Source organism: Streptomyces sp. NTD107, assembly GCF_059510435.1.
Window position 1 is genome coordinate 286,857 of the sequence record NZ_JCAJZV010000007.1, and the last position, 102,972, is coordinate 389,828.

General features: G+C 72.5%; 109 protein-coding genes (1 of these 109 cut by a window edge). 66 read left to right on the forward strand and 43 right to left on the reverse strand.

Features of this window, described 5'->3' with window-relative positions:
* Window positions 1–414, forward strand: partial view of a PadR family transcriptional regulator gene (locus AC5WRL_RS17035; protein WP_496089394.1) — the 3' portion only. It extends 207 nt beyond the left edge of the window; the window shows 414 of its 621 coding nt (coding positions 208–621); its start codon lies off the left edge, out of view; the stop codon is at window positions 412–414.
* A gap of 3 nt (window positions 415–417) precedes the next feature.
* On the opposite strand, the gene AC5WRL_RS17040 is transcribed toward AC5WRL_RS17035, so the two are convergent.
* A complete protein-coding gene (locus tag AC5WRL_RS17040) occupies window positions 418–1,287 on the reverse strand; it encodes a Sco1979 family transcriptional regulator (RefSeq protein WP_496089497.1) in 870 nt (289 codons plus the stop codon).
* Window positions 1,288–1,566: 279 nt separating this feature from the next.
* On the opposite strand from AC5WRL_RS17040, the gene AC5WRL_RS17045 reads away from it, so the two are divergent.
* Together AC5WRL_RS17045 and AC5WRL_RS17050 are read left to right on the forward strand one after the other, a co-directional pair.
* On the forward strand, window positions 1,567–2,013 hold the full coding sequence (locus AC5WRL_RS17045; RefSeq protein ID WP_496089395.1) for an ATP-binding protein: 447 nt from the start codon (window positions 1,567–1,569) through the stop codon (window positions 2,011–2,013).
* A gap of 63 nt (window positions 2,014–2,076) precedes the next feature.
* Entirely contained in the window at window positions 2,077–2,622 is a 546-nt protein-coding gene (locus AC5WRL_RS17050; protein ID WP_496089396.1) for a DinB family protein, read from the forward strand.
* 113 nt (window positions 2,623–2,735) lie between these two features.
* Here AC5WRL_RS17050 and AC5WRL_RS17055 read toward each other — a convergent pair whose 3' ends face one another.
* From AC5WRL_RS17055 to rpmG, 5 genes are all read right to left on the reverse strand, one after another.
* On the reverse strand, window positions 2,736–2,951 hold the full coding sequence (locus tag AC5WRL_RS17055) for a DUF397 domain-containing protein (RefSeq protein WP_496089498.1): 216 nt from the start codon (window positions 2,949–2,951) through the stop codon (window positions 2,736–2,738).
* Window positions 2,952–3,136: 185 nt separating this feature from the next.
* Window positions 3,137–3,382, reverse strand: a complete 246-nt coding sequence (gene rpsR / locus AC5WRL_RS17060) for a 30S ribosomal protein S18 (protein WP_496089397.1) — start codon at window positions 3,380–3,382, stop codon at window positions 3,137–3,139.
* Window positions 3,379–4,572 carry a CobW family GTP-binding protein gene (locus tag AC5WRL_RS17065; RefSeq protein WP_496089398.1) on the reverse strand — a complete coding sequence of 398 codons (1,194 nt, stop codon included), beginning with the start codon at window positions 4,570–4,572 and terminating at the stop codon, window positions 3,379–3,381. The genes rpsR and AC5WRL_RS17065 overlap by 4 nt, the downstream gene beginning before the upstream one ends.
* Window positions 4,569–4,826: a type B 50S ribosomal protein L31 gene (locus tag AC5WRL_RS17070; protein ID WP_496089399.1), complete on the reverse strand. Its 258-nt coding sequence runs from the start codon at window positions 4,824–4,826 to the stop codon at window positions 4,569–4,571. Before AC5WRL_RS17070 ends, AC5WRL_RS17065 begins: the two co-directional genes overlap by 4 nt.
* A gap of 26 nt (window positions 4,827–4,852) precedes the next feature.
* A complete protein-coding gene (gene rpmG, locus AC5WRL_RS17075; RefSeq protein ID WP_030735116.1) occupies window positions 4,853–5,017 on the reverse strand; it encodes a 50S ribosomal protein L33 in 165 nt (54 codons plus the stop codon).
* 49 nt (window positions 5,018–5,066) lie between these two features.
* Here rpmG and rpmB point away from each other — a divergent pair, with 49 nt between their 5' ends.
* Together rpmB and rpsN are read left to right on the forward strand one after the other, a co-directional pair.
* Window positions 5,067–5,303, forward strand: a complete 237-nt coding sequence (gene rpmB / locus AC5WRL_RS17080; RefSeq protein ID WP_496089400.1) for a 50S ribosomal protein L28 — start codon at window positions 5,067–5,069, stop codon at window positions 5,301–5,303.
* Between the two features lie 4 nt (window positions 5,304–5,307).
* A complete protein-coding gene (rpsN, locus tag AC5WRL_RS17085; RefSeq protein WP_496089401.1) occupies window positions 5,308–5,613 on the forward strand; it encodes a 30S ribosomal protein S14 in 306 nt (101 codons plus the stop codon).
* Between the two features lie 35 nt (window positions 5,614–5,648).
* Here the strand turns inward: rpsN and AC5WRL_RS17090 are convergent, their stop codons facing one another.
* Window positions 5,649–6,476, reverse strand: coding sequence for a hypothetical protein (locus AC5WRL_RS17090; RefSeq protein WP_496089402.1), 828 nt, complete (start codon window positions 6,474–6,476; stop codon window positions 5,649–5,651).
* 96 nt (window positions 6,477–6,572) lie between these two features.
* Between AC5WRL_RS17090 and AC5WRL_RS17095 the strand changes: the two genes are divergently transcribed.
* From AC5WRL_RS17095 to AC5WRL_RS17125, 7 genes are all read left to right on the forward strand, one after another.
* Entirely contained in the window at window positions 6,573–7,862 is a 1,290-nt protein-coding gene (locus AC5WRL_RS17095) for a hypothetical protein (protein ID WP_496089403.1), read from the forward strand.
* Window positions 7,862–8,803 carry a hypothetical protein gene (locus AC5WRL_RS17100; protein ID WP_496089404.1) on the forward strand — a complete coding sequence of 314 codons (942 nt, stop codon included), beginning with the start codon at window positions 7,862–7,864 and terminating at the stop codon, window positions 8,801–8,803. The genes AC5WRL_RS17095 and AC5WRL_RS17100 overlap by 1 nt, the downstream gene beginning before the upstream one ends.
* A complete protein-coding gene (locus tag AC5WRL_RS17105) occupies window positions 8,803–10,842 on the forward strand; it encodes a tetratricopeptide repeat protein (RefSeq protein ID WP_496089405.1) in 2,040 nt (679 codons plus the stop codon). Before AC5WRL_RS17100 ends, AC5WRL_RS17105 begins: the two co-directional genes overlap by 1 nt.
* Window positions 10,839–12,089 carry a CHAT domain-containing protein gene (locus AC5WRL_RS17110; RefSeq protein ID WP_496089406.1) on the forward strand — a complete coding sequence of 417 codons (1,251 nt, stop codon included), beginning with the start codon at window positions 10,839–10,841 and terminating at the stop codon, window positions 12,087–12,089. Before AC5WRL_RS17105 ends, AC5WRL_RS17110 begins: the two co-directional genes overlap by 4 nt.
* A 180-nt stretch (window positions 12,090–12,269) precedes the next feature.
* On the forward strand, window positions 12,270–12,851 hold the full coding sequence (locus AC5WRL_RS17115; RefSeq protein ID WP_496089407.1) for a hypothetical protein: 582 nt from the start codon (window positions 12,270–12,272) through the stop codon (window positions 12,849–12,851).
* Complete coding sequence (locus AC5WRL_RS17120; protein WP_496089408.1) at window positions 12,845–13,753, forward strand: hypothetical protein; 909 nt, start codon at window positions 12,845–12,847, stop codon at window positions 13,751–13,753. Before AC5WRL_RS17115 ends, AC5WRL_RS17120 begins: the two co-directional genes overlap by 7 nt.
* 74 nt (window positions 13,754–13,827) lie before the next feature.
* Complete coding sequence (locus AC5WRL_RS17125) at window positions 13,828–14,817, forward strand: DUF3048 domain-containing protein (RefSeq protein WP_496089409.1); 990 nt, start codon at window positions 13,828–13,830, stop codon at window positions 14,815–14,817.
* Here AC5WRL_RS17125 and AC5WRL_RS17130 read toward each other — a convergent pair.
* A complete protein-coding gene (locus AC5WRL_RS17130) occupies window positions 14,716–15,399 on the reverse strand; it encodes a hypothetical protein (RefSeq protein ID WP_496089410.1) in 684 nt (227 codons plus the stop codon). The two genes, AC5WRL_RS17125 and AC5WRL_RS17130, sit on opposite strands and share 102 nt — an antisense overlap.
* Window positions 15,400–15,549: 150 nt before the next feature.
* On the opposite strand from AC5WRL_RS17130, the gene AC5WRL_RS17135 reads away from it, so the two are divergent.
* Genes AC5WRL_RS17135 through AC5WRL_RS17150 form a run of 4 tightly spaced genes read left to right on the forward strand, consistent with a single transcriptional unit; the run spans window position 15,550 to window position 17,774 of the window.
* Window positions 15,550–16,572, forward strand: coding sequence for a rod shape-determining protein (locus AC5WRL_RS17135; RefSeq protein ID WP_496089411.1), 1,023 nt, complete (start codon window positions 15,550–15,552; stop codon window positions 16,570–16,572).
* Window positions 16,573–16,615: 43 nt separating this feature from the next.
* Complete coding sequence (locus AC5WRL_RS17140; RefSeq protein WP_496089412.1) at window positions 16,616–17,068, forward strand: fluoride efflux transporter FluC; 453 nt, start codon at window positions 16,616–16,618, stop codon at window positions 17,066–17,068.
* Window positions 17,065–17,406, forward strand: coding sequence for a DUF190 domain-containing protein (locus tag AC5WRL_RS17145; protein WP_496089413.1), 342 nt, complete (start codon window positions 17,065–17,067; stop codon window positions 17,404–17,406). Before AC5WRL_RS17140 ends, AC5WRL_RS17145 begins: the two co-directional genes overlap by 4 nt.
* The gene (locus AC5WRL_RS17150) at window positions 17,403–17,774 is read left to right on the forward strand and encodes a fluoride efflux transporter FluC (RefSeq protein WP_496089414.1); all 372 of its coding nucleotides are present in this window, start codon (window positions 17,403–17,405) and stop codon (window positions 17,772–17,774) included. The genes AC5WRL_RS17145 and AC5WRL_RS17150 overlap by 4 nt, the downstream gene beginning before the upstream one ends.
* Window positions 17,775–17,787: 13 nt before the next feature.
* Here AC5WRL_RS17150 and AC5WRL_RS17155 read toward each other — a convergent pair whose 3' ends face one another.
* The 3 genes from AC5WRL_RS17155 to AC5WRL_RS17165 form a co-directional block, all read right to left on the reverse strand.
* Entirely contained in the window at window positions 17,788–18,096 is a 309-nt protein-coding gene (locus tag AC5WRL_RS17155; RefSeq protein ID WP_496089415.1) for a helix-turn-helix domain-containing protein, read from the reverse strand.
* Window positions 18,093–18,299: a type II toxin-antitoxin system RelE/ParE family toxin gene (locus tag AC5WRL_RS17160; protein WP_496089499.1), complete on the reverse strand. Its 207-nt coding sequence runs from the start codon at window positions 18,297–18,299 to the stop codon at window positions 18,093–18,095. The genes AC5WRL_RS17155 and AC5WRL_RS17160 overlap by 4 nt, the downstream gene beginning before the upstream one ends.
* A gap of 114 nt (window positions 18,300–18,413) precedes the next feature.
* The gene (locus tag AC5WRL_RS17165; RefSeq protein ID WP_496089416.1) at window positions 18,414–19,520 is read right to left on the reverse strand and encodes a M23 family metallopeptidase; all 1,107 of its coding nucleotides are present in this window, start codon (window positions 19,518–19,520) and stop codon (window positions 18,414–18,416) included.
* A gap of 99 nt (window positions 19,521–19,619) precedes the next feature.
* Here AC5WRL_RS17165 and AC5WRL_RS17170 point away from each other — a divergent pair, with 99 nt between their 5' ends.
* Entirely contained in the window at window positions 19,620–20,180 is a 561-nt protein-coding gene (locus AC5WRL_RS17170; RefSeq protein ID WP_496089417.1) for a GNAT family N-acetyltransferase, read from the forward strand.
* Window positions 20,181–20,242: 62 nt separating this feature from the next.
* Window positions 20,243–21,664, forward strand: a complete 1,422-nt coding sequence (lpdA, locus tag AC5WRL_RS17175; protein ID WP_496089418.1) for a dihydrolipoyl dehydrogenase — start codon at window positions 20,243–20,245, stop codon at window positions 21,662–21,664.
* Window positions 21,665–21,707: 43 nt separating this feature from the next.
* On the opposite strand, the gene AC5WRL_RS17180 is transcribed toward lpdA, so the two are convergent.
* On the reverse strand, window positions 21,708–22,568 hold the full coding sequence (locus tag AC5WRL_RS17180) for a SigB/SigF/SigG family RNA polymerase sigma factor (RefSeq protein WP_496089419.1): 861 nt from the start codon (window positions 22,566–22,568) through the stop codon (window positions 21,708–21,710).
* A gap of 294 nt (window positions 22,569–22,862) precedes the next feature.
* Between AC5WRL_RS17180 and AC5WRL_RS17185 the strand changes: the two genes are divergently transcribed.
* Both AC5WRL_RS17185 and AC5WRL_RS17190 read left to right on the forward strand, forming a co-directional pair.
* Window positions 22,863–23,276 carry a DoxX family protein gene (locus AC5WRL_RS17185; RefSeq protein ID WP_496089420.1) on the forward strand — a complete coding sequence of 138 codons (414 nt, stop codon included), beginning with the start codon at window positions 22,863–22,865 and terminating at the stop codon, window positions 23,274–23,276.
* Between the two features lie 95 nt (window positions 23,277–23,371).
* The gene (locus AC5WRL_RS17190) at window positions 23,372–24,541 is read left to right on the forward strand and encodes a MarP family serine protease (RefSeq protein ID WP_496089421.1); all 1,170 of its coding nucleotides are present in this window, start codon (window positions 23,372–23,374) and stop codon (window positions 24,539–24,541) included.
* On the opposite strand, the gene AC5WRL_RS17195 is transcribed toward AC5WRL_RS17190, so the two are convergent.
* Window positions 24,531–25,193 (reverse strand): histone deacetylase, encoded by a 663-nt coding sequence (locus AC5WRL_RS17195; RefSeq protein WP_496089422.1) that lies wholly within the window; start codon window positions 25,191–25,193, stop codon window positions 24,531–24,533. The two genes, AC5WRL_RS17190 and AC5WRL_RS17195, sit on opposite strands and share 11 nt — an antisense overlap.
* A 68-nt stretch (window positions 25,194–25,261) precedes the next feature.
* Here AC5WRL_RS17195 and AC5WRL_RS17200 point away from each other — a divergent pair, with 68 nt between their 5' ends.
* Complete coding sequence (locus AC5WRL_RS17200; RefSeq protein ID WP_496089423.1) at window positions 25,262–26,131, forward strand: phosphatidylinositol-specific phospholipase C/glycerophosphodiester phosphodiesterase family protein; 870 nt, start codon at window positions 25,262–25,264, stop codon at window positions 26,129–26,131.
* Between the two features lie 11 nt (window positions 26,132–26,142).
* Window positions 26,143–26,556 carry a hypothetical protein gene (locus AC5WRL_RS17205; RefSeq protein WP_496089424.1) on the forward strand — a complete coding sequence of 138 codons (414 nt, stop codon included), beginning with the start codon at window positions 26,143–26,145 and terminating at the stop codon, window positions 26,554–26,556.
* On the opposite strand, the gene AC5WRL_RS17210 is transcribed toward AC5WRL_RS17205, so the two are convergent.
* Window positions 26,544–27,488 (reverse strand): phosphotransferase enzyme family protein, encoded by a 945-nt coding sequence (locus AC5WRL_RS17210; protein WP_496089500.1) that lies wholly within the window; start codon window positions 27,486–27,488, stop codon window positions 26,544–26,546. The two genes, AC5WRL_RS17205 and AC5WRL_RS17210, sit on opposite strands and share 13 nt — an antisense overlap.
* A gap of 238 nt (window positions 27,489–27,726) precedes the next feature.
* Between AC5WRL_RS17210 and AC5WRL_RS17215 the strand changes: the two genes are divergently transcribed.
* Window positions 27,727–28,494: a MerR family transcriptional regulator gene (locus AC5WRL_RS17215; protein ID WP_496089425.1), complete on the forward strand. Its 768-nt coding sequence runs from the start codon at window positions 27,727–27,729 to the stop codon at window positions 28,492–28,494.
* A 311-nt stretch (window positions 28,495–28,805) separates the two neighbouring features.
* Here AC5WRL_RS17215 and AC5WRL_RS17220 read toward each other — a convergent pair whose 3' ends face one another.
* A complete protein-coding gene (locus AC5WRL_RS17220) occupies window positions 28,806–29,795 on the reverse strand; it encodes a DUF368 domain-containing protein (RefSeq protein ID WP_496089426.1) in 990 nt (329 codons plus the stop codon).
* Window positions 29,796–29,945: 150 nt separating this feature from the next.
* Here AC5WRL_RS17220 and AC5WRL_RS17225 point away from each other — a divergent pair, with 150 nt between their 5' ends.
* Window positions 29,946–31,739, forward strand: a complete 1,794-nt coding sequence (locus AC5WRL_RS17225; RefSeq protein WP_496089427.1) for a threonine/serine exporter family protein — start codon at window positions 29,946–29,948, stop codon at window positions 31,737–31,739.
* A 64-nt stretch (window positions 31,740–31,803) separates the two neighbouring features.
* Here AC5WRL_RS17225 and AC5WRL_RS17230 read toward each other — a convergent pair whose 3' ends face one another.
* A complete protein-coding gene (locus tag AC5WRL_RS17230; RefSeq protein ID WP_496089428.1) occupies window positions 31,804–32,298 on the reverse strand; it encodes an inorganic diphosphatase in 495 nt (164 codons plus the stop codon).
* Window positions 32,299–32,407: 109 nt separating this feature from the next.
* On the opposite strand from AC5WRL_RS17230, the gene dacB reads away from it, so the two are divergent.
* The 6 genes from dacB to folE all read left to right on the forward strand — a co-directional run bounded on the left by dacB (window position 32,408) and on the right by folE (window position 39,870).
* Window positions 32,408–33,820 carry a D-alanyl-D-alanine carboxypeptidase/D-alanyl-D-alanine endopeptidase gene (gene dacB / locus AC5WRL_RS17235; protein ID WP_496089429.1) on the forward strand — a complete coding sequence of 471 codons (1,413 nt, stop codon included), beginning with the start codon at window positions 32,408–32,410 and terminating at the stop codon, window positions 33,818–33,820.
* 136 nt (window positions 33,821–33,956) lie between these two features.
* Window positions 33,957–35,072, forward strand: coding sequence for a zinc-dependent metalloprotease (locus tag AC5WRL_RS17240; protein ID WP_496089430.1), 1,116 nt, complete (start codon window positions 33,957–33,959; stop codon window positions 35,070–35,072).
* A 186-nt stretch (window positions 35,073–35,258) separates the two neighbouring features.
* A complete protein-coding gene (tilS, locus tag AC5WRL_RS17245) occupies window positions 35,259–36,308 on the forward strand; it encodes a tRNA lysidine(34) synthetase TilS (protein ID WP_496089431.1) in 1,050 nt (349 codons plus the stop codon).
* Window positions 36,309–36,351: 43 nt separating this feature from the next.
* Window positions 36,352–36,891: a hypoxanthine phosphoribosyltransferase gene (hpt, locus tag AC5WRL_RS17250; RefSeq protein WP_496089501.1), complete on the forward strand. Its 540-nt coding sequence runs from the start codon at window positions 36,352–36,354 to the stop codon at window positions 36,889–36,891.
* A gap of 222 nt (window positions 36,892–37,113) precedes the next feature.
* The gene (gene ftsH / locus AC5WRL_RS17255) at window positions 37,114–39,153 is read left to right on the forward strand and encodes an ATP-dependent zinc metalloprotease FtsH (protein WP_496089502.1); all 2,040 of its coding nucleotides are present in this window, start codon (window positions 37,114–37,116) and stop codon (window positions 39,151–39,153) included.
* 114 nt (window positions 39,154–39,267) lie between these two features.
* Window positions 39,268–39,870, forward strand: coding sequence for a GTP cyclohydrolase I FolE (gene folE / locus AC5WRL_RS17260; RefSeq protein WP_496089432.1), 603 nt, complete (start codon window positions 39,268–39,270; stop codon window positions 39,868–39,870).
* A 179-nt stretch (window positions 39,871–40,049) separates the two neighbouring features.
* On the opposite strand, the gene AC5WRL_RS17265 is transcribed toward folE, so the two are convergent.
* From AC5WRL_RS17265 to AC5WRL_RS17280, 4 genes are all read right to left on the reverse strand, one after another.
* Window positions 40,050–40,823 (reverse strand): hypothetical protein, encoded by a 774-nt coding sequence (locus AC5WRL_RS17265; RefSeq protein WP_496089433.1) that lies wholly within the window; start codon window positions 40,821–40,823, stop codon window positions 40,050–40,052.
* Window positions 40,824–40,918: 95 nt separating this feature from the next.
* Window positions 40,919–41,908, reverse strand: coding sequence for an ABC transporter substrate-binding protein (locus tag AC5WRL_RS17270; RefSeq protein ID WP_496089434.1), 990 nt, complete (start codon window positions 41,906–41,908; stop codon window positions 40,919–40,921).
* An 89-nt stretch (window positions 41,909–41,997) separates the two neighbouring features.
* Window positions 41,998–42,783, reverse strand: coding sequence for an ABC transporter permease (locus AC5WRL_RS17275; RefSeq protein WP_496089435.1), 786 nt, complete (start codon window positions 42,781–42,783; stop codon window positions 41,998–42,000).
* Window positions 42,780–43,490 carry an ABC transporter permease gene (locus AC5WRL_RS17280; RefSeq protein ID WP_496089436.1) on the reverse strand — a complete coding sequence of 237 codons (711 nt, stop codon included), beginning with the start codon at window positions 43,488–43,490 and terminating at the stop codon, window positions 42,780–42,782. Before AC5WRL_RS17280 ends, AC5WRL_RS17275 begins: the two co-directional genes overlap by 4 nt.
* Window positions 43,491–43,530: 40 nt before the next feature.
* Between AC5WRL_RS17280 and AC5WRL_RS17285 the strand changes: the two genes are divergently transcribed.
* Complete coding sequence (locus tag AC5WRL_RS17285; RefSeq protein WP_496089437.1) at window positions 43,531–44,661, forward strand: ABC transporter ATP-binding protein; 1,131 nt, start codon at window positions 43,531–43,533, stop codon at window positions 44,659–44,661.
* A 6-nt stretch (window positions 44,662–44,667) separates the two neighbouring features.
* Here the strand turns inward: AC5WRL_RS17285 and AC5WRL_RS17290 are convergent, their stop codons facing one another.
* From AC5WRL_RS17290 to AC5WRL_RS17305, 4 genes are all read right to left on the reverse strand, one after another.
* Entirely contained in the window at window positions 44,668–45,174 is a 507-nt protein-coding gene (locus AC5WRL_RS17290; RefSeq protein ID WP_496089438.1) for a DUF3180 domain-containing protein, read from the reverse strand.
* 45 nt (window positions 45,175–45,219) lie between these two features.
* The gene (folK, locus tag AC5WRL_RS17295) at window positions 45,220–45,831 is read right to left on the reverse strand and encodes a 2-amino-4-hydroxy-6-hydroxymethyldihydropteridine diphosphokinase (protein ID WP_496089439.1); all 612 of its coding nucleotides are present in this window, start codon (window positions 45,829–45,831) and stop codon (window positions 45,220–45,222) included.
* Entirely contained in the window at window positions 45,828–46,187 is a 360-nt protein-coding gene (gene folB, locus AC5WRL_RS17300) for a dihydroneopterin aldolase (RefSeq protein WP_496089440.1), read from the reverse strand. The genes folK and folB overlap by 4 nt, the downstream gene beginning before the upstream one ends.
* Before the next feature lie 145 nt (window positions 46,188–46,332).
* Window positions 46,333–47,367 (reverse strand): Lrp/AsnC family transcriptional regulator, encoded by a 1,035-nt coding sequence (locus AC5WRL_RS17305; RefSeq protein WP_496089441.1) that lies wholly within the window; start codon window positions 47,365–47,367, stop codon window positions 46,333–46,335.
* A 110-nt stretch (window positions 47,368–47,477) separates the two neighbouring features.
* On the opposite strand from AC5WRL_RS17305, the gene AC5WRL_RS17310 reads away from it, so the two are divergent.
* The 3 genes from AC5WRL_RS17310 (at window position 47,478) to AC5WRL_RS17320 (ending at window position 50,381) form a co-directional block, all read left to right on the forward strand.
* On the forward strand, window positions 47,478–48,905 hold the full coding sequence (locus tag AC5WRL_RS17310) for an MFS transporter (protein ID WP_496089442.1): 1,428 nt from the start codon (window positions 47,478–47,480) through the stop codon (window positions 48,903–48,905).
* Between the two features lie 79 nt (window positions 48,906–48,984).
* Window positions 48,985–49,884: a dihydropteroate synthase gene (gene folP, locus AC5WRL_RS17315; RefSeq protein WP_496089443.1), complete on the forward strand. Its 900-nt coding sequence runs from the start codon at window positions 48,985–48,987 to the stop codon at window positions 49,882–49,884.
* Entirely contained in the window at window positions 49,881–50,381 is a 501-nt protein-coding gene (locus tag AC5WRL_RS17320) for a nuclear transport factor 2 family protein (RefSeq protein WP_496089444.1), read from the forward strand. The genes folP and AC5WRL_RS17320 overlap by 4 nt, the downstream gene beginning before the upstream one ends.
* 17 nt (window positions 50,382–50,398) lie before the next feature.
* Here AC5WRL_RS17320 and AC5WRL_RS17325 read toward each other — a convergent pair whose 3' ends face one another.
* Together AC5WRL_RS17325 and AC5WRL_RS17330 are read right to left on the reverse strand one after the other, a co-directional pair.
* Window positions 50,399–51,781: a PH domain-containing protein gene (locus AC5WRL_RS17325; protein WP_496089445.1), complete on the reverse strand. Its 1,383-nt coding sequence runs from the start codon at window positions 51,779–51,781 to the stop codon at window positions 50,399–50,401.
* 17 nt (window positions 51,782–51,798) lie between these two features.
* On the reverse strand, window positions 51,799–52,278 hold the full coding sequence (locus tag AC5WRL_RS17330) for a PH domain-containing protein (protein ID WP_496089446.1): 480 nt from the start codon (window positions 52,276–52,278) through the stop codon (window positions 51,799–51,801).
* A gap of 67 nt (window positions 52,279–52,345) precedes the next feature.
* On the opposite strand from AC5WRL_RS17330, the gene AC5WRL_RS17335 reads away from it, so the two are divergent.
* The gene (locus AC5WRL_RS17335; protein WP_496089447.1) at window positions 52,346–53,488 is read left to right on the forward strand and encodes an NADH-quinone oxidoreductase subunit D; all 1,143 of its coding nucleotides are present in this window, start codon (window positions 52,346–52,348) and stop codon (window positions 53,486–53,488) included.
* Here the strand turns inward: AC5WRL_RS17335 and AC5WRL_RS17340 are convergent.
* Entirely contained in the window at window positions 53,408–54,487 is a 1,080-nt protein-coding gene (locus AC5WRL_RS17340; RefSeq protein ID WP_496089448.1) for an SAM-dependent methyltransferase, read from the reverse strand. The genes AC5WRL_RS17335 and AC5WRL_RS17340 overlap by 81 nt on opposite strands.
* Window positions 54,488–54,617: 130 nt before the next feature.
* Between AC5WRL_RS17340 and AC5WRL_RS17345 the strand changes: the two genes are divergently transcribed.
* The 15 genes from AC5WRL_RS17345 to AC5WRL_RS17415 all read left to right on the forward strand — a co-directional run bounded on the left by AC5WRL_RS17345 (window position 54,618) and on the right by AC5WRL_RS17415 (window position 68,412).
* Window positions 54,618–55,835 carry a sensor histidine kinase gene (locus AC5WRL_RS17345; protein ID WP_496089449.1) on the forward strand — a complete coding sequence of 406 codons (1,218 nt, stop codon included), beginning with the start codon at window positions 54,618–54,620 and terminating at the stop codon, window positions 55,833–55,835.
* Window positions 55,836–55,886: 51 nt separating this feature from the next.
* A complete protein-coding gene (locus AC5WRL_RS17350) occupies window positions 55,887–56,567 on the forward strand; it encodes a response regulator (protein WP_496089503.1) in 681 nt (226 codons plus the stop codon).
* A 290-nt stretch (window positions 56,568–56,857) separates the two neighbouring features.
* The gene (locus AC5WRL_RS17355; protein ID WP_496089450.1) at window positions 56,858–57,808 is read left to right on the forward strand and encodes a Rossmann-like and DUF2520 domain-containing protein; all 951 of its coding nucleotides are present in this window, start codon (window positions 56,858–56,860) and stop codon (window positions 57,806–57,808) included.
* The gene (panC, locus tag AC5WRL_RS17360) at window positions 57,805–58,812 is read left to right on the forward strand and encodes a pantoate--beta-alanine ligase (protein WP_496089451.1); all 1,008 of its coding nucleotides are present in this window, start codon (window positions 57,805–57,807) and stop codon (window positions 58,810–58,812) included. Before AC5WRL_RS17355 ends, panC begins: the two co-directional genes overlap by 4 nt.
* On the forward strand, window positions 58,809–60,536 hold the full coding sequence (locus AC5WRL_RS17365; RefSeq protein ID WP_496089452.1) for an L-aspartate oxidase: 1,728 nt from the start codon (window positions 58,809–58,811) through the stop codon (window positions 60,534–60,536). Before panC ends, AC5WRL_RS17365 begins: the two co-directional genes overlap by 4 nt.
* Window positions 60,533–61,600 carry a carboxylating nicotinate-nucleotide diphosphorylase gene (gene nadC, locus AC5WRL_RS17370; RefSeq protein ID WP_496089453.1) on the forward strand — a complete coding sequence of 356 codons (1,068 nt, stop codon included), beginning with the start codon at window positions 60,533–60,535 and terminating at the stop codon, window positions 61,598–61,600. Before AC5WRL_RS17365 ends, nadC begins: the two co-directional genes overlap by 4 nt.
* A gap of 2 nt (window positions 61,601–61,602) precedes the next feature.
* The gene (locus AC5WRL_RS17375; protein ID WP_390118634.1) at window positions 61,603–62,400 is read left to right on the forward strand and encodes a type III pantothenate kinase; all 798 of its coding nucleotides are present in this window, start codon (window positions 61,603–61,605) and stop codon (window positions 62,398–62,400) included.
* Window positions 62,401–62,494: 94 nt separating this feature from the next.
* Window positions 62,495–62,749: a hypothetical protein gene (locus AC5WRL_RS17380; RefSeq protein ID WP_496089454.1), complete on the forward strand. Its 255-nt coding sequence runs from the start codon at window positions 62,495–62,497 to the stop codon at window positions 62,747–62,749.
* 87 nt (window positions 62,750–62,836) lie between these two features.
* Window positions 62,837–63,016 carry a hypothetical protein gene (locus AC5WRL_RS17385; RefSeq protein ID WP_496089455.1) on the forward strand — a complete coding sequence of 60 codons (180 nt, stop codon included), beginning with the start codon at window positions 62,837–62,839 and terminating at the stop codon, window positions 63,014–63,016.
* Between the two features lie 55 nt (window positions 63,017–63,071).
* Window positions 63,072–63,518, forward strand: coding sequence for a BlaI/MecI/CopY family transcriptional regulator (locus AC5WRL_RS17390; protein ID WP_496089456.1), 447 nt, complete (start codon window positions 63,072–63,074; stop codon window positions 63,516–63,518).
* Between the two features lie 9 nt (window positions 63,519–63,527).
* A complete protein-coding gene (locus AC5WRL_RS17395) occupies window positions 63,528–64,097 on the forward strand; it encodes an amino-acid N-acetyltransferase (protein ID WP_496089457.1) in 570 nt (189 codons plus the stop codon).
* Window positions 64,098–64,257: 160 nt separating this feature from the next.
* Window positions 64,258–64,599: a histone-like nucleoid-structuring protein Lsr2 gene (locus AC5WRL_RS17400; RefSeq protein WP_496089458.1), complete on the forward strand. Its 342-nt coding sequence runs from the start codon at window positions 64,258–64,260 to the stop codon at window positions 64,597–64,599.
* Window positions 64,600–65,208: 609 nt separating this feature from the next.
* Entirely contained in the window at window positions 65,209–67,737 is a 2,529-nt protein-coding gene (locus AC5WRL_RS17405) for an ATP-dependent Clp protease ATP-binding subunit (protein ID WP_496089459.1), read from the forward strand.
* Window positions 67,738–67,889: 152 nt separating this feature from the next.
* The gene (locus AC5WRL_RS17410) at window positions 67,890–68,141 is read left to right on the forward strand and encodes a type II toxin-antitoxin system Phd/YefM family antitoxin (protein WP_496089460.1); all 252 of its coding nucleotides are present in this window, start codon (window positions 67,890–67,892) and stop codon (window positions 68,139–68,141) included.
* A 10-nt stretch (window positions 68,142–68,151) separates the two neighbouring features.
* Window positions 68,152–68,412 (forward strand): Txe/YoeB family addiction module toxin, encoded by a 261-nt coding sequence (locus tag AC5WRL_RS17415; RefSeq protein WP_496089461.1) that lies wholly within the window; start codon window positions 68,152–68,154, stop codon window positions 68,410–68,412.
* A gap of 52 nt (window positions 68,413–68,464) precedes the next feature.
* Here the strand turns inward: AC5WRL_RS17415 and AC5WRL_RS17420 are convergent, their stop codons facing one another.
* Entirely contained in the window at window positions 68,465–71,617 is a 3,153-nt protein-coding gene (locus AC5WRL_RS17420; RefSeq protein ID WP_496089462.1) for an NACHT domain-containing protein, read from the reverse strand.
* A 91-nt stretch (window positions 71,618–71,708) separates the two neighbouring features.
* Here AC5WRL_RS17420 and AC5WRL_RS17425 point away from each other — a divergent pair, with 91 nt between their 5' ends.
* Both AC5WRL_RS17425 and AC5WRL_RS17430 read left to right on the forward strand, forming a co-directional pair.
* Window positions 71,709–71,933 (forward strand): hypothetical protein, encoded by a 225-nt coding sequence (locus tag AC5WRL_RS17425; RefSeq protein WP_496089463.1) that lies wholly within the window; start codon window positions 71,709–71,711, stop codon window positions 71,931–71,933.
* Between the two features lie 46 nt (window positions 71,934–71,979).
* Window positions 71,980–72,561 (forward strand): DNA-3-methyladenine glycosylase I, encoded by a 582-nt coding sequence (locus AC5WRL_RS17430; protein WP_496089464.1) that lies wholly within the window; start codon window positions 71,980–71,982, stop codon window positions 72,559–72,561.
* On the opposite strand, the gene AC5WRL_RS17435 is transcribed toward AC5WRL_RS17430, so the two are convergent.
* The gene (locus tag AC5WRL_RS17435) at window positions 72,552–72,773 is read right to left on the reverse strand and encodes a DUF397 domain-containing protein (protein ID WP_496089465.1); all 222 of its coding nucleotides are present in this window, start codon (window positions 72,771–72,773) and stop codon (window positions 72,552–72,554) included. The two genes, AC5WRL_RS17430 and AC5WRL_RS17435, sit on opposite strands and share 10 nt — an antisense overlap.
* Window positions 72,774–73,020: 247 nt before the next feature.
* On the opposite strand from AC5WRL_RS17435, the gene AC5WRL_RS17440 reads away from it, so the two are divergent.
* Entirely contained in the window at window positions 73,021–75,453 is a 2,433-nt protein-coding gene (locus AC5WRL_RS17440) for a TPR repeat domain-containing protein (protein ID WP_496089466.1), read from the forward strand.
* Window positions 75,454–75,498: 45 nt separating this feature from the next.
* Here AC5WRL_RS17440 and AC5WRL_RS17445 read toward each other — a convergent pair whose 3' ends face one another.
* Window positions 75,499–76,926 (reverse strand): amidase, encoded by a 1,428-nt coding sequence (locus AC5WRL_RS17445; RefSeq protein ID WP_496089467.1) that lies wholly within the window; start codon window positions 76,924–76,926, stop codon window positions 75,499–75,501.
* Window positions 76,927–77,044: 118 nt separating this feature from the next.
* On the opposite strand from AC5WRL_RS17445, the gene AC5WRL_RS17450 reads away from it, so the two are divergent.
* Window positions 77,045–77,587 (forward strand): TetR/AcrR family transcriptional regulator, encoded by a 543-nt coding sequence (locus AC5WRL_RS17450; protein WP_496089468.1) that lies wholly within the window; start codon window positions 77,045–77,047, stop codon window positions 77,585–77,587.
* A 17-nt stretch (window positions 77,588–77,604) separates the two neighbouring features.
* Here AC5WRL_RS17450 and AC5WRL_RS17455 read toward each other — a convergent pair whose 3' ends face one another.
* From AC5WRL_RS17455 to AC5WRL_RS17465, 3 genes are read right to left on the reverse strand one after another with little or no spacing between them, the layout of a single operon-like run.
* The gene (locus AC5WRL_RS17455; protein WP_496089469.1) at window positions 77,605–78,480 is read right to left on the reverse strand and encodes an alpha/beta fold hydrolase; all 876 of its coding nucleotides are present in this window, start codon (window positions 78,478–78,480) and stop codon (window positions 77,605–77,607) included.
* Complete coding sequence (locus AC5WRL_RS17460; protein WP_496089470.1) at window positions 78,462–78,950, reverse strand: hypothetical protein; 489 nt, start codon at window positions 78,948–78,950, stop codon at window positions 78,462–78,464. Before AC5WRL_RS17460 ends, AC5WRL_RS17455 begins: the two co-directional genes overlap by 19 nt.
* 34 nt (window positions 78,951–78,984) lie before the next feature.
* Entirely contained in the window at window positions 78,985–79,347 is a 363-nt protein-coding gene (locus tag AC5WRL_RS17465; RefSeq protein ID WP_496089471.1) for a winged helix-turn-helix transcriptional regulator, read from the reverse strand.
* 70 nt (window positions 79,348–79,417) lie between these two features.
* Here AC5WRL_RS17465 and AC5WRL_RS17470 point away from each other — a divergent pair, with 70 nt between their 5' ends.
* A complete protein-coding gene (locus AC5WRL_RS17470; RefSeq protein WP_496089472.1) occupies window positions 79,418–80,092 on the forward strand; it encodes an NADPH-dependent F420 reductase in 675 nt (224 codons plus the stop codon).
* Here the strand turns inward: AC5WRL_RS17470 and AC5WRL_RS17475 are convergent.
* Window positions 80,068–80,979 carry an HhH-GPD family protein gene (locus AC5WRL_RS17475; protein WP_496089473.1) on the reverse strand — a complete coding sequence of 304 codons (912 nt, stop codon included), beginning with the start codon at window positions 80,977–80,979 and terminating at the stop codon, window positions 80,068–80,070. The genes AC5WRL_RS17470 and AC5WRL_RS17475 overlap by 25 nt on opposite strands.
* A 150-nt stretch (window positions 80,980–81,129) precedes the next feature.
* Here AC5WRL_RS17475 and AC5WRL_RS17480 point away from each other — a divergent pair, with 150 nt between their 5' ends.
* Window positions 81,130–82,002, forward strand: a complete 873-nt coding sequence (locus tag AC5WRL_RS17480; protein WP_496089474.1) for a hypothetical protein — start codon at window positions 81,130–81,132, stop codon at window positions 82,000–82,002.
* Between the two features lie 12 nt (window positions 82,003–82,014).
* Here AC5WRL_RS17480 and disA read toward each other — a convergent pair whose 3' ends face one another.
* Together disA and radA are read right to left on the reverse strand one after the other, a co-directional pair.
* Window positions 82,015–83,172 carry a DNA integrity scanning diadenylate cyclase DisA gene (gene disA, locus AC5WRL_RS17485; protein ID WP_496089475.1) on the reverse strand — a complete coding sequence of 386 codons (1,158 nt, stop codon included), beginning with the start codon at window positions 83,170–83,172 and terminating at the stop codon, window positions 82,015–82,017.
* A 40-nt stretch (window positions 83,173–83,212) separates the two neighbouring features.
* Window positions 83,213–84,703 carry a DNA repair protein RadA gene (radA, locus tag AC5WRL_RS17490; RefSeq protein ID WP_496089476.1) on the reverse strand — a complete coding sequence of 497 codons (1,491 nt, stop codon included), beginning with the start codon at window positions 84,701–84,703 and terminating at the stop codon, window positions 83,213–83,215.
* 192 nt (window positions 84,704–84,895) lie between these two features.
* Here radA and AC5WRL_RS17495 point away from each other — a divergent pair, with 192 nt between their 5' ends.
* On the forward strand, window positions 84,896–86,512 hold the full coding sequence (locus tag AC5WRL_RS17495) for a BACON domain-containing protein (protein ID WP_496089477.1): 1,617 nt from the start codon (window positions 84,896–84,898) through the stop codon (window positions 86,510–86,512).
* A 290-nt stretch (window positions 86,513–86,802) separates the two neighbouring features.
* Here the strand turns inward: AC5WRL_RS17495 and AC5WRL_RS17500 are convergent, their stop codons facing one another.
* Together AC5WRL_RS17500 and AC5WRL_RS17505 are read right to left on the reverse strand one after the other, a co-directional pair.
* Window positions 86,803–87,603 carry a TetR/AcrR family transcriptional regulator gene (locus AC5WRL_RS17500; RefSeq protein ID WP_496089478.1) on the reverse strand — a complete coding sequence of 267 codons (801 nt, stop codon included), beginning with the start codon at window positions 87,601–87,603 and terminating at the stop codon, window positions 86,803–86,805.
* Window positions 87,590–88,438, reverse strand: a complete 849-nt coding sequence (locus AC5WRL_RS17505) for a sugar phosphate isomerase/epimerase family protein (protein WP_496089504.1) — start codon at window positions 88,436–88,438, stop codon at window positions 87,590–87,592. Before AC5WRL_RS17505 ends, AC5WRL_RS17500 begins: the two co-directional genes overlap by 14 nt.
* Before the next feature lie 58 nt (window positions 88,439–88,496).
* On the opposite strand from AC5WRL_RS17505, the gene AC5WRL_RS17510 reads away from it, so the two are divergent.
* On the forward strand, window positions 88,497–89,258 hold the full coding sequence (locus AC5WRL_RS17510; RefSeq protein ID WP_496089479.1) for an ABC transporter ATP-binding protein: 762 nt from the start codon (window positions 88,497–88,499) through the stop codon (window positions 89,256–89,258).
* Window positions 89,255–89,992 carry an ABC transporter permease gene (locus tag AC5WRL_RS17515; RefSeq protein WP_496089480.1) on the forward strand — a complete coding sequence of 246 codons (738 nt, stop codon included), beginning with the start codon at window positions 89,255–89,257 and terminating at the stop codon, window positions 89,990–89,992. The genes AC5WRL_RS17510 and AC5WRL_RS17515 overlap by 4 nt, the downstream gene beginning before the upstream one ends.
* 52 nt (window positions 89,993–90,044) lie before the next feature.
* Here the strand turns inward: AC5WRL_RS17515 and AC5WRL_RS17520 are convergent, their stop codons facing one another.
* A complete protein-coding gene (locus tag AC5WRL_RS17520; protein WP_496089481.1) occupies window positions 90,045–90,989 on the reverse strand; it encodes a Ppx/GppA family phosphatase in 945 nt (314 codons plus the stop codon).
* A 43-nt stretch (window positions 90,990–91,032) separates the two neighbouring features.
* Here AC5WRL_RS17520 and AC5WRL_RS17525 point away from each other — a divergent pair, with 43 nt between their 5' ends.
* The 3 genes from AC5WRL_RS17525 (at window position 91,033) to AC5WRL_RS17535 (ending at window position 94,333) form a co-directional block, all read left to right on the forward strand.
* Complete coding sequence (locus AC5WRL_RS17525) at window positions 91,033–91,938, forward strand: DUF3109 family protein (protein ID WP_496089505.1); 906 nt, start codon at window positions 91,033–91,035, stop codon at window positions 91,936–91,938.
* Window positions 91,939–91,981: 43 nt separating this feature from the next.
* Window positions 91,982–93,826 (forward strand): dihydroxy-acid dehydratase, encoded by a 1,845-nt coding sequence (gene ilvD, locus AC5WRL_RS17530; protein WP_496089482.1) that lies wholly within the window; start codon window positions 91,982–91,984, stop codon window positions 93,824–93,826.
* 81 nt (window positions 93,827–93,907) lie between these two features.
* Entirely contained in the window at window positions 93,908–94,333 is a 426-nt protein-coding gene (locus AC5WRL_RS17535; protein WP_496089483.1) for a nuclear transport factor 2 family protein, read from the forward strand.
* A 17-nt stretch (window positions 94,334–94,350) separates the two neighbouring features.
* Here AC5WRL_RS17535 and AC5WRL_RS17540 read toward each other — a convergent pair whose 3' ends face one another.
* Window positions 94,351–96,513: a protein kinase domain-containing protein gene (locus AC5WRL_RS17540; protein ID WP_496089484.1), complete on the reverse strand. Its 2,163-nt coding sequence runs from the start codon at window positions 96,511–96,513 to the stop codon at window positions 94,351–94,353.
* Window positions 96,514–96,584: 71 nt separating this feature from the next.
* Here AC5WRL_RS17540 and AC5WRL_RS17545 point away from each other — a divergent pair, with 71 nt between their 5' ends.
* The 3 genes from AC5WRL_RS17545 to proC are packed head-to-tail and all read left to right on the forward strand — an operon-like array spanning window position 96,585 to window position 98,706.
* Window positions 96,585–97,094, forward strand: coding sequence for a hypothetical protein (locus AC5WRL_RS17545; protein ID WP_496089485.1), 510 nt, complete (start codon window positions 96,585–96,587; stop codon window positions 97,092–97,094).
* A gap of 16 nt (window positions 97,095–97,110) precedes the next feature.
* A complete protein-coding gene (locus AC5WRL_RS17550) occupies window positions 97,111–97,869 on the forward strand; it encodes a class I SAM-dependent methyltransferase (protein WP_496089486.1) in 759 nt (252 codons plus the stop codon).
* Window positions 97,870–97,899: 30 nt separating this feature from the next.
* A complete protein-coding gene (proC, locus tag AC5WRL_RS17555) occupies window positions 97,900–98,706 on the forward strand; it encodes a pyrroline-5-carboxylate reductase (RefSeq protein ID WP_496089487.1) in 807 nt (268 codons plus the stop codon).
* 6 nt (window positions 98,707–98,712) lie between these two features.
* Here proC and AC5WRL_RS17560 read toward each other — a convergent pair whose 3' ends face one another.
* Genes AC5WRL_RS17560 through AC5WRL_RS17570 form a run of 3 tightly spaced genes read right to left on the reverse strand, consistent with a single transcriptional unit; the run spans window position 98,713 to window position 101,328 of the window.
* Window positions 98,713–99,714, reverse strand: a complete 1,002-nt coding sequence (locus AC5WRL_RS17560) for an ABC transporter ATP-binding protein (protein WP_496089488.1) — start codon at window positions 99,712–99,714, stop codon at window positions 98,713–98,715.
* 8 nt (window positions 99,715–99,722) lie between these two features.
* Window positions 99,723–100,487, reverse strand: a complete 765-nt coding sequence (locus AC5WRL_RS17565; protein ID WP_496089506.1) for an ABC transporter permease — start codon at window positions 100,485–100,487, stop codon at window positions 99,723–99,725.
* A 31-nt stretch (window positions 100,488–100,518) separates the two neighbouring features.
* Complete coding sequence (locus AC5WRL_RS17570; RefSeq protein WP_496089489.1) at window positions 100,519–101,328, reverse strand: ABC transporter permease; 810 nt, start codon at window positions 101,326–101,328, stop codon at window positions 100,519–100,521.
* Between the two features lie 360 nt (window positions 101,329–101,688).
* On the opposite strand from AC5WRL_RS17570, the gene AC5WRL_RS17575 reads away from it, so the two are divergent.
* On the forward strand, window positions 101,689–102,792 hold the full coding sequence (locus AC5WRL_RS17575; RefSeq protein ID WP_496089490.1) for a DUF5937 family protein: 1,104 nt from the start codon (window positions 101,689–101,691) through the stop codon (window positions 102,790–102,792).
* Window positions 102,793–102,972 lie beyond the last annotated feature (180 nt).

Here is a 102,972-nt window from a genome sequence, read left to right on the forward strand (position 1 = left end):
CCCCGTACCGAGTTCGAGGTCACCGACGCCGGGGACGAGGTCTTCTTCGACCTGCTGCGGCACGCGCTGCGCGCCCACGACGAACGGATCGACACCCTCACCGCCGGGGTCGGCTTCATCGTCGATCTGCCGCGCGACGAGGCCGTCGCCCTGCTGCGCGAGCGGGTCGCGGCGCTGGAGGACTGGCGCGCCGAGGTGCGCAAGCACTGGAGCCCGCCGAACGACACCCCCGAGGAGTGGGGCCACATCGGCGAGATCATGCGGCTGTGGGTGCACGACGCGTCCAGCGGCGAGGAGTGGACGCGTGGCCTGATCGACCGCATCGAGGCGGGCGCGTACGTCTTCGCCGGGGAGGGCGAGCGGCGGCCGGACGTGCTGCCGCCCGGCGTACCGAACCCGTACGCGAAGAGCTGACCGTCACATGAGCTGCTGCCAGACGCGGTGCAGCAGCTCCCGCGACTCGGCCGGCGGCTGCGCGGCGTCGGCGAGCCGGTCCAGGACCGCCTGGTACGAGGCGACGTCCTCCCGCTTGTCGAGGTAGAGCGCGCCGGTCAGCTGCTCGACGTACGCGACATCCGGCAACTCCCGCTCGGCGAACCGCAGCACCGTGAACGCCCCGCTCTCCGCCACGTGGCCGCCGTACGCGAACGGCACCACCTGGAGCGTGATGTGCGGCAGTTCGGAGAACTCCAGCAGCATCTTGATCTGGTCGGCCATGACCTGCCGGCCGCCGTAACCACGGTGCAGCGCCGCCTCGTCCAGCACGCAGTGCAGCCGCGGGGTGTGCTCGCCGTACAGCAGCTTCTGCCGCTGCATGCGCAGTTCGACCCGGCGCTCGATCTCGGCGCGCGGCAGCCCGCCGCGGTGACCGCTGATGATCACGGCCTCGGCGTACGCCTCGGTCTGGAGCAGCCCGTGCACGAACTGCACCTCGTAGGTGGCGATCCGGGCGGCTGCCGCCTCCAGGCCGACATAGGTCTGGAACCACCCGGGCAGCACATCGTTGTAGCTGTGCCACCAGCCGGCGTGGCCGGAGGAACGCGCGAGGCCGAGCAGCGATTCGCGCTCGGCCTCGTCCACCACCCCGTACAGCGTGAGCAGGTCCGCCACGTCCCGCTGCTTGAAGCTGACCCGCCCCAGCTCCATGCGGCTGATCTTGGACTCGGAGGCGCGGATCGAGTAGCCGGCGGCCTCGCGGGTCACGCCGCGCGATTCGCGGAGCCGGCGGAGCTGGGAACCCAGCAGGATCCGGCGGACCATCGAGCCGCTGTCATCACGCTCGGCCATGGCCATGCTGGCGGCGCCCCCTGTGCTCTGCTGCTGCCGGTGGGTGGTGGTCGGTGCGGTCATTCGGTCAGCCCTCCACTTCGGACTGTGCGAAGTCTGCCATCTCCAGGCTTCATTCGGTGGTGGCTTGGTTACAGTCAATCGATTTTTGAACATGCACGTGCATCTGCCCTTGCATTCGGCCAGGGCGTTGGGAAGCATGAGGTGCACGCGCTGGGAACCGGTGCGTCTGTACGAGCCTGCCCGGACCGCCGCCGCCGTGATTGCCAGGAGTGCCGCATGGGGAACGAGAGAACGCCCGTGCTCGACGTTTTAGGGCCATCGTTCCCCGCGTTCGACACCCGCACCGTCGCCGGCACCGCCACCCTGGGACTGCCGGACCGGCCGGAATCCGTCCGTAGTGCACGGGACTTCACGCGCAGCACGCTGCGCTTCTGGCGACTGAGCGAGCAGTTCGACCCGGTCGCGCTGGTGGTGTCCGAGCTGGTCACCAACGCGCTGCGGTACGGGCGGCCGGCGGTCGAGCTGGAACTGGTACGCGGCAGCCGGCGGCTGGTGTGCGCGGTGCGCGACGCCAGTGCGCGTCCGCCACGGCTCACCGAGGCGGACGCGGGCGCCGAGTCGGGACGCGGGCTGCACCTGGTGGAGAGCTTCAGCGACGGCTGGGGCTGGCGCCACCAGACCGAGACCGGCGGCAAGGTGGTCTGGGCGGTCTTCCGCATCTGAGACCGGCGGCCGGGCCGGGAAAATGGCTGTCCCGGCGGCCGGGCCGGATGCGAGGGTCGGCGGATGCACGCTACCCGTACTGAACTGCTGCGCTGGCAGTTCGAGCTGACCTGGTCCCTGTTCGAGTATCACCTGGAGCGGCTGGAGACCGCCGACTTCCGGTGGGAGCCGGCCGCCCCCGACCGCTGCTGGACGGTACGCCAGGACGCGGCGGGCCGCTGGCTGCCGGACTGGCCGCAGGACGGCACCGACACCGAACCCGACCCGGTCCCGGTGCCCACCATCGGCTGGGTGAGCTGGCACATCGGCTGGTGGTGGAGCGTCACCCTCGACCACGCCCGGGGCGAGACCCCCCGGGACCGTACGGACATCACCTGGCCGGGCGACGGCCCGGCCACGGTGGAGTGGCTGCGCGGCCTGCGCACCGAATGGCTGGCCCTGCTGGACACCCTCCCCGACTCCGCCCTGGACGCCACCGCCCCCTTCCCGTGGCCGAACGACCCGGCCCACACGGTGGCCCACATGCTGGCCTGGGTGAACGCGGAGTTGATGAAGAACGCCACCGAGATCGGCCAGCTCCGCCTGCTGCGGGCGGCGTCCGCCGGCTGACCGGTTCCAGTTCGGGTTCCGGTTCCGGGCCGTCGATCCGAGGCCGAGCGGATCGGGTGCGGGCCGTTGGAGATCGAGCCGGCCGGCTGAGGCCCCCCGTCCGCCGACGGGGGTCAGTGGACCAGGTGGTCGAATTCGCCGTCCTTCACGCCCAGGAGGAGGGCGGCGACCTCGGCGCGGGTGTAGACCAGCGCCGGGCCGTCGGGGAAGCGGGAGTTGCGCATCGCCACGTCGCCGGTGGGCAGCAGGGCGAACTCGGCGCAGGTGCCCTGGGAGTTGCTGTGGCTGCTCTTGAGCCACTGCACGTCTTCCAGCTGCTGCGCTGCCATGCCGTTGTAAACGTCGTGAACGTCGGGCACTGGGGCTCCCGGGGGGTTGTGCGGCAAGTGCAAATAATCTCAACTTCCGCACAGCATAACGCCGTTCACGTGCAGATGCGCGTGAGGATGCACGTGCACAACGGGCAGTCGTCACGCCATCACCCCTGGTCAGAGGCTTTGCGCCGACCGGCAGGTCAGCGGGACGCGTACGGCAGCAGCGCCATCTCCCTCGCGTTCTTGATCGCCCGCGCCAGCTCCCGTTGCTGGCGCACCGTCACCCGGGTGACGCGGCGGCTGCGGATCTTCCCGCGGTCGGAGATGAACTTCCGCAGCAGGTCCGTGTCCTTGTAGTCGATGTACGTGATCCCCGCCGCGTCCAGCGGGTTGGGGCGGGGTTTCGCCGACTGCCTGCGGTCCTTTGACGTACGGCGCGGGGTCATCGTTCCGGAACTCCTTGAGTGGTGGTATCGGGGTCGGGCTCGGGGTCGAGCAGTTCGTCGAAGGCGGACGGCCGCAGGCCGGCCCAGGCGGTGCGGCCCGCCGCGTACTCGGCGTCCGTCAGCAGGCACGAGTCCAGCAGCGCCGCCAGCCCGCCCGAGTCGAGGCCGGGCGAGGTGAACACCAGATGCTGTACGCGGTCCCCGCACACCGGATCCCAGTCCAGCGCGGCGGCGGCCCGGCGCACGGCCGGCACCAGGTCCCACGCCGCGTCCGGCAGCGCCGCCAGCCAGGGCCCGGCCCCCTCCACGCACAGCGCCCCGCCCGCCGCGTCCCAGGCGAGCAGAGCGTCGGGCCGGTCGGCCAGCCAGAACCGTCCCCGGCTGCGGGCCGCGGCGCAGGTCAGATCCTCCAGCGCCGCGTACAGCCGGTCCGGGTGGAAGGGCCTGCGCCGCCGCCACACCAGCGTGCTGATCCCGGCCTCGTCCGCCGCCTGCGGCAGCAGCGCGCACGCCGGGTGCAGCCGGGAGGCAGCCGCCTCCGGGTCGAAGCCGGCCATCGCCAGCGCCGCGAACCCCGGTTCGGTGATCTCCGTCCGGCGTGCGGTGGGATGCAGTTGGGCGAGCAGCGCGTGGTCGGCGTCGTCCGCCTCCTCGCCCGGGACCAGGGCGAGCACCGTCGCGTACTCCAACTGCCGCGCCCAGGTGTCGCCCACCGTGCGCCGGTCGGTCGCGGCGGCGGCGAGGCCGTGTTCGGCCAGATCGTCGCCGCACCCGAGGAAGGGCAGCGCCAGCGCCGGGTCGATCGCCGTGACCACCCCGGCCACGTACAGCGCCTCCGGGTCGGCGTGTTCGGTGATCACCTCCGCCATGGAGCGGGGTTCGACGGAGTCCCACAGCTCGACGATCGCCAGGGCGCACTCCCCGCCGGCCGCCAGCCGCGCCAGCTCCGGGACGAGGTCCTCGCGCAGCGCGCAGCACGCGCAGTCGTTGACCAGCGGCGCCTCGCCGCCGCTGATGACGCCGAGCGCGGCGCTGCGGATCGTACGGGCGACGGTGCCCCGGGCCGCGCCGTCCGTGAGGTCGTGGTGGAGCGCGACGCCGCCGGGTACGGCGCGCAGCAGCGCCTCGACGGTGGCGCGCCGGGCGTCGGCGTGCAGGCCGGCGACGATGACGACCGGCAGGCCCGTCATCGCTGCCGCCGGCCGCTGCCGTAGCGGCGCTCGAACCGTTCCACGCGCCCGGCCGTGTCCACCACGCGCGCGTTGCCCGTGTAGAAGGGGTGGCTGGCGGAGGAGATCTCCACGTCGATGACGGGGTAGGTGGCGCCGTCCTCCCACCGCACCGTCTTGTCGCTGGTGGCGGTCGAGCGGGTGAGGAAGGCGAAGCCGGCGACGCGGTCACGGAAGACGACGGGCCGGTACGGGGGGTGGATGCCTGGCTTCATGGCGGCGGATCAGTGCTCCTCAGCGTTCAGCGTTCTTCGCGGAACTCGACGTGGCGGCGGGCGACCGGGTCGTACTTGCGCAGGACCAGGCGGTCGGGGTCGTTGCGGCGGTTCTTGCGGGTGACGTACGTGTAGCCGGTGCCGGCCGTGGACTTCAGCTTGATGACCGGGCGGATGTCGTTCCTGGGCATGCGGGCTACTATACAGAAACGGTAACCATTTTCATTAAGGAGTACTTCCTTGTCCGCGCACTGCCAACTGACGGGCCGAGCGCCCCGCTTCGGCAAGACCGTCTCGCACTCCCACGTACGCACCTCCCGCCGCTTCGACCCCAACATCCAGCGCAAGCGCTACTGGCTCCCCAGCGAGGGCCGGTACGTACGGCTCACCCTCAGCACCAAGGGCATCAAGGCCGTCGACACCCTCGGCATCGAGGCCGCCGTCGCCCGCATCCGGGCCCGGGGCGGGCGGGTCTGAGGCCATGGCGAAGAAGAGCAAGATCGCGAAGAACGAACAGCGCAAGCGCGTCGTCGCCCGGTACGCAGAGCGCCGCGCCGAACTCAAGGAGCTGATCCGCTCCCCGCACACCCCCGACCCCGAACGCGCCGCCGCCCAGCGCGAACTGCGCGCCCAGCCGCGCGACGCCAGCGCCACCCGGATCCGCAACCGGGACAGTACGGACGGCCGCCCCCGCGGCCATCTGCGCGCCTTCGGCCTGTCCCGGATCTCCCTGCGGCAGCAGGCGCACGCCGGGCATCTGCCCGGCGTGCGCAAGTCCAGCTGGTAGCCGGGGAGGAACGGAGCGGAGGTGGTGCGCCGTCGTCAATCGGTGTGCAGACCGAACGACAGCACCACCTCGTCCTCCTCGCCCGGCAGATAGTGCACGTTCAGAATCCGCCCCACCTGCACCTTCGGCACCGCGTCGGCCGGCAGGAAGCGCCGCACCCGGGCCGGGAACACCGAGCCGTCGCCGGGGCGCGTCACCATGAGTTCCAGCGCCAGCTCGGGCATCCCGTCCCGCACCTCACCCGTGACCCGCAACTCGCGTACCACCGCCCGCGCGGCCACCCCGCGCGCCACGATGTCCAGCCGGTGCCGCGTCGTCACCCCGCGCTTGATCATCGCGCGGTTGATCGCCTCCTGCGCCCGGTCGGTGTCCCCGGAGAAGTCGAACTCCACCCGGACCACCTCCCCGGCGCGGTGGCCCGGCAGATAGCGCACCGGCAGGATCGCGCCCGGCCGTACCAGCTGGGTGCCGTCCGTCGGCCCGAGGGTGATCTTCGCGTACGCCTGGAACGTCTCGTCGTGCGCGCCCAGCACGCTCAGCGTGACGCGCAGCACCGGCAGGCCGTTGATCTCCACCCCGGTGGGGTGGGCGGCCAGCACCGTACCGACGCCCAGCAGGCCCTCCTTGCGCATCCGGGCGCTGTTGCCGCCGGCGCCGTGCGTGCCGAGCATCCGGCGGACCAGCAGGCGGCTGGTCAGCATCGACAGGACGATGGAGGCGATGATCGGCAGCACCATCTGCGGGCCGACCCAGGAGTTGGGGTACAGCTCCGGGTCGCCCCGGCCGGTGAGCCCGAACCAGAGGTAGTAGCCGATCGCGCCCAGCGCCGCCAGCGCGAGAAAGATCCTCACGAACATCCCCATCACGCACACTCCTTCACCTGTGTCCTGCGGTGACGGTAGGAAGCGGATCCGCGCTACCGATCCCAGGTTTGCGGGCGGCGGCTTAGGCTGACGGACGTGGAGGGCATACGGCCGCGGGCGGCGGTGATCCATGAGGCGTGGCAGCGGCTGGACGACGTCGCCCCGCTCAGCGGCGCGCACGGCGGCCCGCTCAGCCGCACCGTCAAACTCATCCTCGACCCGCTGGTGATCCGGCCGCTCCAGCATCCGCAGTGCGCCGGGAGCGTGATCGGCGCGGACGGCGCCGTACTGCTCGCCTCCCTCCTCTACGCGAGCGGGGACGTGCTGCGCGAGACCGCGCGCTGGTACGAGCTGCTCAAGCGGGTACGGCGCGAGCTGCGGATCACCGACGGGCACCCGCAGGACCGGTACTTCCAGCGCTGCTTCGAGCTGGCCACGCTGCGCGAGGTACGGGACCGGGCGGCGGCGGAACGCGTGCTGCGGGAACTGCACGGGGCGGCGGACGGCCGCACCACGCGCGAGCTGCGGGACCATCTCGCCGACGCGGAGCGGGCGGCCCGGCTGACGGCCGTGCTCGACGCCGCCTGGGCGGCGCGCGAACGGGCCCCGGACCCCGACCCGTCCGGTACCGCGTCGCTGATCACGGCCGTCCTCGACGGCGCCACGGCCGGCGGGCTGGCCGAGCTGACCGCCCGCCGGGCGGGAGCGGCGAGCGGTACGGCACTGGCCGACCCGTCCCGTACCCCCTCCGCCCGCGCCCTCGGCCTCACCGGGCAGCCCGTCCCCGGCAAGCCACGGCTGACGGCGCGGCCGATGGCCTTCGGGGCGGCGCCTTTGGACCGCACGGTCCACGAACGGGTCTTCACGGCGCTGCGGGCCAGCGCGGACCGGTCCGTACTGCCGCCGCTGCCCCATCTGGTCACCGAGGAGATCGCCCGCAGCTGCGCGCCGTGGGGGCTGACGGACGAGTCGCTGCGGGTGGCGGCGGCCGTCGGCGAGCGGCTGTCGCTCGGACTGCGCCCGCTGGGCGGGGCGGCCGGGCCCGCCGCAGCCGCCGGCGGGACGGCGGCCGAGCGCGCGGTGAACGCGCGCTGGCGGCGCGAGGCGTACGTCCTGCGCGCCCGGCGCATGCTGCTGGACGTGGCAGCGGAGGACGCCGACGACCCGCTGCACCGGATCGCGGCCGAACTGCGCCGCCCCTGGGAGGGATATCTGCGCCGGCTGTGGGCCCGGCTGCACGGCCGGGACGTACGGCGGGCGCCCGTCGTGGCACCGGACGAGCTGTGGGATCTGCTGGACGGCGTCGCCCGCTCGGTGATCCTCGACCACCGCACCCGGGTACGGCGGGCCCTGACGGTGCGGCCGGTCGCGGCGGCGGAGGTGTGATGGGCGACGACGAGGCGAACGAGGCGAGCGCGGCGAACGAGGCGAGCGCGGCGAGCGCCGTGCTGGAGGTGGCGGGCGGCCACCTCACCTGGAACGTCCTGGACCTGGCGGCCGATCCGGTCGCGGTGCTCGACGACCCGACGGCGGCCCAGGGGTGGCTGTGGGCGCTGTACGGCGAGCCGGCGGCGCTGCGCGCGGCGGCCGGCGAACCGCCCGGCCCGGCGGCGCCCGCGCTGCCAGGACTCGCGCGCGCTGCCCGGCGGTTGGCGTACGCGCACTGGGCGGCCCGCTGGTGGCCGGCGTCCGTCATCGACGGCATCCCCCCGCTGGACGAGCGCCTGCTGGCGGCCGAGATCGCCGAACTGGAGGAGGAGTGCGACCTGCTGACCGGCGCCGAGGAGCGCGAGACGTACGCGCAGCCGCCCGCCCCCGGCCCGGCGTACGCGCTGGCGGCCGGCCCGACGGCGGACGGACCCGGGCGGGTCCTGTCCCACGGCACGGCCGGCACCGACTGGCGCCGGGTCCCGCCCGGCCTGCTCGACGCCTCCGAGACGGCGCTCAGCTGGCAGATCGTCCGGCTCGCGGCGCGCCGCACGGTGGTCGGCGTCAGCGTGGTGGCCGGCCCGGGACTGACCGGCCGGACGCCACCGCCCGCGCATCTGCGTCCCCGGGTCACGGTGACGGCGGCCGGGGGCGGCACCGCCGAACTGCCGCTGTGGCTGACCGACGACAGCTGGACGGGCACGACCGGACTCCCGGGCCCTGGCCCGCTGACGTTCGCCGTGCGGCTGCCGGCCTTCCCCGACCCGCTCACCCCGGACGACGCGCGGCAGCGCGCGCTGCGCGAACGGATCCGCGCCCTGGCACGCGCCCGGCAGGCAGGAGCCGCTGCGGTCATCGCCCCACTGCGCGCCGAACTCGCGGCGGAGGAGGACTTCTGATGCCGGATGTCGTCGAGGTCTCCCGGGCGGTGGCCGCGTTGGTGGACGCGGGCATCGAGGAGTTCCAGCGGGGCGCGCCACGGGCGGCGCACGACCTGTTCGACCGGGCGGTCCGAACGGCCGCGCCGCACCCCGGACTTGCCGCCCAGCACCGTCAGGCCCTGATCAACCGCGCCACCACGGCCGCCCACCTCGGCGACCACCCGGCGGCGATCACCACCCTGCGGCAGACCCTGGCCGCCCGCGACCCGGACCCGGCCCTGCGCCCGGTCATCCTGCTCAACCTCTCCGCATCCCTCCTGGAAACCGGCGCCTACCAGGAAGCCGAATCGGCCCTGACCGAATGCCGGGCCCTGGCCGTGGCGGCACTCCCCGGCTTCAGCGACAACCGCCCATCCACGGGCATGGCCTCGGGCTCGGGCATGGCCTCGGGCTCGGGCATGGCCTCGGGCTCGGGCATGGCCTCGGCCACGGGCACGGCCTCGGCCACGGCCTCGGGCATGGGCACGGCCTCGGGCACGGCCTCGGCCTCGGCCTCGGCCTCGGGCATGGGCACGGGCACGGCCTCGGGCACGGCCTCGGCCTCGGCCTCGGCCTCGGGCATGGGCACGGGCATGGCCTCGGGCTCGGGCATGGCCTCGGCCACGGGCACGGGCACGGGCACGACCGGGACCGGAGCAACGGCTCCCCACAGCAACCCGGCCGACCCGGCCGGAGACGCGGACGGCACCCCGGCCGCCGGTCCGGTCGCCGCTCCGCCCGACACCACGGCCCCCGCCTCCCACGGCACAGCCGCGCACGCCCTCGCCACCGCCGGTGGCGTCCGCGCCGACCCCGGTGCGGCGCACCCCAGCGATGCGGCCCCGGGCCATACCGCCGCCGCTCGGGCCGTCACCGATGCTGCCTTCGGCAGTGGTGAGTCCTCCGAGGCCGCCGAGGTGTTCATGGCGGCGGTCGTCGCCCTGAGCACCGTCGCCATTCAGCGTGAGGACTGGCCGCGCGCCGAGCGGCTTGCCGGTGAGGCGCTCGCCGTCGTCACCCGGCTTCGGCCGGATCTCGTCGGCCGGCCCCTCATGAACGTCGCCACCATCGCGCTCGCCACCGGCCGGCCCGACCTCGCCGAGGACTTCGCCGAACAGGCCCTCGCCGCCTGCGAGGCCCGCCCCGAACCGGCAGGAGCCGCCACCGTACGGCTCATGCTCGCGCAGCTGTACCTCACCACCGGCCGCCCCGCCGAGGCCGAGCCGCTGCTGCGCGCCGCCCTCGCCCACACCGAGCCGGCCGGCCTCACCCTGGAGACCGCACTCGCCTGGGAACAACTCGGACGGCTGGCCGCCATCCGGGGTGAACCCGACCGCGCCGACCACCTGTACACCCGCGCCCACACCCTCCTCCAGCGCGCCGGCGCCACCCCCACCGAGGCCGTGCTCGCGGTACGCCGCGCCGAACTCGCCCACCTCGCGGGCCGCCCGGCCGACGCCGAGAACCTGCTGACCCACGCCGCTGACACCTTCGCCGCCCTCGGCCTCGGGCTGCGCCGCGCGCAGACCCATCTCGCCCACGCCGCGCTGCTGGAGTGCCACCTCGACGACGACCCGCACCACCTGCGCCGCGCCCTCGATCTGGCGGTGCCGGCGGCGCTGACCATCGACGCCGTACGGTACGGGCTGGCCGCCGGCCACCAGCGCGACCGCTGGCGGCGCAACGTCGCCGAGCCCGCCCTCCGGCTCGCCTTCCGGCTGGCGGCCCGCACCGGCGACGGACTCCTCGTCGCGCATCTCATCGAGGTGCAGTGCGCGACCACCCCCGTACTGCGCGAGCGCGCCGTCCCGCGGCCGGACGAGCCCGGCCCGTTCGGCTGCTACCTGGACGAACCACCCCCGCACGCCCACACCCACGCTCTGGCGGTCGCCCCACCACCCCGGCTGCTTCTCACCCCGGACGGGGACGGCGAGGTGGCACTGGCCGCCCAGATCGCGCTCGCCGAACAGCGCTACGGCCTCCCGGTCCGCGACGCGCGAACGGTCCCGAGTTGGTGACCGCCACCGCCCCCGCCGCCCCCGTCGCACCCGCCGCCCCCACCGCCCAGGTCCGGTTCGCCGACGCCGGCGACCTGTACGTCTCCTGGCGCTGGACCCACGCCCTGTCCGAAGTGGGGGTCAGCGTCATCCCGCGGGACCAGGTCACCGCCGCCATGGCCGCGTTCGCCGCCGCCCGCCCCGGCGACCCGGCCGGCGGGGGCGGGTTCACCGCGTACGACACCGAACTCGCCCTCGCCGGACAACTCGCCCGCACCCTCGTCCCGTACGGCCTCGCCCTGCAACTCCACCACCTCTACCAGCAGGGCAGCCGCCCCCTGCTGCGCATCCAGCCCTCGCCGCGCATCGCCCAGGTGCCCTGGGAACTGCTCGCGCTCGACTCCTCCCCGGAGATCCGGCTGCTGGAAGTGGCGGACGTCGCCGTGCTGGCGCCGGCCAGTGTCGTACACGCCCCCGGACGTACGCCCCGCTCCTGGGCGGCCACCCGCGCGCGGCCGGTCGTCGCCGTACTCGACCCCCGGGTGCCCGGCTACGGCGCCGGCTCCCGGCTCGGCTCCGTACTCGGCGGCCCGCTGCCGCCCGAGGCGCCGCTGGCCCGGCAACTCGCCGGTTACGCCGCCGCCGGACGGCTCCGTCCGGCGGCACCCCCCGGCGCGCTGCCGCGCCGCGCCGACACCGACCGCGACTGGCTGTCCGCCGCCCTCACCGCCGGTGCGAGCCGACTCCTGTACGCCGGCCATGTCACCGCCGCCGACCCCGACCCCCGCTCCGGGCAGAGCAGCGAGGACGCCCGGCTCCACCTCGCCTGCACGGATGCGCTCCCCGGCCACGCCCCGGCGCTGCGCGGCCACCGCCCGCTGTCCGCCAAGGACCTGCTGCTGGACGCCGATCGCTGGCCGGCGCCCAGCAGGGTGGCGCTGATCGCCTGCGAGAGCGGCGGCGATCTGCGGTTCGGCGACGCGCTCGGTCTCGCCGCCGCGATGATCAGCGGCGGCGCCGAACTGGTCACCACCACCCGCTGGCCGCTCCCCACCGACCACGCGTTCCACCACGCCGGCACGGGCGCCGACCGTGCCGCGTACCCCCTGCGGGAGGCGATCGGCGCGATCGACGCCGCGCACGAGAGCGACGATCCGGTCCGGGCGCTGGCCGACTGGCAGCGCGCGCGGCTCGCGCGGTGGCGGGAGCGGCGTACGGTCGAACACTCCCCGCTCCTGTGGGGCGCGTTCGCGACGCTCACCGCGTGACGCGGTGGCCGCGATCCGTACGCCGAGGCAGGTGCTGCCGATCATTCAGCGGTGGTCGCCTCACCGGTCGAGCCGGGGCCCGGCCCGTGAGCGGGCCCGGTCCGGGCCTTCTGTCACGACTTCGCACCTGGATGAGTCCGCCCCTCCCCGGCGGTTCCGGTCATCGCTAGGGTGGCGCGCGTGACGAGCAGGATGCGTGATAAGCGAATCAGGCGCGCCGGCCTGGCAGTCGGCCTGGCCCTCACTCTGGCCACGGTCGCCGGCTGCTCATCCGACGCGGGCAACAACAACGACGACCCCATCAACACGGGCGACGCATCGTCCGCTTCCCCGGACGCGGAGGACGGGGAATCGGACGACGAGGCGGCTCTGGTGGCGCTGTACGAGGCGTACTGGGACGCGGTGATCGCGTCTGAGAACGGCGAGGAGATCGATCCGGCTCTTTTTGAAGGCATCACGACAGATGGCGTGATGGAGCTGGAACTGAGCAGGATCAGCCGGTTGAAGGACAACGGCATCCACCGCGACGGCGCACCGGTCATTGAGCGGATCACGGTGACCGTTGACGGTGACGCGGCCCGAATCGAAGCGTGCAAGTCGGAGGCCGATTGGCGCGTCATCCAGAACGGTGAGGAGGTGGAGAACGATGTGGTCGAGGGTCTTGTGGCGCCACATCCCCATGTAGCCACGGCCGCCCGTACGTCCGATACCTGGCTGATCAACGCGTCGCTGCCAATGGAGGAGGCGGCGATCTCATGCTGACGATCGCCCGGTCCGGCACGGCGGCAGGCGCGAGAGCGGTTCTGGTGCTGGCGCTCGTGGCTGGTGCGTTTCTCTTCATCAACGCTGGGCCGGCCGTCGCGGAGAAGAAATGCGACCTTGTCCAGCTGGAGGACGGAACCCTCGACTATTTGTGCACCGACACCAGACCCGGTGGTGACGGATCGGGCGGTGCCGACGGGGATGGCGGCGGAGGCACGGGGAACGCCACGCCAACCTGTGATCTGAGTCTGATCAGTATGTTCGAGGGAGCCGACGAGCAGTACTGCATGGGCCGGAACGCCTGCTGGGTCAACAACCCGACGGTCAGGTACCCCACGCCGGCCGACTGGCCGGAGGAGCCGCCGACCGAGGATGCGGTCTACGTCTACCGGTCTTGCGTCGGTCCGGACGGTGTGGTCGTTTCCGAGGGGTATACGTGGTACACCGGCCCCGAGGACGAGGGCCCGTCGGTGGAGGAACTGGCGCTCCAGGCGTTCGGATCCCTGACCACTCCGGACTTCAGCCTCGCCCACAGCCCGCCCCGTAACTCCATCATCTACATCGACACCTGGTGGTGGGCGGACGGTCCGTCCAACGGCACCATTTCCAGTGGTGCGGCCCTCGGTGTCGTCGCCGTGGGTACCCCCTCCCACATCGAGGTGGACCCGGGTGACGGGAGTGGCGTGATGACCTGTGACTTCGTCACATCCGAGAGCGACGCCTGCTCTCACACCTACGACCGGGCGGGTGACTACACGGCCCGGGGGCGGCTTGTCTATGACGTGCACTTCGAGCAGAACGGCAGCCCGCTGGACATCGCCGGGCTGCCCGACACGCTGGAGAGTGGCTGGCAGGACAGCGCCATCACCGTGACCGAGTCGCAGGCGGTCGTCGTTCCCTGATCGAAGGTGACCCGCCGGGTTCCGGTGGGTCACCTTCGGCCGTCGTGGTGCGCATATGTGGTGAACTGCCCCGCATGAGAGTGCGAGGGCGAGTGCGGCTGCGCGTGCGTGCGCTGGTGGCGGGTGTGGTGCTGGGTGTTCTGGTGGCCGGGTGTGGTTCCGGCGGGGGGAATCAGAGCGGTGGGAGCGGTGGGAGCGGTGGGAGCGGCGGGGGCGGGGATGCCGCGGGGGACGTCTCGCCGTTCACCGGCGAGGAGGCCGCCAAGGGGCCGGTGCTCGCCGTCAAGGTGGACAACGCTCCGCAGGCCCGGCCCCAGGTCGGGCTCGGCGACGCCGACATCGTGTACGCCGAGCAGGTGGAGGCGGGCCTGAGCCGGTTCCTGGTGGTGTTCTCCGGGACGCTGCCGCAGGAGGTGGGTCCGGTCCGTTCCGCGCGGCAGTCGGATCTGGAGCTGCTGCGGCAGTTCGGTACCCCGGGGCTGGCCTACTCCGGGGTCCAGCCGGCGCTCCAGCCCGAGCTGGACGCCGCCCGGCTGGTCCAGCTGACGCCGGCCAAGGTGCCCGACGGGTACGAGCGGCTGACCGACCGGGCCGCCCCGCACAATCTCTTCGGCAAGCCCGACCGGCTGCTCGCCGCCGCCCCCGATGTCTCGGACGCCGCCGACATCGGCTTCCGCTTCGGGGACGCGCCCGCCACCGGCGGCGCGGACACCGCCGCCGAGACGGTGGCGTTCCCGGCCGCCGAGTTCGGCTTCACCTGGTCGGCCGCCGACCAGCGCTGGAAGGTCTCTCTCGACGGGTCGGGCACCGACCTCGCCCCGGCGACGGTCGTCGTACAGCATGTGACGATCACTCAATCGGAGTTCCACGACAGCACGGGGGCGTTCACTCCGTTCACCCGGACCACGGGGGACGGCACCGCGCTCGTGCTGCGCGACGGCAAGAAGTACGAGGGCCGCTGGTCACGGCCGGACGCCGACAGCGGTACGACCTTCACCACCCCGGACGGCGATCCCCTCCGCTTCGCCGCCGGTCAGGTCTGGGTGCTGCTCGTCGAAGCCTGACGGCCGGGACGACGACCAGCCCGCCGGGGCCTGGGCGCACGGGGTGGTGCTGCTGACATCCAGTACGTTCGTACTGCCGTCGTACATCTGCTCGTTCCAGGAGGCGGTGACGCGCAGCATCCCGGTCTCGCCGGGGTACTGGAGCGCCACCCGGAACAACCCGGGGTCGGCCTCGCCCCAGGTCTCGTACGTCAGCCGCCATCCCTGCGCCAGCAGGCCGTCGCGCAGCCGGCGCAGCGCCGGCTGCGCGACCGGTCCGGGCACCTCCGCCAGCCACCAGCGGTGGGTCATCCCGATCACGTCGGGCAGCGCGGCGGCGCCGAACAGGCCGTTCAGCCCGCGCGGGTAGCAGGGGTCGGCGGCCAGCAGGTTGTCGGTCACCGGCGTGCCGTCCGGTACGGCCAGCAGGTCGTACAGGTGGCGGGAGCGTTCGGCCATGGCCGCCGCCGTACGGTCCGGGTCGGCGCCGGGGTAGCCCGGTCCGTACCACATGCCGTGCAGCCACCAGCCGCCCGCCAGGTAGAAGACGGCGACGAAGATCCAGCCGCCGATGGTGTGCCGTTTGTCCGCCCCCGTCATCATGGCCGGGAGGGTAGTCGTACCGGTTCGGGTGCCGCCATACCGTCCCATGCCGCCATGCCGGTGGTGGTGCGTGAGCTGACGGAGTGTTGGATGCCCCGTGCGGAGCACTCCGGCGGGCGCCCCAGGTGGCGGGTAGACAAGATGATCAGTATGACCCTCAGTCTTGACCACCTCCGCCGTTGCACCGTGGCCGCCGACCTGGGTGCGTCCCGTACCCGTATCTACCTCAAGCAGTCGGGCCTCATCGTCGACGAACCGTCAGTCGTCGCCGTCAACACCAAGACCGGCGCGCTGCTCGCCGTCGGCGCCCCCGCCGAGCGGATGGCCGGCCGCACCCCCGCCAACATCCGCGTCGTACGCCCCATCAACGGCGGCACCGTCGTGGACATCGACATGGCCCAGCGCATGCTGCGCGCCATGGTCGGCCCCAAGCTGCGCCGCGCCTTCCGCCGCAAGCCGCTGCTGCGCGCCGCCGTGTGCATCCCGCACGACGCCGACCCGCTGGCCCGCCGTGCCGCGCTGGAGACCCTGATCGGGCTCGGCGCCCGCCGCGTCGAACTCGTCGACTCCCTCGTCACCGCCGGCATCGGCTGCGGGCTCCCGGTCGAGCAGCCGGAGGCCACCATGATCGTGCAGGTCGGCGCGGCCACCACCCAGGTGGCGGTGCTGTCGATGGGCGACATCGTCGCCGCCGAGAAGGTCGCGATCGGCGGCGAGACGTTCGACCGGGCGCTCGTCCAGCACCTGCGCAACCAGCACGAACTCCTCCTGCCCTCGCTCGCCGTCCGGCCGCTGCACCAGGTCCTCAACGGCGACATGCCGCAGGTCACCGAGGTGCACGGGCGCGATGTCGCCACCGGCCTGGCCCGTACCGTCAAGGTCGACCCGGAGAACCTGCGGCTGGCGGTCCGCTCCCCGCTCACCGCCCTCCTGGACGCCATCCGGGCCGTGCTGCACCGCTGCCCGCCCGACCTGGTGGCCGACCTCGCCGACCGGGGCATCATGCTCACCGGCGGCGCCGCCCAGCTGCCCGGGCTGGACACCACGCTGCGCGAGAACACCGGCATCCCGGTCAACATCGCCGAGGACCCGGGGCTGTGCGCCGTGCAGGGGCTCGGCGCGATGCTGGAGGGGCGGGTACGGCCGCTGCCCGTTCCCGAGCCGGCGAACTGACCGCGGTGCGCGGCCCGGGCCGTGGGGCGAACGTGATGCCGCCATGGACAGGCCAAGGCCGCCGCACACCGCGGCAGGGGCGGCGGCAGCCGCACCGGCGCTCACGGTGGTACTCGCCGTGGCGCTGGGCGGCGGGCTTGGTGCCCTGGCGCGGTACGGCGCGACCCGGCTGTGGGAAGTGCCCGTCGCAAGCGGTGTTCCCTGGACGATTCTCGCGGTCAACACCCTCGGGTGTGCCCTCATCGGGGCGCTGATGGTGGTCACCGAGGAGAGCGGGGAACGCGGGCACCGGCTGGCGCGGCCCTTCCTGGGGACCGGGGTACGGGGCGGCTTCACCACCTTCTCCGCGTACGCCGGGGGCGTCCGCGCCCTGGCGGACGCGGGGCGGGTGGGGCCGGCGCTCGGCTATCCGGTGCTGACCCCGGTGGCCGCGCCGGCCGCCGTGTGGGCGGGTACGGCGGCGACCCGGCCGGCGATCGCGGGGTGGCGCCCGTGAACGGCGCCAGGGGTACGGAGGCGAGGGGCCTGCGGCTGACGGTGCTGGTCGGCGAACGCGACCTGGCGCCCGGGCACCGGCCGCTGTACAGCGAGATCGTGCACCGGGCGCACCGCGCCCGGCTCGCCGGGGCGAGCGTCTTCCGGGGGGTCGAGGGGTTCGGGGCGTCCTCGCTGATCCACACCACCCGGCTGCTGTCACTGAGCGAGGAACTGCCGGTCGCGGTGGTCATCGTGGATGTGCCGGAACGGGTCCGGGCGTTCGTGACGGAGCTGCGCGAACTGGTGGGCGAGCAGCCGCTGGTGGCGTGGCTGGACGAGGTGGAGATCCTTCGGTGAACTGGCTGCTGGTACTGGCGGGCGGCATGGTGGGGGCGCCGCTGCGCTATCTGACGGACCGCGCGGTGCAGGCGCGGCTGGACCAGATCTTTCCGTGGGGAACGCTGACGGTGAACGCGCTGGGCTGTGTGCTGTTCGGCGCGCTGACCGGCGCCGCGGCGGCCGGGGCGGCCTCCTCGCAGCTTCAGCTGCTGCTCGGCACGGGCCTGATCGGGGCGCTGACCACGTACGCCACCTTCTCCCTGGAAACCCTGCGGCTGACCGAATCCGGCGCGGCCCTGCTGGCCGCCGTCAACATCACGGTGAGCGTCACCGCCGGCACGGCCGCCGTCTTCGTGACCCACGAACTGGCGGTACGGCTGCTGTAGCCGGTCGCCCGGCCTACGCGCTTGCCGAGTGCGGGATGAATTCCACCCGCAGATCGAGGTCGAGAGCCCGGGCCAGCCGTTCCAGGACGGGGATGGTGGGAATGGTGCCACCCGCCTCGAAGCGGGCCACGGCAGACTGCGTCAAGCCGGATCGCCGGCCCAGCTCCGTCTGCGACAGCCCCACTGCCAACCGCCGCTCCCGGACGGCATTCCCCCATTCGAAGCGCAGCCGGGTGGCCGCGCACTCTTCCTGGATCTCCGGAGTCATGGCGCGCTGCCGCCCCGCCCCACCGAGGGACGATCGTCCGTTGTCGGCCGTCATAGCGCCTCCTCGTCAGCGGTGCGTCCTTCTGCCTGGCAACGCGCGATCCGGTAGGTGATCCGGGTCTGCTGCCCGCCGCAGTAGAACCGCAGTTCACGGAGCTCTCCGTCAAGCTGCTTGGTGTAGGGCTCGCCCAACAGCACGCCACGATTTTCCAGCGGTTCCAGAGGGAACAGAGCCTGTGCCCATCTCTTGTCATCCAGGCCGCAGAGCCATCCATCTACCTCCGGTTCACGTTCGACGGCGACGCTATATTCCGCCGTGGAATCCGGCCGTGTCTGACGGAGATTTTCCCCTGACTGAGTGACCCTGACCGATTACAGGGTCACGCCGTGGTCGTGGAGCCAGGGGGTGGGGTTGATCGCCGAGCCGACGTAGGGGGTCAGGCGGATCTCGAAGTGGAGGTGGGGGCCCGTGGAGTTGCCGGTGCTGCCGGAGCGGCCCAGGCGCTGGCCGACCGCGATGTGCTGGCCCGGTGCCACCTCGGTCAGCGAGAGATGGGCGTACTGGCTGTAGTAGCCATTGCCGTGGTCGATGATCACGGCGTTGCCGAAGGCGTCGCCGCAGGTCGTCGCGGTCACCGTGCCGGAGCCGATCGCCAGGACCGGGGTGCCGGTGGGGACCGCGAAGTCCTGGCCGGTGTGGGCGGACGACCACATTCCGCCGTTCTGCGCGAACGACGCCGACAGGGTGTACTGCCGCACCGGCGCCACCCAGGACGCGCCGCCGCCGGCCGGCTCGGCCAGCCCGGCCGCGTCCCGTACCGCCGTCGCGCAGTCGCCGCCGGCCGGCACCGGGGAGCGGTCGCGGGCGTGCCGTGCCGCCCGCCGCTCGCGCAGTTCCCGCAGCTCCCGCAGTTCCGTCAGCCGCACTTCCGCCGCCGCCAGGTTGCGTTCGACCGTCTCGCGTACCTCCCGCTGCCGGTCCGCCTCCTGGCGCAGCCGCGCGTAGGTGCGCGAGGCGCGCAGTTCGTCCCTGGCCAGCGCCGTCTCCGCGTTCCTCACCTCCTCCAGCAGCTGGCGGGCCGCGTGGTCGCCGCGGCCCAGCAGCGAGACCCGGCGCAGGAAGATGTCGGGGGAGTCGGCCAGCATCAGCTTGGCCAGGCCCGAGCCGCCGCCGCCCGAGCGGTACTGTTCGCGGGCCCGCTGGCCGGCGATGTCCCGCAGTGCGGCGAGCCGGTCGCGTTCCGCCGTCAGCCGCCCGCGCAGCCGCGCGAGCTGGGCGTGCTGGTCGAGCTGGCGGCGTCGGAGCCGTTCGTGGGTGGCGGTCGCGGCGGCGGCCTCCGCGCGCAGCGTCCGCACCTCGGCGGTCAGCGACTCGACCGTCGGGGCAGTGGTGGCGGCGGCGCGGGGGGCGGGGCAGGCGGCGGCGAGCACCACCGCGAGAGCGACGCCTCGCTGAAATGTACGGATTCGCTGACGCACGTCGCCGATGCTGGGGCCGCCATACCGCGCCGCCGCAGCTGACACACCTTCGGCCGTCGAGCAGAACCCGGATGCCGTACGCCCGACCCCGCTGTCAGGATGACGCCCATGACGACCGAGCCGCAGATCGTGCACACCGCGCACCTGGACGCCGCCACCCGCACGGCGGCCCGCGCGCTCCTCGACGAGGCGTTCGAGGGCGACTTCACCGATGAGGACTGGTCGCACACCATCGGAGGACTGCACGCCCTCATCCACACCCCCGACGGCCTGCTCATCGGGCACGGCTCCGTGATCCAGCGTCAGCTGCTGCACGGCGGGCGGGCCATCCGTACCGGCTACGTCGAGGGCGTTACGGTCCGCGCCGGACACCGCGGGCGCGGCCACGGCGCCGCGCTGCTCACCGCGCTGGAGGACATCGTGCGCCGGGCCTACGACCTGGGCGCGCTCGGCGCCTCCGAGGACGCCCGCGACTTCTACGCGGCACGCGGCTGGCGGCAGTGGCAGGGGCCCAGCTCCGTGCTGACCGCCGAGGGCCGCGTCCGTACCCCCGACGAGGACGGCGGGGTGTTCGTGCTTCCGGTGCGCCCGCCCGCCGGCATCCCGCTCGACCTCGCCGGTGAGCTGTCCTGCGACTGGCGGGACGGCGACGTGTGGTAGCTGCGGCGTAGTGTCGGTGGCACAGCCATCAGCCACCTCTTCATCCAGAAAGCGTGAGACGTATGAGCACGCACTATGACGTCGTCGTCCTGGGCGCCGGACCCGGCGGCTACACCGCCGCCGTCCGCGCCAGCCAGCTCGGACTGCGGACCGCGGTCATCGAGGCGAAGTACTGGGGCGGGGTCTGTCTGAACGTCGGGTGCATCCCCTCCAAGGCCCTGCTGCGCAACGCGGAGCTGGCCCATCTGTTCACCCATGAGGCGCAGACCTTCGGCATCAAGGTCGAGGGGCGGGTCAGCTTCGACTACGCCGAGGCGTACCGCCGCAGCCGCAAGGTCGCCGACGGCCGGGTGGCCGGGGTGCACTATCTGATGAAGAAGAACGGCATCACCGAGTACCAGGGCCGCGGTACTTTCGCCGACGATCACACGCTCCACGTGGAGCTGAACGCGGGCGGCAGCGAGACGGTCACCTTCGACCACTGCATCATCGCGGCCGGCGCCACCACCAAGCTGCTGCCCGGCACCAGCCTCAGCGAACGCGTGGTCACCTACGAGGAGCAGATCCTCGAAGCGGAGCTGCCCGGCTCCATCATCATCGCGGGCGCCGGGGCGATCGGCGTCGAGTTCGCGTACGTACTGGCCTCCTACGGCGTCAAGGTGACGATCGTGGAGTTCCTTGACCGGCTGGTGCCGCTGGAGGACGCGGATGTGTCCAAGGAACTGGCCCGTCAGTACCGCAAGCTGGGCATCGAGGCGCTGACCTCGACCCGGGTCGAGTCGATCGACGACACCGACCCGGCCGCCCCGGTACGGGTGACCGTCACCCGCGCGGACGGTACGCGGCAGGTGCTGGAGGCCGACAAGGTGCTCCAGGCGATCGGTTTCGCGCCCCGGGTGACCGGCTACGGCCTGGAGAACACCGGGGTCAAGCTCACCGAGCGCGCCGCGATCGAGGTCGACGGGCGGCTGCGTACCTCGGTGCCGCACATCTTCGCGATCGGGGACGTCACGGCCAAGCTCATGCTGGCGCACGCCGCCGAGTCCATGGGCGTCATCGCGGCCGAGACCATCGCCGGCGCCGAGACGATGGAGCTGGACTACCCGATGATCCCGCGCGCCACCTACTGCCAGCCGCAGATCGCCAGCTTCGGCTGGACCGAGGCGCAGGCGAGGGAGCGGGCGGCGGAGCGGGGGTGGGAGGTGAAGGTGGTGAAGTTCCCCTTCTCCGCCAACGGCAAGGCGCACGGCCTGGGACAGGCCACCGGCTTCGTCAAGATCATCTCGGATGCCACGCACGGCGAACTGCTGGGCGCGCATCTCATCGGCCCGGAGGTCACCGAGCTGCTGCCGGAGCTGACCCTGGCGCAGCAGTGGGATCTGACCGTCCATGAGGTCGCCCGCAATGTGCACGCCCACCCGACGCTGGGCGAGGCGGTCAAGGAGGCCATCCACGGCCTGGCCGGACACATGATCAATATGTAGCGCACGGTACGTGCCGGGCCCGGCCGTCGCCGGGCCCGGGGCGTCAGTTCCGGTCTTCGCCCGACGGGTTTTCCGTCCCGGCGTCCTCCTCGATCTCCTCCTGAAGGCGCTCACAGATACGGGTCAGCAGCCGGGACACATGCATCTGGGAGATTCCCAGCTGATCCGCGATTTTGCTCTGCGTCAGCTCGTCGAAGAACCGCAGATACAAAATGCGCTGCTCCCGCTCCGGCAGCCGCCGGAGTTTCGGCTTGACCGCCTCCCGGAACACCACCTGGTCATATCCGGGATCGGGAACTCCCAGGGTGTCCTTGAGGGAGTAACCGTCATCCGTGCCCGGCAGATCGGCATCCAGCGACAACGGACTGTAACTCTCCAGCGCCTCAAGGCCCGTCGTCACCTCCTCCGCGCTCAGCCCGCTGAACTCGGCCAGCTCCTCCACCGTGGGCCGCCGGTCATCGGGCCGGCACTCCAGCTGCCGGCTCGCCGCCCGCACCTGGTTGCGCAGTTCCTGGGTGCGCCGTGGCACATGCACCCCCCACAGATGGTCGCGGAAGTGCCGCTTCACCTCGCCGACGATGGTCGGTACCGCGAAGCTCTCGAACGCGCTGCCGCGCTCGGGGTCGTACCGGTGCACCGCCTTGACCAGGCCGAGCGCCGCCACCTGCTCCAGGTCCTCCAGGGTCTCGCCCCGGTCGCGGAAGTTGCGGGCCAGTCGCCCGGCCATCGGCATCCAGGCGCAGATCACCTCCTGGCACAGCTCCTCGCGCTCCGGCCCGTCGGGCAGGGTGGCGATGCGGTGGAACTGGCGGGCGGTGTCCGGGGCGTCATCGTGCGGATGACGGCCCCGCCGCCGGGCCGGCGGACGGCTGCTGGGGGATGTACTCCGTGCGGACGTGCTCATGGCACCTCCCTGACATCGAGGGCAGTCGATCAGCTACTCTCGGTTGTTTCCGCAAGATACTGCGGCGGTGCCATTCCCCCGCGGATCACCGTACGTGCATCCACGGCACTCCTGCCCATGCCCGGCCGGTAAAGCCATAAACACCGCCGTGCGCAAAGTCCCGGCGGAACGCGGAAAAATGCGGGTGGATTTCTGCGGGGATGCGGAGTGCGGCCGACCGGTATACGGTGGTCGTTGCCCGGTTCAACCCCCGATCCCTGCACTTTCCCCTCCGCTTTTCTGGAGGTTTTCGGCATGGATGTTCTCGTACTGATCGGCCGGATTCTTTTCGTGCTGCTGTTCCTCGGTTCCGCGTTCAATCATCTGTCGCAGAGCAAAGCGATGGCCGGTTATGCGGAATCCAAGGGACTGCCCTCGGCGCGGAACCTGGTGCTCGGCTCCGGGGTCCTGATGCTGATCGGCGCCGTCAGCATCGTCTTCGGCATCTGGGCCGATCTGGGCGCACTGCTGCTGGTCCTCTTCCTGATCCCCACGGCGTTCCTCATGCACGCCTTCTGGAAGGAGACCGACCCCGCCGCCCGCCAGAACGAGATGACGCAGTTCCTCAAGGATCTCTCGCTGGCCGGCGCCGCCCTGGCGCTGTTCGGCCTGTTCGCCATCGCCGGCGACGATCTGGGGCTGACCATCACCGGGCCGCTCTTCAACTGATCCGGCCGGTCAACCGAATCGACCGGCGAAAATATGACATCGGGAACCAGCAGGGCATTCACCCACGTTCCACATCATGTACGAAAGGGGCCTCGGTGAACCTGCTCGATGTCATCCTGGTGATCGCCGCGATCGTCTTCGCCATATCCGGCTACCGCCTCGGACTGGTCGCGGCCCTCATCACCCTCGCCGGCTTCGTCGGCGGCGCCGCGATCGGCGTGTGGCTGCTGCCCCTGGTCGTCGAACACATGGTCCCGGGCACCCTCACCGTCACCCTCACCGCCCTGCTGCTGGTGCTGGTGCCCGCCGCCATCGGCCAGGCGCTCGCCGGAGCCCTCGCCGTACGACTGCGGGACGGCCTGACCTGGACCCCGGTCCGCTGGGCCGACGGCCTCGGCGGCGCCGCCCTCAACGCGACCGCCGTCCTGCTGGTCGCCTGGATCGCCGCCAGCGCCCTGATCAGCTCCCCCTACCCCGGGCTCAACCAGGCCATCCGGGAGTCCAGGGTGCTGACCACCGTGCAGGACCGGATGCCCGCCCAGGCGCCGACCTGGTTCAGCCGGGCCACCGGCGCGCTCAGCGAGGCCGGCTTCCCCCGCGTCTTCAACCCCTTCGAACGCAACTCGGTCGCCATCGACACCGCCGGCGTGCCGATCGCCGACGAGGTACCGGCCGCCGCCCAGCAGGCCGCCAAGGACAGCACCGTCAAGATCGTCGCCACCTCGGGTGACCAGATCCAGGAGGGCAGCGGTTTCGTCTTCGACCACGAACTGGTGATGACCAACGCCCACGTCGTCGAGGGCGCCCTCACCCAGACCGTGCAGGTCGGCGGCTCCGGCAGCACCCAGAACGCCGACGTGATCCTCTTCGACCCGGAGACCGACGTCGCCGTCCTCCAGGTCTCCGGACTCACCGCCCCCACCCTCGACTTCGCCGGCGAGGCCAAGCGCGGCGACAAGGCGGTGGTGGCCGGCTACCCCGAGAACCAGGGCCTGGACGTACGGGGCGCCACCGTCGCCGGCCGCACCGACGCCCGAGGCCAGGACATCTACGGCACCAACGTCGTCACCCGCGACGTCTACACCCTGCGCGCCAACGTCCGCCCCGGAAACTCCGGCGGCCCGCTGCTCACCTCGGACGGCAAGGTCTACGGCATGGTCTTCGCCCGCTCCTCCACCGACTCCGACACCGGCTACGCGCTGACCGCCGACCAGATCAAACCGCAGGCCGAGGAAGCCGCCAAGAGCGCCGGCCTCAGCGGCTGACCAGCACCCGCGCCACCGCCCGCGCACTCCAGTGCCCGGCCGCCCCCGGGCAGGACGCCAGAAAGCGCGCGACACGCGGCACCGGCCAGCCGTGCCCCTCCGCGATCCCCGCGCCCAACTGCCGCAGATACGGCGCCGACGGCGCCACCAGCGGCACCTGAGCCGGCGACCACGGCGCGGTGAACGTCAGCAACGGCAGCCCCTCCAGCGTCCCGGCCCGCACCAGCGTCTCGTACCGGCCGGGACCGAGACGGGCCCGGCCGGTACGCAGCACCCCGCCCAGCGCCAGATCCGTACCCGGCGCCCGGAACATCTCCTGGTGCGCGATGTCAGAGAACTGCCCCACCGTCAGCAGATAGGCGCGCGCGGGAAGCGTCCCCGATCCCCCCGGGTCGTAGAACGCCCGCCCGCCGCCCCACACGGGCGAGTGCGTGGCGAAGTACAGCGTGCCCGGCAGCAACACGCCCCGCACGCGGGCCGGCGGGCGCGGATCACGGCAGCCCGGGTACGTACGGTCCCCGCCGTCCGCCGACCGGCCGCCCCGCAGATACGCGTCCAGGCGCGCCCGGTGCGTATTGGAGCCGTACGCCACGTACCACACCCGGGAAACGCCGGCCGAAGACTCGTCGAACTCCGCCGCGGACCCTGTCACCGGTGCCTCCTCCGCACGATACTCAGCCAGGCCGGACCCCTCGTGTCCCCCCGCGTCCTGGAGGAATCGTGGCCCATCCCAGCAGGCGACTCGCCCTCACCGCCACCGTCGGCGCACTCGCCGTCCCCGTTCTCGTCGGTGCCCGCCCCGCCCCGCCCGCCGAACCCCCGGTCGCCCGCCGCGCCCACGCCCACAACGACTACGAACACCCCCGCCCGCTGCTCGACGCCCTCGACCACGGCTTCGCGAGCGTGGAGGCCGACATCTGGCTGGTGGACGGTCAGCTCCTCGTCGCGCACGACGAGATCGACCTCGACCCGGCCCGTACCCTCCAGTCCCTCTACCTCGACCCCCTCGCCGCCCGGATCCGCGCGGGCGGCGGCTGGGTGTACCGCTCCGCGCCCGGGCTGCCGCTGCAACTCCTCATCGACATCAAGACCGCCGGCGACCCCACCTACCGGGCGCTGTCGAAGGCGCTGCGCCCGTACCACCCCATCCTCAGCTCGGTCACCGGCGCCGGGCGGGTGCGGCGCGGGGCGGTCACCGCCGTCATCTCGGGGGACCGGGCGGCCCGCGTCCCCATGGAGGCCGAACGCACCCGGCACACCTTCTACGACGGCCGCCTCGACGACCTCGGCACCGCCGCCCCCGCCTCCTTCGTCCCGCTCATCAGCGGCAACTGGAACAGCACGTTCCGCTGGCAGGGCACCGGCCCGATCCCGGCCGCCGAGCGCGCCACGCTGCACGAGATCACCACCCGCGCGCACCGGGCCGGGCAGACCGTACGGTTCTGGGCCACCCCGGACCTGGCGGGACCGGCCCGCGACGCGGTGTGGCACGAGCTGCTGGCGGCCGGCGTCGACTGGCTCAACACCGACGACCTGGCCGGGCTGGCCGCCTTCCTGCGCGCCAACGACGTTGTCAGTGGGGGCCGCTAGCTTCGGTACGCATGACGATCCCCGCGGTCATCCCCATCCAGCACGAGCCCGGCTACCGCACCGACACCATCGGCCACTACCGGCACGGCCAGTTCTTCGCCTCCATCACCGCGACCTTCGACGAGTACGAGAAGCGCTGGTACGCCGTCCTGCACCTGTTCGACGCGGCCGGCCGGCACCGGTCCTCGCGGATCGAGGCCACCGGCACCGTCGAGGCGGGGCGGGCACGGCTCGACGGCTGGCTGGCCGCCCTGCCGGGGCGCCGCTACGCGCACATCGCGATAGCCCCGTTCTCCGTGCGCCACGAGGGGCACCTCTTCGGCCTCGTGGTGGAGGACGAGGACGAACGGGACGGTGAGTGGGTGGAGTTCTACCCCGACCGGCTGGGATTCTCCGAACCCTGGGACGGTCTCTACGACACCTGAGCCGGCAGACCGGTGGGGGACAGCACGAGGCGGACGATCTCCAGCGCCTCGGCACGCTCGGCGGCCGGCAGCCCGTCGAGGTCCAGGACCTGGGCCGCCGGCACCGCCAGATCCTCCAGGGCGCGCACACAGCGGTAGTACGCGAGGCGGTCCGGATCGATGCCGACCGGGCCGTACCCCTCGAAGAACCATGCCTGCTGTTCCCGCGTCACCTGCGCGAAGGGCAGCACACCGCCGAGCACGAACAGCAGATCCTGTTCGCGCGGCGCGCACACCGCGTCGTCCCAGTCGATCAGCCACACCTCGTCGCCGTCGCCCAGCACCAGGTTGCCCAGGTGGGGATCGGCATGGCAGATCACCCCGGGGGAGGGCCCGGGCCGCAGCGCGCCGGCCCGGGCCACCAGCGCGGCCGGCCGGCCGGCCGCGCCCCGCCACACCCGCGCCAACTCCCGCACCAGCGGATCGCCGGAGGGGAGCGACAGCATCCGCTCCAGGGCGCGTACGGCATCGGCCATCGGCCGGTGGCCCTGCGCCGGCGGCATCCCGGCCGGCACCGGCGCGGCATGCACCCGCGCCAGCAGCCGCCCGAACGCCCGCCAATGCCCCGCGCCCATCGGGTCGTCCAGCGCCGGGGTCCCGTCGATCCACGGGACGACGGACAGCCGGCGGCCGGTGCGCACGCTCCACCACGGGCCGCGCAGCGCGCGCACCGGCCCCGGCACGCCCGCCACCCCCCGCTCCGCCAACTGCCCCGCCACCCTCAGCCCGGCGGTCGAACCGCCCCCGCTCAGCTTGACGGCGTACGCCGCACCCGCCGCCGTAACCCCGCGCCACAACCGGGCGTTCTCATCCGCGCCGCCCGCCACTTCGGCCAAGGAGTCCAGCCCCACCCCGAAGTCGGCCCGCACCCATCGCCGTACCTTCTCCTCCATCACCGGACCAGCCTGCCATGCCGCCGCCGTCATGGACGCGCCACGGCCCACCCGCGGCCGTACCGTGGGTGGTGCCGGAGCCGCGGGCGCCGGGCCGTCACCCGCCGCCGGGCTTCACGACCGCTCCCCCCCGAGGCCGAACCGGTCAACGGGCCCGACCGGATCGCCGCACCGCCGCTTGCACCTCCCGTGGCGTGAGGCGGCAGCGTATCCGGTGACAGAACAGGAGGCAGCGGTCATGAGTGGTTATCCGGTCGGGCAGGTCGCCGGCTTCGCGTCCGTCACGGTGCGCACCCTGCACCACTACGACGAGATCGGGCTGCTGGTGCCCAGCGAGCGCACGTTCGCCGGGCACCGGCGGTACAGCGACGCCGACCTGGACCGGTTGCAGCAGATCCTCTTCTACCGGGAGCTCGGCTTCCCGCTGGAGGAGATCGCCGCGCTGCTGGACGATCCGGACGCGGATCCCCGCGAGCGGCTGCGCGCCCAGCACGAGCTGCTGACCGCGCGGATCGGCACACTGCGCGCGATGGCCGCCGCCGTCGAACTCGCCATGGAGGCACACACGATGGGCATCACCCTCACCCCGCGCGAGCGGTTCGAGGTCTTCGGGGACCAGGACCCGGCACGGTACGAGACGGAGGCGGGCGAGCGCTGGGGCGACACGGACGCGTACCGCGAGTCGGCGCGCCGCACCGCCCGCCACACCAAGGAGGACTGGCGGCGGATCAAGGACGAGTGGGACGGGCTCCACGAGCGGATCGCGCGGCTGCTGGACGCGGGCGTCGCCGCCGACAGCGCGGCGGCGATGGAACTCGCGGAGGAGCACCGGCGGCTGATCGGCCGCACCGCGTACGACTGCGGCCACGAGATGCACCGCTCGCTGGCCGAGCTGTACGTGGCGGACGAGCGCTTCACCGCCACGCTGGACGCGGTACGGAGCGGGCTGGCCCGCTATCTGCGGGACGCCATCACGGCCAACGCGGACCGCGCGGGGCGCGGGTAAGCAGCCACGCCGGGGGCGGCAGGCCGGGGGCCTGCCGGCCCCCGCCCGCGCGATGGCCGGCCTACGGCCTGGGCCACTTGGCGGTTGTCCGAGGTCGGAGGAGCAACGGTGGGTCCGGGTCCTGCCGCGCCGCCCGCGCGGTGCGGGGCTGTTGCCTGTCGGTGGCCGGGGCCGGTGTTTGACCGGTTGGGCCGTGAGCGGGCGGTGGGCCCGGCCGCGGCCGGGCCGGCGCTGCGTGATGGTGGGTCCGGGTCCTGCCGCGCCGCCCGCGCTGCCCGCGGCGGTGGTGGCCGGCCGGTTGAGCCGGCTGGTCAGACCTTCGCGTGACGGCGGCGGGTGCGCTGGGCCGGGGGCGGGGTGTCGTCGTCGCCGTGGCGGGCGTCGGCGATGGCGGCTGCCGCCTGCTCCTTGCGGTGGCCGATCACCAGGACCGTCGCCACCACCACGAAGCCGGCCGCCGCGAGCGCCAGGGTCAGCGGGACTCCGTCGGTGGGCGCGTACAGCGAGGTGTCGTGTTCGTCCTCGCCCTGCCAGGGCCACAGCGCCCGCAGCGCGCCCGCCATCACCCCGGTGAGGATGACCAGCGTCACCCGGTGGAAGTTCTCCAGCAGCCAGCGCAGCACCTTCACGATGATGGCCAGGCCGACGATCAGACCCGCCATGAAGACGCCGAGGTAGCCGAAGTCCCGCTCGTTCAGCGCCTCGATCGTCGGCTCGTACATGCCGAGCGCCAGCAGCAGGAACGACCCCGAAAGACCCGGCAGGATCAGCGCGGACACCGCGATCGCGCCGGAGAAGAACACCACGAGCATGTTGTCCGCGGACACCGTCGCCGACAGCGACGTGAGCCAGAACGCGGCGCCCGCGCCCAGCAGCGCCAGCGGCCACTCGCGCAGCCCCCAGCGCCGCCCCGAGCCGCTGAACGGCACCCACAGCGAGGCCAGCACCAGCCCGAAGAACACCGCGTACGCGTACTGCTTGTGGTCGGTCACCAGCGGCGCCAGCAGCCGGCTGCTCAGCAGCAGACCGACCACCATGCCCATCATGAGCGGCACGATCATCCGCCAGTCGGCCTGCCGGAACTCGGCGCCGGCCCGGCGCAGTCCCTGGCCGCGCGGCACGTCGGCGACGGCCAGGCGTATCGCGCTCGTCACATGGCTTGCCCCGGCGATCAGTCGTTCGTAAACGCCGACGATCAGGGCGACCGTGCCGCCGCTGATCCCCGGCAGCGCCTCCGACGCCCCGACCAGGGATCCCTTGAAGGCATCGGCTACACGGCTGCTGCTGGCTGGCTTCGCCATGGATCTCCACTCTCGGTATACGCCGGGCAGGGCGGAATGGCGCCCTGGGGCGCTCTTGAGGCGTTGCGGTGAGGAACATCCTATGCTTCGCATCGTGGGCCCCTCAGTGGGGCTGACCCCACAATTCCAGGAGGCGAGGAGAGCAGCGGCGTGGCCGGCGAGCACGAACGATTCGGCAAGGACGACGACGGCAACGGCAAGGGTGGCGACGGCAGCGGCGGCGAGGACGACCGCCGGCGGCTCACCACCCCGCAGCTGATCCCCGTCATCCGCGCCGAGGGCCTCCCGCACCCCCTCCCGCAGCCGCCGGCGGACGCCGACGAGCACCCCACCTCCGAGTTCGCCCTCCCCGAGGGCCTGGCCCGCCCCCCGGCGCCCGAGCCCGAGGAGGAGGAGTCCTCCGGCTTCGCCGTCCCCGAGGGGCTCACCACCAGCGCGCCCGCCGAGGAGCGCAGCGAGTTCCGTACCCCGGGCGGCCCCGCCCCCACCACCGGTACGGCGCAACTGCCGGTGACCCTGCGCCGCGCCGCCCCCGGGATCCTGTGGCAGGACCGGATGCGGTCCATCGTGCGCGCCGCCCCCACCACCGAACGCATCACCCCCGAACTGCCGCCGGCCCGCGCCGACGAGGAGAGCGGCGAGCAGCCGGCCGTCCCCCGGGTCCTGGATCTCACGCTCCGCATCGGGGAACTGCTGCTGGCGGGCGGCGAGGGCGCGGAGGACGTGGAGACCGCCATGTTCGCGGTGGCCCACGCGTACGGTCTGGACCGCTGCGACGCCACCGTCACGTTCACGCTCATCTCGATCAGCTATCAGCCGTCCCTGGTCGACCCGCCGTTCACGCTCAGCCGCACCGTGCGCCGCCGCGGCACCGACTACACCCGGCTGGCGGCGGTCTTCCGGCTCGTGGACGACATCTCCTCCGGCGCGGTGACGATGGAGGAGGCGTACGGCCGGCTGGCGACCATCCGGCGCAACCGGCACCCGTACACCAAGTGGCAGCTGACCTTCGCCAGCGGGCTGCTGGCGGGCGCGGCCTCCACCCTGGTGGGCGGCAACTGGCGGGTGTTCGTGCTGGCGATGATCGGGGCGATGCTCGGCGACCGGCTGGCCTGGCTGGCGTCGGGGCGCGGGCTGCCGGAGTTCTACCAGTTCGTGGCCGCCGCGATGGCCCCCGCGCTGATGGGGGTGGGCTGGGCGGCCGGGCACAACAACGCCGCCGGAAAGGTCGAGGCGGCGGCCGTCATCACCGGCGGTCTGTTCGCGCTGATCCCCGGGCGGGCGCTGGTGGCCGGCGTGCAGGACGGGCTGACGGGCTATTACCTCACCGCCTCCGCCCGGCTGCTGGAAGTCGTCTATCTCATCGTCGGCATCGTGGTCGGGGTGCTGGCGGTGCTGTACCTCGGCGAGGTGTCCGGGGTGAGTCTCCAGCCGGAGGTGGTGGTACGGCACAGCCGGCCCGTCATCCAGCTGTGCGCCGCGCTGCTGCTGTCGCTGACGTTCTGTGTGCTGTTGCAGCAGGAGCGCGCCACGGTGTTCGCCGCCACCCTCAACGGCGGCGTCGCCTGGCTGATCTACGGCGCCATGCGCGACACCGGCGGTCTTTCGCCGTTCGCCGCCACGGTGGTGGCGGCCGGCCTGGTGGGCCTGTTCGGGCAGCTGCTGTCGCGGTACCGGTTCACCTCCTCGCTGCCGTACGTCACCGCCGCGATCGGGCCGCTGCTGCCGGGCTCCGCCACCTACCTGGGGCTGCTGGGCTTCGCGCAGGGGCAGGTGAACGCCGGGATCCAGAATCTGCTGCTGGCGGTGTCGCTGGCGCTGGCGATCGCCATCGGGGTGAATCTGGGCAGCGAAATGGCCCGGCTCTTCATCAAGACGCCGGGCCAGACCACTCCGCTGTCCCCGCTGGGCAGGCGGGGCGCCAAACGGACGCGCGGGTTCTAGAGGTCCTGTCTGACAAATGGGGCCAGGCGGGATGTGTCAGACAGGCCCCAACCGCCGCGGTGGCTCAGTGCTCGCCGCCCTGGTCGGCGAGCCGCTTGTAGGAACGCTCGATCTCGGCCTCCGCCTCGACCCGGCCCACCCAGTTGGCGCCCTCGACGGACTTGCCGGGCTCCAGGTCCTTGTACACCTCGAAGAAGTGCTGGATCTCCAGCCGGTCGAACTCACTGACGTGGTGGATGTCGCGCAGGTGCTCCATCCGGGGGTCGGCCGAGGGCACGCACAGCAGCTTGTCGTCGCCGCCGGCCTCGTCGGTCATCCGGAACATGCCGATCGCGCGGCACTGGATCAGACAGCCGGGGAACGTCGGCTCGTCCAGCAGCACCAGGGCGTCCAGCGGGTCCCCGTCCTCGCCGAGGGTGCCCTCGACGAAGCCGTAGTCCGCCGGGTAGACGGTCGAGGTGAACAGGTGCCGGTCCAGGCGGATGCGACCGGTCTTGTGGTCGACCTCGTACTTGTTCCGAGAACCCTTCGGAATCTCGATGGTGACGTCGAACTCCACGGGGGGCTCCTTAAGCGATCTGTGCTGGGTGCAGGGGTTAAGTTTCCCTCACGCAAGTGTGTGCTCGCGAAAGGGGCTGGTCGCTGTGCCGGTGCGGTGGTCTTCAGCGGTGCGCGTGGTACTCGGCGCACCCACCCGGCGGCTGGTCGTCGCGGCCGGCGCCGCGGGGCTCGCCGCCGCCGCGGCGACCGTCGCGCTGGCCGGGCCGTGGGACTCGGGACAGCGTACGGCCGAGCGGCACGCGGCGGCCGGTCTCGCCGCCGAGCGCGAGGTCGCCGACCTGGAGAAGATCGTCGCGGGGCTGCCGTCCGCGCCGCCCGTCCTGGACCCGCTGGGGGAGAAGGTGTCCGGGGCCGGTGGGGTGGCCGATCTCAGCGGTGTACTGGCCCCGCTGGGCGACCCGGCGCTCGGCTCGGGCGGCGCGGCCGTCTCGGTCGTGGACATCGCGGACGGCACCGTGCTGTACACCTCGGGGCCGGACGCGGCCCGCACCCCCGCCTCCACCGTCAAGCTGGTCACCTCGGTGGCGGCGCTGCGCGCGCTGGGCCCCGACCACCGGCTGTCCACCACCGTCGGCTGGGACGCGGCGGCCGGCCGGGTGGTGCTGGTGGGCGGCGGCGACCCGACCGTACTGGCCGCCGACTACCAGACGCTCGCCCAGGAGACCGCGGCGGCGCTGGCCGAACGCGGCGTCGACGCGGTGCGGGTCGGCTACGACATCTCGCTGTGGGACGGCGGCGAGGCGGAGCACCCCATCGGCGTCAACGACAACATCGCCCCGCTGACCGCGCTCCAGGTCAACGAGGGCCGCCTGGACGACTCCACGCACGGCCCGACGCTGCGCTCCACCGACCCGGCGGGGGACGCCGCCCGTACGTTCACCGACGCCCTCGGGGCGGCCGGGGTGGCGGTGACCGGGGAGCCGGAGCAGGCCGCCGGCCAGGACACCGAACGGCTCGCCCGGCACCGCTCGGCCCCGATGTCGGTGCTGGTGGAGCGGATGCTGACGTACAGCGACAACGACCTGGCGGAGGCGCTGGCCCGGGCCACCGCCCTCAAGGCCGGCCAGCCGGTCACCTTCGACGGCGTGGGCCGGGCGATCGGCGACGAACTCGCCGGGCTCGGCCTGCCGATGACCCATGTGCGCATCGTGGACGGCAGCGGCCTGGACCGCGAGGGGCTGCTCACCGCCCAGCTGCTGACCGGGGTGCTGACGGCCGCCGCCGACCCGGACCACCCGGAGCTGCGGCCCGCGCTGACCGGGATGCCGGTGGCCGGCTTCACCGGCACGCTGACCAGCCGCTACACCGCCGGTGCGGCAACGGCGGCGGACGGCGCCGGCGTGGTCCGCGCCAAGACCGGCACCCTCACCGGGGTCAACACCCTGGCCGGCACGGCCGTCACCCCGGACGGCCGGGTCCTGGCCTTCGCCTTCCTGGCCAACGAGACCACCGACGCCAACGCGGCCCAGACCACCCTGGACGAGGCCGCCACCGCCCTGGCCACCTGCCGCTGCGGCTGACTCCGGCCGGGCCCCGTCGCTCGACCGGCCCAGTGCCGTCCGGCACCGCCCCGCCCCTGCCGCAGCGGTGCGCCGGGGTGCGAAGGGGGGCGGTGGTGGCTACCGGTCGCGGGAGCGGCGCCGTACCGTGGGGCGCATGACGAGTTTCGGCGGTACGGATCTGGTCGACTGGAATCTCGCGGTCTCCACGGCGGCCCGGATGACGCGGCCGGGGCCCGAGGTGAGCCGCGACGAGGCCCGGGCCGTCGTCGCCGAGCTGCGCCGGCACGCCGAGGCCGCGCAGCGGCATGTGCACGGCTTCACCGGCCTCGACAACGGGGCCACCGACACCCCCGTGCTGGTGGTGGACCGGCCCGGCTGGACCCGGGCCAATGTGGCCGGCTTCCGCGAACTGCTCTCCCCGGTGATGGTGCGGATGCGTGAGCGCCGCTCCGCGATCCCCGGCGGCGGCGCGCTGACCGCCGTCGGCTCCAAGGTCACCGGCGTCGAGATCGGGATGCTGATGTCCTTCCTGTCCTCGCGGGTGCTGGGCCAGTACGAGACGTTCGCGCCGCCCTCCGCCGGGCTGCCGGCCCGTCCCGGTGGCGGCCGGCTGCTGCTGGTCGCGCCCAACATCGTCCAGGTCGAACGGGAACTCGGCGTGCACCCGCACGACTTCCGGCTGTGGGTGTGCCTGCACGAGGAGACGCACCGCACCCAGTTCACCGCCGTGCCCTGGCTGCGCGACCACCTGGAGGGCGAGATCCAGGGCTTCCTCAAGGAGTCCGACGTGGACCCGGGCACCCTGGTGGAGCGGTTCCGGCAGGCCGCCCAGTCGGTCACCGGCAAGAACCCCGAGGGGGCGGAGCCGGACAGCGGACGCGGTCTGGTCGATCTCGTCCAGACCCCGCGGCAGCGCGAGATCCTTGACCGGCTCACCGCCGTGATGTCCCTGCTTGAGGGCCACGCCGACTACGTCATGGACGGCGTCGGCCCCGCCATCGTGCCGTCCGTCGCCGAGATCCGGGAGAAGTTCACCCGCCGCCGCGCGGCCGGCGCCGGGCGGCTGGACCGGGCGCTGCGCAAGATGCTGGGCATGGACGCCAAGCTGCGCCAGTACCAGGAGGGTGAGCGCTTCGTGCGGACGGTCGTGGAGCGGGCGGGCATGACGGGCTTCAACAAGGTGTGGACCTCCCCGAACACCCTGCCCACCAAGGAGGAGATCGCGGACCCGGAGAAATGGGTGACCCGGGTGCGCCCGGCCGGGAGCTGAGCGGCGGCCGGGGCAGCCATACGCATCGATATCACTCGTACGAGGGACCGTCGGGCGATAGTTGGCGTGCGATGCTCAGGTAACAGGGCTCCTCTGTCACCATTTACGCACCCAGCGTGACATTGCTCCCCGAGCCCCCACCCTCCTCAGCTCCCCCGAGCTTCCCCAGGAAGAAGTGATTCGGACATGGGTCCCCACCCCGCGGTCGCGGCGATACGTCTGGCAGTCCGCCGTGTGCTGAACGATCTGCTGCACGAACACGAACACCCCGATCCCTCCCCGCTCCATCCCCCGCTCGTCCTGGTCGCCGCCTCCGGTGGCGCCGACTCCATGGCCCTCGCCTCCGCGCTCGCCTTCGAGGCTCCCCGGGCCGGCCTGCGGGCCGGCGCCGTCACCGTCGATCACGGCCTCCAGGACGGCTCCGCCGCCCGCGCCGCCGAGGTCGCCGAGCGCCTCACCGAACTGGGCCTGGCCCCCGTCGACATCGCCACCGTGACCGTGGGCCGCTCCGGCGGCGCCGAGGCCGCCGCCCGTACCGCCCGCTACCGGGCGCTGGACGCCGCCGCCGACCGCCACCGGGCCGCCGCCGTCCTCCTGGGCCACACCCGCGACGACCAGGCCGAGACGGTCCTCCTCGGCCTCGCCCGGGGCTCCGGCGTCCGCTCGCTGTCCGGCATGGCCGCCGTCTCCGGCGGCGCCGCGGGGCACACCGGCCGCTACCGCCGCCCGTTCCTCGGCGTGGACCGGCAGACCACCCGCAAGGCGTGCCTGGTCCAGTCGCTGCCCGTGTGGGACGACCCGCACAACACCGACCCCTCCTACACCCGCTCCCGGGTCCGCCACGAGGCGCTGCCCATCCTGGAGAAGGCCCTGGGCCGCGGCGTCGTCGAGGCGCTGGCCCGTACCGCCGCCCTCGCCCGCGACGACGCCGACGCGCTCGACACCTGGGCCGCCACCGCCGAACGCTCCGCCACCGCCGAGGACGGCTCGCTCACCATCGCCGATCTCGTCCCGCTGCCGCCCGCCGTACGGCGCCGGGTGCTGCGCCGGGCGGCCATCACGGCGGGCGCCCCGGCCGGCTCGCTCTTCGCCCGGCACATCGAGGAGACCGACCGGCTGATCACCGACTGGCACGGCCAGCGACCGCTGAATCTGCCCGGCCGGGTGGAGGCCGCGAGGCAGGGTGGCAGACTGGTGCTCCGGCAGGCGGACCGAGCAGACCGGGCGGACCGCTGAGAGCGGCAAGCGGCAGAGAGTGACGCGGGTGCACGAGAAGGACATGGGCGCGGACCTGGAGTCGGTGCTCATCACCAAGGAAGAGATCGACGCGAAGCTGGCCGAGCTGGCCGCGAAGATCGACACGGAGTACGCGGGCAAGGACCTGCTCCTGGTCGGGGTGCTCAAGGGAGCGGTGATGGTCATGGCCGACCTCGCCCGGGCCCTGTCCTCACCCGTCACGATGGACTGGATGGCGGTGTCCTCGTACGGCGCGGGCACCCAGTCGTCCGGGGTGGTGCGGATCCTCAAGGATCTGGACACCGACATCAAGGGCCGGGACGTCCTGATCGTCGAGGACATCATCGACTCGGGGCTGACCCTGTCCTGGCTGCTGTCGAACCTGGGTTCGCGTGAGCCGGCGTCGCTGAAGGTGGTGACGCTGCTGCGCAAGCCCGACGCGGCGAAGGTCGACATAGAGGTGGAGTGGGTCGGCTTCGACATCCCCAATGAATTCGTGGTGGGATACGGCCTGGACTACGCCGAGAAGTACCGGAATCTCCCCTTTGTCGGCACGCTCGCGCCGCACGTCTACCAGGGCTGATCGAGGGCTGACCGACCCCCGCGGAACGCATCGGGACCGCCCCGCGTTGTCGTGGGGACGGACAAGCGGTCATATCCCACCGTCCCCGGCGCCGCCGGAGGGCCGCTTTGGGGTACGGTCGCGGTTGAGACAGGACGCAGAACACCGCCGCGCACAGCGGATCCCAGCCGGGGGCTGTGCCTCTACATGGCAGGAGGGACGGGGCCACACCGCCCCGTGTGAATAGACGTGAAGCGCTATTTCCGTGGGCCAGTGATGTGGATCGTACTGGCCGTCCTTGCCGTGGTACTGCTGATGCAGGTGTTCACCTCGTCCGAGGGCTACAAGAAGGTGGACACGGGCAAGGTCGTCCAGGCGATCGCCCAGAACCACGTCCAGTCCGCCGAGCTCACCACCGGCGACGAGCAGACCATCAAGATCGAGCTGAAGCCCGGCCAGGAGATCGAGGGCAAGACCAAGGTCCAGGCCAACTACATCGACGGCCAGGGCGAGAACCTGGCCGGCACGCTCCAGGACAAGCTCGCCGCGGGTGACCTGGAGGGCGGCTACACCGTCTCGCCGAAGTCGCAGAACCCGTTCGTCGGGATGCTGCTGTCCATCCTGCCGTTCCTGCTGATCATCGTGGTCTTCCTGTTCCTGATGAACCAGATGCAGGGCGGCGGCTCCCGGGTGATGCAGTTCGGGAAGTCCAAGGCCAAGCTGATCAGCAAGGACACCCCGAAGACCACCTTCGCGGACGTGGCCGGCTCGGACGAGGCCGTCGAGGAACTGCACGAGATCAAGGAGTTCCTCCAGGAGCCCGGCAAGTTCCAGGCCGTCGGCGCCAAGATCCCCAAGGGCGTCCTGCTGTACGGCCCGCCCGGCACCGGCAAGACGCTGCTGGCGCGCGCCGTGGCCGGCGAGGCCGGGGTGCCGTTCTACTCCATCTCCGGCTCCGACTTCGTCGAGATGTTCGTGGGTGTCGGCGCCTCCCGGGTCCGTGACCTGTTCGAGCAGGCCAAGGCCAACGCCCCGGCGATCGTCTTCGTCGACGAGATCGACGCGGTCGGCCGGCACCGGGGCGCCGGCATGGGCGGCGGGCACGACGAGCGCGAGCAGACCCTCAACCAGCTGCTGGTCGAGATGGACGGCTTCGACGTCAAGGGCGGGGTCATCCTGATCGCCGCCACCAACCGCCCCGACATCCTGGACCCGGCGCTGCTGCGGCCCGGCCGGTTCGACCGGCAGATCGCGGTGGACCGCCCCGACATGCAGGGCCGGCTCGAAATCCTCAAGGTGCACCAGAAGGGCAAGCCGGTCGCCCCGGACGTCGATCTGGGCGCGGTGGCCCGCCGTACCCCCGGCTTCACCGGTGCCGACCTCAACAACGTCCTCAACGAGGCGGCGCTGCTGGCCGCCCGTGGCAACGCCAAGCTGATCGACAACTCCTTCCTGGACGAGGCGATCGACCGCGTCGTGGCCGGTCCGCAGAAGCGCACCCGGATCATGAGCGACAAGGAGAAGATGATCACCGCGTACCACGAGGGCGGGCACGCCCTGGTCGCGGCGGCCTCTCCGAACAGCGACCCGGTGCACAAGGTGACGATCCTGTCCCGGGGCCGGGCGCTGGGCTACACCATGGTGCTGCCGGAGGAGGACAAGTACTCCACCACCCGTAACGAGATGCTGGACCGGCTCGCCTACATGATGGGTGGCCGCGCGGCGGAGGAGCTGGTCTTCCACGACCCGACCACCGGCGCCGGCGATGACATCGAGAAGGCGACGGGGACGGCACGCTCGATGGTCACCCAGTACGGGATGACCGAGCGGCTCGGTGCGATCAAGTTCGGCTCCGACCAGTCCGAGCCCTTCCTGGGCAAGGAGATGTCCCACCAGCGCGACTACTCCGAGGAGGTCGCCGGGCTGGTGGACGAGGAGGTCAAGAAGCTGATCGAGACCGCGCACAACGAGGCGTGGGAGATCCTGGTGGAGAACCGGGACGTGCTCGACAACCTCGTGCTGGAGCTGCTGGAGAAGGAGACGCTGAACAAGGAGGAGCTGGCGGAGATCTTCCGCCCGGTCATCAAGCGCCCGGCCCGCCCGGCGTGGACCGGCTCCGCCCGGCGTACCCCCTCGACCCGGCCGCCGGTGTCCGTTCCGGTGAAGAACGTGCAGCTGGCCAACGGCAGCAATGGCGGCGGTCAGGGCAACGGCGAGGGCGGCAGCCCCTCGCTGGAGAAGATCATCAGCACCGACCCGGGAGACCGGCCCACCGCCGAGTGAACCTGGTCACCACGGAATACCGGCCGCGCCCCCCAGCCTTTAGGGTTGGGGGGCGCGGCCGTTCATATCGGCCCATTGAGTCGCATTTGCTGACAGGGACAAGGCGGGGAGCACATGACCGACCCGGTGACGGCGGGGGCGGGCCACGTCGGCACGTTCGACGAGAAGCGCGCCGAGAACGCCATTCGTGAGTTGCTGATCGCGGTCGGCGAGGATCCCGACCGGGAGGGCCTGCGGGACACCCCGGCGCGGGTGGCACGGGCGTACCGGGAGATATTCGCCGGGCTGTGGCAGGAGCCGGAGGACGTGCTGACCACCACGTTCGATCTGGGCCACGACGAGATGGTGCTGGTGAAGGACATCGAGGTGATGTCCTCGTGCGAGCACCATCTGGTGCCGTTCGTGGGCAAGGCCCATGTCGGCTACATCCCGTCCTCCAGCGGGAAGATCACCGGCCTGTCGAAGCTGGCCCGGCTGGTGGACGTCTTCGCGCGCCGCCCGCAGGTGCAGGAGCGGCTGACGACGCAGATCGCCGACTCGCTCATGCGGATTCTGGAGCCGCGCGGGGTGATCGTGGTGGTCGAGTGCGAGCACATGTGCATGACGATGCGGGGCGTACGCAAGCCGGGCGCCAAGACCACCACCTCGGCGGTGCGCGGCCAGCTGCGGGACGCGGCGACCCGTGCCGAGGCGATGAGCCTGATCCTCTCCCGGTAGGGGCCGGGCGCCGGGCCGGGCTCCGGGGAGAGACATCAGTCGCGACCGGGGGCACGTTCGGCTCTGCCTCTGCCTCTGCCTCCGCCCACCGCCTTGGGCCCGTTCGGCCCGGTCCGCGATCCGCGATCCGCGGACCGTGGCCGTGCCGTCCGTAGGCCCCGGCCGGTTCTTCCGGCCGGTCAGTGCTTGCCGGCTCGCGGGGTGCCGAAGAAGTCGAAGGCGGCGGGGGTGGCCGGGGCGCCTGGGGCGGTCTGGGCGGGCTGCTCGGTGCGCGGTGCGGCCGGGGCCGGCTGCTGGGGCAGGGGGCGGGCCGGCGGGGCGGTGGTCGCCTCGGCCTGCGCGCGTTCCTCCCGCTCGCGCGCCTTCTCCTGGCGGACGCCGTTGCGGGAGAGGTTGCCGAGCGCTTCGTACGCCTGGAGATACGTCAGCTGGGTGGGCGCGCCGCCCGAGGTGCGGTGGTCGGTGGCCTGCGCGGGGAGCGCCTTGGCCGGTTCGGCGGCCTCCAGGGCCAGCTGCCGGCGGCCCTCCAGCGCCTTGGCCCGCTCGGTCTCGGCGGTGGCGTAGCGGCGCAGCAGGTCGGCGTGTTCCGAGCGGAGCCGGCCCAGCTCGATGCGCTTGGCGCGGACCTTGGCCTCCAGGGTGGAGACCAGTTCCTGGGCCTCCTCCAGCTCGGCCTGTTTCTCCTCGACCTGCCAGCTGATGCCGGCCTTGGCGGCGCGTTCGCGGGCGACCTTGCGGCCGGCCTCCAGGTCCCAGCGGCGCAGCAGCAGTGCCGCGCCGACGGCGGCCACCGCGGCGAGCGCGGTCAGGGCGCGCAGCACCACGATCGCGCCGTCGCTGATGCCGGTGCCCACGAACCAGGCGGCGCCGGCGCTCAGTGCGGCGACGCCGCCCAGTGCGGCAGGAATCAGCACCCGGTGCAGTGGTGCGTTGCGGTGACGTCCACGTGCCATGCCCGAAACTTACCGTGACGCCCGGGGCGGTCGGGACCCACCGGGCGGACCGTTCTCAGGTGGTTACATTCCGCTGTGGCGGCCCGGGGGTGGGTTCAGCTGCTGAGCAGGCCCTTCTCCTGGAGGTAACTCCCGGCCACATCAGCGGCCTTGAGGCGTTCGCTGTCCACCTGGCGGTTGAGTTCGATCAGATCGTCGGTGGTGAGGGTGGCGGTGAGCCGGTTGAGGGCGTCGGTGATTTTGGTGTCGTCGCCGATGCCGGAGTGGAGCACGGGCAGCAGATTGTCGGCGAGTTGGAGATTCTTGTCGTCCTCAAGCAGCACCAGGTCGAAGTCGTCCAGGGTGGCGTCGGTGGTGGTGACGAGGACGAGCTGGTCGGTGCCGTCCTTGACGGCCTGCTTGGCCTGGACGGTGCCGACCCCCTTGGGGTCTATCCCGGTGATGTCGATGCCGTAGGTGTTCTCAAGTCCCGGCTGGCAGAACGGACGTTCGGGGCATTCATCACCGGCCGCCAGCTTGATCGGCAGGCCGGTGGCGCCCAGGTCGGAGAGGGTGGTCAGGTTGTGTTCGGCGGCGAAGTCCTTGCTGACGGCGAAGGCGTTCTGGTTGACGGCCTCGCCCGCGTTCAGCACGGTCAGCCCGCGGGGTTGGGCCAGTTCGCGCAGTGCGTCGACGGTGGCGACGGGGTCGGCGGAGGCGATCAGCGGCGCGTCCTCGCCGTTGACCCGGGAGTTGAGGAACTCGGTGAGGGTGGCGGCGTATTCGGGCACGATGTCGATCGAGCCCTTCTCCAGCTCGGGCTCGTACAGTTCGCGGTTCTGCACCGTGATGATCTCGGTGGTGTAGCCGGCGTCGGTGAGCAGCTGGGAGTAGAGCTCGGCCATGATGGTGCCCTCGGTGAAGTCGCCGCCGCCGATGGTGAGGGTGCCGGTGGACTGCGAGCCGTCCCGGTCGCCGCTGCCACCGCCCTCCGATTCCAGGCTGTCGCCGCCGCCGCACGCGGTGAGTGCCAGGGCGAGGGCGGCGCTGCCGCAGGTGGCGCCGAGCAGTCGGCGGAGGGGGGTACGGGGGGTGGTCGCGGTCACGTGTCTTGCCCTTCGACGGTGGTGGGTTCGGCTTCTTCGGCTCTTGTCGGGGTCCATGGCTGTGGCTGTGGCTGTGGCGGTGGCTGTGGTTATGGGCGGGCCGGGGCCCCGGCGGCCCCGGCGGCCTCGGTGGCCGGCCGCGGGCCGGCGGGTACGGGCGCCGGGGGTACGTCGGTGGCCGGCCCGCGCTCGCCGCGCCGGCTTCGGCGGCGGGCCGGGTCGAGCAGCCGCTGGAGCAGTGCCAGCAGCCCCTCCACGGTGAGCGCGAGCAGCGCCACCAGCACGGCGCCCGCCACCACCTGGGAGGTGCGGTAGGTGGCGAAGCCGGCGGTGATGATCCGGCCCAGGCCGCCGCCGCCGGGGAGCGCGGCGAGGGTGGCGGTGGCCACGATCTGGACGGCGGCGGTGCGTACCCCGGTCATCAGCAGGGGGAAGGCGAGCGGGAGTTCCACCCGGCCAAGCACCTGCCACCGCGACATGCCCATGCCCCGGGCGGCCTGCACGATGTCGCGGTCGGTGCCGGCGATCCCCACGTACGCGTTGGTGAGCAGCGGCGGCACCGCGAAGAGCACCAGGGCGATGAGGGTGGGGAGTTCGCCGTATCTGGCGAGCGGGGTGAGGGTGAGCAGCACCAGGACGGCGAAGGTGGGCACGGCGCGGCCGGCGTTGGAGATGTTGATGGCCAGTGCCCCGCCGACGCGGCGTCCGCCGCCGTGGCCGAGCCACATGGCGAGCGGCAGTGCGATGGCGCAGGCGGCCAGCAGGGCGACGGCGGTGAGGTAGAGGTGTTCGCCCAGCCGTGCGGCGATGCCGGCGTCGCCGCTCCAGTGGTCGGCGGTGGTGAGCCACTTCCAGGCCCCGGTCATGGCGTTCACGCGGTGCGGCCCTTCGCGGTGGCGGCGGCCCGGGGCCCGGATCTGGACCTGGACCAGGGGGTGAGGGCCCGCTGAACGGCGAGCAGCAGCAGATCGGCGGTGACGGCGAGCAGCACGCACAGCACGGAGGCGGTGAGCACTTCCGCCTTGAAGTAGCTCTGCATGCCGCTGTAGATGAGGTTGCCGAGGCCGCCGTGGCCGACGATGGCGCCCACCGTGGTGAGGGAGACGGCGGAGACGGTGGCGATCCTTATGCCGGCCATGACGGCGGGCAGGGCGAGCGGCAGTTCGACGGTGAGGAGCAGCCGGCCGCGCCCGTAGCCCATGCCGAGCGCCGCGTCCCGTACCTCGGTGGGCACCGAGCGCAGCCCGGTGAGCATGTTGCGCACCAGGACGGTGAGGGAGTACAGCACCAGGCCGCACACCACCACCGACATGGAGAGCCCGAAGAAGGGCAGCAGCAGCGCGTACATGGCGAGGGAGGGGACGGTGTAGAGGACGGTGGTCAGCCCCAGGAGTGAGCCGGCGGCCAGCCGCCAGCGGCGGGCCAGCAGGGCGAGCGGGAAGGCGACCACGATGGCGATGGCGATCGCGGAGGCCGTGATGACGAGGTGTTGCACGGTGGCGTCGGTCAGCTCCTGGCTGCGGGTGCGTACGTACTCCCCGCAGATCCAGTCGTTCGCCACCAGGCAACTATTCGCACTCATGTCCACGACCCTAGGCGGTAAACCTGACAGACTTGTGAACATGCTGCTTTTCGACCACGTCACCAAGCGCTACCCCGACGGCACCCTGGCGGTGGACGAGCTGTGTCTGGAGGTGGCGGAGGGCGAACTGGTGACCCTCGTCGGGCCATCGGGGTGCGGCAAGACCACCACCATGAAGATGGTCAACCGGCTGGAAACACCCACCTCGGGGCGGGTGCTGCTGGCCGGCGAGGACATCGCCGGCCACGACCCGGTACGGCTGCGGCGCCGGATCGGTTACGTCATCCAGCAGGTCGGCCTCTTCCCGCACCGGACGGTGCTCGACAACACCGCGACCGTGCCCGTACTGCTGGGCGAGCGCCGGGCGGCGGCGCGCCGGCGGGCCGCCGAACTGCTGGAGCTGGTGGGGCTGGACCCCGCGGTGTACGGGGGCCGCTACCCCGACCAGTTGTCGGGTGGTCAGCGGCAGCGGGTCGGGGTGGCGCGGGCGCTGGCCGCCGACCCGCCGGTGCTGCTGATGGACGAGCCGTTCGGGGCGGTGGACCCGGTGGTGCGCGAGCGGCTCCAGAGTGAGTTCCTGCGGCTCCAGGCCGAGGTGCGCAAGACGGTGCTGTTCGTCACCCACGACATCGAGGAGGCGGTCCGGCTCGGCGACCGGATCGCGGTGTTCGGGCAGGGCCGGGTCGAGCAGTTCGACACCCCGGCGACCGTGCTCGGCGCGCCCGCCAATGACTATGTGGCGTCCTTCGTGGGCAGCGACCGCGGGCTCAAGCGGCTGTCGGTGACGCCGGTGGAGAGCGCGGATCTGGAGCAGCCGCCGGTGGTCCATCTGACCGACCCGATGGCGCTGGCCTGCCGCCGGATGCGGGCGGACGGCGCGCGCTGGGCGGTGGTGCTGGACGAGGCGGACGGGCTGCACGGCTGGGTGCCGATACCGGCGGAGACCGGAGCCGGGCCCGACCCGGAGGGCACGGTGGCCGATCATGCCCGGCGGATGGAGGCGTGGCTGCCGGTGGGCGCCTCGCTCAAGCAGGCGTTCGCCACCATGCTCCAGTACGACGCGGGGTGGATCGCCGTGCTGGACGGGGACCGCTTCCTCGGGGTGTTGACCCCGGCGAGCCTGCACGCGGCGCTGCGCCGCTCGGTCGCGGAGACCGCCGCCGCGGCCTGATGAGGCTCAGATGGGGGAGCCCATCGGGCCGCGCCGGTGGTGGTCGTGGTCGTCGCCGTCGCCGTCCGGGAGCTTGCAGACCCGCTCCAGATAGAGGGCGGCGGCGCACACCGCGATGCCGGCGATGACGGACAGGCCCGCGTACACCGCCTGTTCGCGCCGGTTGGACACCTCCATCAGCTCCAGCAGCAAGAACAGCCCGAATCCCCCGTACAACCCCGCCACCAGCGCCGACACCAGCGCGCTCGCCTGCCCGAAGACCACCGCGCGGGCCGCCATGAGCGGCTCCACCGGGCGGGCGCCAGGGCGCCGTTCGCGCTGCGCCCGCAGCCGGCCGCGCAGCGACAGCGCGGTGGCCAGCAGTACGGCGGCGATCAGCGCCAGGATGACGGGGGCCGGCAGTGGAACGGCGGGCAGTGTGCCCAGCGAGTTCCACAGCCCGGCACCGGCCCAGCCGAAGGCGAACGCGGCGGCGAACAGCCCCACGAGATTCCTGATCCGCAGTTGGTTCACCGCTGTGCGCGCCCCTCGTTCATTCCGTCGTTCCGCGCCGCCCGCTCAGTCGGGCAGCGCCAGCTTCAGATCGGTGCGCGCGGTGATGCCCTGCTCCGGCAGCGCCGACAGAAGATCGGCGACCCGGCCCTGCCCCGGCACCTCGGCCGCCGGATCGACATCGTGCCACGGCACGAGCACGAAGGCCCGTTCGTGGGCGTGCGGATGCGGGAGGGTGAGCTCCGGATCGTCCGAGAGGACACCCTGGTAGGCCACGATGTCCACATCGATGGTGCGCGGCCCCCAGCGCTCGTCCCGTACCCGCTCGAACGCCTCCTCGATGGCGTGCGCGCGCTCCAGGAGGGAGGCGGGCGGGAGGGTCGTCTTCACGACGATCACCGCGTTGAAGTACGTGGCCTGGCTGCCGCTGGGCACCCCCCACGGCTCGGTCTCGTACACGGGGGAGACGGCTTTCACCCGCAGCCCCGGGGTGTCCTCCAGCGCGTCGATGGCGCCCTGGAGGGTTTCCAGCCGGTTGCCGAGGTTGCTGCCCAGGGAGAGCACGGCGCGTTTGGGGTTGTGGAGGGTCGAGTCGGCGGCGTCGACCTGCTGCACCACGGAGGCGGGCACCGGCTGGACGGTCGGATCGGGAGTGGACGCGGCATTGCTGGGGGTCATGCTCGGCTCCGCTTGATGGTGATGGTCACGTCGTCGAAGGGAACGGTGATCGGCGCCTGCGGCTTGTGAAGGGTGACCTCTGCCTCGTGAATCGCGGTGAACGCCAGGCAACGGTCGGCGATCCGCTGGGCGAGCGTCTCCAGAAGATCGACCGGCTCGCCGCTGATGAGGGCGGTGACCTCCTGGGCCACCACCCCGTAGTCCACGGTCTTCGCCAGATCGTCGGTCGCGGCGGCGGGCCGGGTGTCCAGGCCCAGGACGAGGTCCACGGTGAACCACTGGCCGCCCTCCCGCTCGTGCGGGAGCACGCCGTGGAACCCCCTGGCCCGCAGCCCGCGCAGCGTGATGCGATCCATGGCCTGCTCCCTTCGTACTGGTGTCACTGGTGTTTCTGATGCTGCTGGGTGTCGCTGTTACCGGCGTGTTGCCGGTGGCACATTCGAATCTACCTGCGCCCGGTGACAGCCCTTGTCAGCGGCGGCTACCCGCGCACCGCACCGGCTAAGCTCCGCCACCCACCCCATCACGGGCGGCGCCGCGCCGCCGGGGCGGGGTCGGGCCCGGGCCCTTGACGATCCGGGTGGCGATCGCCGTCTCCATCCGGTCCACGCCGGGCAACTGAGCCACCGGGCCGGTGAGATAGTCGTACAACGCTGCGGTGTCTTTGCACACCAGTGCGGCGAACAGGTTGTACGTGCCGGTGATGGCCGTGGCGAATCCCACCTCGTCATGGCCGGCCAGCGCCTCACCGGTGGCGGCCAGCAGAGCCGGCGGCACACTCAGCCGCAGCACCGCGTACAGCGACAGGTCGAAGATCTCGGCGTCGTAGTGGACATCGAAATACAGCGAGCCGTCCGACCCCAGCTGACGCAACCGGCGCCGTACCGTGCTCGGCGACCAGCCGGTGGCCGCCGCCAGCTCGGCCGGCGAGGCCCGGCCGTCCATCGCGAGGACGGCCGCCAGCGCCCGGTCCCCGTCCGTCAGCGGCCCCGGCGGGGCCACCCCCGTCACCCGGGGCGGCGCGAGCGCCGCGACCTCCCGCGCCGTCAGCACCCCCGACTTGGTGACCCGGTTCTCCTCCTGGCCGAAGAACATGTGCAGCCGGCGCATCGCCGTCACCTCCAGCACCTGCCGGCTGCGCGGCAGCTGATCCAGCAGCGACACCCGGCCCGGCGCCGCGCCGACCCGCATCCGGGCGTCCGGGGACCGCACCGCCAGCGAGATCTCCGTACCGCCCGACAGCACCACCACCCACATGGTGTCCGCCCGCTCGGCGAGCGTGCCGGCCAGCGTGTCGGCGGTGCCGGGCGCGCAGCGCACTCGCAGCAGCCAGCTCAGCTCGCCGCGCGCCTCCGCCCGCAGCAGACCCATCACCCGGATGGAGTCGGTGGCGCGCAGCCGCGCGTAGCGGCGGGCCACCGTCTGGTCGGAGACGCCGAGGGCGGCGGCGATCTTCGCGAACGGAGCCCGGGCGTCCAACTGGAGCGCGTAGGTGAGACGGCGGTCCAGATCGTCGAAGCGCATGTCGGATCTCACGTCCAGCAGCGTAGGCAATGTCGAATCCCACCGGAATGGCGGAGGTGACTGGGACACGACGCCAGGCGGGCGGACCCTGACGGCAGACCGGAACACGGAGGAGAGAGCCGATGCGAGGCAAGTGGTGGCCGCTGCTGGCGGTGTGCCTGGGCAATTTCATGCTGCTGATCGATGTGACGATCGTGGCCCCGGCACTGCCGGAGATGGCGGATGAGCTGGAGACCGGGTTCGGCGCGCTGCAATGGGTGATGGACGCGTACGCGCTGGCGCTGGCCGCGCTGCTGATGGCCGCGGGCGCGGCCGGGGACCGGTACGGGCGGCGCCGGCTGTACGTGCTCGGCCTCGCCGTGTTCGCGGCGGCCTCCCTCGCGTGCGGGGCCGCGCCGAACGCCGGGACGCTGATCGCGGCGCGGGTGGTGCAGGGCGTGGCGGCGGCGGCGATGTTCGCCACCAACGCCCCGCTGCTGGCCGCCACCTACCGGGGCCGCGACCGGGGCATCGCCTTCGGCGCCTGGGGCGCGGTCGCGGGGGCCGCCGCCGCGCTGGGGGTGGTGATCGGCGGGCTGCTGACCGAGTACGCGGGCTGGCGCTGGGTGTATCTGGTGAATGTGCCGCTCGCGGTGCTGACCATCGCGGTCACCTGGAAGGTGCTGGGCGAATCCCGCGACGAGGGCGCGCGGCCGATCGACTGGCGGGGGACCGTACTGTTCACCGCCGCCGCCGGGGCGCTGGTCTACGGCCTGATCGAGGGCAACGAGGCCGGCTGGACCGCCCCGGCGACGCTGACCGCGCTGGGGGTGGCGCTGCTCGCGGCGGCGGCGTTCGCCGGGTCCCGGCCCACGCTGCTGGAGCTGCGGCTGCTGCGGCAGCCGTCGTTCGCGGTACTGCTGGCGGCCGGCGCGGTGCTCTCGGCGGCGGCCTTCGCGCACTACGGCTACACCATGCTGTGGCTTCAGTCGGCGCTCGGGATGGGGCCGGTCGAGGCCGGCCTGGCGATCATGCCGGCGGCCGGCACCGCGTTTGTGACGGCGGGGATCGCCGGGCGCTTCATGCAGCGCGTGCCGCCCCGGATCCCGGTGGCCGCCGGGCTCGGGCTGATCGGGGCGGGCACGCTGCTCCAGACGGCGATCGGCGCCGGCTCGGCCTGGACCGTGCTGGTGCCGGGCCTGATCGTGGCCGGGGTGGGGGTCGGCCTGGCCACCCCGGTGCTGGTCTCGGCGGCGCTGGCGGCGGTGGCGCCGGAGCGCGCGGGCATGGCGAGCGGCGCCATCAACACCGCCCGCCAGCTGGGCATGGCGGTGGGCATCGCGGTCCTGGGCACGCTCTTCAGCACGCTGGGCCCCGGCACGGACCCGGCGAGCTGGGCGGCGGCGGGCGACACCGTCCGCGCCTCGTTCGCGGACGGCCTGCGCGCCATCTATCTGACGGCGGGCGTCGCGGCCCTGCTGACGGCGGCGGCGGTCACGGCGGTCCGTACCCCCCGTACGACAGCGGCCGGGGGAACAGCGGAACCCGCCCCGCTGCCGGCCCGCGCCTGACGACCGGGGGCCGGCCCCGGTCGCCACCGCCGGGCCCCTGGCCGGGTGCCGGGAAGGCGGCTGCGCCTACGCTGGACGCATGAGCGAGACGCGTCGTCGGGTGGCCGGGTTGCCGGAGTGGGGTCGGTGTGCGGTCATGGGGGTCGTCAACGTCACCCCCGACTCCTTCTCCGACGGCGGGCAGTGGTTCGACCCCGAGGCCGCCGTCAAGCACGGGCTGGACCTGGTGGCCGCCGGCGCCGATCTCGTCGATGTCGGCGGGGAGTCCACCCGCCCCGGCGCGTCCCGGGTGGACGAGGCGGAGGAACTGCGCCGGGTGCTGCCCGTGGTGCGGGAGCTGGCCGCGGCCGGGGTGCTCGTCAGCGTCGACACCATGCGCGCCTCCGTCGCCGAGCGGTCCGTCGCCGCCGGGGCCCGGCTGGTCAACGATGTCAGCGGTGGCCGCGCCGACCCCCGGATGGTGCCGGTGGTCGCCGACGCGCGGGTGCCGTTCGTCGTCATGCACTGGCGCGGGCAGAGCATCGACATGAACGACCGCGCCGTGTACGCGGACGTGGTCGGCGAGGTCGGCGCCGAACTGCGCGCGTCCATCGAGCGCGCCGTCGCCGGCGGCATCGATCCGGCCCGTATCATCGCCGATCCCGGCCTCGGCTTCGCCAAGCGGGCCGAGCACGATCTGGCACTGGTGGCCGGCCTGGACCGGCTGCGCCGCGACCTGCCGTGGCCGCTGCTGGTGGCGGCCTCCCGCAAGCGGTTCCTGGGCCGGGTCCTGGCCGGCGGTACGGGGGGCACGCCGCCGCCCGCCGCCGAGCGGGATCACGCCACCGCCGCCATCTCGGCGCTCGCCGCCCGTGTGGGGGCATGGGCGGTGCGGGTACACGAGGTACGAGCCAGCGCGGACGCGGTCCGGGTGGCCCAGGCCGTCGACGACGCGGCGCGAGCGCAAGCGGGAACGGAAGGGGACGCGGCCCATACATGAGTGGTACCCGGACGGACATCGAAGCGGTGGAAGCCGCCAACACAGCGCTGTACGACGCCCTGGAGCAGGGTGATCTCGATGCCATGGCGGACCGCTGGATCGACGCCGAGGAGATCAGCGTCATCCATCCGGGGTGGCCGGTGATCACCGGCCGGGGGGAGGTGTTGCGCTCCTACGCGCTGATCATGGCGAACACCGAGTACATCCAGTTCTTCCTCACTGATGTCGAGGTCTCGGTGCTGGGCGACACCGCCCTGGTGACCTGCACCGAGAACATCCTCAGCGGCGGCCCGGCGGAGGAGGACGGCAGCGCGGGGCCGCTGGTCGGCGGTCTGGTGGTGGCGACCAATCTGTTCCGCCGCACCGAGGGCGCCGACGGCGAGTGGAAGCTGTGGTCGCACCACGGCTCGCCGGTGCTCATCGATCAGGACGAGGAGGAGGGCGAGGAGGAGCCCTCGCTCGACGACGACGACGGGGGCGGCGGCACCGTGATCTAGCGGTCAGCCGTCAGCGGTCAGCCGGTCAGCCACCGCTCCGGGACGGCGTTGCGGCGCCCCAGACGGGAGCGGTCGGCCTGGGCGGCGACCTCCCGGGCCGCCTCGGCGGCGTCCCGCAGCCGGGCGGTGGCCGTGCCGTTCGCGCCGTGGTCCACATGGACGTCGGCCAGGCCGAGCCGCTGCTCCCACGGGCCCTGCGTCATCCGTACGCTCTGCACCTTCGCGTGCGGCACCAGCGTGTACCGGCGGCTGAGCCGGCCCGCGCGGGCCACGAACACCGCGTCCGTCACCCCGTGCCCGTACCCGTGCCGCCACACCGGGACCGCCCAGCGCGAGCGGTGCGGCACCGGGGTGATGGCGGCCATCGTCTTGTCGATGTCCACCTCGGGCAGGATCCGGTTGATCAGCTCGGCCGCCGCGGCCCGGCCGGCCACCGGGACCAGCAGCCCGCCCTCGTTGCCCTCGCCGGCCACCTCCAGCTCGACCCGGACCCAGCCGTGCCGCCGCCACAGCAGCGGTTCGACGATGCGCACCGACTGCACCCGGCCGGGCGGCACGGTGGCGTGGTCGCGCTGGAGCAGCCCGTGGTCCAGGCGCAGCCCGTCCGGGGATTCGCTGACCGTCCAGCCGTACTGGGTGAGGAAGCGGCCCAGCGTGCCGCCCCAGACGCCGGCCAGCATCGGTACGGCGACGGTGAGCGCGACGAAGATGCCGCTGCCCAGCACGTACAGCGTCACGGGCAGAGCGATGCCGGCGATCAGCAGCAGCGCCCAGCCGCCGCTGAGGGTTTCCAGGGCGATGGCCTTGGCCAGCGTCGGGGTCTGCACGGTGGCCAGCCGGTGGGCGGGGGCCTCGCCGGCGCTGGGTGCGGCGAGCGGGTCGATGCCGGCGGCGCGGGCGAGCAGTTCGGCGCGCAGTGCGGTGGCCTCGGCCTCGCCGAGGTAGGCGAGTTCGTCGGCGTCGCCGGAGCCCACGACATCCATCTTGAGTTTGGCGACGCCGACCGCGCGGGCGAGCAGCGGGCGGGTGACGTCGATGGACTGGATGCGGTCCAGGCGCAGGTGCGCGGTACGGCGGAACAGCAGGCCGGTGCGGATGCGCAGCTCGGTGTCGGTGACGAGGTAGCGGGTGACGCGCCAGGACAGGAAGCCGTAACCGGCGCCGCACAGCATGAGGCCGGCGAGCAGGGCGGCGAGCCAGCCCAGGCCGAGGGAGGTGGTCCAGGAGCGGAGGTTCTCGGCGTTGTTGAGCCCGATGGCGAACAGGCCGGCCAGGGGAGCCCAGGCGCGCCGCCAGGGGGTGACGGGGTGCAGTCTCTTGCCGTCGTGCTCCAGAGAAGGGCCGCCGGCCGTGGCTGTGGCTGTGGCAGTGGCCGCCGCTGTCGGTTCGCCGGTGGTCATGGTCCCCCCTTGCGTGATCACAGGCCCGCTGACCGGGCTTCGCCGAGGGCGGTGAGCCGGTCGCGCAGCCGTTCCGCCTCGGCCGGCTCCAGGCCGGGGATGGTGGCGTCGCTGGCCGCGGCGGCGGTGTGCAGCTGCACTCTGGCCAGGTCGAACTTGCGGTCGAGCGGCCCGGAGGTGACCTCGACGAGCTGCATCCGGCCGTACGGCACCACGGTCAGCTGCCGCCACAGCACCCCCCGGCTGATCAGCAGATCATCGTCCCGCTCCTGGTAGCGCCACGAGCGCCAATTGCGCCCCAGCGCCCGCCACCCCCACGCACCCAGCAGCAGCGGCGCCAGCGCGGGCAGCGCCCACACCGGCGCCCCCAGCACTGCCGGTATCACCACGGCGGCCAGCACCACCGGGCCCAGCCACAGCGCCAGCACCAGCCGCCGCATGGTCAGCAACCCGGGCCGTACCCCGCGCCAGCCGGCGTCTTCCGCTCCCTCGTCCATGCTCAAAAGCTTAGAGCGCGCTCACTGATCGTGGTGGGCTGTCCGGGTGAGCTGTCAGACTGTCGCCATGACGGAGACGACGGTCGGGATCGGCGGCGCCGCCGAGTCCACCGACATGGTGCTCAACATCGGACCCCAGCACCCCTCCACCCACGGCGTGCTGCGGCTGCGCCTGGTGCTCGACGGGGAACGGATCTCGGCCGCCGAGCCGGTGATCGGCTATATGCACCGGGGCGCCGAGAAACTCTTCGAGGCCCGCGACTACCGGCAGATCATCGTGCTCGCCAACCGGCACGACTGGCTGTCCGCCTTCTCCAACGAACTGGGCGTCGTCCTCGCCGTCGAACGGATGCTGGGCATGGAGGTCCCCGAGCGGGCGGTGTGGCTGCGCACCCTGCTCGCCGAGCTGAACCGGGTGCTCAACCACCTGATGTTCCTGGGCTCCTATCCGCTGGAGCTGGGCGGCATCACCCCCATGTTCTACGCCTTCACCGAACGCGAATCCCTCCAGCACGTCATGGAGGAGGCGTCCGGCGGGCGCATGCACTACATGTTCAACCGGGTCGGCGGCCTCAAGGAGGACCTGCCGGCCGGCTGGACCGACCGGGCCCGGCAGGCGGTCGCGGCGGTACGCGGCGGCATGGGCCGGCTCGACGGGCTGATCCTCGGCAACGAGGTCTTCCAGGCCCGCACCCGGGGCATCGGCGTGCTCTCGGCGGAGGCCACGCACGCGTACGGGGTGTCGGGGCCGATCGCCCGCGCCGGCGGCGTCGACTTCGATCTGCGCCGCGACGAGCCGTACCTCGCCTACGGGGAGCTCCAGGACACCCTCAAGGTCGCCACCCGCACCGCCGGCGACAGCCTGGCCCGGTTCGAGGTGCTGCTGGCGCAGACCTGGAACTCCCTGGAGCTGGCCGACGCCTGCCTGGACCGGCTGGCGGAACTGCCACCCGGGCCGGTCAACCAGCGGCTGCCCAAGGTCCTCAAGGCCCCCGAGGGCGCCACCTACGCCTGGACCGAGAACCCGCTGGGCCTCAATGGCTACTACCTCGTCTCGCGCGGCGAACGCACCCCGTACCGGCTGAAACTGCGCTCCGCGTCGTTCAACAACATCCAGGCGCTCAGCCACCTACTCCCCGGCACGCTGGTGGCCGACATGGTGGCGATCCTGGGGTCGTTCTTCTTCGTCGTCGGCGACATCGACAAGTAGCCGGGCGGCGGCCGGCCCGCGCGGCCCGGCCGCCGACACCAGCCAGCCGAAGCCGCCGAGACCGCCCGGATCCGTCAGCTGCGCCGCCTGACCGGCCACCGACAGCGCCCGCAGGTAGGCGGCCGGGTCGGTCGAGGCCAGCGCCAGCGGCGGGCGCCCGCCGCGCACCCCGAGCCGGTGCAGCGCGGCCCGCTGGGTCAGCCGCCAGGACGGGCCCGGCGTCGCGGCGGCGCAGGCGTCCAGCGCCACATGGGCCGTCAGATCGCAGCCGCCGTCCGGCACCGGCGCCACCTCGCGGCCGTCCCGGAACCCGGTGAGGGTGCCCAGCGGGGGCCGGGTCGCGGCGGTGTGCCCGTAGTCGGCGGCCACCGCCAGCCCCTCGGCGAGGGTGCCCACCGCCGCCGCCCAGGCGGCGTCGCGCGGCCGGCCCAGCTCGGCGCGCAGCCCCGGCTCGGGCGGCAGCGGCCACCAGCGGGCCAGCCACGCCGCGTCCGGGCCGCCGGCCGGCACCGGCGCGCCGAGGGATTCGCGGCCGTCCGGCGCCACCCGTACGTACCGGGCCACCCCCGCGTCGTCCACCTCGGCGACGTCCAGCGGAACATTGTCCAGCCACTCGTTGGCGAACAGCAGCCCGCGCACCCCGCGCGGCGGCTCGGCGCACCAGACGACGCGCGGATCGAGCCCGGCCGGCCGGGCCGCCCGCTCCACCGCGTACGGCGCCACCCGCCCCGCCACCTCGGGCGGCAGCAGCGCCAGCACCGAGGCCACCAGCTCGCCGCGCCCCGCGCCCATGTCCACCAGCGCCAGCTCCGCCGGCCGGCCCAGCGCCGCGTCCACCCCCGACAGCAGCCGGGCCACCGCGCCCGCGTACAGCGGCGAGGTGTGCACGGCGGTACGGAAGTGCGCGGCCGGCGCCTCCCGCAGAAAGAACCCACCCGGCCCGTACAGCGCGCGCTCCGCCGCCGCCCGCCAGCCCGTCACCTCAGCGCTCACGCTCACCGGCCCCACGGTACGCGGCGCCGCACCGCGCCCCCCGGGGCCCGTGTCCACCTTGAGGAGTAGCCGCCGGGCCCACGGATCGACCCATCGGCTGACTCCCGAGCCGCATGTGCTCCCTACTCTGGGTTACATGAACCGGCTCTACGACCTCGTGCGCCGTCATCCCGGCTGGGTCGACGGATTCTGGGGCCTCGTATGGCTGGCCGGCACCTTCATCGTGCTCACGGCGGGCGGGACCCAGGACTCCCGCTACCAGGGCTCCGAGACGGGCGCCGTGATCGCGTCGCTCGCGCTGACCGGCACGCTCATGTTCCGCCGCCGGGCGCCCGAGAAGATGCTGCTGCTGGGCATCGCCACCGGGCTGTTCCAGCTGGCCGCCGATGTGCCGCCGATCCCCTCCGACTTCATCTTCCTGATCCTCATCTTCACCGTGGCGTCCCGGCCCGCGCGCTGGGCGTCCCGGCTGGGGCTCGGCGCCTCGCTCACCGCACCCGTGCTGGCCACCGTGCGCTGGCCGGACCAGGGCGACGAGTCGCTGGTCGGCACGGTCGTCTCCACCGTGTTCGTCACCGTGATGTTCCTGCTCGCGTGGGTGCTCGGCGACTCGCTGCGCACCCGCCGCGCCTACTACGCCGAACTGGAGGAACGCGCTGCCCGCCTGGAGCAGGAACGCGCCACCCAGTCCCGGATCGCCGTCGCCGCCGAGCGCGCCCGGATCGCCCGCGAGCTCCACGACGTGGTCGCCCACAACGTGTCCGTGATGGTGGTGCAGGCCGACGGCGCCGCCTACGTCCTCGACAGCCACCCCGAGCAGTGCCGCACCGCCCTGGCCACCATCTCCGGCACCGGCCGGCAGGCGCTCACCGAGATGCGCCGGCTGCTGGGCGTGCTGCGCGGCGACGGCGCCACCACCGCCACCGCGCAGGACTACGTGCCACAGCCGGGCGTCGAACAGCTGGCCGAGCTGGTGGACCAGGTACGCGACACCGGCCTGCCCGTCGACTTCCGGATCAGCGGCACCCCGCGCCCGCTGCCCAGCGGCGTCGAGCTGACCGCCTACCGCATCGTCCAGGAGGCGCTGACCAACACCCGCAAGCACGGCGGCCCCGACGCGGGCGCCCGGGTCTGCCTGGACTACTCCGGCGACGCGCTCACCGTCCTCGCCGAGGACGACGGGCGCGGCGCGCAGCGCGAGCTGTACGAGGAGCGCGGCGCCGACGGCCTGGGGCAGGGGCTGATCGGCATGCGGGAGCGGGTCGGAATGGTCGGCGGGGAACTGCTGGCCGGGCCCCGGCCCGGGGGCGGCTTCCGGATCACCGCTACGTTGCCCCTGGCCGTCCAGCCCTGAGCGAAGGAAGATTCCGTGACAACGCCATCGCAGCAGCAGCCGATTCGCGTCATGCTCGTGGACGATCAAGTACTGCTCCGTACCGGTTTCCGGATGGTGCTCGACGCCCAGGAGGACATGACGGTCGCCGCCGAGGCGGGCGACGGCATCGAAGCACTGGAGGTGCTGCGCTCCACCGCCGTGGACGTGGTGCTGATGGATGTGCGGATGCCGCGCCTGGACGGGGTGGAGACCACCCGCCGGGTGTGCCGGGAGGGCGAGGGCGGCCCCGGCGACCCGAAGGTGCTGATCCTGACCACGTTCGACCTGGACGAGTACGCGTTCTCCGGGCTGAAGGCGGGCGCGGCCGGGTTCATGCTGAAGGACGTGCCGCCCGACGAACTGCTGGCCGCGATCCGCTCCGTGCACAGCGGCGACGCGGTGGTCGCCCCCTCCACCACCCGGCGGCTGCTCGACCGCTTCATGACCCTCATCCCGGCCGAGCGGCAGGGCACCCACCCCGAGATCGGCCAGCTCACCGACCGCGAGCGGGAGGTGCTGCTGCTGATCGCGCAGGGCCTGTCGAACGGGGAGATCGCCGGAGCGCTGTTCGTCTCCGAGGCCACCGTCAAGACGCACGTCGGCCGCATCCTCGCCAAGCTCCAGCTGCGCGACCGGGTCCAGGCCGTGGTCCTCGCCTACGAGACGGGCCTGGTCCAGGCCGGCGGCAACGAGCGGCGGCTGGGCTCGTAGGCCCGTGCGGCGGCGGGGCCTGTCTGCCGGACAGCGCCGTGGGCCCGCGGCGTCTGGTGCAGGGGGCACCTGCCGGCCATGGGGTATCCCCTGCTCGAAGAGCTTGGGGAGGTCTCTCAAGAGAGCAGGGACGGAGCGAAGCGGAGTGCGGCGAGGTTCCCCCAGGCCCTTGGGGGCCTGGGAGGTGCCCCCTGTGCCAGGCGGTGCGGGCCAGGCGGGATCCGACAGACAGGCCCCAGGCCCGTAGCATTGGGCGCGACGTCCGGTACCGAGCACACGGACCGGAACGGATGCGAAAGAGGCTGACCGAGCGCCGTGAACGAGTCGTGACCACCTCCCGCCCCGCCCGGCTCACCGTGGGCGTCGTCGGCGCCGGCCGGGTCGGCCCCGTACTGGCCGCCGCCCTGGCCCTGGCCGGGCACCGCCCGGTCGCCGCCTCCGGGGTTTCCGACGCGTCCCGGCGGCGCGCCGAGGAACTGCTGCCGGGGGTGCCGCTGGTCGAGCCCGCCCAGGTGCTGGCCCGCGCCGAGCTGGTCCTGCTGACCGTCCCCGACGACGCGCTGCCCGGGCTGGTCGCCGGGCTCGCCGAGACCGGCGCGATTCGCCCCGGACAGCTGATCGCGCACGCCTCCGGGCGGTACGGGGTGGCGGTCCTGGACCCGGCCACCCGGGCCGGCGGGCTGCCGCTCGCCCTGCACCCGGTGCTGACCTTCACCGGCACGGCGGTCGACGTCCAGCGGCTGGCCGGCTGCTCCTTCGGGGTGACCGCCCCGCCGCAGCTGCGGCTGGCCGCCGAAGCGCTGGTCATCGAGATGGGCGGCGAACCGGAGTGGATCGAGGAGCGCGACCGCCCGCTGTACCACGCGGCGCTCGCGCTCGGCGCCAACCACCTCGTCACCCTGGTCGCCCAGTCGCTCGAACTGCTGCGGCTCGCCGGGGTCAGCGCCCCCGACCGGATGCTGGGCCCGCTGCTGGGCGCCGCACTGGACAACGCGCTGCGGTCCGGCGACGCCGCCCTCACCGGCCCGGTGGCGCGCGGCGACGCCGGTACGGTCGCGGCGCATCTGGCCGAACTGCGGGCGCACGCCCCCGGCGCGCTGCCCGGCTATCTCGCGATGGCGCGTACCACCGCCGACCGCGCCCTGGACCAGGGGCTGCTGCGCCCCGAGCTGGCCCAGGAGCTGCTGGGCGTGCTGGCGGACGAGGACCCCGGCACCGACGCGGAAGGAGACCCCAGGTGAGGGTGGTGCACACGCCGCAGGAGCTCGGCGCGGGCGAACCGTACGGGGCCGGGCCGCCGCGCGCGGTCGTCCCCACGATGGGCGCACTGCACGAGGGGCACGCGGCGAACATCCGGCGGGCCCGCGCGCTGCTGCCGCCCGGCGGCCGGGTGATCGTCACGGTGTACGTCAACCCGCTCCAGTTCGGCGCGGGCGAGGACTTCGAGCGCTACCCGCGCACCCTGGAGGCCGACGCGCGGGTCGCGGAGGCGGCCGGTGCCGATGTGATCTTCGCACCGTCGGACGCGCTCATGTACCCGGCGGGGCAGCCGCTCGTGGGGCTGCGGGCGGGCGCCATGGGCGAGCCGCTGGAGGGCGCCTCCCGGCCCGGCCACTTCGACGGGATGCTGACGGTCGTCGCCAAGCTGCTGCATCTGACGGCGCCGCGCTACGCGCTGTTCGGCGAGAAGGACGCGCAGCAGCTGGCGCTGGTACGGCGGATGGTCGCCGATCTGAACTTCCCCGTGGAGATCGTCGGCGTCCCCACCGTCCGCGAGGAGGACGGTCTCGCGCTGTCCAGCCGCAACCGCTTCCTGAGCCCGGCCCAGCGGCGCACGGCGCTGGCCCTGTCGCAGGCGCTGTTCGCGGCCCGCGACCGGCTGTCCGCCGAGGCGGCCCTGGCCGACCGCGCCGGCGCCACGGCGGCCCCCCACGGCGAACGGGCGGCCGGCCTGGCCGCGCTCCACGAGGAACGCGCCTCCGCCGACGCCGCCGCCCTGGCCGCCGCGACCACCACCCGCCCCGGCTCCGCGGCCTCCGCCCGGGCCGCGGCCCAGGCCGTCCTGACGGCGGCGGCACGGCTCACCCCGCCGCTGGACCTCGACTACCTGGCCCTGGTCGACCCGACCACCTTCCGTGAGGTGCCCGACACCTACACCGGCGAGGCGATCATGGCCGTGGCCGCGAAGGTGGGCCCTACCCGCCTGATCGACAACACCCCCCTCACCCTGGGAGCCCACCGATGACCCCCGAGGGCCCCGGGATAGCCCTGCCCGCCCCCGCGCCCGGCTGGGAGGTGGCGGCCGACGTGGTCGTGGTGGGGTCGGGGGTGGCCGGGCTCACCGTCGCCCTGCGGTGCCGGGCGGCCGGGCTGCGGACCGTCATCGTCACCAAGGCCCGGATCGGCGACGGGTCCACCCGGTGGGCGCAGGGCGGCGTGGCCGCCGCCCTGGGCGACGGCGACACCCCCGAGCAGCACCGCGCCGACACCCTCACCGCCGGCGCCGGGCTGTGCGACGAGGCGGCCGTCACCACCCTGGTCACCGAGGGCCCCGGCGCCGTCCGCCGGCTCATCGCCGAAGGCGCCCGCTTCGACACCGCCGACGACGGCACCCTCGCCCTCACCCGCGAGGGCGGCCACCACCGCCGCCGCATCGCCCACGCGGGCGGTGACGCCACCGGCGCCGAGATCTCCCGCGCGCTGCTCGCCGCGGTCCGCGCGGCCGGCATCGAGACCATCGAGAACGCCCTCGCCCTGGACCTCCTCAAGGACGCCACCGGCCGCGCCGCCGGCGTCACCCTGCACGTCATGGGCGAGGGCCGGCACGACGGCGTCGGCGCCGTACGGGCCCCCTCCGTCGTGCTGGCCACCGGCGGCATGGGGCAGATCTTCTCCGCCACCACCAACCCCACCGTGTCCACCGGCGACGGGGTCGCCATCGCGCTGCGGGCCGGCGCCGAGGTGTCCGACCTGGAGTTCGTGCAGTTCCACCCGACCGTCCTGTTCCTGGGCCCGGGCGCCGAGGGCCAGCAGCCGCTCATCTCCGAGGCGGTACGCGGCGAGGGCGCGCACCTGGTGGACGCCGACGGTGTCCGCTTCATGACCGGGCAGCACGAGCTGGCCGAGCTGGCCCCGCGCGACATCGTCGCCAAGGGCATCACCCGGCGGATGCTGGAGCACGGCACCGACCACATGTTCCTGGACGGCCGGCACTTCGGGGCCGCCATGTGGGAGCACCGCTTCCCCACCATCCTGGCCGCCTGCCGCGCGCACGGCATCGACCCGGTCACCGGCACCATCCCCATCGCGCCGGCCGCCCACTACGCCTCCGGCGGCGTGCGCACGGACCTGCACGGCCGTACGACCGTGCCCGGCCTGTACGCGTGCGGCGAGACCGCCTGCACGGGGGTGCACGGCGCCAACCGGCTCGCCTCGAACTCGCTCCTGGAAGGGCTGGTCTTCGCCGAGCGCATCGCGGCCCACATCGCCGCCGGGCCGCCGGCCGCCACGCCGCCCGTACCCGTACCCGTACCCGTACCCGTACCCGTAGGCCGTCCCGCGACTGCGCCCGTGCGGCTGCTGCCCCCCGAGGCCAGGGCCGCCATCCAGCGCATCATGACCGAGGGCGCCGGCGTCCTGCGGGACGAGGCGGGCCTCACCGCCGCCGCCCGCGCCCTGGACGAGCTGGCCGGTGACGGCGCCCCCGGGGACGCCGACCGCAAGCCGGCCGAGCCCGGCGCGGACACCTGGGAGACCGCTAATCTGCATCTGGTCGCCCGGGTCCTGGTGGCCGCGGCCCTGCGACGCACCGAGACGCGCGGCAGCCACTGGCGCGAGGACCACCCCGACCGCGACGACCCGCGCTGGCAGCGCCATCTGGTGCTCGCCCTGCGGCCGGGCGGCGACGGCCGCGACCTGCTCATCCGCTCCGATCACCCCGACCTTCCCCTCCGAGGAGAAACCCCGTGACCACCCCACCGCACCGGCCGGCCCCCGTGGAGCTGACGCTGCTGCCCATCGGCTCCGCCCCGGGCGCCTCCGCTCCCGTCGGCGGCTGCGGCGACGGCTGCGGCTGCGGCGACGACGGCGACGGCTTCAGCCCCGACCACGACCCCCTGGAGTGCGGCCTGGACCCCGATCTGGCTGCCCTGCTGGCCGACGCGGGACTCGACCCGGTCCTGGTCGAGGACATCGCCCACCTCACCATCGAGGAGGACCTCGACAACGGGATCGATGTCACCACCGTGGCCACCGTCCCCGAGGACGCGACCGCCACCGCCGACTTCACCGCCCGCGAGGCCGGCACCGTCGCCGGGCTGCGGATCGCCGAGGCCGTGCTGTCCGTGGTGTGCACCGACGAGTTCGAGGTCGAGCGGCACGCCGAGGACGGCGACCGGGTCGAGGCCGGCCAGGTGCTGCTGACGGTGACCGCCCGTACCCGCGATCTGCTCACCGGCGAGCGCGGCGCGCTGAACCTGCTGTGCCGGCTGTCCGGCATCGCCACCGCCACCCGCGCCTGGGCGGACGTGCTGGACGCGGCCGGCTCCGGCACCCGGGTCCGCGACACCCGCAAGACCACCCCCGGGCTGCGCGCGCTGGAGAAGTACGCGGTGCGCTGCGGCGGCGGCGTCAACCACCGGATGTCGCTGTCGGACGCCGCGCTGGTGAAGGACAACCACGTGGTGGCGGCGGGCGGCGTCGGCGAGGCGTTCCGGCGGGTCCGCGAGGAGTTCCCCGGGGTGCCGATCGAGGTCGAGGTGGACCGGCTGGACCAGCTGGCCGAGGTCCTCGACGAGGGCGCCGAGCTGGTCCTGCTGGACAACTTCACCCCCGAGGACACCGCGCGCGCCGTCGAACTGACGGCGGGCCGCGCCGAGCTGGAGTCCTCGGGCCGGCTGACCCTCGCCAACGCCGCGCGGTACGCGGCCACCGGCGTCGACTACCTCGCCGTCGGGGCGCTCACCCACTCCGCGCCCATCCTGGACATCGGCCTCGACCTGCGCGCGGCGCACGCCGCGGAAGGCCGGGTCTGACGATGCTGCTCACCATCGACGTCGGCAACACGCACACCGTCCTGGGGCTGTTCGACGGTGAGGAGATCGTCGAGCACTGGCGGATCTCCACCGACGCCCGCCGTACCGCCGACGAGCTGGCGGTGCTGCTCCAGGGGCTGATGGGCATGCATCCGCTGCTGGGCGAGGAGCTGGGCGACGGCATCGACGGCATCTGCGTGTGCTCCACGGTGCCCTCCGTCCTGCACGAGCTGCGCGAGGTGACCCGGCGCTATTACGGGGACATCCCGGCGGTGCTGGTGGAGCCGGGGGTGAAGACGGGGGTGCCGATCCTCACCGACAACCCCAAGGAGGTCGGCGCGGACCGCATCATCAACGCGGTGGCGGCGGTGGAGCTGTACGGCGGCCCGTGCATCGTGGTCGACTTCGGCACGGCCACCACCTACGACGCGGTGTCGGCGCGCGGGGAGTACGCGGGCGGGGCGATCGCGCCGGGGATCGAGATCTCGGTGGAGGCGCTGGGGCTGCGTGGCGCGCAGCTGCGGAAGGTGGAGCTGGCCAGGCCGCGTCATGTGATCGGCAAGAACACCGTGGAGTCGATGCAGTCCGGCATTCTGTACGGCTTCGCCGGCCAGGTGGACGGCGTGGTGGAGCGGATGGCGCGGGAGCTGGCGGACGATCCGGACGATGTGACGGTGATCGCCACCGGCGGGCTGGCCCCGATGGTGCTGCGCGAGGCGACGGTGATCGATGAGCACGAGCCGTGGCTGACGCTGGTGGGCCTGCGGCTGGTGTACGAGCGCAACGTCTCCCGTTCGTAGGGCGGCAGGTGGCCGGTGGCCGCGGGGCGCTGTCGCCACGCCGTATGGCAGACGAATAGCTGCACATTGTCTGCTAAGCACTTAATGTCGGATTATGTTCACGTCAAAGGGTTCTCCCGTCTTCGCGAAGGCCGGTGACGAGCGCGGCAAGGGCGAGAAGGAGCCGCGCCGCCCGGGGGCGACGCCCGCGCCCGGGGCCAAGCCCAAGCGGCCCGTACCGACCCCGGCGGAGGTCTTCCCGCCGCACCGGCGCAAGCCCGCCCCCGGGGAGCAGCCGCCGGCTCCCGCCCCGCGCCCGCCGGGCAAGGACCGGCGCGAGCAGGGGGAGGGCGGCGCGGGGGAGGAGTGATCCGGGGGTCCTGAGTCCGGTCGGTGGCCGGTCGGTGCGGGGCGGTCGGTAGTGTGGTCCCGCACGGACGAAGGAGGCCGGTCACTCATGGACTACATCGCCGCACTCTTCCCTCCCACGGTGATGGCCATCGCCTTCACCGCGGTGATCGTGACGATGGTCAAGTCACAGGGCGGGGCGAACAAGTACAAGGAGGACGCCGCCGTGGACGCGGCGTTCGCCGCCCGCGCGCGGGCGGAGGGCGACGGGGACGAGCCCCGGGGCTGACCCACCAAACCGGACCAAAGCCACATTTCACCGCCGCCGCGGCTATTCTTCAGTGGTGCCTCGGCCATTGGGTGAACTGGAAGACGCGGTCATGACCCGCGTATGGGAGTGGAACCGTCCCGTCACGGTCCGGGAAGTTCTCGAAGATCTGCGGCAGGATCGTTCGATCGCCTATACGACGGTGATGACCGTCCTGGACAACCTCCACCAGAAGGGCTGGGTCCGCCGCGAGCAGGAGGGGCGGGCCTATCGCTATGAGGCGGTCTCGACCCGGGCCGCTTACTCCGCGGCATTGATGAATGACGCGTGGTCCGAGTCGGACAACCCGGCGGCGGCCCTCGTCGCATTCTTCGGGATGATGTCCGCCGAGCAGACCGAGGCATTGCGCGACGCGCTGCGGGTCACCGCTCTGGACGGCTCCCGGGAGGGAGCGCGGGAGGGAACGCGGGAAGGAACGCGGGAGCGGCCCCCCGAGCCGGAAGTGGGACCTTCCCAGCGATAGCCTCCGTTCGTGTCAGACGCATCGGAAGCCAGCGAACCCAAGAACACCCCCGCCAAGAACGTCACGCCCGGGGTAACGGAAGTCACCGTCCGCAGGGCCAGGACCTCGGATGTGCCCGAGGTGCGCCGTCTCATCGATCTCTACGCGCGGGAGAGCATCCTCCTCGACAAGGCGACGGTGACCCTTTACGAGGACATTCAGGAGTTCTGGGTGGCGGAACGCGACTCGGATGCCCGGGTGGTCGGCTGCGGTGCGCTGCATGTGATGTGGGAGGACCTGGCAGAGGTACGTACCTTGGCCGTCGATCCGCAGTTGAAGGGACATGCGGTCGGTCACCGGGTACTGGAGAAGTTGCTCCAGACCGCGCGCTGGCTCGGTGTTCGGCGCATTTTCTGTCTGACCTTCGAAGTGGAGTTCTTCGTCCGTCATGGCTTCACCGAGATCGGTGAAGCCCCGGTTGCCGGTGATGTCTACAGCGAGCTGCTCCGTTCCAATGACGAGGGGGTGGCGGAGTTCCTCGGTCTGGAGCGAGTGAAGCCCAACACATTGGGTAACAGTCGGATGCTGCTGCATCTCTGATAGCAACAGAGGCGCGGGAGTTATGTCCGAATCGTCCCTCTGTGTCTTATGGGGTTGCCGGGTAATCGAGACTTGGGGTTTGTGTTTTCCCGAGAATGGCGCTTTGATTACACCGCAAGTATGTATGGGTATTCGGCGACTATGAATGAGGAGCAGCCCGGTGGCACAGAAGGTTCAGGTCCTTCTCCTCGATGACCTCAGCGGCGGCGAGGCGGAGGAGACCGTAACGTTCGCCCTTGACGGCAAGACTTACGAGATCGACCTCAACTCCGAAAACGCGGACAAGCTGCGTGACGCTCTTGACCCCTACGTGAAGGCCGGCCGGCGTGCCGGGAGCGCCCGTGGCACCCGTGGCCGCGGCCGTACCGCCGCTCCGGCGGGCGTGGGCGGTCAGGACACCGCGAAAATCCGCGCGTGGGCGAAGGAAAACGGATTCGACGTGAATGACCGGGGCCGTGTTCCCGCCAACATTCGCGAGGCTTACGAGAAGGCCGGCGCCTGATTCTGCGGCCGGGCGCCGGGGCATGCCCCCGGTCGGCTGCGCTCAGTCGCCCCGCCGGGCAGGACGGCCCGGTGGACCAAGCGCTTCCCTGACCGGGGGGCCGACCACGGGTCGGCCCCCCGTTTGGCGCTCGCGCGGTGTCATGCCTTGAGTGGCCGCCCGCGGCGTGCGAAGGTTACGCACAGTCGGCGGCCGGGCGCGTACCGTACCCGCTTCGTACGCGTCCCCCGACCGGCCGGAACGCGGTCGAGGAATTATCGCGTTCGCCTGTAGCGGATGTCCGTTGCCCCGGCGGCATGGAGTGTCAGTCTTGACGGGTAGGAATCCCACATGGTTGCCCATGACTGAGGGGGCGATTTCCGTTGGTCCGGGTGTGTTGCCCGGCGGCGTTCGCCGTCGGCGTACTCATCCGAGGTGCAAGAGCTTGGCCAGCGGGAACATCGTCTCGCACCATCGGGTTGGAACTGATGTCGCCTGTTCGGGGCACCGGGGCCGGGGACAGGAGCAATCAGTCGGAATGAGCGGTCCCCCGTTGCGGGACTAAGCTGCGGAAGGACAGGGAGGGGACCGACCCCTTTACTGCCTGACCGCTCTGAGGAGCGATTAACGATGTTCGAGAGGTTCACCGACCGTGCGCGGCGGGTTGTCGTCCTGGCTCAGGAAGAAGCCCGGATGCTCAACCACAACTACATCGGCACCGAGCACATCCTCCTGGGCCTGATCCACGAGGGTGAGGGTGTCGCCGCTAAGGCCCTGGAGAGCCTCGGGATCTCTCTTGAGGCGGTCCGCCAGCAGGTGGAGGAGATCATCGGCCAGGGCCAGCAGGCGCCCTCCGGCCACATCCCCTTCACCCCCCGGGCGAAGAAGGTCCTGGAGCTGTCGCTCCGCGAGGCCCTTCAGCTCGGCCACAACTACATCGGCACCGAGCACATCCTGCTCGGCCTGATCCGCGAGGGCGAGGGCGTCGCCGCCCAGGTCCTGGTGAAGCTGGGCGCCGATCTCAACCGGGTGCGGCAGCAGGTCATCCAGCTGCTGTCGGGCTACTCGGGCGGCAAGGAGGCGGCCACCGCGGGCGCCGGACCCGCCGAGGGCACGCCCTCCACCTCCCTCGTCCTGGACCAGTTCGGCCGCAACCTCACGCAGGCCGCCCGGGAGACCAAGCTCGACCCCGTCATCGGGCGCGAGAAGGAAATCGAGCGGGTCATGCAGGTGCTGTCCCGCCGCACCAAGAACAACCCGGTCCTCATCGGCGAGCCCGGCGTCGGCAAGACCGCCGTCGTGGAGGGCCTGGCGCAGGCCATCGTCAAGGGCGAGGTGCCCGAGACCCTCAAGGACAAGCACCTCTACACCCTCGACCTGGGCGCGCTGGTCGCCGGCTCCCGCTACCGCGGTGACTTCGAGGAACGCCTGAAGAAGGTGCTCAAGGAGATCCGCACCCGCGGCGACATCATCCTGTTCATCGACGAGCTGCACACCCTGGTCGGCGCCGGTGCCGCCGAGGGCGCCATCGACGCGGCGAGCATCCTCAAGCCGATGCTGGCCCGCGGTGAGCTCCAGACCATCGGTGCGACCACCCTCGACGAGTACCGCAAGTACCTGGAGAAGGACGCGGCCCTTGAGCGCCGCTTCCAGCCCATCCAGGTCGCCGAGCCGTCCCTGCCGCACACCATCGAGATCCTCAAGGGCCTGCGCGACCGGTACGAGGCGCACCACCGCGTCTCCATCACCGACTCCGCGCTGGTGGCCGCGGCCCAGCTGGCCGACCGGTACATCTCGGACCGCTTCCTGCCCGACAAGGCGATCGACCTGATCGACGAGGCCGGGTCGAGGATGCGCATCCGCCGGATGACCGCGCCGCCGGACCTGCGGGAATTCGACGAGAAGATCGCGAATGTGCGCCGGGAGAAGGAGTCCGCGATCGATTCGCAGGACTTCGAGAAGGCCGCGTCGCTGCGCGACGACGAAAAGCAGCTGCTGACGGCGAAGGCGCAGCGCGAGAAGGAATGGAAGTCCGGCGACATGGATGTCGTCGCCGAGGTCGATGAAGAACTGATCGCCGAGGTGCTGGCGGCTTCCACCGGGATTCCGGTCTTCAAGCTGACCGAGGAGGAGTCCTCGCGGCTGCTGCGCATGGAGGACGAACTCCACAAGCGCGTCATCGGGCAGGAGGACGCCATCAAGGCGCTCTCCCAGGCCATTCGCCGTACCCGGGCCGGCCTGAAGGACCCGAAGCGCCCCGGCGGCTCGTTCATCTTCGCGGGCCCGTCCGGTGTCGGTAAGACGGAGCTGTCCAAGACGCTCGCCGAATTCCTGTTCGGTGACGAGGACGCGCTGATCGCTCTCGACATGTCGGAGTTCGGCGAGAAGCACACGGTCTCCCGGCTCTTCGGCTCGCCGCCCGGATATGTGGGCTACGAAGAGGGCGGCCAGCTGACCGAGAAGGTGCGGCGCAAGCCGTTCTCGGTGGTCCTTTTCGACGAGGTCGAGAAGGCGCACCCGGACATCTTCAACTCGCTGCTCCAGATCCTGGAAGACGGTCGGCTGACCGACTCCCAGGGGCGGGTCGTGGACTTCAAGAACACCGTCATCATCATGACCACCAACCTGGGGACGCGTGACATCTCCAAGGGCTTCAACATGGGATTCGCGGTGGCCGGCGATGTCGCCACCGGGTACGACCGGATGAAGGCCAAGGTCAATGACGAACTGAAGCAGCACTTCCGGCCGGAGTTCCTCAACCGTGTCGATGACACGGTGGTCTTCCACCAGCTGACGCAGGACGACATCATCCAGATCGTGGACCTGATGATCGACCAGGTGGATGAGCGGCTGAAGGACCGCGACATGGGCATCGAGCTGTCGACGGACGCCAAGCAGTTCCTGGCGAAGCGCGGCTACGACCCGGTCCTGGGCGCGCGTCCGCTGCGCCGGACGATCCAGCGCGACGTCGAGGACGTCCTGTCGGAGAAGATCCTCTTCGGCGAGCTGCGCCCCGGCCACATCGTGGTGGTGGACACCGAGGGCGAGGGGAACGAGAAGAAGTTCACCTTCCGCGGCGAGGAGAAGTCCTCCCTCCCGGACACCCCGCCGGTCGAACAGGCGGCGAAGGGCGGCCCGAACCTCTCCAAGGAGGCGTAAGGCTTTCCCGCCGGCACTGAGCCCGTAACGAGGCCCCCGCAACCCTGCTGATCAGGGTCGCGGGGGCCTCGGCGCTGTCTGTCCAGACAGAGAACTGGTCTGTCTGGACAGAGTGACGTACAGTTTTCTGTACGTGTGAAAGGAGGAGTGGTATGAGAACGATGTCCTACTCGGAGTCGCGGGCCAATTACGCCCAGACCCTGAACAGGGTCGTGGAGGACCGCGAGGAAGTGGTCGTGACACGGGCCGGCCACGAGTCCGTGGTGATCGTCGCCCTTGATGACTACGAGGCCCTGAAAGAGACCGCTCACCTGTTGCGGAGCCCCGAGAACGCGCGCCGGCTGCTCGCCTCGATCGACCGGCTGGAGCACGGTGGCGGGACTGTGCGGGATCTGGCTGAGTGACGGCGGCGAAGTGAAACTGGTCTGGGACGAGAGCGCCTGGGACGACTACGTCTGGTGGCAGGCGCAGGACCGCAAGGTCCTCAAGCGGATCAACACGCTGATCAAGGACATCGCCAGGAACGGCAACGAGGGCATCGGCAAGCCGGAGCCGCTCAAGCACGGCTTCCAGGGCTACTGGTCCCGCCGGATCACTGACGAGCACCGGCTCATCTACAAGATCGCCGACGAAGAGATCCGCATCGCGGCCTGCCGCTACCACTACGGTTCGTGACCCACGGTTCGGCCGGGCTCTCAGGCCCTCCCGGCCCTCCCGGCCCGGCCGGTCAGTAGCGGGAGGGGACCGGGGGGACCACGGTGACGTGAGACGCGAGCCGGTCAGTTCCGGTGAATCGGAGGGTGCCGAAGCCGAAAACGCGGTGCAGCCGGGGCAGGGCAGCGAGCGGAGCCAGATCCACCGAGCCAGTGGGGCTGCCGGCGAAGGCGAGATCCTCAAGCGCCGGGAAGCGTTCCGCGATGACGGGCACCTGCCGTTCCCCTTCGGAGAGTACCGCCGCGAGAAAGGTGACCTGAGGAAAGCACTCCCCGGACGCGAGCACATCGACAAGTCCCTCGGCGCTCAGCTGTAGATTCCTGAGCCGTGGCAACGCCGCCGCAGCCGCCCAACTGTCGGGTCCCACCTGAGCGTGCATGTTCTGCAGATGCAGCGTCGTCAGGGTCGGCCAGGTGCCGAGGCGGGTGAGATCGATGACACTCGACGGCAGGGTCAGGGTTTGGAACGCCGAGCGCGCCGGGAGCTGCGACAGATCATGGTCGATGATTCCCTCTCCCAACGACAGACGGGTGAGGTGCGGCAGCTCGCTCAGCCAGCCGAGTGCTTCGACGCGGCCTTCACCGTTGAGTGTCAAGCGGGTGATCGGCAGGCCGGCGAGAGGAGAGAGATCGGCCGAGGCATACGCGCCGTGCAGGACCAGCGAGGAGAGGGCAGGGAACCCGTGGAGAAAGCTGAGGTCGTGGAGGCGGTCGTTCAAACGCAGGACCATTTCGGTGACCGGTTTCCTGGACAGCGCCCGAGTGATCTCAGCGGCGGAGAAGTCACCACGGAGTGAGTAGCACGTGTGATCGGGAAGGCTGCCGAGGATCTCCAGCTGTCGCGCGGTACTCGCGGTGAGCCGGAAGCCCTGATCCGGGGTGAGCCGGGACAGTACCTCCTGTGCGTAGCGCTCCGTTTCGAAGGTACTCCACTCCGAGGCAAGCCAGCTCCGCACCGAGGTGGCGGGGTGGTCGGCGAACAGGGCGAGCAGAGGGATCGCGGCATCCGTGCCGACGCGCAGGGCGGTCGTGACCACGGAGTATGCCTGCTCGTTCGTCAGCCCCTCGGGACCCGGGAGCAGTTCCAGGACCACGGGGCCGACCGCTGCCAGCCGGTCGGACTCGGACCCGGTCCGAGGGGGGAGAAGCGCCGCCGATCGGCTCTCGACCTTTTCGCGGACGGTCGGGTCCAGTTGGGTGGCCTGTTCCAGGCAGGCCATGGCCAGCAGGTGCAGCCGGACGCGGTGGTCGTCGTCCTTGTCGCCGCGGTGGACCAGGTCCAGGAGGATGGTGGCGCGTTCGTCGGGGCGGGCGTGGGCCACGGCCATGCGGAGGACGTCTTCCCACTGGTCCAGGTGGGCGTTCCGTACCAGCATGCCGAAGTCGCGCTCCTCCACCGCCTCTCTGGCGCCCAGGTAGTCCTGGAAGGTGCGGTGGACGAAGTCGGTCGCGCCGGGGCCGGGTTCGCGCAGGAGGCCCGAGCGGTTCAGCAGGTGGCGGAAGATCTGGTCGGGGGTGCCCTGGTCCGCGACGTGGGGCATGGAGGGGAGCACCCGGGTGATCAGATCCAGTGCGAGGCCGCTGTCCAGTTCCGAGCGGCCGTTCTTGATCAGCCAGTAGGCGAGTTTCTGGAGCAGCAGGCCGGTGGATTCCGTGTCCAGTTCGATGGCGGTCCGGCCGATGCCGCGTTCGCGGTCGCGGCGTTCCAGCAGCATCAGCAGGGCCGCGTCGTACAGGCCCTTGCGGCCGTGCGGGAGGTAACCGCGCCGCTCGCGGTGCAGGGCGCAGATCAGGCCGCACATCAGGGGGTTGGTGGCGAGCCGGCCGAGGTCCCGCTTGGTGCGGATCGCCGTCAGCAGTCTCTTTTCGAGGGTGGGGTCGGCTCCCGCCGCCTTGTGCCAGCGGTGGACGAAGGCGGCGACGTCCTGCTGGCTCATCCGGGCCAGGGCGAGGTCGGTGAACCCCTCACCCGCCAGCCAGTCCTCGCGTACGGCGGAGGGGCGGGAGGTGACCAGCCACAGGTTGCCGGGGTAGGCGTCCAGCAGTTCGCGCAGCCAGCGCCGGGTGGGCTCGCGTTCCTCCTCCGGGATCTCGTCGATGCCGTCGATGAGCAGCAGCCCGCGCCCGGCGGTCAGTACGCGGTCGGTCCAGCCGGCCGGCTGGGCGGCGTGGAAGGAGCACCCGACGGCGGACAGAAAGGCGTCCGGGGAGGGGAGGTCCCGGCCGCCCCGGGTGAGAGTGCGCAGCGGCAGCACGAAGGGGATGCGGCCCAGGAGATGGTGCATGCCGTCCGCCGCCTCCTGGCGGGCGGTGGAGATGGCGAGCCACTGGACGAGGGTGGTCTTGCCTGAGCCGGCCTCGCCGCGCAGCAGCACCCGCTCGCGGCCGGACAGGGCCCGTTCGGCGGGCTGGGGCGGGTTCGGGGTGGGGACGGTCTCCGGTTCGCCGGGGATGTGGTGGGTCAGGGCCTCCGGTTCGGTGGTCCGGAGGCTGAGGTAAGCGGTGTCCAGCGGCCAGTTGCCGGTCTGGTAGAGGTCCAGGCCGTAGATGGTGAGCTTGTTGTGCTTCTTGATGATGTAGGCGGCGTAGCGCTCCTCGAACTCCGCGTCCTCCACCGACCGGACCGGGACGCGTTCCGCCAGCAGGTCGACGGTGCGGATCAGCCGGTCCAGGTCGTGGCTCTGTTGGACCAGGGTGCGGGCGACGAAGGTGGAGCGCTGGGTGAAGAAGTTCAGGATGTGGACGCAGGTGGTGCGCAGGAGTCCTTCGTAGTGGGCCTCGGCCGCCGTTGAAAGGTCGTGGGGATGGCTGATCCGGGCCGCCAGGCGTTCCGGGCCCAGCCGGACGGCCTGGACGTCGTCCATGTCCAGCCGGCCGAGGTCGGTGAGGGAACGGGTGAGGGCATCGGTCAGTTCCTCCTGTACATCGGTGGCGGGCGCCTCGTGCGGGCCCGCCGTTTTTGCCGCCCGGGTGACCAGCTCCCGGGTGAGCTTGCGTAATTCCCTCTCACCCAGGGTTCGGGTCTCGCCACGGAAGGACACCAGCGCGGAGATCCGTACCGGTCGGTCGGCCAGCCCGGCCCCGGGGCCGGGCTGGTGGAAGAGCTTCTTGATCAGTGGCGCGATGGCGCTCGATGCGAGCCGGAGCCCGCCCCCCGTCGGATCCATGGACAGGAGGGTAGGCGTTCGGTTCGCATCCCGGCAGAGGGAGTTTCATGATGGAAGGGAGGCTGTACGGCGGTACGAGGAGGTGAGCCCCATGGCTTCGCGGCACACGATGGTGGCCGAGTACGCCGAGCCCGGGGTCGTGAAGTGGTGGCACATGGTGCGTGAGGGGGACGGGAACGTCGCCATGTGCGGCAAGGAGATGGCGGAGGGCGCGGAGACGCTGTCCGACCGGGAGTGGGGGAACACGGTGGAGTGGTCCTGCCACACCTGTGGCGCGCTGTATCTGCGGGAGCTGCCCTACCGGGCGGCGGCCTGAGCCGGCCGGGGCGGGATTGTCAGTGCCCTGATGCACACTGTGGGGCATGAGCGACACAACGCGTGCGGTGGCCGGTCCGGATGGGCGGCTGCGCTGTCCCTGGGGGGTGGAGCCGGAGGACTACCGCGCGTATCACGACACCGAGTGGGGCCGGGAGGTCCGGGGGGACGACGAGCTGTTCGAGCGGCTGTCTCTGGAGGCGTTCCAGTCCGGGCTGTCCTGGCTGACGATCCTGCGCCGCCGGGAGGGCTTCCGCTCGGCGTTCGCCGGGTTCCGGATCGCTGAGGTCGCCGCGTACACCGAGGAGGACGCGGCGCGGCTGCTGGCCGACCCGGGGATCATCCGTAACAGCATGAAGATCGACGCCACGCTGCACAACGCGCGGGTGCTCGCGGGCTGGCGGAAGGGGGAGCTGACCGAGCTGATCTGGTCGTACGCTCCCGAGGCGCAGGGCCGCCCCGCGCCCGCCGGGCACGGTGACATACCGGCCACGACGGCCGAGTCGACGGCCCTGGCCAAGGACCTCAAGAAGCGTGGTGTCCGCTTTGTCGGGCCGACCACGGCGTACGCGCTGATGCAGGCGTGCGGCCTGGTCAATGACCACCTGGCGGACTGCGACTACCGCTGAGGCGGGTGCTGCCCCGTGGGGTGGAGGCAGCCGGTCTTGATGTGGGCCAGTAAGGCCCGGGTGGCCGCCGGGGAAGCGGTGAGGGTGATCGCCGGGGTGTCGCTTTCGCGGAGGCAGACCGCGGCGGTGGCGGTGGCGGTGGCCAGTTCGACGCAGGCTCCGTTGCCGCCGGAGCCGCTGAAGCTGGACTTCTGCCAGACCAGATGACGCATGGTTCCCTTCCTACAAGGCGTACAGCAGATGCTGAGGGGACGGATGGGGCCCAGAGGGGCCCCGAACGTCCTTTCCCCGCACGGCATTCCGCTTAACGCCCGGCCACGGTGGCGACACGCGACCGGGACTGTAGCGAAGCTGCGACGCCGGCCAGAGGGGTGCTTTGCCCGGCAGGGGCTACGGTGACTCGGTTGAAAGGGTTGCGCCTGTTCATCAGTGGGCGCCGCGTGTCATGGGGGTTCTGTCATGCCGGATCTGAGTTTCACCCGGGATGAGGTTGAGGAAAAGGCGGGCAAGAAGCCCTGGGGCCGGCAGGAGGAGTTCTCCGCCGAGATCGACCCCGAGGACATGGGCGACACCGCGGCCATCTACGCCCGCGCGGCGGGCGAAGCGGCCAACGCCGGTGAGCTGGCCGACCGCGCCACCGCCATCTCCGCCGACGCGGGCGCCCTGGACGGGGCGACCCTCGTGGACGGCGAGGGCCGGATTGACGAGACGTCCCGTGGCCTCCAGGGCAACGGCGAGGGCATGGACGAGGTGGTGCGCTACGTCGTCCGGGCCATGAACACCGCCCTCGACTCCGAGGAGGAGGTCCGCGACCTGGTCGAGGGCACCGGCGGACTCGACGAGAAGTACATCGAGTACCTCAACGCGGCCGTGACCGAGTGGAACGGCTGGCAGAGCGCGCTGGAGGCGGCCGTGCCCACCGTCGCCCCCCTGAGCCCTCAGTCGATCACCATCGGCTACGGCGGCGAGTACCGGATCATTACCCCCTCCCTGGGCCTGGGCAACCAGACCGTGTACGCGCTGCCCGCCGGTCATGACGCCGGTATCCGCGCCAAGTACCTGGCCAAGGCCGCCGACGACGCCTCCAACACCTTCACCGAGATCGAGGAGGCGATCGAGGCGTACCGGGGAAAGCTCGCCGAGTGCGGGCTCGAACTCCAGCGGCTCGGCGTCGACCTCTCCGGGCCGCTGGGCTTGTGGACCACCGACGAGATGGCCGACTACTCCGCCCAGAAGCTGACGGAGGAGCTGGCGAAGGAGAACCCGGACCCCCAGGTGATAGCCCTGTACACCCAGGGTGTCGAGGGCATCACCGACGCGCTGTACGGCAACAATCTCAACCCCGGTGAGCCGACCCGTCCCCTCACCGACGCCGAACTCGCCTACCTGAAGAAGTTCTACGCCGGTCTCGACGCCGACACCCTGTCCGCCCTGGGGAGCATGGAAGGCGGCTGGAACGAGTCCAAGGTGACGGTCGCCAACGGCCTCAACATGCTGCTGAACCCGGACATCGGCGGCATCGACCCGGCGACGGAAGCCGGCCGCGCGGCCATCCCCGATTCCATCAAGCCCTTCGTGTACGACTACCGGGACGGCGACCTCTTCACCGAGGACCTGCGGGCCGGCGATGCGTGGTCCGATGAACTGAAGCGGTTCAACGGCTTCGGCGAACTCATGGGACACGCGACCGTGGGCTCGGGCGACCAGTTCAGCAACGACCTGGCACACGCCGCCGTCGACATCCAGCACCGCACCTCGCTCCAGTACGACCTGCTGCCCCACGGGGACGAGCGCACCGCGAACACCGGAAGTACCGCTCTGCTCAAGTCCGTGGCCCTGAACAGCGAGGCATCGGCGGAACTGCTCAACGACGAGGACTTCAGCAGAAGGCTGCTGCTCGCGCAGTGGGAGGACAGCTCGGGGCCCGGCGAACTGATCCGCAGCGGCACCACCATCCCGGCGGGTGTCGGCCGCGACAGCGCCGAGGCCCAGCCGTACCTCGACGCGGCGCACCACATCCTCACCTATGCCGGCGATAACCCAGACATAGCCCTCGGCAAGCTCAACTCCGGTATGAACTACGGGGGTTACTCCGACCGTCTCGGCATCGAGAGCGCCCTGACCGACGCCGCGCTGATGCACATGGGCGACATCGCGGGTATCAGCGACAACGAGGACAGGTACTTCGCCGCGCAGGACCGGTACAACGTGTTCGGCCTGATGGCGATGACCGACCCCAGCGTCAATGAGGGCTTCAAGGCCGGGATCAACCAGATGCAGTACTCCATGGCGTACGACTACTACACCGACGCGGAAGGGGCGGACACCAAGACCAACACGTTCGAGCGCATCGGTCATCTGACCTCCCTGGTCAACTGGGGCGAGCACCAAGCCATCCAGCAGGCCAGCGGCGACGACGAGAAAGTGCTGGCCAGAAACCTCGCCAACGCGACGATCGGCGGCGTCCTGTGGGCGGCCAGCGTGCCCTCCGGGCCCACCCAGCTGCCGCTCGGCATGGCCGCGGCCGGCTACGCGGCCATCATGCCGCTCATGCCCACCTACTCGCCGCAGGCGCCCGGCCTGCACGGGGACTACGAGTCCGAGCAGGGCTATCTCAACCAGCAGATGACGGCTCGCAACATCGCCAACGCGGCGGTGGATGCCCAGAACTCGGGCGGGATGCGAGCCGACCGCGCGGTTGGCTCGGGCACCGACTACACCGTTCCCGCGATGAATTGGGAGCTGTTCGACAAGAGCGGTCCCCTTCCGGACGCGAAGCTCAACACGCTCGGTGAGAATCTCGGGATCGTCGAGGACTGGCGCGAGGCAGGGGTGGACCCCAGGCGTTACGTGCCTGCCTACAACCCGCAGGACAGCCGCAGCAAGGGGTGACCGAGGGCGGCGGTCACCGACGCCGGCTGACACCCCCCACCGGGGTCAGGCCATGACCGGTGTCAGCCGGCCGGTGCCCGCCTCGACGACGCTCGCCGCCGTCAGGCACAGGTCCTCGCGGTAGGCGGCGCCGATCAGCTGCACGCCGCAGGGCAGTCCGTCGCTCGTCCCGGTGGGTACGGCCACCGCCGGTACGCCGACCAGGCTGCTCGCCGTGCACAGGCGCATGGCCTCGGTCACCCGGCGGTGGCCCTCGGGGCCGCCGGACTCCAGGCCGGGCTCCACCGGGGGCTCAGTGAACACCGGGCCGAGCAGCAGCGGGTACCGGTCCAGGAACCGCGCCCAGTCGCGCTGGACGCTCAGCCGGGTGGCGGTGGCCCGCACATAGCCCGCCAGGTCGTCGCCGGTCCCGGCGGCCCGGTCGAGCGACATCTCGATGTAGGCGCGGCTGCCCGCCGGCAGGATCTGCCGGATCCGGGGCCAGGCCAGCCGGAACTCGGTCATCACCAGGGTCCGGTACGTCTCCAGGGCGTCCGCCAGGCGCGGTACGTCCGGCACTTCCTCGACCCGGTGGCCGGCGTTCGCCAGCCGGTCGGCGGCTGCCCGGACGGCGGCCCGAACGTGTGGGTGTACGCCCTGGCCGCCCGGATCGGTCACCACCGCGACCCGCACGGGCGGCGCGTCCGGCCCGTACAGCGGCACCGGCACCGCGCGCGGGTCGCGGGGGTCCGGGCCGGCCAGCGCCTCGTACGCCAGCCGCAGGTCGCCGACCGTACGGGCCAGTGGGCCGTCCACCGGCAGCAGTTGGGAGGCCAGCGTCGGGTCGTCGGCACCGATCCGGTGATCGGCGGGGAAGCGTCCGTACGTCGGCTTGAGGGCGGCGACCCCGCAGAACGCGGCCGGGATCCGGACCGAGCCGCCCGAGTCGTTGCCCAGGCCGAGGGCGGCCAGGCCGGCCGCCACGGCGGCGCCGTCGCCGCCGCTGGAGCCGCCGGGGGTGCGGGTGTGGTCCCAGGGGTTGCGGGTGTCGCCGAAGAGTTCGCTGCGCGCGTGCATGCCGCCGATGGTCAGGTCGGGCATGTTGCTGTGGCCGATGGGGATGGCGCCGGCGGCGCGCAGCCGGGCCACCGGCGGGGCGTCGGCCGGGGCGGTGAGGTCCTTGAGCCGGGCGATGCCGTGGGTGGTCGGGACGCCGCCGATGGCGATGTTCTCCTTCACGGTGAACGGCACCCCGGCGAGCGGGCCGAGCCGCTCGCCGGCCGCGCGCCGGCGGTCGAGATCGCGGGCCTGCGCCCGGGCCCGGTCGGCGAGGAGCTGGGTGATGGCGTTGATCTCCGGGTTGGCCTCGGCGATCCGGTCCAGCTGGCTGTCGATGACGTCGGCCGCGCTGATCTCGCCGCGCGAGACGGCCCGGCCGAGGTCGGTGGCCGTTCTGGCCCACAGGGGAGTGGTGTCGGTGGTGTCGGTCCGCATGGCTGCTGCCCTTCCCTCGCTGTCCGCGTGTTCCGATGCGCTTGTATCGGTTCCCGGGATGATCGTACGCTTCGTTGTGATGCGTACGCATCGGAATATGGGAGGAGGCGGGCAGCGGATGCCGCGACAGGTGGATCACGACAGCAGACGCCGGCGGATCGCCGACGCCGTCTGCGCGCTCGCGGACCGGGACGGACTGGCGGCGGTCACCCTGCGCGATGTCGCCGAGGAGGCCGGCGTCTCGATGGGGGCCGTGCAGCGGTGTTTCCGCACCAAGGACGAGATGCTGATCTTCGCCCTCGGCCATGTCGGCGAGCTGGTCTCGGCGCGGGTACGGGCGGCCGGCGGCGGGCTAGCGGGGGCGGCCGCCGAGATCGCCCTGCTGGACGACGCGTACCGCGCCCAGGCCCGGGTCTGGCTCGCCTTCCTCGCCCGCGCCGCCGTCAGCCCGCCACTGGCCGGTGTCCTGCGCGAACACTACGCGCGGGCCCATGAGCTGCTGACCCGGCTCATCGGCCCGCACCCGGACGCGGCGGACCGCGCCCATGCCCTGCTGGCCCTCGCCGACGGCCTGACCAGCCACGTCCTGATCGGCCACCTCACCCCCGAGGCGGCCCGGGCCATCCTGGACGCCCAGCTGACGGCACCCCCGACCCCCTGACCGGACAGCGGCGGGACTCAGGCAGGCTCACCGGACGGCGCACGCTGCGCCCGGAACCCCAGTACGGCCCGCGCGACCTGCTCGGGCAACTCGGCGACCATGTTGTGGCTGCCCGCGAGTTCGAGCACGCGAAGGTGCGGCCGATCGGCGGCGAGGGGCAGCACGTCGCGGCGGATCCCCGCGCGCAGCGCCGGCATGAGATCACCTGTGCGGCCCGGCAGGCCGGGAAGGTTCTCCGTGGCCAGGACGAACAGGGCGGGGCAGCGGAGGTCCGCAACCGCCGCGACGCTGTCCCGGAAGTACGGGTCGTACCTGATCTGCTGGGCCAGCGCGGCGTCCGGCCGTACGTAGACGCCCTCGGCGGTGGAGCGCAGCACCCGTTCGGGAAGCATCGCGGCGTGGGCCTCGGGCAGCGGCCGGGCCATCATCTCGGCCTGGGCGTCGAAGACGGTCTTCAGCTCGGTCAGCAGCGCGGTCAGCTCGTCGTGCCCGATGCCCGCGTAGTGCCGCGGCGCCGTCTCGGCCGAGCGCAGGCCGTCGAGGTTGACGATCCCGGGGCCGTCCGGGTGGCGCAGCCCCCATCGCACCGCGACCATGCCGCCGAGCGAGTGGCCGACGACCACGGGAGCGTCCAGGCCCACATGGTCGATGACCGCCTGCACATCGTCCAGGACCGCCTCCCACTCCCACGGCCCGTCGCCGGACCGCCCGTGGCCGCGCAGGTCCATGGAGACGACCCGGTGCGCGCCGGTCAGCAGCGGTGCGACCGGGTCCCAGTGCAGGAGGGTGCCGCCCAGGCCGTGGAGGAGCAGTACGGGAGATCCATCGCCGCCGTGGTCGCGGACGGCCAGCCGTACCGGACGGTCTTCGACGGTCACTTCTTCTGGTGCCACGGGGCGCTCTCCTGGGGTCGGTTGAGCCGGTCGCGGATGGAGGACGTGGTGACGCCGCCGGTGGGATCCTTTTCGAGCTTGCCGCGCTTGACCAGGTCGTGGACGCCCTGCCGGGTGATGCCGAGCATCGCCCCCGCCGTGGCGTACGACACGACCGCCGCCGCGGGGTGGCCGGCGGTGCGGGCCACAGCCCGTCCCAGCGCGGTACGCCACCACGGGGCGGGCGGGTCGAAGGGCGCGTCGCCGGGGAACAGCACCCCGATGAGCCGAGCCGCGGTCAGCGTGGCCCGCTCCCGGTCGGGGCCGAGCAACTGGGCGGCCCAGACCTCGGCTTCCACCCGCAGCCGTGCCCTGATCGGCCCGAGAAGCTCGTCGGAGGCCAGCAGGATCTCCAGTGGGTCGAGAATCCGGGTCTCCAGCACCAGGACCAGCTCGGTCACCAGCTCGATATGGTCGTCCGTGGTCGTCACTTGACGAACGATAGCAAGTACTTGCCGCAGTTCGTCAAGTAGTGCTGCCGGGGCGGCCCGCGTTCCGGTCCTGGGCCGCGACGACCTCGTCCGCGTAGTCGGCCGCCCACGTCCCGAAGCCCTCGATCGGGGCGAGCAGGGTGCGGCCCAGCGCCGTCAGCTCGTACTCCACCCTCGGCGGGGCCTCCCGGTAGCCGCGCCGGGTCACCAGGCCGCTGCCCTCCAGCCGGCGCAGCGTCTGCGTCAGCACCTTCTTGCTGATGCCGCCGATCCGGCGGCGCAGGTCGTGCGGGCGGACCGGGCCGTGCCGCAGCGACCAGATGACCACCGGGTTCCAGGTGTGGGCCAGCAGGTCGAAGGCCACCCGCGTCCGGCAGTCGGCGAGGAAGTCGGGCACCGGATGGTTCCTTTCGGCGGATCTACCGTTCCTTTCAGCGTGCCAGAGGGCGCGGCGAAGGAGATGTGTGATGCGGATCGGGATTCTCGGCGCCGGGAACATGGCGGACGCCCTCGGCACCCAGTGGACAGCGGCCGGGCACGAGGTGATGGTGAGCGGGCGCGATCCGGCGAAGGCCCGGGCGCTGGCCGGACGGATCGGGCCAGGGGCGTACGCCGGGAGCTGGGCGGAGGCCGCCGGGTACGGGGATGTGGTGCTGCTGGCGGTACGGGATCACGCCGTCTTCGAGGTGCTGGACCGGGCGGGTGAGCTGGCCGGGAAGACGCTGATCGACTGCGTCAACTCCGTGCGGCCGGGGCGGTTCACCCTCGGCACGGCGGGAGGCCCCGGCATCGCCGAGCGGATCGCCCGCGCGGTGCCGGGCGCGCGCGTGGTCAAGGCGTTCAACCTCTGTCATGTGGACGTGTGGCGGATGCGGCCCCCCGCCTTCGACGGTGTGCCGCTCGGGGTGCCGGTGTGCGGGGACGACCCGGCGGCGCTGGCGCTCGTACGGTCCCTGGTCGCCGACCTCGGCGCCCGGCCGGTGGACGGTGGCGGGCTGGAGCGCGCGGCGCTGCTGGAGGCCACCGCCGCGTTCGTGATCGGGGTGTGGGCCGGCGGGGCCGATGTGCGGGGGATGTTCCCGCCCTTCGACCCCGGTCAACTCGGTGAAGGAGAAGGTCAGTCGGTGCCCGGCAGCCGGTAGCGGCCGTCTGGGAGGCGTTCCACCAGGCCATCGGTGAGCAGCCCGGTCAGGGCGCGGGCGCGCTGCTCCGGGTCGTGCCACACCGCGTCCAGCGCGGCCCGGTCCACCGGGCGGGGCGACTCCCGCAGTACGGCCAGCAGCTTGCCGCGTACCTGACGGTCCGTACCCGCGTAGGTCTGGCCCCGGCGCGGTGGGCCCTCGTGGGCGGGGGAGCCCGCTCGGCGCCAGGCGCACTGGTCGGCGATCGGGCAGGGCCCGCACGACGGCGCGCGCGCCGTGCACAACAGCGCGCCCAGCTCCATCGTGGCCGCCGCCCAGCGCGAGGCCGTGCTGTCCTCCTCGGGCAGCAGCAGCCTGGCCAGCTTGCGTTCGGCGGCCGTAGTGGCGTTCGGCGGGTACTGGGTGCCGGTGACCGCGCGGGCGAACACCCGGCGGACATTGGTGTCCAGCACCGCGTGCCGCTGCCCGTACGCGAACGAGGCGACGGCCGCCGCCGTGTACTCCCCGACACCGGGCAGCGCCAGCAACTGGTGGTGGTCCTTGGGGACATCCCCGCCGTGCCGTTCCGCTATGGCGGCTGCCGCGCCGTGCAGCCGCAGCGCGCGGCGGGGGTATCCCAGGCGGCCCCAGGCCCGTACCGCCTCACCGGCGGCCTCGGCGGCCAGGTCGGCGGGGCGCGGCCAGCGTTTGAGCCACTCCTCATAGACCGGCAGCACCCGGTTGACCGGGGTCTGTTGCAGCATGAACTCGCTGACCATGACCCCCCACGCCCCCGCTTCGGGACGGCGCCAGGGCAGGTCGCGGGCATGCTGGTCGAACCAGTCGATGACGGGGGAGTGGAGGGCGGTGGGTTCGGCTTCTCGCGTCGGCGTGGTCGTCGCAGTCATGGCCCACTGATCCTGGCATGTCCGGGGCACGAGGCCCAAGTGACCCCGCCGGTTTGCCACCCTGCGGGCTAACCGGTCGATATCCAATGGTGCCCTGGCCTAAGCCGGGTGAGGCGACGGAGCGGTGCCGCCGTCTCGTAAGGTTTCCGCGTGGGATCTCTGCGAACGCCTGTCGGTCCACTGCCCTCCTCCATCTACTGGCGGCGGAGGGCCGTTGTGCTGCTGGTGATCGCGCTGGTGGCGGTGCTCGTCTTCTGGGCCACCCGCCCGGGCGGCGGCGGCACGCAGAACACCGGGGGCACGGACGACGGGTCGGGCCCGGTGCAGTCCATCACCCCGGGGCCCACAGCCGGTGAATCCCTCATCGACGAACGCCCCGGCGGCCGGGAGGACGCCGAGGACGGGGACGGGGACGGTGCCGGGGACGGTGAGGCCGGCGCGGAAGGCGGCGGCGACACGGGCGATGGTGCCGGCGGTGACGACGACGGTGCGGGTACGGGCGACGGGGACGCCGATGCCGGCGGCGGCGAGGCATCCGGCGGCGCCGACCAGGCCGGCGGCAGCACCGGTGCCGGCGGTGGCGCCGGCAGTGGCGGTGGCGGTACGAGCGGGGCCGGGCTGCCCGGCTGCGGCACCGGGGCGGTGACGCTCTCGCTGCGCAGCGCCGAGAACGCCTACCCGCCCGGCGAGAAGCCCGAACTCCGGCTCAGCGCCCAGAACTCCTCCGGCGACGCCTGCGCCCTGGACTTCGGCCACGGCTCCCTCACCCTCACCGTCGCCGACAGCGAGGACGAAGAGGTGTGGTCCTCGGCCACCTGCCCCACCGGCAAGAGCCGCCAGCTGGTGGCCGTCCCGGCCGGCGACAGCGCCACCCACACCGTGCTGTGGGACCGCCGCCACGACGCCGAGGACTGCGACAGCGGCCGGGCGGGACCGCCCGCCGCCGCCGGAACGTACGTCGCCGAGGCCCGGCTCGACGGCTTCCCCGCCGTCAAGACATCCTTCCGGCTGAACCGCGACTGACCCGCTGCGTACCTACACGTACCGTTCCAGGATCGAGGACTCCGCCAGCCGGGACAGGCCCTCGCGCACCGAACGCGCCCGGGTCTCCCCGACCCCGTCCACCGCCTGAAGATCGTCCACGCTCGCCGCCAGCAGCTTCTGCAACCCGCCAAAGTGGTCCACCAGCCGGTCGATGACCAGACCCGGCAGCCGGGGCACCTTCGCCAGCAGCCGGAAACCGCGCGGCGACACCGCCCCGTCCAGCGCCTCCGGCGAGGCACCATGGCCCAGCGCCCGCGCCACGATCGGCAGTTCCAGCAACTCGGCGTGGGTCAGCGCGTCCAGCTCGCCCAGCGCCGTGCTCACCCGGCGCGACCGCTTGCCGCCCGGCCCCGCCTCCGCGCCCTGCGCCGACTCCGGCAGATAGTCCCGCACGATCAGCTGCCGCTCCGGCTCCACGCCCGCGATCAGCTCATCCAGCTGGAGCGACAGCAGCCGCCCGTCCGTGCCCAGCTCCACCACGTACTCGGCGATCTCGGCCGCGATCCGGCGCACCATCTCCAGACGCTGCGCCACCGCCGCCACATCGCGGACCGTGACCAGGTCCTCGATCTCCAGCGCCGACAGCGTGCCCGCCACCTCGTCGAAACGCAGCTTGTACCGCTCCAGAGTGGCCAGCGCCTGATTGGCCCGGGACAGGATCGCCCCCGAGTCCTCCAGCACCCGCCGCTGCCCGTCCACGTACAGGGCGATCAGCCGCATCGACTGGCTGACCGACACCACCGGGAAGCCGGTCTGGATGGAGACCCGCTGCGCCGTACGGTGCCGGGTGCCGGTCTCCTCGGTCGGGATGGCCGCGTCCGGGACCAGCTGCACCCCCGCCCGGACGATCTTGGTGATGTCGCGGTCCACGATCAGCGCGCCGTCCAGCTTGCACAGCTCGCGCAGCCGGGTCGCGGTGAACTCCACGTCCAGCACGAAACCGCCGGTGCACAGGGATTCGACGGTACGGTCCACGCCGAGGACGATCAGGCCGCCCGTGTTGCCCCGCAGGATGCGCTCCAGGCCGTCCCGCAGCTGGGTACCCGGGGCCACCGCGCTCAGCGTGGCGCGCAGCAGTACGTCCGCTCCGGAACCTCCCCCGGCACCCCCGGCCCTGCCGGGACCCGCCGGCCGGTCGCTGGCTGCCATCTCTTCCTCCGGTGACGAAACCGCTTGAGTGCGGATGAGTCTACCGGCGCGCCCCCGCGCCCCGTCCTGACGCTCCGCGCCCGCCCCGCCCGCCGCCCTCGGCGGACTGCCCAGGCACCGCTTCCGGCTCCCCGTCCCGCCCCTGCTCGGCGCCGCCGCGGGAGCGGCGCGGGGCGCGCGGCAGCACCCGCAGCGCCTCCCCGATGTCCGCCACCTCCAGCACCCGCATCCCGGCCGGGGCCTCGCCCGAGTCCGCCGGGACCAGCGCGTGCGTGAAACCGAGCCGGGCCGCCTCCGCCAGCCGCCGCTGCACCCCCGTCACCCGCCGCACCTCGCCGGCCAGCCCCACCTCGCCGATCGCCACCAGATTGTTCGGCAGCGGGGTGTCGCTCGCCGCACTCGCCAGCGCCAGCGCCACCGCCAGGTCGGCGGCCGGCTCCGACAGCCGCACCCCGCCCACCGTGGCCGTATAGATGTCGTTCTTCCCCAGCGAGGTGATCTGCCCGCGCTGCTCCAGCACCGCCAGCATCATCGACACCCGGGAGTTCTCCAGGCCGGAGGTGGTACGGCGCGGGGACGGGATCTGGGTGCTCACCGTCAGCGACTGCACCTCGGCCACCAGCGGGCGCCGGCCCTCCAGGGTGACCGTCAGACACGTACCGGGCACCGGCTCCTCTCGCCGGGTGAGGAACAGGCCCGAGGGGTCGGCGAGCGAGGTGATGCCCTGGTCGTGCAGTTCGAAGCAGCCGACCTCGTCGGTGGCCCCGTACCGGTTCTTCACCCCGCGCACCAGGCGCAGCCGCGCGTGCCGGTCGCCCTCGAAGTGCAGCACCACGTCCACCAGATGCTCCAGCAGCCGGGGCCCGGCGATCGCCCCGTCCTTGGTGACATGGCCCACCAGCACCGTGGCCATGCCACGCTCCTTCGCCGCCCGGATCAGCGCGCCCGCCACCTCCCGCACCTGCGCCATGCCGCCGGGCGCGCCGTCGATCTCGGCGGACGCGACGGTCTGCACCGAGTCCAGCACCAGCAGGGACGGCTTCACCGCGTCCAGCTGGCCGAGCACCGAGCCCAGATCCGTCTCGGCGGCCAGATACAGCTCGTCGTGGAGCGCCCCGATCCGGTCGGCGCGCAGCCGCACCTGGGAGGCCGACTCCTCCCCGGTGACATAGAGCGTGCGGTGCTCGGACGAGGCGGCCTTGGCGGCCACGTCCAGCAGCAGCGTGGACTTGCCGACCCCCGGCTCGCCCGCCAGCAGCACCACCGCGCCCGGCACCAGCCCGCCCCCCAGCACCCGGTCGAGCTCGGGCACGCCGGTGCTGCGCGCGGTGGCCCGGGTGGTGTCGACCTGGCCGATCGGCACGGCCGGTGACGTCACGCGGGCCACCGCCGCCGTACGCACCGCCGGGGCGCCGCCCACTTCCTCCACGGTGCCCCACGCCTGGCATTCGGGGCAGCGGCCGAGCCACTTCGCGGTGGACCAGCCGCACTCCGTACACCGGTAGGCGGGACGATCAGATTTACGAGCCATGGGACGACGTTAACCCCGGGCACCGACAGCGAACCGGGCCCCCGTGTCACCCGTTAGGAGGAACCTTGTGCCGGTCGGTGCCGGGGGCGCCCGCCGGGCGCCTACCGTCGCCAAGTGATGAACAGCTGCCCCGAGCGTTCCACACGCACCACGACGCGCGCCCGTCCCGCCGCGGCGCCCGGCTCCCATCGCGTGCCCCGCGGGCGGGCGGCGGCCGACGAGGGCAACCGGGCGGGGCGCAAGCGGCCCCGCCCCGCCGCGTACGAGGAAGCGCATCTGGACGGCCTGTTCACGTACTGCCTGTCCATCATGTGCGAACACGACACCGCCACGGCCGCGCTCGGCGAGGCGCTGGCCCTGGCGCGGCGGCAGCACGACCGGGGCCGCGGGCCGGCCGCGCCCGGGCAGTCCAGGGCCTGGCTGTACGCGCTGGCCCGCTGGACGTGTCTGCGGCGGCTCGCGGTGCAGCGGGAGACGGACGGCGCGCCGGAGCCGCGTGCCGCCGGCACGGCCGGGCCGGACGCGCAGTCGCGGCGCCGGGAGTTGGCGGCGCTGGCCTGGCCGGAGGCGGCGGGCACCAGCCCCGAGCAGCGGGAGGCGCTGGAGCTGGCGGTGCGTCACCAGCTGTCGCCGGCCGAGGTGGCGCTGGTGCTCCGGCTGTCGGTGGACGCGGCGCGGGCGCTGCTGACCAGTGGAGCCTGCGAGGTGGAGCGCACCCGGGCCTCGCTGGCGGCGGTGGACGCGGGCGGCTGTGCCACGGTGGCCTCACTGGCCGGCGAGGACCGGCTCATGCTGCTGCGCCCCGGGCTGCGGCGGGAGTTGGTGCGGCACGTGGACGGCTGCCCGGTGTGCCGCCGGGCCGCGCAGCGGGCGATGGCGGGTATCACCTGGCCGGGTACGGCGCCCGGGGAGACGCGGCTGACGGTGCTGGCGGCGCCGCGATCCGCCGTCCAGGCCGCGCTGCTGGTGGTGGAGCGGGCCCGGGCGCAGTACGCGCCACGCTTCGACCGGGCGGGCTTTCCGCTGACGGAGAAGGACCGTACGGCGCGGCGCGAGCGGCTGCGGAACCGGGCGGTCACCACCACGGTGGTCGCCACGGTGCTGGCGGCGCCGGCGCTGGCGCTGTGGGCCGCGTACCGGGGCGCGCCGGTGACCGGCGAGGCGAACGGGCCGGACGCGTCCGCCACCGAGGACGACCGGGGGCTGGGCGCGGCGGGCGGCGACGACTACGCCTACGAGAACACCGGACGGTGGGAGGACTCGGGCGAACTGGACGCGGACGGCGGGCGCAGCCCGGCCGGGGAGGCCGGGGAGGAGGCGGAGCCCCGGGAGCGGGACGAGCCGTCGCCGGGAGCCGGCGAAGAGTCCCCGGCCGCGCCGTCCTCGCCGGACGGGCCGGGCGGCGGGGAGAGCGACCGTCCCGCGCAGCCGGGACGGCTGACGGTGGACGCGGTGTCCACGGCGCGGGGTACGGAGATCACGCTGACCGCCTCGGGCGGGTTAGCGGTGCGGTGGAACGCGGTGTGGTCGGCGGACTGGCTGTGGCTGAGCGCCACCTCGGGCACGCTGCGGCCGGGGGAGTCGGTCACGCTGCTGGTGACGGTGGATCGCGCGCGGGAGCCGGCCGGGCCGTGGCAGGGCCGGATCACGATCGAGCCGGCGGGTGCCACGATCACCATCGAGGGCAACGGTCCTCAGCCCCAGGAGCCGACCCCGCCCCCGCCGACGGAGGAGCCTTCGCCCGACCCGACCGACCCGCCACCCCCCACCCCGGACCCATCGGACCCGCCAACCCCCGACCCAACCTGACCGCCGGGTCCCACCCCGCCGAGGCCCGTCCGCTCCGGGCTCGTACCTTCGCGTGGCCGCTTCGCGTGGCCGCTTCGCGTGGCCGCTTCGCGTGGCCGCTTCGCGTGGCCGCTTCGCGTGGCCGCTTCGCGTGGCCGCTTCGCGTGGCCGCTTCGCGTGGTTGTCGCTGATGCGTCTGGTGGTGGGCCGGATTGTCGGCGGCGGCGTTCCGGCTGACGTGGCCGGTGGCCTGTCCGACCGGCCCGTCCGACCGGCCCGTCCAACCGGCTCGGCTGTCTCGGCCGGGCGAGTCAGTCGGTGGGCAGGGGGGTGCCGGTCAGGTGGTGTTGGACCACGGGGGAGAGGTGGCGGATGAGGGTTTCGGGGTCGGTGGTGGCCAGGGGCCGCATCTTCAGCACGTAGCGCAGGAGCACCGTGCCGACCAGCTGTGCCGCCGCCAGTTCCGCGCGGAGTTTCGCTTCGTCCGCGTCGCTCGCGTGCGCTGTCCCGGCCAGCCGGGACAGCAGCTGGGACGCGATGAACTCGCGGAAGATCCGGGCCGCCGTCTCGTTGCTGACCGCCGAGCGGACGATCGCCAGCAGGGGGGCCCGGGTCACCGGGTTCTCCCAGACCCGGAAGAACGTCCGGGTGAACTCCTCGCCGGCCCGTTCCGGTTCCAGGGGGCCCAGCCGCGCCAGCCGCTCCGTCACCGGCGCGGCGGTGATCGCCACGGCGGCGGAGAACACCCCCTCCTTCGTACCGAAGTAGTGGTGCACCAGCGCCTGGTCGACGTCCGCGTCGCGCGCGATGGCCCGTACCGAGGTCTTCTCGAAGCCGCGCTCGGCGAACAACTCGCGCGCCGATGCCAGGATCCGGTCCTGGGTGGCGGGCCCGCCACCCGCGCCGTCGCCCTTGGCCGGCCGGCCGCGCCGCCGGCGCGGTGGCTCCGGGGCCGGCTCCGGGTCCGGGTCCGGGGTGCCGGGCTTGTGCTGCCCCGCCGGTCCGTCCTGCCCGGTGGCGGCGCCGCCGGGCGCCGGTGCGCTTCGTTCGGCCGGTTCGCCCGCCCGTTCCCCGGCGACGGCCGCCCGGCCGTCGCCGTCAGTGTTCGCCATCGTGGCCTCCGGCGGTGGCCCCGGCCCGCAGGTGCATCCGGGTGTAGGCCAGCGCCTCCGCCAGGTCGCCCTCCCGCTCGGCCGCCGACATCGCGCGGCGGGTGTTGACCTCCACCACCACATGGCCGTCGTAGCCCGCCGCCGACAGGCCGCGCAGCAGCTGAGCGCACGGCTGGGTGCCGCGCCCCGGCACGAGGTGTTCGTCGCGGCCCGAGCCGCTGCCGTCGGCGATGTGGACGTGCCCGAGCCGGTCGCCCATCCGGGCTGCCATCGCCAGGGCGTCGGTGCGGGAGGTCGCCGCGTGTGACAGGTCGAGGGTGAAGTGCCGGAAGTCCTCGTCGGTGGGGTCCCAGCCGGGGGCGTACGCGAGCATTTCGCGGTCCCGGTAGCGCCAGGGGTACATGTTCTCCACGGCGAATCTGATGTCGCTCTCGTGTGCCATCCGCCCGATGCCGGCCACGAAGTCCCGGGCGTAGCCGCGTTGCCAGCGGAACGGCGGGTGGACGACGACCGTACTCGCGCCCAGTTTGTCCGCCGCGTCGCGGGCACGCAGCAGCTTGCGCCACGGGTCGGTGGACCACACGCGCTGGGTGACCAGGAGGCAGGGCGCGTGGATGGCGAGCACCGGCACCCCGTACTGGTCGGACAGCCGGCGCAGTGCCTCGATGTCCTGGCTCACCGGGTCGGTCCACACCATGACCTCGACTCCGTCGTAGCCGAGCCGGGCGGCGATCGCGAAGGCGGACGCGGTGTTTTCCGGATACACCGAGGCGGTCGACAGCGCGACTTTCGGCTGTGTGTTCTCCGGCCTTGCCTGATGTGCCACGCGCTCCAGCCTAAGGGGCGGCTTCCGCTTGACGGACGCGGCCGGGCACAGCATTATTCATCGCGTGATGAATAAACTGCCCGCAGCCGCTGCCGTGCGGGCCACCGGTCTCGAAGTCGTCCGTGGTGGCGCCCGGGTGATCAAGCACCTGGACTTCACCGTGCCACCCGGCAGCGTCACGGGGCTGCTGGGTCCGTCCGGCTGCGGCAAGACCACCCTGATGCGCGCGATCGTCGGAGCCCAGGCGCGGGTCACCGGCACCGTCGAGGTGCTCGGACACCCGGCCGGCAGCCCGCCGCTGCGGCACCGGTTGGGGTACGTGACCCAGGACCCGTCCGTGTACCGCGATCTGACCGTCCGGCAGAACCTCGACTACTTCGCCGCCGTGCTCGGCATCCCGCGCGCCGGGCGCGCCGAGGCGGTGTCGGCCGCGCTCACGGACGTGGATCTCGTCGCCAAGGCGGACGCGCTGACCGCCTCGCTCTCCGGCGGCCAGCGTTCGCGGGTCTCGCTCGCCGTCGCGCTGCTGGGAGCCCCGGACCTGCTGGTCCTCGACGAGCCGACGGTGGGCCTGGATCCGGTGCTGCGCCGCGATCTGTGGAACCTCTTCCACCGGCTGGCCGCCGAACGCGGCACCACGCTGCTGATCTCCTCGCACGTGATGGACGAGGCGGACCGCTGCCACCGGCTGCTGCTGATGCGCGAGGGGGTGCTGCTCGCCGAGGGCAGCCCGGACGAACTGCGCGCCGCAACCGGCAGCGACACCATCGAGGGCGCGTTCCTGTACCTCGTCGACAGCACGAATGGCACGAACGGAGCGTCGTCGTGAGCCCGGCCCGTACCCTCGCCACCGCCCGCCGCGTACTGCGCCAGCTGCGGCACGATCCGCGCACCATCGCGCTGCTGCTGCTCGTCCCGGTGGGGCTGCTGACGCTGCTCTACTTCGTCTTCGACAACAAGGCGGCCGAGTTCGACCGCATCGGATCAGCCCTGCTGGGGATCTTCCCGATGCTGACCATGTTTCTGGTGACCTCCATCGCCACCCTGCGCGAACGCACCTCCGGCACCCTGGAGCGGCTGCTCGCCATGCCGCTCGCCAAGGCCGATCTGATCCTCGGGTACGCGCTGGCCTTCGGCGCCCTCGCCGTCCTCCAGGCCGGCCTGGTCACCGGCCTCGCCGTCTGGCTGCTGAGCCTCACCGTCGCCGGCTCACCCTGGCTGCTCCTGCTGGTGGCGGTCCTCACCGCGCTGCTCGGTACGGCGATGGGTCTGTTCGTCTCCGCCTTCGCCGCCTCCGAGTTCCAGGCGGTGCAGTTCATGCCGGCGTTCGTCTTCCCGCAGCTGCTGCTGTGCGGCCTGTTCACGCCGCGCGACACCATGCAGCCGGTGCTGGAGTACGTCTCCAACGTGCTGCCCATGTCGTACTCCGTGGACGCCGCCGAGCAGGTGCTGGAGCACAGCGGCATCACCGGCCACTACCTGCGCGACCTCGGCATCGTCGCCGCGGTGGCGCTGGGCGTCCTCATCCTCGGCTCGGCCACCCTGCGGCGGCGCACCGCCTGATGCCCGGGGCGCCTCGCCCACGCGGGGCGCCCCCGAGCGTCACCCCCGAGCGTCACCCCCGCGCCGAACCGTTGCGCATCCCGTCCAGCCGGCGCAGGATCACGCCCTCGCGCAGCGCCCACGGGCAGATCTCCACCGAGTCCACGTCGAACAGGTCAAGCGCCGCCTCCGCCACCAGCGCCCCCGCCAGCAGCTGCGGCGCCCGCCCCTGGGAGACCCCCGGCAGCTCGGCCCGCTCCGCCACCGGCATCACCGTCAGCTTCGGCGCCCACGAACGCAGATCGTCCCGGCTCAGATCACGCCGTACGTACAGCCCGTCCGCCGCCCGCGCCGCGCCCGCCAGCCTGGCCAGCTGCCGGAACGTCTTCGAGGTGGCCACCACCCGGTCCGGCGGCCCGAGCCGGGTGAAGTCGCCCACCACCCGGGCGATCTCGGTGCGCACCTCGCGGCGCAGCGCCCTCACCGCCGCCGCCTCGGGCGGATCGCCCGGCAGCCGGGCCGCCGTCAGCCGCCCCGCGCCCAGCGGCAGCGACACCGCCGTGTCCGGCGCCTCGTCCACCCCGTACGCGATCTCCAGCGATCCGCCGCCGATGTCGAACAGCAGCAGCCGCCCCGCCGACCAGCCCAGCCAGCGGCGCGCCGCCAGGAACGTCAGCCGCGCCTCGTCCGCCCCGGACAGCACCTGGAGTTCGACGCCGGTCTCCTGCGCCACCCGCGCCAGCACCACATCCGCGTTGCTCGCCTCGCGCACCGCCGAGGTCGCGAACGGCAGCAGTTCCGCCACCCCCTGGTCCTCGGCGACCTCCAGCGCCCGCTTCACCACCGCGATCAGTCGCTCTATGCCGACGGTGTCGATCGCACCCCCGTCGTCCAGCAGCTCCGCCAGCCGCAACTCCGCCTTGTGCGAGTAGGCCGGCAGCGGGCGCGCACCCGGATGCGCGTCGACGACCAGCAGATGCACCGTATTGGATCCCACGTCGAGAACACCGAGCCTCATGAGGGTCAACGCTACCCGGGCCCCTTACCCTGGCGGGGTGGCAATGACGAAGAGGGCGAAGGCGGGCAGAGCGGTCAGGCAGCTCGATGGAGCACGGCGGCGCGCCGCCGGTGACGAGGTGGCGCTGGATCACCCCCGCGCATGGGTGGAGTTCCCCGATCCCGCCGACGCCGAGCAGGTCTTCCGCTGCGATCTGACCTGGCTGACCTCCCGCTGGCACTGTGTGTTCGGCGACGGCTGCCAGGGCATCAAGGCCGGCCGCGCCTCGGACGGCTGCTGCACGCTGGGGGCGCACTTCTCGGACGAGGAGGACGAGGCGCGGGTGGCCGGGCACGCGGCCCGGCTGACCCCCGAGACCTGGCAGTTCCATGCCGAGGGCACCTCCGAGCGGGGCTGGATCCAGCTGGACGACGACGGCGAGCGGCAGACCCGGCGCTTCGAGGGGGCGTGCATTTTCCTCAACCGCCCCGGTTTCGCCGCGGGCGCCGGCTGCGCGCTGCACACCATGGCGCTCGCCGAGGGCCGCGAGCCGCTGGAGACCAAGCCCGACGTGTGCTGGCAGCTCCCGGTACGGCGCACCTACGAGTGGGTGGAGCAGCCGGACGGCGAGGAACTGCTGTACGTGTCGATCGGCGAGTACGACCGGCGCGGCTGGGGCCCCGGCGGCCACGACCTGCACTGGTGGTGCACGGGCGCGCCGAGCGCGCACGGGGCCGGGCGGCCGGTGTACGTGTCGTACCGTCCCGAGCTGATCGAGCTCATGGGCAAGGAGGGGTACGAGGAGCTGGCGCGGCTGTGCGAGCAGCGGCTGGCCGTACACGCCGCCGTGCCCCCCGGCGTACGCCCGCTTCCGCTGCTGGCCCCGCACCCGGCGGACCCCGCCCCCGCGCCTGTGTGCTCCGTCTCGGAATCCGGGATGTCCATCCCACCACCCGGGCGGGAGGCGTAGCCTCAAAGGCAAGCCGCTCCATGTCCTGAAGGAGAGCAGAACCATGGCGACGCTGAGGTCTCGTACCGTCACCCACGGCCGCAACATGGCGGGCGCCCGCGCCCTCCTCCGGGCGGCCGGCGTAGCGCGGGAGGACTTCGGCAAGCCGATCATCGCGGTGGCCAACAGCTTCACCGAGTTCGTGCCGGGTCACACCCACCTCCAGCCGGTGGGCCGGATCGTCTCCGACGCCATCAAGGCGGCCGGCGGCATCCCGCGCGAGTTCAACACCATCGCGGTGGACGACGGCATCGCCATGGGGCACGGCGGGATGCTGTACTCCCTCCCCTCCCGCGATCTGATCGCCGACTCCGTGGAGTACATGACGGAGGCGCACTGCGCGGACGCCCTGATCTGCATCTCCAACTGCGACAAGATCACCCCCGGGATGCTGATGGCCGCCCTGCGGCTGAACATCCCCACCGTCTTCGTCTCCGGCGGCCCGATGGAGGCCGGCAAGACGACCCTGGTGGACGGCACGGTCCGCTCCAACCTCGACCTGGTGCACGCCATGTCCGAGGCGGTCTCGGACGCCGTCTCGGACGAGGACCTGCTGCGGATCGAGGAAGCCGCCTGCCCGACCTGCGGATCGTGCTCCGGGATGTTCACCGCCAACTCGATGAACTGCCTGGTCGAGGCGCTGGGCCTGGCGCTGCCGGGCAACGGCTCGGTGCTGGCCACCCACACCGCCCGCAAGGAGCTGTACGAGGCGGCCGGCCGTACCGTCGTGGAGATCACCAAGCGGCACTACGAGCAGGACGACGCCACCGTGCTGCCGCGCGCGCTGGCCTCGCGGGCGGCCTTCGAGAACGCCATGGCGCTGGACGTGGCCATGGGCGGCTCCACCAACACCGTGCTGCATCTGCTGGCGGCGGCCGTGGAGGCCGGGCTGGACTTCGGGCTCGCCGACATCGACGCGGTCTCGCGCCGGGTGCCGTGCGTGTGCAAGGTGGCGCCGAACGGCGCGTACCACATGGAGGACGTGCACCGGGCGGGCGGCATCCCCGCCATCCTGGGCGAGCTGCACCGCGCCGGGCATCTGAACGAGGACGTGCACGCCGTGCACGCCGACTCGCTGGACGAGTGGCTCAAGCAGTGGGACATCCGGGGCGGCTCGCCCGCGCCGGAGGCGGTCGAGATGTTCCACGCGGCGCCGGGGTGCGTGCGCTCCGCCGAGGCGTTCTCGCAGTCGGAGCGGTGGGCGACGCTGGACGTGGACGCGGCCGGCGGCTGCATCCGGGACGTGGCACACGCCTACTCGGCGGACGGCGGTCTTGCCGTACTGACCGGCAACCTGGCCCCCGACGGCGCCGTGGTGAAGACGGCGGGTGTGGACGAGTCGATCTGGACCTTCACCGGCCCGGCCGTGGTCGTCGAATCGCAGGAGCAGGCCGTCGAGGCGATCCTGGGCAAGCGGGTCAAGGAGGGCGATGTGGTGGTCGTCCGCTACGAGGGCCCCAAGGGCGGCCCCGGCATGCAGGAGATGCTGTACCCGACGGCGTTCCTCAAGGGGCGCGGACTGGGCGCCAAGTGCGCGCTGATCACCGACGGCCGGTTCTCCGGTGGTACGTCGGGCCTGTCGATCGGCCATGTGTCGCCGGAGGCGGCCTCGGGCGGGGCGATCGCGCTGGTGCGGGACGGCGACATCATCAGCATCGACATCCCGGGCCGGAGCATCGAGCTGAAGGTGCCGGAGGCGGAGCTGGCGGCGCGCCGGGAGGCGCTCGGCGGGCGTTACGCGCCGGTGGCGCGCGACCGCAAGGTGTCGCTGGCGCTGCGCGCGTACGCGGCGATGGCGACCAGCGCCGACAAGGGCGCGGTGCGGGACATCACCAAACTGGAAGGCTGACGCCGCCGGGCGGTCCCGGTACGGCGCCGGGCACCGGAAACGGTCGTACCGGCGCCGTCCGGAGCCGTCCGGAGCCGGCCCATGTCGGATCTCCAGGACGTACTCGACCGGAGCGCGATCGCCGGCCTGCCGGCGCGGCTCGCCCACCGGCTGGACGAAGGCAGCTTCGACGAGGCCGGTGCCGCCGCCGTCTACGCCGGGGACGTGGAGGTCAGCGGCCCCGGCGGGGGCAGCCCGGCCGGCCGCGACGCGGTACGGGACCACCTGTCCCGTACCGGCCCGGACGACGGCCCACGCACGCAGCACATCACCACCGACCCGCTGATCGAACCGCACGGCGACCGGGCCGAGGCCACGGCCAACCAACTGGTGTACTTCGCCCACCTTGGTGCCGCGCCCCACCGCACCTCCGGGCTGCGCTGCCGCTGTTCCGCCACCCGCACGCCGGAGGGCCGGCGGCTGTCGCGGATCGCCCTCACCCCGCTGTGGAGCCGGACCGAGGGGTAGAGACCGGCCGCCACGGCCTACGGCAGCCGTTCCGCGTAGAGCGTGTTGCCCAGGGTCACCACGTACGCCCAGCCGTCGATCACCACCGGGGCCGGGGCCCAGGCATCACTGCCCAGACCCGGGGTCCCCTCGTGCGGCGGGCCCACCTGCCTTGTCAGGCGGTCCGCCTCGTCCACCATGAACAGCCGGCCCTCATGGTCCGACAGATACAGCCGGCCGTCCGCCACGAGCGGCTCCGACGCCCCGGAGATCCCGGTGACCACACTCCAGCGCACCTCGCCGGCCGCCGCGTCCACCACCGTCACCCGGCCCGCCGTGTCCGTCACGTACACCAGGCCGCCGCCCGCCAGCACCGCACGCGGCTCAGCAGGGTCGGGCAACTCCGTACGGACCCACTCGCCGCTCTCCAGATCCATCCGCTGCACGGCCACCGACACCGGCAGCTCCGGGTCCGACTCCTCGAAGTACGCCGCCTCCGCGTCCAGCCCGATCAGCTCCATCAGACTCGGGGTCGCCGGGGGCGTACGCGGGGCGTGCCACCGCTGGCGGCCGGTCTCGTCCAGCAGCATCAGTTCGGGGAAGGCGCCGGTCTCGTTCTCCCGGGTCACCACCAGCAGCTGGTTCTCGTTGGCGTCCATGTCGGTGATGTAGCGGCCCGGCGCCTCCCAGCTGCCGACCCGCTCCGGGGCGTCCTGCTCGTAGAGCCGCACCGTGCTGTCGCCGTTCTGGAGCGCCAGCCGGCTCCCGACCGGGACCAGCGGCCCGCCCAGCTCGGGGGCGTCCAGCTGCCACAGCTCCTCGCCCTCCACCGGATCGAGCGCGATGACCCCCTTCTCCGACCGGGTGAAGACCACCCCGCCCGCCTCGACCGCCTCGGGCGCTCCCATGCTCGTACGGGGCCCGTCGTACCGCCACAGCTCGGAGCCGTCCGCCGGGTCGAGCAGGACGGTACGCACCCCCCACGACCCGCACAGCAGCCGCTCCGCCAGCGGCCGGCACCGGAATCCCTCGGTCGGCGCGTCCTGCACCCCCAGGTCGCGCAGGTCCAGCTCCCACGGTTCGGCGGCGGCGGTGGTCGGCGCGCCGTCCGTCCCGCCCGGCGGCGCCGGGTCCGGGCCGGCGTCGTGCGGCCACAGCAGCCGGGCCCCGACCCCGGCCGCCGCCAGCACGGCCACCGCCACCCCCGCCACCAGCAGCCGGCGCGGGGTCCGCGCCCGTACCGGCGGGCGGGCCGGCGCCGCCAGCACCTCCGCCTCGTTCTCGCCCCGCGCCGCCCGCCACACCGGCGACGCCCGCACCTCGCCCGCCTGCGCCCGGGAATCCGCCCAGGCCGCCATCCGCAGCACCGTCGCCACATCGGGCCGCCGGTCCGGCTCCTTCGCCAGACACAGCGCCACCAGCTCGCGCAGCGGCTCGGGCACCGCGCCCAGCTCCGGCTCCTCGTGCACCACCCGGTACGCCACCGCCAGCGGGTCGGCCCCCGGCATCCGGCCCGACTCGAACGGGCTGTGCCCCGTCGCCGCGAACGCCACCACCGCACCCAGCGCGAACACATCCGCCGCCTGCGTCACCTCCGCCCCGCCGGTCAGCTGCTCGGGCGCCATGAAAGGCGGCGAGCCCAGCACCGCGCCGGTCTCCGTCAGCCGGTGGGAGTCCGACAGCGCCCGCGAGATGCCGAAGTCGATGACCCGCACCCCGTCCTCGGCCAGCAGCACGTTCCCCGGCTTCAGATCCCGGTGCACCAGACCACGCCCGTGGATGTCGCGCAGCGCCTCCGCCAGCTGGGCGCCCACCCGCGCCGCCTCGCGCGCGCTCAGCGGGCCCGCGCGGGCCACCCGGTCGGTGAGCGAGCCACCCGGGACGAACAGGGTCGCCAGCCACGGCGGATCGCCGTCCGGGTCGGCGTCCACCACCGGCGCCGTGTACGCCCCGCCCACCTGCCGGGCCGCCGCCACCTCCCGCCGGAAGCGGGCCCGGAACCCCGGGTCCTCGGCGTACTCCCGGCGGATCACCTTCACCGCGATCTGCCGGCCCGCGACCGTACGGGCGAGGTAGACCACCCCCATGCCGCCGCTGCCCAGACGCCGCTCCAGCACGTAATCACCAAGGCGCTCGGGCTGCTCGGGCCGCTTGGGCTTCTCGCGCTGCTCGGGCTGCTCGGGCGCGGTGCCGTCCGTCATGACCACTCCCCCTGAGAAACGTCGGAACTCACCCTACAAAGCCGGACAGTCACCCCGGCATAATCGACAACATGTCCACACCCCAGACACAGCGACCCCAGCCGGACCCGATCCGTTTCTACGGCACCAGCTGGGTGGACCACTCGCGCGGTTACGGGGCCCGGCGCTTCGGGCTGGGCCTCGGGGCGTCCCTGCTGGCGGCGCTCGGGGTGCTGGGGCTCAAGCTCGGCTACAACGGGCTGACCCTGTCGCAGAGCGCGAGCTGGCTGCGGGTCCTGGTGATCGTCGCGTTCGCCGGCTGTACGGCGATGGCCTTCACCCGTTCCATGACCGGCTGGACCCGGCCGCGGGCGGCCGGGGAGGACGAGTCGGCGTTCCGCAGCATCAAGATCGTCGGCTTTGTCGGCATCCTGCTGGCGTACGCGCTGCGCAGCGCCATCGAGGCCCCGGGCGAGCGGCTGCGCCGCATGGACCACGAGGCGGCCGTCGAACAGTGGGAACGCACCACGACCAAACGCTCCGGCAACCCGGCCACCCGCCGCAAGTCCGGCCGCGCCGGGGCGGGTGCCGGGCGCCGCTGAGGGGGAGGGAGTGCTCATGACTGTCACCAAGGCCGCCCTCGCCTCCTCCTTCAACGCCGTCGCCGCCGAGTACGCGGCCACCCGGCCCGGCTACCCCGGCGCGCTGTACGACGCCGTCGAGGAGTTGGCGGGGCGGGCGCTGCACGGCACGGCGGCGCTGGACGTGGGGGCCGGCACCGGCATCGGCACCGCGCCGCTGGTGGCGCGCGGCGCGCGGGTGACCGCCGTCGAGCCGGGGGACGGCATGGCCGCCCAACTGCGCCGCCACCTCCCCGGACTGCCCGTCGTCCGCGGGTCCGGCGACGCCCTGCCCCTCGCCGCGGATTCATTCGATCTGGTGACATACGCGCAGTCCTGGCACTGGACGGACCCGGCCCGCTCCGTACCCGAAGCCCTGCGCGTGCTCCGCCCGGGCGGCACGCTCGCCCTGTGGTGGAACGTGCCGGACGGGGCGGCTGACTGGGTCCTCGCGCAGGACCGCCGGCTCCAGCGGGAGTGGCGGCAGGGCGACGTCACCGCACGGGCCGGTGCCCTCATCCGGGACATCGACGCCTCCCTCAGCCCGCACTTCCGCGAGCTGCGCTGGTCGCGCACCATTCCCCTGGACACCCATCTCGCCTCCCTCGCCACCCACTCCTTCATCGCCACGCTGCCCCCCGACCGCGCCGCCGCCCTGCTGGCGGCCGAGCGCGCCGCCCTGCGCGAGGTGTTCCCGGACGGACAGGTCACCGAGCCGTACCTCGTGCGGCTGACCGCTGTGCGGACACCGTCCTGACCGCCCGGGCCGGCGGTGCACCATGGGGACATGACTCAGAAGATCGCTGTCCTCGGCACCGGCAAGATCGGTGAGGCCCTGCTCGGCGGCATGCTGCGCGGCGGCTGGGCCCCCGGCGATGTGCTGGTGTCCGCGCGGCGCCCGGAGCGCGCGGAGGCACTGCGTACGCTGTACGGGGTCACCGCCGTCTCCAGCGCCGAGGCGGCGAAGAGCGCCGACACCCTCATCCTGTCCGTCAAGCCGCAGGACATGGGCGCCCTCCTCGACGAACTCGCCCCGCACACCCCCGCCGACCGGCTGATCATCTCGGTCGCCGCCGGCATTCCGACCGGCTTCGTCGAGGACCGTCTCACCCCCGGTACGCCCGTGGTGCGGGCCATGCCCAACACCGCCGCGCTCGTCGACGAGGGCATGACGGTGATCTCCGGGGGCGCGCACGCCACCGAGGAGCAGCTGGCGCACGCCGAGCGCATCCTGGGCGGCGTCGGCAAGACCATGCGGCTGCCCGAGTCCCAGCAGGACGCCGCCACCGCGCTCTCCGGCTCCGGCCCGGCGTACTTCTACTTCCTGGTCGAGGCCATGACCGACGCCGGCATCCTGCTCGGGCTGCCCCGCGACAAGGCACACGATCTGATCGTGCAGGCCGCGATCGGCGCCTCCGTGATGCTGCGCGACAGCGGCGAACACCCCGTGGTGCTGCGGGAGGCGGTCACCTCCCCGGGCGGCACCACCATCTCCGCGATCCGCGAGCTGGAGAAGCACGGGGTACGCGCCGCCCTGATCGCCGCGCTGGAGGCGGCCCGCGACCGCAGCCGCGAGCTCGCCTCCGGCGGGTGACCCTCATCAGGACGGCACCCGCACCTCCTCCTCGGTGTTGCCCGCGTACATGCGGGCGATGACGTCCTCGATGTCCGGCTCCCGCAGCGACAGATCGACCAGCGGATACGCCTCGGCGACCCGCGCCACCAACGGGGCGGCGCTCGCGCCGGCCGGGAAGGCGAGCCACTGCCGGGGCCCCTCGACCCGTATGGTGCGGGCGCCCTCGATCTCGATCGGCGGCTGCTCGCGCTCCAGGTCCACCACCAGCTGCCGCTCGCTCGCCCCCACCTCGTGCAGCCCGGCGAGCCCGCCGTCGTACATCAGCCGGCCGTGATCAATCACCATCACCCGCTGACACAACTGCTCAATATCGGTCAGGTCGTGGGTGGTGAGCAGCACCGTCGTGCCGCGCTCGGCGTTCAGATCGCGCAGAAACCCGCGCACCTTCGCCTTGCTGATCACATCGAGCCCGATCGTCGGCTCGTCCAGATACAGCACATCCGGATCGTGCAGCAGCGCCGCCGCGATGTCCCCGCGCATCCGCTGCCCCAGCGACAACTGCCGCACCGGAACCTCCAGCAGCTCCGCCAGATCCAGCAACTCCACGCACCGCTCCAGGTTCTCCCTGAAGCGCGCCTGAGGCACCCGGTACATCCGGCGCACCAGACCGTACGAGTCACGCAGCGGCAGATCCCACCACAGCGTCGTGCGCTGCCCGAACACCACCCCGATCCGGCGCGCGAGCCGGGTCCGCTCGCGCTGTGGATCGATGCCCGCCACCCGCAGCCGGCCGCCGCTCGGGGTCAGAATCCCGGTCAGCATCTTGATCGTGGTCGACTTCCCGGCACCGTTCGGGCCGATGTACCCGACCATCTCGCCGCGCCGCACCGTGAACGAGATGCCGTCCACCGCCCGTACCTCGGTACGGGTCCGGCGGAACCGCCCGGCCCGCCGCCGTACCTGGAAGACCTTCTCCAGCTCGGTCAGCTCGATCAGCGTGTCGTCACTGCCGTCACTCATGCCCATCAACCCCATCAACTCCCGGTACTCCGATAGCTCCGAATCCCCAGCCGCCACAGCAGCCCCGTCAGCGCGCACATCACGACGGCAACCAGCGGGGAGAGAAAGTCCACCCAGCCCGGCAGCCCCAGAGGGTCCTCCCGGCCCAGCAGCCGCAGCAGCGGTATCCAGTTCACAAAGGCCAGCGGGACGAGATAGGTCACCCCGCGCACCAGCTCGGCGCCGTAGATCGTCGGCGGATACTGGAGCAGCCGGTTGCCGCCGTACGTGACGGAGTTCTGCACCTGGGCCGCGTCCTGCGCCCAGAACTGGAACGCCCCGCCCAGCGCCCACAGCGCGCCGAAGATCACCGCGCCGCAGACGATCACCCCGGCCAGCAGCACGTACTCCAGCACCGACCAGCCGGTGTCCAGCTGGGCGAGGGCCCAGACCAGCACCAGCAGCCCCTGGACGATCCGGCCCACCCGGCGCAGTACGAACCGGTCGGCGGCGACCTGGGCGAAGAGCGGCACCGGGCGGATCAGCATGGTGTCCACGCTGCCGTCCCGTACCCGGGCGCCCAGCTGATCCATGTTGCCGAGGAAGAGGTCGGCGAGGCCGAGGGAGCAACTGGCCGTGGCGTACATGAGCGCCACCTCACCGACCGAGAAGCCGCCGAGCTCGTCCACGTGCGAGAAGACGATGAGGATGGCGACGAACTCCAGCGCGCTGGTCACCGCGTTCCCCACGGTGGTGAGCAGAAAAGAGGCGCGGTAGGCGAGCGTGGAGCGGAACCACATCCCGACGATCAGCGCATAGCCGCGCAGCCCGTCAACCACCCTGCACCACCACGCGCCGGGTCGCCGCGGCCTGGACCAGCCGGCCGAGCAGCAGCAGGGCGATCGCCCACCCGAGGGGGAAGAGCAGCACGGTGAACGCGTCGGCCCCCGTATACCGGCCCAGCAGTACGTCGGCCGGCACCTGCAAAAGGGCCGCCCAGGGCAGCCACTGGAGAACAGCGCTCACACTCTCGGGGAAAACCGTCAGCGGCATCACCATCCCGGAACAGAACATTCCGAGCAGATTGCTCACCATGTTCAGCCCGGAGCCGTCCATCATCCAGAAGGCGACCAGCGCCACCAGAAAGTTGATCGCGAAACTCACCACGATCCCGAGCGCCACCGCGCAGCCGAACAGCAGCCAGGTCAGCGGGTCGGTGGGCAGCGCCAGCTCGAAGGCCAGCGCGCCGATCGCGATGGGCACCACCCCGCGCCCCAGCAGATGGAAGCAGCCACGGCCCAGGTCGGCCGACAGCCACCACAGCTGGAGATCCACCGGGCGGTAGAGATCGATGGAGATCTCGCCGGTACGGATCCGCTCCTGAAGCTCCTCGCGGAAGCCGCCGCCCAGGACGGCGGTCGCGGCCAGCAGACCCTGGCCGACCCAGACGAAGGTGAGGGCCTGCGCCTGGCTGTAGCCCCCGAGGTCGGGGCGCTGACTCCACAGTGCGATAAACGTATAGGTCATGAAGAAGCCGAACACCGTATTGGTGAACACACCGGCGGCGGTGGCAACCCGATAGGTCGCGTAGCGCCGGAAACTGCTGCCCGCGACAGCGCGATACAGCCCATGCGTTCGCATGTCAGAAACCCCCTTTTCTTCCGGAGCCAAAACGCCGGAGCCTAGGGGACTTCGAAAGGCCGCCGCTACCGAATATCGGAGCGCGGCGGACGACGGAACCAACGGAACCAACGGAACCAACGGAAACGACGACCCCGGCGCGAGCGGTGCAGGCGCATGGCATCCCAGTACTCGGCGTCGAGGTCGTCACCGGAGGCGCCCCGCCAGGAGTGGCGTTGATCAGAAGAAGTGAAGGGCACGAGCCAGTGAGCGGAATCCATGCCCATCACGCTGCGCCATCAGGCGGGGCGGGTGCGTATCGATTGACGGGGACGGTCAATCGACTCCCGCGCGGAGCCTTCCATCGGCAGGATGGGAACCATGCCCGTAGTCATCGACGTCGCCGGACTGCCCGCGGAGAACATCGTCTTCGGCCCCTCACCGCTGGCCGAACTCGGCGCGGCCTTGCATGTGCTCTCCGAACCGGGCCACCACCCCGCACACGCGGCCTGGGCGGCACAGGTCCACTACGCGCTGCCGCCGGACCTGGCGGACCGGCTGTGCGAGGCGGATTTCCTGTGGTACTCGACCCGCTCCGACATCCTGCTGCCGGCCGCGCCGGGCCGCACGTTCGAGGAAGAACTGGACGCGATGGACGGGATGAGCGACGAGCGGTACGTCGGGGCAACGCTGGAGCTCTCCTGTGCGTCGTGGCGCTACGGGCAACCGGGAGCCGGCGGATCCCCGCTGACCGACGCGGCGGAACGGGACCGCGCCCTGGACCGGGCGGCGGCCCGCGGCCCACGCCGGCTCGCCTTTGTGGAACGGTTGCTGGCCGATCCGACGGCGGTGCGGGGATGGATCCGACGGCTGCTGAGTGAGTGCTACGAGGCGTTCTTCGCGAAGTCATGGGAGGAGATACGCCCCCAGCTGGCCGCCGACGCCCGGCACAAGACGGAACTGTTGCGGCGGAAGGGCCTGGCGGAGGCGATGACGGCGGTCTCGTCGGCAATCACCTTGGACGAGGGCTCGGGCCGGCTCACGATCGACAAGATGTGCGAGGGTCGGACGACCGCGCTGGATCGCGAGGCGGGCCTGGGGATCGCCTTCTTCCCGACGGCGTTCGGCTGGCCGCATCTGTTGGCCCTGCACGCCACCGGTTGGCGTCCGGTGATCCAGTACCCGGTGGCACAGCCGCACCTGCCGCCATCCGTCTCGGTGGAACAGGTGGCCCGGCGATTCGAGGCGCTGGCGCATCCGACGCGGCTCCTTATGTGCCGCAGCCTGTCCCTCGCCCCGCACACGACGGGCGAACTGGCGGCGGCACTGGGCATGACCGCCCCCGAGGTCTCCCGGCACCTGGCGGTGCTGCGCAAGGCCGGACTGCTGACGACGCGGCGGCATGGCCGGTACGCGCAGCACCGGCTCGATGTGGCCGTAGTGGCCCGGCTCGGCGGTGAGTTCCTGGAGACGGTGCTGCGCTGAGGGAGCGCGGGGAGGAACGCAGCGGGACCGAGGTGGAACACCTGCTCGACGGCCGTTCGGTCTCAACTTGACACTGTCTCCGCCGGGTCCGTAAGGTCCACCAGGTTGCCGCCCAGGGGGCAAGTTCTCAGGCCAGGATCCGGATTTGGATCGGCCGGGGAAATCCCCTAAAGTGGTGGA

Bases quoted from the DNA above. Each gene is read 5' to 3' on its own strand.
- AC5WRL_RS17350 (WP_496089503.1), top strand. From the start codon at position 55,887: ATGCTCGTGGACGATCAAGTACTGCTCCGTACCGGTTTCCGGATGGTG.
- AC5WRL_RS17375 (WP_390118634.1), top strand. From the start codon at position 61,603: ATGCTGCTCACCATCGACGTCGGCAACACGCACACCGTCCTGGGGCTG.
- AC5WRL_RS17310 (WP_496089442.1), top strand. From the start codon at position 47,478: ATGCGAGGCAAGTGGTGGCCGCTGCTGGCGGTGTGCCTGGGCAATTTC.
- folE (WP_496089432.1), top strand. From the start codon at position 39,268: ATGACCGACCCGGTGACGGCGGGGGCGGGCCACGTCGGCACGTTCGAC.
- folB (WP_496089440.1), bottom strand. From the start codon at position 46,187: ATGGATCGCATCACGCTGCGCGGGCTGCGGGCCAGGGGGTTCCACGGC.
- AC5WRL_RS17355 (WP_496089450.1), top strand. From the start codon at position 56,858: ATGCGAAAGAGGCTGACCGAGCGCCGTGAACGAGTCGTGACCACCTCC.
- AC5WRL_RS17180 (WP_496089419.1), bottom strand. From the start codon at position 22,568: ATGAGCACGTCCGCACGGAGTACATCCCCCAGCAGCCGTCCGCCGGCC.
- AC5WRL_RS17440 (WP_496089466.1), top strand. From the start codon at position 73,021: ATGCCGGATCTGAGTTTCACCCGGGATGAGGTTGAGGAAAAGGCGGGC.
- AC5WRL_RS17070 (WP_496089399.1), bottom strand. From the start codon at position 4,826: ATGAAGCCAGGCATCCACCCCCCGTACCGGCCCGTCGTCTTCCGTGAC.
- AC5WRL_RS17220 (WP_496089426.1), bottom strand. From the start codon at position 29,795: ATGGCGAAGCCAGCCAGCAGCAGCCGTGTAGCCGATGCCTTCAAGGGA.
- disA (WP_496089475.1), bottom strand. From the start codon at position 83,172: ATGGCAGCCAGCGACCGGCCGGCGGGTCCCGGCAGGGCCGGGGGTGCC.
- AC5WRL_RS17450 (WP_496089468.1), top strand. From the start codon at position 77,045: ATGCCGCGACAGGTGGATCACGACAGCAGACGCCGGCGGATCGCCGAC.
- AC5WRL_RS17445 (WP_496089467.1), bottom strand. From the start codon at position 76,926: ATGCGGACCGACACCACCGACACCACTCCCCTGTGGGCCAGAACGGCC.
- AC5WRL_RS17475 (WP_496089473.1), bottom strand. From the start codon at position 80,979: ATGACTGCGACGACCACGCCGACGCGAGAAGCCGAACCCACCGCCCTC.
- proC (WP_496089487.1), top strand. From the start codon at position 97,900: ATGACTCAGAAGATCGCTGTCCTCGGCACCGGCAAGATCGGTGAGGCC.
- AC5WRL_RS17470 (WP_496089472.1), top strand. From the start codon at position 79,418: ATGCGGATCGGGATTCTCGGCGCCGGGAACATGGCGGACGCCCTCGGC.
- AC5WRL_RS17205 (WP_496089424.1), top strand. From the start codon at position 26,143: ATGACGATCCCCGCGGTCATCCCCATCCAGCACGAGCCCGGCTACCGC.
- AC5WRL_RS17560 (WP_496089488.1), bottom strand. From the start codon at position 99,714: ATGGGCATGAGTGACGGCAGTGACGACACGCTGATCGAGCTGACCGAG.
- AC5WRL_RS17405 (WP_496089459.1), top strand. From the start codon at position 65,209: ATGTTCGAGAGGTTCACCGACCGTGCGCGGCGGGTTGTCGTCCTGGCT.
- AC5WRL_RS17325 (WP_496089445.1), bottom strand. From the start codon at position 51,781: ATGACCACCGGCGAACCGACAGCGGCGGCCACTGCCACAGCCACAGCC.
- AC5WRL_RS17385 (WP_496089455.1), top strand. From the start codon at position 62,837: ATGGACTACATCGCCGCACTCTTCCCTCCCACGGTGATGGCCATCGCC.
- AC5WRL_RS17050 (WP_496089396.1), top strand. From the start codon at position 2,077: ATGCACGCTACCCGTACTGAACTGCTGCGCTGGCAGTTCGAGCTGACC.
- rpsR (WP_496089397.1), bottom strand. From the start codon at position 3,382: ATGACCCCGCGCCGTACGTCAAAGGACCGCAGGCAGTCGGCGAAACCC.
- AC5WRL_RS17570 (WP_496089489.1), bottom strand. From the start codon at position 101,328: ATGCGAACGCATGGGCTGTATCGCGCTGTCGCGGGCAGCAGTTTCCGG.
- AC5WRL_RS17055 (WP_496089498.1), bottom strand. From the start codon at position 2,951: ATGGCAGCGCAGCAGCTGGAAGACGTGCAGTGGCTCAAGAGCAGCCAC.
- AC5WRL_RS17335 (WP_496089447.1), top strand. From the start codon at position 52,346: ATGACGGAGACGACGGTCGGGATCGGCGGCGCCGCCGAGTCCACCGAC.
- AC5WRL_RS17420 (WP_496089462.1), bottom strand. From the start codon at position 71,617: ATGGATCCGACGGGGGGCGGGCTCCGGCTCGCATCGAGCGCCATCGCG.
- lpdA (WP_496089418.1), top strand. From the start codon at position 20,243: ATGAGCACGCACTATGACGTCGTCGTCCTGGGCGCCGGACCCGGCGGC.
- AC5WRL_RS17510 (WP_496089479.1), top strand. From the start codon at position 88,497: ATGAATAAACTGCCCGCAGCCGCTGCCGTGCGGGCCACCGGTCTCGAA.
- AC5WRL_RS17100 (WP_496089404.1), top strand. From the start codon at position 7,862: ATGGGCGACGACGAGGCGAACGAGGCGAGCGCGGCGAACGAGGCGAGC.
- AC5WRL_RS17125 (WP_496089409.1), top strand. From the start codon at position 13,828: ATGAGAGTGCGAGGGCGAGTGCGGCTGCGCGTGCGTGCGCTGGTGGCG.
- AC5WRL_RS17215 (WP_496089425.1), top strand. From the start codon at position 27,727: ATGAGTGGTTATCCGGTCGGGCAGGTCGCCGGCTTCGCGTCCGTCACG.
- AC5WRL_RS17120 (WP_496089408.1), top strand. From the start codon at position 12,845: ATGCTGACGATCGCCCGGTCCGGCACGGCGGCAGGCGCGAGAGCGGTT.
- AC5WRL_RS17575 (WP_496089490.1), top strand. From the start codon at position 101,689: ATGCCCGTAGTCATCGACGTCGCCGGACTGCCCGCGGAGAACATCGTC.
- AC5WRL_RS17105 (WP_496089405.1), top strand. From the start codon at position 8,803: ATGCCGGATGTCGTCGAGGTCTCCCGGGCGGTGGCCGCGTTGGTGGAC.
- AC5WRL_RS17140 (WP_496089412.1), top strand. From the start codon at position 16,616: ATGGACAGGCCAAGGCCGCCGCACACCGCGGCAGGGGCGGCGGCAGCC.
- AC5WRL_RS17540 (WP_496089484.1), bottom strand. From the start codon at position 96,513: ATGACGGACGGCACCGCGCCCGAGCAGCCCGAGCAGCGCGAGAAGCCC.
- AC5WRL_RS17545 (WP_496089485.1), top strand. From the start codon at position 96,585: ATGTCCACACCCCAGACACAGCGACCCCAGCCGGACCCGATCCGTTTC.
- AC5WRL_RS17320 (WP_496089444.1), top strand. From the start codon at position 49,881: ATGAGTGGTACCCGGACGGACATCGAAGCGGTGGAAGCCGCCAACACA.
- AC5WRL_RS17240 (WP_496089430.1), top strand. From the start codon at position 33,957: ATGACGAGTTTCGGCGGTACGGATCTGGTCGACTGGAATCTCGCGGTC.
- AC5WRL_RS17090 (WP_496089402.1), bottom strand. From the start codon at position 6,476: ATGGGGATGTTCGTGAGGATCTTTCTCGCGCTGGCGGCGCTGGGCGCG.
- AC5WRL_RS17170 (WP_496089417.1), top strand. From the start codon at position 19,620: ATGACGCCCATGACGACCGAGCCGCAGATCGTGCACACCGCGCACCTG.
- AC5WRL_RS17130 (WP_496089410.1), bottom strand. From the start codon at position 15,399: ATGATGACGGGGGCGGACAAACGGCACACCATCGGCGGCTGGATCTTC.
- AC5WRL_RS17065 (WP_496089398.1), bottom strand. From the start codon at position 4,572: ATGACGGGCCTGCCGGTCGTCATCGTCGCCGGCCTGCACGCCGACGCC.
- AC5WRL_RS17210 (WP_496089500.1), bottom strand. From the start codon at position 27,488: ATGGAGGAGAAGGTACGGCGATGGGTGCGGGCCGACTTCGGGGTGGGG.
- AC5WRL_RS17525 (WP_496089505.1), top strand. From the start codon at position 91,033: ATGACGAAGAGGGCGAAGGCGGGCAGAGCGGTCAGGCAGCTCGATGGA.
- AC5WRL_RS17330 (WP_496089446.1), bottom strand. From the start codon at position 52,278: ATGGACGAGGGAGCGGAAGACGCCGGCTGGCGCGGGGTACGGCCCGGG.
- AC5WRL_RS17365 (WP_496089452.1), top strand. From the start codon at position 58,809: ATGACCCCCGAGGGCCCCGGGATAGCCCTGCCCGCCCCCGCGCCCGGC.
- hpt (WP_496089501.1), top strand. From the start codon at position 36,352: ATGGGCGCGGACCTGGAGTCGGTGCTCATCACCAAGGAAGAGATCGAC.
- folK (WP_496089439.1), bottom strand. From the start codon at position 45,831: ATGACCCCCAGCAATGCCGCGTCCACTCCCGATCCGACCGTCCAGCCG.
- AC5WRL_RS17045 (WP_496089395.1), top strand. From the start codon at position 1,567: ATGGGGAACGAGAGAACGCCCGTGCTCGACGTTTTAGGGCCATCGTTC.
- AC5WRL_RS17565 (WP_496089506.1), bottom strand. From the start codon at position 100,487: ATGTGGTTCCGCTCCACGCTCGCCTACCGCGCCTCTTTTCTGCTCACC.
- tilS (WP_496089431.1), top strand. From the start codon at position 35,259: ATGGGTCCCCACCCCGCGGTCGCGGCGATACGTCTGGCAGTCCGCCGT.
- rpsN (WP_496089401.1), top strand. From the start codon at position 5,308: ATGGCGAAGAAGAGCAAGATCGCGAAGAACGAACAGCGCAAGCGCGTC.
- AC5WRL_RS17185 (WP_496089420.1), top strand. From the start codon at position 22,863: ATGGATGTTCTCGTACTGATCGGCCGGATTCTTTTCGTGCTGCTGTTC.
- AC5WRL_RS17135 (WP_496089411.1), top strand. From the start codon at position 15,550: ATGACCCTCAGTCTTGACCACCTCCGCCGTTGCACCGTGGCCGCCGAC.
- AC5WRL_RS17535 (WP_496089483.1), top strand. From the start codon at position 93,908: ATGTCGGATCTCCAGGACGTACTCGACCGGAGCGCGATCGCCGGCCTG.
- AC5WRL_RS17520 (WP_496089481.1), bottom strand. From the start codon at position 90,989: ATGAGGCTCGGTGTTCTCGACGTGGGATCCAATACGGTGCATCTGCTG.
- AC5WRL_RS17040 (WP_496089497.1), bottom strand. From the start codon at position 1,287: ATGGCCGAGCGTGATGACAGCGGCTCGATGGTCCGCCGGATCCTGCTG.
- AC5WRL_RS17265 (WP_496089433.1), bottom strand. From the start codon at position 40,823: ATGGCACGTGGACGTCACCGCAACGCACCACTGCACCGGGTGCTGATT.
- AC5WRL_RS17500 (WP_496089478.1), bottom strand. From the start codon at position 87,603: ATGGCGAACACTGACGGCGACGGCCGGGCGGCCGTCGCCGGGGAACGG.
- ilvD (WP_496089482.1), top strand. From the start codon at position 91,982: ATGGCGACGCTGAGGTCTCGTACCGTCACCCACGGCCGCAACATGGCG.
- radA (WP_496089476.1), bottom strand. From the start codon at position 84,703: ATGGCTCGTAAATCTGATCGTCCCGCCTACCGGTGTACGGAGTGCGGC.
- AC5WRL_RS17425 (WP_496089463.1), top strand. From the start codon at position 71,709: ATGGCTTCGCGGCACACGATGGTGGCCGAGTACGCCGAGCCCGGGGTC.
- AC5WRL_RS17435 (WP_496089465.1), bottom strand. From the start codon at position 72,773: ATGCGTCATCTGGTCTGGCAGAAGTCCAGCTTCAGCGGCTCCGGCGGC.
- AC5WRL_RS17285 (WP_496089437.1), top strand. From the start codon at position 43,531: ATGCTGCTTTTCGACCACGTCACCAAGCGCTACCCCGACGGCACCCTG.
- AC5WRL_RS17430 (WP_496089464.1), top strand. From the start codon at position 71,980: ATGAGCGACACAACGCGTGCGGTGGCCGGTCCGGATGGGCGGCTGCGC.
- AC5WRL_RS17345 (WP_496089449.1), top strand. From the start codon at position 54,618: ATGAACCGGCTCTACGACCTCGTGCGCCGTCATCCCGGCTGGGTCGAC.
- folP (WP_496089443.1), top strand. From the start codon at position 48,985: ATGAGCGAGACGCGTCGTCGGGTGGCCGGGTTGCCGGAGTGGGGTCGG.
- AC5WRL_RS17550 (WP_496089486.1), top strand. From the start codon at position 97,111: ATGACTGTCACCAAGGCCGCCCTCGCCTCCTCCTTCAACGCCGTCGCC.
- AC5WRL_RS17410 (WP_496089460.1), top strand. From the start codon at position 67,890: ATGAGAACGATGTCCTACTCGGAGTCGCGGGCCAATTACGCCCAGACC.
- AC5WRL_RS17380 (WP_496089454.1), top strand. From the start codon at position 62,495: ATGTTCACGTCAAAGGGTTCTCCCGTCTTCGCGAAGGCCGGTGACGAG.
- AC5WRL_RS17155 (WP_496089415.1), bottom strand. From the start codon at position 18,096: ATGACGGCCGACAACGGACGATCGTCCCTCGGTGGGGCGGGGCGGCAG.
- rpmG (WP_030735116.1), bottom strand. From the start codon at position 5,017: ATGCCCAGGAACGACATCCGCCCGGTCATCAAGCTGAAGTCCACGGCC.
- AC5WRL_RS17280 (WP_496089436.1), bottom strand. From the start codon at position 43,490: ATGAGTGCGAATAGTTGCCTGGTGGCGAACGACTGGATCTGCGGGGAG.